Raw genomic sequence first — 113,389 nt, 5'->3', positions numbered from 1 at the left:
TGATCCGCGCACCGCCATCGACCGCGAGCCGGACATATTCGCTCATCAGCTCCGGCGTTCCGGAATAGTGAACCTCCGTGCCGCGAAACTCCGGAATGCCGCAATTGCCCTTCACCACAACCGTGGCATCGGGCCGCGCTTCGGTCATGTCGAGAAGAGCGGCGAGAATATCCGGCGCGCCGACGCCGCAATTGGCGCCAACGGCGACCGGAGACTGGCCGAGATCGTCAACGACGGTGTGAATGTCTTTGGGCGCAAGGCCCATCATGGTGCGGCCGGCCGTATCGAACGAGCCTGTGTAGGTGTAGGGCAGGCCAACGCGGATCGCCGCCTCGGCCGCTGCGCGGATTTCATCCGGTGCGGACATGGTTTCGATCCACGCGACTTCCGCACCGCCTGCCTTCAGCCCCTCCATCTGTTCGGCAAAGGCTTCGACCGCTTCCTCGTAGGTGAGGGCGCCGAGCGGCACCAAAAGCTCGCCGGTGGGGCCGACGGAGCCGGCGACGATGACGCGCCGCCCGGCCTTGCCGGCAACGCGGCAGGCGATCTCCGCCGCCTTCCTGTTGAGCTCGAAGACGCGATCCTGTGCGTTGTGCAGCTTGAGCCTGTGACGCGTGCCGCCAAAGGAATTGGTGAGGATGATGTCGGCGCCGGCATCGACGAACCCCTGATGCAGGGCCTCGATCTTTTCAGGCGCATCCTCGTTCCAGAGTTCGGGCGCTTCACCCGATTCCAGTCCCATGGCAAAGAGATTCGTGCCCGTCGCGCCATCGGCGAGAAGGATGCCCTTTTCTGCAATGAGTGCATCGATTGGATTGTCGGGTGCCGGCTGTTGCATCGGGGAACCTTCCATTGGGTCGAGACTGACGGGCGAGCCTGCGTTCTTTGAGTGAAGATATAAAGAAATCTTTATATCCGTCAATCCAGAGAATTTACCCGAGCCTGAGGCTCCTGACGAATTCGGCTGCCTCATGGGCGTTGACCTCGGCATCGCGGATGAGCCCGTCGAAATGGCGGGTCAGGCGCTGCAGGGAGCCGGTGGAACTGAGCACCAGATACATGCCGCCCATGTAGAGCGCCGCACGATAGGGGCCGAAGATCGTATAGGGGGCGGAATAGCGCCTGCGTCCGTCGAACAGGAAAAGGCGGAAGGTGGGATAGAGATCGTCGAGCAGGCGTGCCATGTGGATGATCTGTTCGGCCCGCACCTGCTCGGACAGGGTGCGCCACATGCCTTCGCCCTTGGCGAAGAGTTCCAGAGTCTGGCGCGGCATGCAGACCTCCATGTCTGTTTCTGGTCTGCGGTTGTAGTCGACGCGGTATCGGGCCTCGCTGATCTGGGTCGCGCGGCGCTGCGGCATGGCTTCCGATTCATAGAGGATGACGGCTTCCGTGCGCAGCAGGTCGGGAATGCCCGAGGGCACATAGCGGATCTTGGTGCCCACGGCTTCGGCGTGCCATCTGGCGAGCATCGTGTCGTCGAACCCGCCCTGTGCTTCGGCGATTTCGAGACTTTCGCGCAGGTCTCCGGTGATGCCCTCGTCCTGGCTGAGGCCGAGCAGCCAGTCGAGCGATACCTTGTGCTCGGCAGCAATGTTGATGAGCGTTTCGGCGCGCGGAAGGCGTGTGGAGGCGCCGGAGAGGAGCTGCGACAGGGCCGAGCGGTCTATGCCGACGGCTGCGGCAAAGGTCGACTGGTTGAGGCCGGAGCGCTGGAGCAGGGTCTTCAGGCGATCGCGAAACGTGCCGGAAAGATCCCGCTTGTCGATGACTGTCTTTTCCATCTCTCATTCAGTACAGATGATGACTTTAGTAAACAAGTGATATGATTGGTGCGCATTGTCAACGAATTGTGCGCTTTCTCGCATTGCGTGTATCGGCTGCTCCTGACAGAATCATGTCAGGATCAAAACGCGCTGCTTTGGCTGCCGATCAGGGCTTGGGTGCAGTGCAGAACCGGAACAATGATGGATATGATGACCAGACGCGGGGGCAGACGTCCTGCGGTGGTGGAATGGCCGACGCTTGCCCTGATCATCCTCTGCTACGGGGGGTGGGCGGTTGCGGGCTTCCTGTTGTGGCCACACTGGCCGCTGGCAGGCCTGCTGCTCCTGTCGCTGATGATCGCGCTGCAGAGCTCGCTGATGCATGAGTGCCTGCACGGGCATCCCACACGCTCATCCGCCCTCAACGAAGCGCTGGTTTTCCTGCCCGTCGGGCTTGTCTATCCTTATCGCCGCTTCAAGGCGCTGCATCTGCGCCATCATGCGGACGAGCGGCTGACGGATCCGTTTGAGGATCCGGAGAGTTACTACAAGGCGCTCTGGCAATATGAGGAACTGCCTGGCTGGGCGCGCCGCGTTCTTGAAGTCAACAACACGATGATCGGACGTTTCCTTCTGGGGCCGCTGATCATGAATATCGGGTTCTTCGCTGCCGAGGCCACGCTGATCAGGCGGAATGCGCGCGGCGTGCGCCGGGCGTGGCTCGTGCACGGGGCGGGGCTGGCGCTCGTTCTGCCGGTCATCGCTTATGGATTCGACATGCCGCTGTGGCTTTACATCCTCGTGCCGGCCTGGCTCGGACAGTCGCTGATCTCGGTGCGCACTTTTGCAGAGCACCAATGGTCCGAGCGGCCGGACGGGCGGACGATCATCGTGGAGCGGTCGCCGCTGGCACTGCTGTTTCTGAACAACAATCTGCACCTGGTTCATCACAAAGTGCCAGCCGCGCCCTGGTATCGCCTGCCGGCACTCTATCGGGAACGGCGGGCGGAGTGGCTCGCCATGAATGATGGCTACAGTTATGGGAGTTACTGGGCGCTTCTGAAGGAATTCGCATTCCGGCCCAAGGAGCCGGTGCCGCACCCGGCCCTGCGGCGCGCGCCTGAAGCGCCCAGCGGCTTTCGCCCGCGCGCTCATGGCCGGACGGTTGGCGGGCGGGGAAGGCCCGTGCCGGCCAGGCCAGCGAAGGAGTAGGGCGCTTGCGTTTGGCACGCCAGGCACCCGATAAGAACGCATGAGCGAATGGATTGCCGCCCTTCCCATGTATGACTGGCCTGAATGCCGGCAGGACACTGACGCCCAGTGGCAGGGGTGGCGCGACGCCCTGCGCAGGCGCGGTGTCGATGCGCCCCAAGCACTGACACGCACCGGCGATCTGCAGGCGCTGTGGCGACACCCGAACCTGCTGCTGGCGCAGACCTGCTGGGGCCCGATGGAAGCGGGGCTCGCCGGGCATGTGCGTGTGGTCGGGCAGCCGGATTATTCGGCCTATGAAGGGGGTGAGGGGGCGTATTATTCGAGCGCCATCCTTATGCGGAAGGACGTGGCCGGGCAAGAAATGGCCGAACCAGACATGGCCGCACCCGAAGACGGGCGGGCGCGTCTTTCGCCCGATCTCATGCGGGGCAAACGCCTTGCCTATAATGAGGCGCTCTCGCGCTCCGGCTTCCTCGCCCTGATTCATGATCTGAAGGAGGTGGGGGAAGCCGCTGATCTGTTTGCAGGAAAACTGGAAACGGGCGGGCATCGCGCTTCGCTTGAAGCTGTGCGGGACGGGCGGGCGGATGTCTGTGCCGTCGATTGCCGGAGCTGGGCAATGGCGCAGCGCCTCGTGCCCGGTGTTGGCAACCTGCGTGTCGTCGGCTGGACGGCGCGACGCCTGGGGCTTCCCTATATTACGAGCCGGTATGCAAAGGATTCTTTGGTTGAGAGAATTAGGGAATCAGTAATTCTAAATGAGTGACTTTCATTTTAATTAAAGTATTCTTTTCTAAGGGTGGTTTGAAATAATAATATTTAGGTGTGTATTTTGTAATTACGATTTCGAAAGGGTTTTGAGATGGGTAATTATGATAAAATCTATAATGAAATAAAAAGTATGATATACAATGAATTCTCAATTTATGTTGACAGCATAAATGCTGATTCTGTGCTCAATGGAGATATTTTTGACGAAAAATTGGATGTTGTTGAGCTTATCCTAAATGTTGAGAACAAGTACCGGATTGGTATCGATGAGAATATTATCACCGATAAGACGACATTTGGCGATCTGGTCAAGATTGTAGAAGCATCACTCTAACTGTTGGCTGGGAGCGAATTTGCGTTCCCATGTGACATCAGTCAGGAAAATCTCGTCAATGCAGGGTGAGAGCTGCCTTTCTCACGCGCGCATTCTTCTGCCCTCGCAATCAAAAGGAGGGGCGGCAGCAATGCGCGCGGGGCGGCGGCGGCCGAGAATCTCGATTTCGAAAAGACCGGCGCTCTCGTCCTGCGAAAGGGCTGCAGGCACATAGCCCTGCGCCATGGATTTCTCGACCGAATGCGCGTAGCCGCCGGACGTCACCCAGCCGACGACGCGCCATTCGCCATCGACAATACCGTCGCCGGCGGTGGCGATTTCGACACCCTCCGCATCGAAGCGGGGCGCACCATAGCCATGGGGCGGCTCGACGGTGCCGAAATCCTGATCGCCGACCTTCGCCCAGATGGGTTCATCGCCCATCACATCGGCGTCTTCAGCCTCGACGATGAAGGAAACACGGCGCAGGCGCGGCCCCTCCCGCTCTTCACGCTTGGCTGCTTCACGGCCGATAAAATCGCCCTTGTCCAGTTTGACGAAACGCTCCATCGCCCCTTCGAACGGACCATAGATCGGGCGCAGCTCCCGGAACCAGGTCGGAAAATTCTTTTCAAGCCGCATCGAGAGCAGGGCGCGCATGCCGAAATCGACAATGCCGAATTCGGCGCCGGCCTCCTTCAGCGCCGCATAGACGAGGCGCTGATAGGCCGGCGGCATCCAGATTTCGTAGCCGAGATCGCCCGTGTAGGTGAGGCGATTGACCATGCAGGGCGCGCCGGCAACGGCCATTTCGCGAAAATCCATGAAGCGAAAGGCATCTTTCGAAATATCGACGTCGACACATTTTTCAAGCACGGCGCGGGATTTCGGGCCGGCGAGCGAAAGGCCGACAAGGGTCTGGTCGAAGCGGTGGAGATGCACCGTGCCGTCGCGCGGCAGGTGCTTTTCGAACCAGCGCATATGGTAGATCTGCGCGGCTGACGAACCCCAGACCATGAAACGGTCGGCGCCGTCCTTCGGACCACGGTTGGCAATGGTGAAATCGCCGATGAGCCTGCCGAACTCATTGAGCATCGGAGTGAGGACGATGCGGCCGGGCTTCGGCAGGCGGTTGGTCATCAGGTGGTCGAGGAAGGCTCGCGCGCCGGTGCCGGAAATCTCATACTTTGCAAAATTGGCGATCTCGGTGATGCCCACGCTCTCACGCACGGCGCGCACCTCTTGCCCGACAGGCGCAAAATCATTGGACCGATGGAAAGAGACGATGTCTTTTGGCTCGGTGCCTTCCGGCGCAAACCAGAGCGGCGTTTCAAGCCCCCAGGAATCACCCATCACCGCATTGTTGTCGCGCAGCATGATGTCGTAGAGCGGCGTTGTCTGCGCCGGGCGGGCGGCGGGCAGCTCCTCGTTCGGGAAGCGGATGGAGAAGCGGCGGGAATAGTTTTCCCGCACCTTGGCGTTTGTGTAGCGCAGGCTTGCCCATTCGCCGAAACGCGCCACATCCATGCCCCACACATCGAAGCCGGGGTCGCCTTCCACCATCCAGTTGGCGAGCGCGAGCCCGACACCGCCGCCCTGGCTGAACCCGGCCATGACCGCGCAGGCGACCCAGTAATTGGTCAGACCCTGAACCGGGCCGACAAGCGGATTGCCGTCGGGCGCGAAGGTGAAGGGACCGTTGATCACCTGCTTGATGCCGGCATTTTCGAGCGCCGGGAAATGGCGAAACCCGACTTCGAGCGAGGGAGCGATGCGATCGATATCCGGCTCCAGAAGCTCGTGGCCGAAATCCCACGGGGTCTCGCGAGGCGACCATGGCTTTGCGGCTTTCTCATAGGTTCCAAGCAGAATGCCGTTGCGCTCCTGGCGTGTATAGATCTCGCCCTTGAAGTCGATGATGCCGATCATCTCGCGGCCGGTCTCGCGGTTGAAGGCCTCCACTTCCGGCATAGGCTCGGTGAGGAGATACATGTGCTCCATGGCCAGAAGCGGGAGTTCCAGGCCCGCCATGCGGCCCACTTCGCGCGCCCAGAGGCCACCGCAATTGACCACGTGCTCGGCTTCGACCGTGCCTTGCTCGGTGACGACTTTCCACGTTCCATCAATGGCTTGCGTGAGTTCTGTGACTCGGTTCCTGAGCACGATCTCCGCCCCCAGTTTGCGCGCGGCCTTGGCATAGGCGTGGGTGGTGCCGGACGGGTCGAGATGGCCCTCGACCGGGTCCCACATGGCGCCGACGAAATGGCGCTCATCCATCAGGGGGAACATGGATTTGGCTTCAGACGGTGTGATGAGCTCTGTCTCCATGCCGAGATAGCGGCCCTTGGCATGGGCAAGGCGGAGGAAATCCATGCGCTCGGGGCTATCGGCCAGCATGACGCCACCTGTCAGATGAAGCCCGCAGGGCTGGCCGGACAGTTCCTCGATCTCCCGGTAGAGCTGGACGGTGTAGGCCTGGAGTTTCGCAACGTTGGGATCGCCATTGAGTGTGTGGAAGCCGCCCGCCGCATGCCAGGAAGACCCGGAGGTGAGCTCGGAGCGTTCAATGAGCATGACGTCGCTCCAGCCGGCGCGGGCAAGGTGATAGAGCACCGAGCACCCGACCACGCCGCCACCGATGACAACTGCTTTTGCATGCGATTTCATGAGGTTGTACCTGCTACTGGAATCGAAACTAGAAATCCGTCGGAGCGCCGCCTTCGCGGATGCGGCGCTCGACAAACGCGTCGAGTTCGTCCCGGATCGCCTCCTCCATGGGGGGCGGCTCGTACATGGCAAGCCGCTCCTTCCAGAGGCGATTGGCATGGTCGATTGCGGTGGGAGAGCCGGCCTGCGCCCAGGTCTCGTAATTGCGCCAGTCGGAAATGATGGGAGAATAAAACGCCGTCTTGTAGCGGGCCTGCGTGTGCGGGGAACCGAAGAAATGCCCGCCGGGGCCAACCTGGCGGATGGCCTCGACCCCGAGCGCATCCTCCGAGAGATCGAGCGGCTGAAGAAACTCGGCCACCATCTGCAGAAGATCGATGTCGAGCATCATCTTTTCGTAAGAGCAGCACAGCCCGCCTTCGAGCCAGCCCGCAGCATGCTTGACCATGTTTGCGCCGCCCTGAACGACACCCCAGAGCGAGAAGGTGCTTTCATAGGCGGCCTGCGCATCGACCGTGTTGGCGGCGCAGACATTGGAGCTGCGATAGGGAATGCCATAGCGCCGGGCAAGCTGCCCGCCCAAAAGCTGCGCCTTCATGTATTCCGGCGTGCCGAAGGCGGGAGCCCCGGAGCGCATGTCGACATTCGACGTGAAACCGCCATAGCCGACGGGCGCGCCTTTCCTGACCATCTGCGCGAAGGCGATTGCGGCCAGCGCCTCGGCATTCTGTTCCACCACCGCGCCGGCGATGGTGACGGGCGCCATGGCGCCGGCCAGCGTGAACGGCGTGACGATGACCGCCTGTCCGTGACGGCTCATATGGATGATGCCTTCCATCATCGGAACGTCGAGTTTCAGAGGGGAGTTCGTGTTGATGATGGTGAAGCAGGAAACTTCGCTGGCAAACTGCTCGGCGCTGACACCGCGTGCGATCCGTGCAATCTCGAGACCGTCGAGATTGCGTTCCCGCCCCAGCGAATAGATGTGGAAGGCCTTGTCGGTGAGCGTGGCGATGTCACGCAGACATTCCAGGTGCCGGATGGACGGATGGATGTCGATCGGCTCGACCGGGTAGCCGCCCTGGCACTGGATGATGTTGTGCATCTGCGACAGCTTGATGAAGTTTCGAAAATCCTCCTGATTGCCCGGTCGGCGGCCGCGGTCGAGGTCGGAGCAGTTCGGCGCCGACGCCATCTGCGCGAGAATAAGGCTGTTCCCGCCCATATGCAGATTGTGCGCCGGATTGCGCGCATGAACCTCGAATTCCGAAGGGCAATGGGCAACGTATTCGAGGATCAGCGCAGGATCGAAATGGACGCGCTGGGTATCGGCCCGCACATCGGCACCATGGGCTTTCATGATGGCGCGCGCTTCATCGTGAAGCACTTCGACGCCGATCTCGCTCAGCACCCGGAGCGATGCCAGATGAATGGCTTCGAGCTCGTCCTCCGAGACAATGCGGGTGGGCGTAAACGGATTGACGAGGCGGCGAAAGGGAGGCTGCTCGAAGCTGCCTGTATTGCCGCGCTTGGCGGCGCGCCCGCCGCGTCGTGAACGGGTTGGGCCGGAATCAGCGGTTGCGAGGTCCTGCGTCATGGGCATCCTTCGTGACTGCTGCGATGGGGGCATATGATGAGGCCAAGCCAGCCGGCGAAAGGTCGGGCTGGCGACCCGTAGAGCGAGAGATGCGACATTTTCGGGAACCGCCCCCTGTCGAACCGGCTTGAACGGCCTGCGGCAGTATGGCTACCGTGCGTCCATCCGGACGCACAAAAAACGATCTAGACTATTGATGGAGCATCGGAATAAACCGAAAACCGGTTTCCACTTTTCGGTCCGATGCTCTAGATTTGGTGCATGAACCCATGTCCCGGTCCACAGGAGAACGATTTGCCCGCGCCCAAACCGTCACCGCGCACACGGCATACGGAACTCCTGCGGCTATGCGCACGCATCGGATATTCGCCTCCCGGCGTCGTTTGAAACGGCCTCCGATCTTATCGGAACAGTTCAAACGAAGAGAGCAAGCCTATGACATACAGGAATTTTTCCCTGAACCAGCTTCAGGAAATGGACGCTGCGCACCATCTGCATCCGTTCACGGACCACGAGGATCTGCGGGCGGCGGGGTCACGCATCATCAGCCGCGCCAACGGGCCTTTCGTCTATGATACGGAGGGCAGGGAGATACTCGACGGGATGGCCGGGCTGTGGTGCGTGAACGTCGGCTATGGCCGCGACGAACTCGCCGATGTGGCCCATGAGCAGATGAAGGAATTGCCCTATTACAATTCCTTCTTTCGTTGCTCCACGCCGACCCCGGTGCTTCTTTCGCAGAGACTGGCGGAGATCGCGCCCGCAAACATCAACCAGGTTTTCTACGGGTCATCCGGATCGGAAGCCAACGACACCGCGCTTCGGCTGGTGCGGCACTACTGGGCGCTCGAAGGAAAGCCGGAAAAGAACCGCATCATCTCGCGCAACTGGGCCTATCACGGCTCGACCGTTGCGGCGACCTCGCTGGGCGGCATGGGGGCGATGCATGGACAGCTCTATGGCGCCGTGCCGAACATTGACCACGTGATGCCGCCCTACGCATTCGAGCTGCGGGAGGCGGGCGAGAGCGACCATGATTTCGGTCTGCGCGCTGCGAAGGCGGTGGAAGACGCCATTCTCGAGGCCGGGCCGGAGAACGTCGCAGCCTTCATCGGCGAGCCGGTGATGGGGGCAGGCGGCGTCAAGATCCCGCCGGAAAGCTATTGGCCGGAGATAGACCGGATCTGCAAAAAATACGATGTGCTCCTGATGCTGGACGAGGTCATTACCGGTTATGGTCGCACCGGCGCGTGGTTTGCCGCCGAGCGGCTTGGACTGCAGCCCGACACGATCACCACGGCCAAGGCGCTGACGTCGGGCTATCAGCCGCTTTCAGCGCTTCTTGTCGGTGATCGTATCGCTGAAACGCTGGTGGGGAAGGGCGGCGAGTTCTTCCACGGCTACACCTACTCAGGGCATCCGGTGGCATGTGCTGTGGCGCTGAAAAACCTGGAGATCATCGAGCGGGAAGGCCTGGTGGAGCGGGTGCGCACAGATACCGGCCCCTATCTGGCCGAGGCGCTTCAGACACGGCTTGGCGGACACGGCATTGTCGGCGAGGTGCGGTCCTTCGGGCTGATGGCAGCAATCGAGATTGTCGCAGACAAGGAAACGCGCAAGCGCTTTCCCGGTCAAGGGGCGGCGGCATCATGCGTGCGCGACCATGCAATCGCCGGCGGCATGATGATGCGGGCCGTGGGTGACACGATGATCCTGTCGCCGCCGCTGATCTGGACCCGCGAGACCATCGACATGGCGTGCGACCGGATCGAGACGGCGCTCAACAGGGCCGAAGCCGAACTGCGTAATGGGTCCTGACACTAGAGCGGTTCACCGTTTCAGGGAAACGCTACTCCGCTCTATCTGTCTGTTTCTCCGCATTTATGCGGACGTCAGGTGATTCCACCTGACTGCAAAATGCTCTAATGCATGTCGCTTTCAAATGAATTCATTTGAAAGACAACGAACATGCATTATTTCAAAGTGTTACAGCGTCCTTTGCGCGTCTTATAAGACGCGCGGCGCTGTAAAGAAAAACCGCGTTTCTTCGGGCGGGAAGAGACGCGGTTTTACATTACTCGAATACTGCTCTTCGCACTGACGCAACGCTGCGAAGAGTTCCCGTACCGGTACGCGAGACCTGATCCGGCGTCGGGGAGGCTTCAAAACCGCCTCGACGTCATTTCTAGCCGCTCATGGTTACCGGGAAGTTAGCGGGACATATAAAATCACGTTTTTTTGCCGGCGTTCTATTTTTTCAGCTTTGCCTGCCGCGGAGAAAGTTGATGATGCCGGAAAAATCGGTGCCTTCGTGGCCCATGGCGTTGAAGAGCGTGTAGAGCTGCGCTGCTTCGGCGCCGAGCGGCGTGGCGGCACCTGCGCTCTGGGCGGCTTCCTGCGCGAGCTTCAGATCCTTGAGCATGAGGCCGGCCGCAAAGCCGGGCTTGTAGTCGCGGTTGGCAGGCGAGGCAGGGACTGGACCGGGCACGGGACAATAGCTTGTCAGCGACCAGCACTGACCCGAGGATGTAGAGGCGACGTCGAACAGCGCCTGATGGGAAAGCCCGAGCTTTTCAGCCAGAACGAAGGCCTCGCCAACGGCGATCATCGAAATGCCGAGGATCATGTTGTTGCAGATTTTCGCCGCCTGACCGGCGCCACCGTCGCCACAATGGACGACGCGCCCCGCCATCGGCTCCAGAATGGGGCTGGCCTTCGCGAAGGCGTCAGAACTTCCACCGGCCATGAAGGTCAGGGTGCCGGCTTCCGCACCGCCCACCCCGCCCGAAACCGGTGCGTCGATGGAGAGAAGCCCGTGTTCTGCAGCGATGTCATGCGCCTTGCGGGCCGACTCCACGTCGATGGTGGAGGAATCGATGAAGAGCGCGCCCTTGTGGGCCTTTGGCGCGATGTCGGCATAGACGGACAGAACATGCTTTCCGGCCGGCAGCATGGTGATCACGACCTCCGCATCCTTCACCGCCGCTGCCGCGCTCGCCATGACCGTGACGCCATTTTTGGTGGCGGTCTCGAGATTTTCCGTAATCAGGTCGAAGCCAAGAACCGTGTGACCGGCCTTGACGAGATTGGCTGCCATGGGATTGCCCATATTGCCGAGACCGATGAATGCAATGCTTGCCATATGTTTCCTCCGGGGGCGTGGCGGGGCGGCTTCGGCGAACCGGTCAGCCGCGGCCGACCAGGTGCCGTGCAATGATGAGCCGCATGATTTCGTTGGTGCCTTCGAGAATCTGGTGAACGCGCAGGTCCCGCACCAGTTTCTCGACGCCGTATTCATGCAGATAGCCATAACCGCCGTGAAGCTGCAGCGCGTCATTGGCGATGTCGAAGCAGGTGTCGGTGACGAAGCGCTTGGCCATGGCCGACCATTTGGAGGCGTCGGGCGTCTTTGCATCCAGCTTGGAGGCAGCCGTGTAGAGCATCATGCGTGACGCCTGCAGGTTCGTCTCCATGTCGGCCAGTTTGAACTGGAGCGCCTGAAAACGGTTGATCGCCTGGCCGAAGGCCTCGCGCTCGGCCGTATAGGCGAGGGCCCTGTCGAGCGCCGATTGCGCGCCACCCAGCGAACAGGCGGCGATGTTGAGCCTTCCGCCGTCGAGGCCGGCCATGGCGATGCCGAAGCCTGCGCCCTCGCTGGAGAGAAGGTTTTCGGCAGGCACTTTGCAATCCTCGAAGATCACCTGCCGCGTCGGCTGCATGTGCCAGCCCATCTTGAATTCGGCGGGGCCGAAGGAGAGGCCGGGCGCATCTTTCGGGACGACGACCGTGGAAACGCCTCTGGGGCCGTCCTCGCCGGTGCGCACCATGGCGACATAGATGTCGTTTTCGCCTGCACCGGAGATGAACTGCTTGGTGCCGTTCAGCACGTAGTCGCCACCGGATTTGACAGCCTTTGTCTTCAGTGCCGCGGCATCGGATCCGGAGCCGGGCTCTGTCAGGCAATAGCTTGCAAGCCACTCCATCGAGGTGAGTTTCGGCAGAAAGCGCTGGCGCTGCTCTTCATTGCCGAATGTGTCGATCATCCAGCCGGCCATGTTGTGGATGGAGATGAATGAGGAGAAGCCGGGGCAGGCGGCGGCAAGGGCTTCGAAGATCAGCACCGCGTCGAGCCGGCCGAGCGCCGAACCGCCGACATCGTCCCGCACATAGATGCCGCCGAAGCCGAGCGGGCCGGTTTCGCGCACCACATCCGCCGGGAAATGCTTGTCGCGGTCCCAGTCGAGCGCGTGCGGCGCGACGCGGTCGGCGGCAAAGCTCTGGGTCATCTCCTGAATGGCGCGCTGGTCTGCATTGAGCTCGAACTGCTCCGCAGCTTGCGAAACGCTGGCGTCCATAACGTCCTCCCGAAATGGAATTCCTTCCCTGATGGATCAGTTTAGTGCATTGAGGGAACCGCGCAATGCGAGGTGTGGCACAGGCGCTGTGCATCAAACGCGGTGAGGACGAAGACGGGGATGACCATGGCGCGCGCCATCATGCTGCAGGGCACGGGCTCGGATGTGGGAAAATCGGTGCTTGTGGCAGGGCTGTGCCGAATGGCGAAGCGGCGGGGGCTCGGCGTTCGCCCGTTCAAGCCGCAAAACATGTCCAACAATGCTGCCATCGCGGCCATACCGGGATCGTCCGAAATGGGGGAGATCGGGCGGGCGCAGTGGCTGCAGGCGCTGGCCTGCGGGGTCGCGCCGACCGTCGACATGAACCCGGTGCTGATCAAGCCGGAGAGCGACATGGGCGCGCAGCTCGTGGTGCAGGGGCGCGCGCGCGGCTCCGCGCGGGCGCGCGACTATCAGCGCAGCAAGGGCGCGCTGATGGCGCCGGTGATGGAATCCTTCGAACGGCTGCGCAAGGAGGCGGACCTGGTGATCGTCGAGGGGGCGGGATCGCCGGCCGAGATCAATCTGCGCGCGCGCGACATTGCCAATATGGGGTTTGCCACCGAAGGCGACGTGCCGGTGGTGCTGGTGGGCGATATCGACCGGGGCGGCGTGATCGCAGCGCTGGCCGGCACGCATCTGATCCTCGAGGAAGCGGACCGGCGCATGATCGTCGGCTATATCGTGAACAAGTTTCGCGGCGACCTCTCGCTGTTCGACGAAGGGATTACCGCCATTCACGGTTTCACCGGCTGGCCCTCTTTCGGTGTGGTGCCGTGGCTTTCCGAAGCGCACCGCCTTCCGCCGGAGGATTCGGTCACGCTGGCGCGCCGCACGAGTGTGCTGCCGGCAAAGCTCAGGGTCGCCGTTCCGATGCTTTCGCGCATCGCCAATTTCGACGATCTCGACCCGCTTTCGGCCGAACCCGAGGTGGAGGTGGTGTTTGTGCCGCCGGGCGAGCGCCTGCCGCGCGATGCGGGGCTGATCGTGCTGCCGGGTTCGAAATCGACCATCGGCGATCTCGCCTTCCTGCGCCGGCAGGGCTGGGACGAAGACCTCAAAGCGCACCGGGAGCGCGGCGGGTATATCGTCGGCCTGTGCGGCGGCTATCAGATGCTGGGCCGCAGTGTGGAGGATCCGGAAGGGTACGAGGGCGCGGCAGGCCGTGTCGAGGGGCTTGGCCTGCTGGATGTCGAGACGGTTATGCAGCAGCAGAAAGCGCTGCGTGAGGTGGAGGCCGTCTCGGCCAAATATCGCGTGCCGGTCACCGGATACGAAATCCACATCGGCCGGACGGAAGGGAAGGACTGCGCCCGGCCCGTTGCCATGATCGGCGACCGGGCAGAGGGCGCGACATCCGGGGACGGCAGGGTGTCGGGCACCTATCTGCACGGTCTGTTCGGTTCCGATGCTTTTCGGGCGCGGTTTCTCAACGAGTTTGGCATCGAGACGGGCGGGGGCAGCTATCGCGCCCAGGTCGAGAGCGCGCTCGACGACATCGCCCTAAAACTCGAACGGCATCTCGACTGCGATGCCCTGCTGGCCGCGGCGCGCTGACCTTATTCGGCGGCAGGGTTTTCATGCGCCTTTGGCCAGTAGGTGCCAAAGCACCAGACATTGCCTTCGGGATCGGCGCAGATGAAATCGCGGCTGCCATAGTCCGTGTCGCTCAGGTTCTGCAGGATTTTCGCGCCGGCGCCCCGCGCCCGGGCGTAAAGGAGATCTGCATCGTCAATCGCCACATAGGTGGATTTGCCTCCGGTTGCGCCCGGTGTGCCCACCAGATTGCCGTAGGCATCGTCGGTCGCTTCGCCGATCATGATCATGGACGATCCAAGGGCAAGCTCGGCATGGACGATGCGGCCGTCCCGCTCGTGGCTGGCGTGGACGCGGAAACCGAACGCCTCGACAAGCCAGTCCGCCATGCGGGCGGCATCGCGGTAGCGAAAGGTGGGATAGATGCGCGGGGCCTCAAGCGAAATGATCTGGTTCATCACTCTCTCCATTGTTCACGCGGCCACATTGTCACCGGCACGCGGGAGCGTCTTGAAGAAATGTTACCTGTGATCAGCTGACGCGGTGTTTCCAGCGGGACGGAGTCTCACCCGAAAACTCCAGAAAATCGCGGCTCATATGTGCCTGATCGGAAAAACCGCATTCAAGCGCAATATCGGCCATGGCCCGCCCGCTGCTGATGACGAGCTGCCGCACGCGGTGAAATCGCACCATGCGCGCATAGGTCTTGGGCGCGATCCCCACGTTTCGATGGAACATTTCGACGAGGTGCTTGCGGCTGCAATCGAGTTCGGCAGCGAGACCGGCCATGGATGCCGATCCGTGAGAGATCGCGATGCGGCGCAGGGCGATGGCGGTTTGCCGATCCGGCGCGGGGCATTCAAGTAGGCGCCGATAGACAATGCCCTCGACGATGGAGAGGCGGCGGTTCCAGTCGGGCTCTTCCCCCAGGCGCTCGCGCAGGCGCCAGGCAAGCGGCCCCAGAATGTCGTCGAGCACGATCATGCGCGCGGCGAGCTCATGCATCGGCACACCGAAGAAGCGGCGCGCGCCGGTCGGCGTGAAATCGACCTGGATACAGGCGCTGGCGCCGAAGGAGTCGATGACCGCCGGCCCGGCATAGAGGCCTGAAGTGAAGCAGGCGTACCGTTCATTCTGCTCCGGTGCGCGACCAAGCGCGATGGTGAAGAAGGACGAAAAACTGATGATGAGCGGCACGGCCAGCGGCGCAGCCTGTATCTGACGAAAGTGACCGCTCGTGCGCTCGGCATAGCCGGTGAAGCCGAGGACCGCATCGCAAAACGCCGGCTGCGGGGCGCGCTTGAGGAGGAAAAAGCAGTCAGGATTCGGCGGAAGAAGGCCTGCCGCCGTTTCCAGCCCTGTAAGTCCTGAAACATCGTACATGCAGGCACGATAGTGCCGCGCGCCGTTTCTGGAAAGGACTTCAGACGCCTTTCAGTATCGTTGCTCCTGCAAGGAGAAGATAGGCCAGTGTCATGATCCAGAAGGAGGGGATCGGCACGAAGGATAGCAGATTCAGAGCTGCTAGAAGCGCGATGACCGCGATGACGAGGCTGAGAAGGAAAACGAGCTTGGAGGGTGCGTTGAGTGTCATGGGTATCCCCGATCAAGTGTTAGCGGGGAAAAGGTAAAGCCAGTTGCAACTTATAGGCCAATATATCTCAGAAGCGGGTTGTCGCCATCCATCAGGAGCCGCACTGCCAGAGCAAGACAGACCAGAACCAGCAGCGGCTTGATGATGCGTGCCCCCTTCTTCATGGCAAAGGCCGCGCCGATGCGTGCCCCGGCGATCTGAGCCAGCCCCATGACCAGCCCCACTTTCCATGCAATCGCACCGACCGCAGCGAAGGCGGCGAAGCCGCCGACATTGGACGCGAAATTGAGGAACTTGGTGTGAGCCGTAGCCTTGAGCATGCCCTGACCGGCGAGGCCGACGAAAGCGAGCATGAAGAACGATCCCGTTCCAGGACCGAACGCGCCGTCATAAAACCCCAGTAGGGGCGCGATGGTCAGGCCAAACAGGAACGGGGTGATGCGCTGTGCGCGGTCAATGTCGTTCAAATTCGGTTTAAACGCGAAATAGAGCGCGACCGCTATCAGCAGGAAAGGGAGCATGCCGCGCAGCAGATCGGCCGGCAGAACCGTGGCCACAAGCGCACCGGCGATGGACGCCAGGAAAGAGAAAACTGCCGGAAAAATCTGGCTCGAAACGCGGACATGCCCGGCTTTTGCATAAGCGTATGCAGCGGCTCCGCTGCCGAACATGCCCTGCAGCTTGTTGGTGCCGAGCGCCAGCACCGGCGGGAAGCCCGCGAGCAACAGTGCCGGGATGGTGACGAGGCCTCCACCGCCGGCAATGGCGTCCATGAAACCGGCAAAGAAAGCGGCCAGCGTCAACAGCAGGAGAATTTCGAGACTTGCTTCAAACATGTTCAGGAGGTAGCCAGCGGTAAGATGGCTTCTTGCAGCACAACCGGATGCACACCGCAAGGTGGATTTACGACTGTACAGGAAGCTTTACGCTGTGGTGCAATGGATAACAGAACTGCCTTGCCGACGCTGCTTGGCGAACCTGTCTGGAAGTGTTGTATTTGATTACTGCCAGGGCGTCAGCGTGACGGACGAAGAAACCGGGAGCAAGCCATGTTTGCATCGCCAGAGTCCGGTTCAGGAGCGGAGGGGCCTTCGATGTCAGCCGCTTTGAATGCCATGGCCGCCGACGTGCTCCTTCTGCTACGTCTGGCATTGACCGATGATGTGCCGGGAAAGCGGGAGAAGGCTGTTCTCGGCCGTTTCGCTTCCGCAATGCTCAAGCTTTCCGAGGACGACACCGCGGATATTGTCGCCGCGCTCGAAGCGCTGGCAACGGAGGCTGAAGTGATGCAGGCGAGAGCGAGCCTGCGTCAGATGAGCCAGGAGCGACGGCTGATCCTCGCAGAAACACTGTTTGAACTCGCGATGCGTGACGCGGAGCTTGCCTCCCGGACCGAGCGGCTGACGGCGCGGGTGTGTGACGTGCTGGGCCTTGGCGCAGACGAAGTTGCGCATCTGTCGGGCTGAGGTGAAGCCTGCGGGCACGAGAAGAGCCAGCCGGCTGCACTGCGGCTGCAATGCGTGAATTCAGCCGTCTGCCCGTGGTTTACACGCTGCGGAGGCTTTTTCTCGCGGCGATCTACATGACAGAGATGCGCTCGCATATGATGTGAAGCAGGAACTCAGACATGTTTCCCGGCCAGCCGCGCACTTACGGCGCGCTCCAGATCGGGGGCGGCATTGACAAGCGCCTGGGCAGCTTCCGATTCCGGGTGTTTCAGAACGGTGGCAGTGGGGCCGTTCTCGACGATGCGCCCTTCATGCATGACCATGACTTCGTCGGTGATCGCGCGGGCAACCGTTAGATCGTGCGTGATGAAGAGATAGGTCAGATCGAGGCGCTGGTTGAGATCGGCGAAGAGGTCGAGAACCTGTGCACGGATCGAGACGTCGAGGGCTGAGACCGGTTCGTCGGCGACGATGAGCTTCGGGCGGGTGATGATGGCACGGGCGATGGAAATGCGCTGACGCTGGCCGCCGGAAAATTCATGCGGGTATTTGTGCATGTCGCCGGCTTTCAGGCCAACGGATTCGAGCGCTTCGGCCACCCGTTGGCGGCGCTCGCTGGCCGAGGGTTTCTGATCAAGCAGATGCAGGGGTTCTGCCACCAGCCGCTCCACCTGATGGCGCGGGTTGAAGGAGCCATAGGGGTCCTGAAACACCACCTGCATGTTGCGGCGGGCGTGGCGCAGCTCATGCTCGCTCTTGCCGCCGAGCGCCTCGCCATCGAGCCGGATTTCGCCCGATGTCGGCGTGTCGAGCGCCAGGATCATGCGGGCCAGCGTGGATTTCCCGCATCCCGACCGCCCGACCAGCGCCACCGCATGACCGGGCATGAGCGAGAAACTGACATTGTCCACGGCGCGGAAGGGGTCTGGGCGGGAAAACAGCCCCCTGCGACGGCCGGGATAATCACGCGTTACGCTGGAAACGGTGAGGAGCGGCGTCTGACGCCTCTCGCCGTCTACTTCCTGCGGCCGGGCTCTCGCCGGCACATGGGTGGAGGCTTCGGCGAGCTGACGCGTATAGGGATGTTTCTGCTGGCTCAGAACGTTCGCGGTAGGGCCACTTTCCATCACCGCGCCATGGCGCATCACGGTCACGCGGTCGGCCATGTCGGCGACGACGGCGAGATCGTGCGAGATGAGCAGAAGCCCCATGCGGTTTTCTTCCACCAGGTCGCGCAAGAGGTCGAGGATTTGCGCCTGAAGCACCACGTCAAGCGCGGTGGTGGGCTCGTCGGCGATCAGCAGCTTGGGTTTCAACGCGCAGGCGATGGCGATGACGACACGCTGGCGCTGGCCGCCGGAGAGCTCGTGGGGATATCGGGAGAGCGGAAATCTGGCCTCGGGCAGGCCGACGCGTTCAAGGATGGCGCGGGCGCGTGCTTCGGCATCCGGCCGGTTGGCGCCGGTGTGCCAGCGAATGCCTTCGGCCACCTGCTCGCCGATGGTCTTGACCGGGTTAAGCGCGGTCATGGGCTCCTGAAAGACCATGCCGAGATCGTCGCCGCGCAGCCGGCACATGGCCTCCTCGGGGGCTGCCAGAATGTCGATTCCGTCGAACACGACGCGGCCCTTTGCCCGTGCAAGCTCAGGCAGGAGTTGCATGACGGTGAGGGCGGTGATCGATTTGCCGGATCCGGATTCGCCGACAAGGCCAAGAACCTCGCCGGGCTGGATTTCGAGGTCGATGTCCTTCAAAACCGGATAGCCGGCGATGGAGAGCGACAGATTTTCGATCTGGAGAAGGCTCATCGTTCGCGCCTTAGCCGTGGGTCGAGAAGGTCGCGCAGGCCGTCGCCCAGAAGGTTGAGCCCCAGCACCGTGATGACGATGGCAAGGCCCGGAAAAATGGCGAGGTGCGGGGCGATCATCATGCGCGTCTGCGCCTCGAACAGCATGCGCCCCCAGGAGGGCATGGGAGGCTGCGCGCCGAGGCCGAGATAGGAGAGGCCGGCTTCGGCCAGAATGCCCAGCGCAAACTGGATCGTGCCCTGCACCAGAAGCAGCGCCACGATGTTGGGCAGGATGTGCTCGATGGTGATGAGCGTCTTGCTCTTGCCGGCGGCACGGGCAGCGAGGATGAACTCGCGCGGCCAGATGGACAGCGCGCCGGCACGCGCCACGCGGGCAAAGACCGGAACGTTGAAAATGCCGATGGCGATGATGGCGTTGATCGCGCCGGGGCCGAAAATGGCGGTGATCATGATGGCGGACAGAAGGGCGGGGAAGGCAAAAACGAGATCGTTGAAGCGCATCAGGATTTCATCGATCAGGCCGCCGCGTGCCGCCGCCCATGTGCCAAGCGGCACGCCGAGCCCCATGCCGATACCGACGGCGACGATGGCAACCGCAATGGAGTTGCGTGCGCCGATCATGATCATGGAAAGAATGTCGCGGCCGAGGTGATCGGTGCCGAGTGGATGGGCAAGCGACAGGCCTTTCATGCGGTCGGCCACGACAAGATGGGTGATGTCGTAGGGTGTCCACACGAAGGAGAGGAGCGCCATGGCGGCGACAATGGCAGTGATGACAAGCCCGATCACGAAGGAGCGGTTGGCGAGCGCCATCTGGAGAAAATGGCGCTCGGCCGGTGCGGCAGGCGGCGGCGCATCCGGGGTCATCGGCGTGTCCTCAGGCGCGGGTCGACGATGGCGTAGCCGATATCGACCAGAATGTTGACGGCGATGACCGTGGCAACCAGCAGCATAACCACGCCTTCCACGACGATGAGATCGCGCTGGGTTATGGCCTGGAAGATCAGGCGCCCGAGACCGGGCAGATAGAACACGTTCTCGATGATGATGGTGCCGGCAAGCAGAAAGGCGAATTGCAGGCCGAGAATGGTGAGCACGGGGATCAGCGCATTGCGCAGCGCATGATGCCACAGGACAATGCGGCGCGGCATGCCTTTGGCGCGCGCGGTGCGGATATAGTCCTCGCCGAGCACTTCGAGCATGGCCGAACGGGTGACGCGGGCGAGGATGGCCGCCTGCGGCAGCGCCAGAGCAATGGCGGGCAGAAGAAGGGCTTTGAAACCGGCCCACAGCCCTGCATCCCAGCCCGGAAAACCGCCGGCGGGCACGAGGCGAAGCCATACCGCGAAAAGATAGATCAGGATGAGCGCGAACCAGAAATTGGGGATGGCGACACCGATCTGGGCCGCGCCCATGCTGATCGTGTCGGCAGGCTTTCCGCGCCTTGAGGCGGCGAAAATCCCGACAGGCAGGGCGATTGCCGTGGACAGGAAGAGCGAGATGAGCGCGAGCGGCAGCGAGACCATGACGCGCTCGCCGATCAATTCGAGCACCGGCGATGAATAGGTATAGGAATTGCCGAAATCGCCGGTCGCCATGCCCGAGACCCAGCCGAGATAGCGCATGAGCACCGGCTGATTGAGGCCCATTTCCTCGCGCAGGGCAGCCAGTGCCTCGGGTTCGGCGTTCATGCCGAGCATCACGAGGGCCGGGTCGCCCGGGACAATCTCAAGAACGAGAAACACGACAGCGGATGCCACGATGAGCGTGACGAGGCCGATGGCGATGCGTTTTAAGAGATAGGCGAGCATGGGCGACCCCGGAACCGGGCCGCGTGCGCGGCCCGGTTCCTTTCAACGTTCAGTCAGTCCACCTGACGTCCGTAAGGTCATTGGCCTGAATGGGCGAGTTTTCCCACATGCCCTCGAGCTTGCCATCCCAGACGCCGATCTTGGGAAGCTGGAACATGAAGCCGTTGACCGCATCCTGGGCGATGATCTTCTGGGCGGTCTGGTAAAGCTCGATGCGCTTTTCCGGGTCAGCGGTCGCCTCAAGCGCGTTCATGACTTCCTTGAAGGCGGGGTTCTTATAGTTGAAGTAATAATCGTCGCGGGCATAGATGTTGATGTCGTTCGGCTCCGTGTGGGAGACGATGGTGAGATCGTAATCCTTGTTCTTGAACACCTGTTCGAGCCATTGCGCCCATTCGACCGGAATGATCTCCAGTTCGATGCCGATCTGGCGCAGCTGCGAGGCGACGACCTGTCCGCCATCGCGTGCATAGGCCGGCGGCGGGAGCTTGAGCGTGGCCTTGAAACCATCGGGATAGCCGGCTTCGGCAAGGAGGGCTTTCGCCTTTGCTGTGTCGTATGGATAGGTGCCGGTCAGATCCACATAGGCCTCGTTGGCAGGCGAGAAATGCGAGCCGATGGGCGTGCCATAGCCCGAACCGTTGCCGGCGATGATCTCCTCGCGGTTCAGCGCATGGGCGATGGCCTGACGCACCTTGATGTTGCTGAAGGGTTCCCTGCCATTGTTGGTGGAGAGGATCGTTTCGCCCTCGGTCGCACCGATGGCGACCACGAAGCGCGGGTCGCTCTCGATCTGGATGAGGGCGTCGCCGGCGGGCATCTGCGGGAAAGCCTGCACATCGCCCGATAAGAGGGCTGGAATTGCGGCAGCCGCATCGGGCACGACGCGGAATTCGGCCTTTTCAAGCGCAACGGGCTCGCCCCAGTAGTCTGGGTTCTTCACCAGCGTGACGGACGACCCCTTGGCCCATTTGTCGAATTTGAAGGGGCCGGTGCCGATGGGATTTTCCTTGTTGGTTTCGGCTGATTCGGGCGCAACGATGACCGCATCGCCCCAGCCGAGATTGTAAAGGAAAGAGCCCTGCGGGGCCGAAAGCGTGATCTTGACCGTGGCCGGGTCGACTGCCTCGACCGTGTCGATGGCAGCGAAAAGCTGCTTCTGCGCATTGGTCGAATCTTCCGCACGGGCGCGGTCGAGCGTGAACTTCACGTCCTCGGCGTCGAACGTGGTGCCGTCGTGGAAGGTGACGCCGGAACGCAGCTTGAATGTGTAAGTCCTGCCGTCGTCGGAGACCTCCCAGCTTTCGGCAAGGGCGGGCAGGACCTCGCCATTGCGGCCGATGCGGGTCAGGCCCTGGAAGAGATTGGCATAGAGGATCTCGTCGATTGCCGCGGCAGCGCTGGCGGTGGGATCGAGATGAGGCGGCTCCAGAACGACGCCGATCACGAGATCGGTGCGGGCCGCCAGGGCCGCCGTTCCTGCAGCCAATAACAGTGTCGCGCCGCCGATAATGGACTTGATCGTCTTCATGTCTCTCTCCCGCAGGGCCGTGTGATTTTTCAGGATTGAAGCGTGATTCAGCGCGGCTGTAAATCACGCATTGAAACGAGGTTTATCGAGGTGGCGCTGCGCCGCGCAACAGAACGTCGAGGCTCATGGCCATGACGGTCGCCGACTGCACCATGTCCTCGATCCCGACCCACTCGTCGGGCTGGTGGGCGAGGTCGAGAATGCCGGGGCCGTAGGCGACGCAGTCGTGCAGGTGCCCGATGCGCGAAATATGCTTCTGGTCATAGGTGCCGGGCGAAATGACATATTCCGGCTCCTTGCCGAATACCTCGCGGATGCCGGCGGCGATGGCGCTCGGCACGGGCGCGTCCTCCTCGGTCATCAGCGGCAGCACTTCCATCAGGTCGCGCATGGAATAGTCGAATTTCGGACGCTCGCGCTTCAGACGTTCAAGGATGGAAACCACTTCGCCCTTCACCTGCGAAATGTCTTCCTCGATCAGAAACCGGCGGTCGATCACCATGCGGCAGGAATCGGCCACATTGGGCGAGGGCAGTCCGGGGAAGAAATCCTCCGTCTGTCCACCGTGCACCGAGTTGATGTTCATGGTGGAGCGGCGCGCGCCTTCGGGCACGACCGGCATGCGGGTTTCCTTGGCGTCGAGTGCCGGAAAGAGCTCCTCCTCGAAGGCGTGGAGGAGGGCGCCCATGTGGCGGATGGCCGAATCGCCGAGAAACGGCATCGCACCATGAGCGATCGCGCCGCGCGTCTCGATCTCTGCCCACCACACACCGCGATGACCGAGGCAGATGCGGTCCTTGTTCAGCGGTTCGGGAATGATGACGTGGTCGACGCGGGGCTTTGAGAAGAAGCCTTTGCCGGCCAGATAGGCAACGCCGCCATAACCGCCCGATTCCTCGTCGGCCGTGCCGGAAATCTCGATGGCGCCGGGAAAGTCCGGATAGATTTCGAGAAACGCTTCGGCGGCGATGATGGAGGCGGCAAGCCCGCCCTTCATGTCGCAGGCTCCGCGCCCGAAAACCTTGCCATCCTTCACGACGGCGGCATAGGGATCGACCGTCCAGCCTTCGCCCGCTTCCACCACGTCGATATGGGAGTTGAAATGCACGGTGGCGCCGGGGCTGCGGCCTTCGCGCCGCGCAATGACATTGGTGCGGGGGTAACGGTCAGAATCGCCCGGTGCGCCCGTCCCGCGGACGAATTGGGTTGCAAACCCTTTCGCCTTCAGTCGGCGCGCGATGTATTCGCAGCAGGGCGTATAGGCGTCGCCCGGCGGGTTCACCGTGGGAAATCGGATCAGATCGGAAGTGAGTGCGACGAGGTCGTCCGTCCGGCGGCGCACTGCCAGGGCAAGCTGTTCGTTCATGTGTGCAATAGAGCGATATGCAGCCTTGTTGGCAAGATCGCGTGCACGCGATTGTGAAGAGTGGAAACTTGCCCGAAAAACAGAGGTATAGTTCTTTTTACCAAGAACGTTTGGGGTTTCGTTATGAATTGCAGCTAAGCATTCCAAGTCTACGTGCAGAAACTTCACACATGCAGCGGGGGGCGCTCATGAAACGAATTTTCTTTGCTGTAGCCATTGCAGGCCTGATTCTTTCCGGCGGCGTGGCTCAAAGTGTAGCCGCGAGCCTCGTGGCTAAAGTCAGTGTTTCCAAGCAGACGATGACGGTGATGCATCGCGGGCGCGTGCTGCACCGCTGGCGTGTTTCAACTGCGCGTCGCGGCTACGTCACACCACGTGGCCAGTGGCGGCCGAAGCGCATGCACAGAATGTGGCATTCACGCAAATACAACATGTCGCCCATGCCGTATTCGATCTTTTACTATGGTGGATATGCCATTCACGGGACCAATGCCGTTTCGAAGCTCGGCCGGCCCGCCTCACATGGCTGCGTGCGCCTGCACACATCCAACGCGAAGCGGCTCTATGCGCTGGTCAAGAAGATCGGCCCCGGCAACACGCGGATCGTCGTTACGGATTGACCGTTCGGGCGCTGGCTACATCTGCCAGCGCTTGTGGAACCACATCCACTGGCCGGGATCCTCGCGCACCCAGCGTTCGACCACATCGTTGAGCAACTGGGCGCTGGCATCGATGTCGATTGTGCCGTCGCTCTGCCGCGGCAGGGTGATCCTGTCTTCGACGATCAGGCGGTAGCGCCCGCCGGGTAGCCGCTTGCAGCGGGCCGGGTAGACATCGCAGTCATACTGCCGCGCGAGCTTGGGAAGCAGCGGATTGGTGCGGCATTCGCGGCCGAAGAAGTGTGTCTTCACGCCCTTGCGAAACTTCTGGTCGACCAGAACGCCGATATTGCCGCCATCGTCGAGAACGCGGGCAAGCTGGAGGGCAGCACCTGCCTGGGAAGGGACGAGCCCGCCCATGGCGCTGCGCCGGGTCTCCAGAATGTAGTCGGCCACATAGGGATTGTTGGGCGGGCGAAAGAGCGACGTGGTGGCGAGATCGAAGCGGGCGGCGGCGATGGGCAGGAACTCGAAATTGCCGAGATGCCCGGTGAAGAAAATGTGCGGGACGCCTTTTTCCTCACGCAGTCGCTTGAATATCTCCACGCCCTCGACCTCGACGCGACCGGGGGTCTCGGCTTCGGGATCGAAATCGAACAGCTTGTCGAGAAACACATACTCGACGGCAAGCCGGGCCATGTTGCCCCACATGTCGAGGGCTATGGTCTCGATCTCAGCTTCGCTCTTTTCGGGATAGGCCTGCCGCAGATTGTCGACGGCGAGGCGATGGCGACCCACTTTCGGGCCGACAGTGCGCGCGACTTTCTCGGCCAGATCAAGCGCTTTTTCCGGTGGCAGGCGGCGCAGGAGCGCCAGAACGCCGATCACCAGCCGCGCGGTGAGCCAGTATTCGAGCGTCTTGAGGCGTTTGCCGAGAAGGAACAGAGAGCGCTTCATGGGCGCGGGTCAGTCAACGCGCAGGATGATCTTGCCGAACACGTCGCGGCCTTCCATGCGGGCAAGCGCCTTGTCGATGTCGGCAAAACCCACCTCGGTATCGATCACCGGGGAAGCCAGCCCGCGCGCCATTTTCTGCATGGCGTCGGCCATGTTTTCCATGCGGCAGCCGAAGGATCCGAAAATCTTGAGCTGCTGCTGGAAGAGCTGCATCAGGTTCATGTTGGTCGAGACACCGGAGGTGGAGCCGCAGGTGACGAGGCGACCGCCGCGCTTCATGGAGAGGAGCGAGCCTGCCCACGTATCGGCACCCACATGCTCGAACACGACATCGACACCGCGCTTCTTCGTGATCTTGCGCACAACGCCCTCGAAACGGTCCTCGCGGTAGTTGATGACATGATCCGCGCCGAGCGCCTTTGCCTTCTCCATCTTGTCTTCTGAGCCCACCGTGGTGATGACGGTGCAGCCCATGCTCTTGGCAAGCTGGATGGCGGCGGTGCCAATGCCGGAGCCGCCGGCCTGAACGAGAATGGTTTCGCCCGGCTCGAGCTTCGCATTGTCGAACAGCATGTGCTCGACGGTGCCGAAGGTGACGGGCGCAACCGCTGCACCGATCTCGTCGACGCCGGGCGGGGCGGGGACGAGGAGGCGGGCCGGCAGGTTGATCTTTTCCTGCGCAAAGCCGTCGAGGTGGAAACCGTGCACGCCGGAGACATGTTCGCACAGATTGTCACGGCCTTCGCGGCAGGGGCGGCACAGGCCGCAGGTGCGCGCGCCATAGATGGAAACGAGCTGGCCGGGGAGCAGATTGCTGACGCCCGGACCGACCGTTTCCACCACGCCGGAGGCTTCGGCGCCGACCACGAGTGGCATTTTGCGCTTGGCAAACGCCATGCCGCGCCAGCCCCACACATCGATGTGGTTGAGGGCGACGGCGCGGATCTTCAACGTCACCTCGCCCTGTCCGGGAGCGGGAGGCGGCGCAAGATCGACGGTTTCAAGCTTGCGGTCGGCGACGAGTTGAAGTGCGCGCATAATGAATTCCGATGGTTTCGGGCAATGGGAACCGGTCGATTAGACCGGTTCGCGGGCCATGACAAGGCAGGTGTTCTGTCCGCCGAAGCCGAAGGAGTTGGACAATACGGTCGAAACCTGCGCCTCACGCTTCACATTCGGCACCACGTCGAGCTCGATTGCCGGGTCCGGCGTATCGTAGTTGATGGTGGGCGGGATGACGCCCTCGCGCATGGTCATCAGCGAGAAAACGGCCTCGATGGCACCGGCTGCCGAAAGCGTGTGGCCGATCATCGACTTGTTGGAGGAGATGGGCGTTGTCTTCATGCGCTCGCCGAAAACGGTCGAGAGCGACAGATGCTCCATCTTGTCGTTTTCCGGTGTCGAGGTGCCGTGCGCGTTGACATATTCGATCTCGTCTTCGGCCATGCCGGCATCCGCAAGGGCCGCGCGCACCGCGCCGATGGCTGGCGAACCGTCGGGCTTGGAACGGGTGCGGTGGAAATCATCGGCCTTTTCGCCGCAGCCGCGCATGATGCCAAGAATTTCGGCACCGCGCGCAAGCGCGCTTTCAAGCGATTCCAGGACGAGCGCACCGGCTCCTTCGGCAAGGACAAAGCCGCTGCGGTCCTTTGAGAAGGGGCGCGAGGCCTTTTCCGGCGCATCGTTCTGGGTGGTCAGCGCAGAAAGAAGCGAAAAGCGGATCAGCGCTTCGGCGGTCGCCGACCCGTCCGCGCCTATGGCAAGCGCACGGTCGCATTCGCCACGACGGATCGCTTCGGTGCCGAGCTGGATCGCGGTTGCGCCCGATGCGCACGCGGTCGACATGGTGATCGGCAGGCCGCTTGTGCCATAGCGCTCGGCGAGACGGTCGGCGATGGTGCCGAACTGGCTTTCCTCGAAGAGCTCCATGGCGCGCGCTTCGCGGGCGGCCTCGATAAGCGAAGGATTGCCGTTGTGACTGCGGGCTTTGGCATAAAGCGCGAGGCGATGATGCCAGTCGAGCTCGACGGGAGGCGCTGCCAGAAAGAGTGGGCCGCCGAAATCGGATGCGGGCAGGCCGGATTGTTCGATGGCTTCCGCCGCCACGAGATCGGCAAGATGATGGGTGTGGACGCTGGCACCCCTGGTGCTCGACGGCAGGAAATCGACCATGCCGGAAATGGTGGTCGCCATGTGGTCCGTTGGGAAGCGCGTGATGGGGTGAATGCCGGAGCGCCCGCTGATCAGCGCGTCCCAGTTTTCCTGTCGGCCCTGGCCGAGAGAGGTGACGACGCCCATTCCGGTGACGGCGATAACGGGTCTTCCAAAGCTGTCGGTCGTTTTCACGGGATCGCTTTCTCTAAAATCCTCCGGGCCGGAAGGATCAGGCCTTTTTGACCAGGCCCATTCCCTCGTAGCAATGATAGCCGATGGCCGTGGCCAGAACGGCATCCAGCTCGCCATTGAAGGCGGGTTCACGGCTCTCGTCGAACGCCGGGTAGGGGCTGCCATGATGCACGGCAAGGGCGGCCAGCGCTACGGCGAAGGGGAACTGAGCCTCTTTCAGATGGCCGGTGAGCGACGAGAAACCGCGCAGGGCGAGGTTGTCGTGGCGGGTGAGCGCTTCCAGTTCGGCTGCCGTCGCCGCATGGGCGCCGGACGCACCGGACAGCGTGAGAAGCGGTGTTTTGGGGAGGGCAAGCCCGTCGAGCATCTGGGCGATGCCGTCTGCCAGCGGCTCGCTCTGACGGCGGCTGCGACGGGAAACAACCGGGCCGATCGATGCATAGGCATCGCGGCCGCGCTTTTCGGCGTGTTCGCGCGATTCCAGAACAAGGAAGGCGCCGCCGGAACCGGTAATCACACCGCCGCCTTCCGCATCGGCACGCTGCCAGACAGGCTTCCAGTCTTCCCGATGCAGGAAGCCGGCAAGCTCATAGGCCAGAAGCATGTCGGAATGCTCGGTCTGGAACGACGCACCGACAAGAACGTGAGACGACTGGCCGGCGCGGATGCGCGCTGCTGCCGTTTCAATGGCCGAAACGCCTGCCCCTTCCTCGCCCATGAAGGTGCGCGACGATCCCGTTACCTTGTGGACGATGGAGATATTGCCGGCGAGCAGGTTTGAAAGCTGCGCCAGGAAAAGTGTGGGGCGCAGCTCGGTCGTCAGCTTCTCGTTGAGCAGGATGTCATGGTCGTCACGCTCGAGCGATGCGGCGAGGATGGCCTCGTCCACAGTCTCGTCACGCTCGCCACCACCGGCGGCCACCACCATGTCCATCGTCGCGCAGAGCGCTTCATCGTCCTTCAAGCCCGCATCGTCGAGCGCCAGGCCTGCGGCATAGGTGCCAAGGCGCTGCCACGTCTCCATCTGGCGCTGGTCCCCGCGGCGGGGGATCTGCTGGCCCCAGTCGATCTCGGGGAGGGGATGGATGCTGTATGGCGCAAACCGCTCCCTGTCGAGGACGGGAGACGGCGTTTTCGCCGTCAGCGCCTGCCAGTGGGCGTCTACACCCTCGCCAAGCGAGGAAACGATCCCCATACCGGTGATAACTACGTCGCGCGGGCTCATGCCGTTCCTTTAACGATGCACTGTCAGGAAAACTCAGCCGGCCTTTGCAGCCACCAGATCGTCGATCTTGGAGCAGAGGTTCTTCATGACGAAATACTCTTCCGTCGAAACCTTGCCGTCATTGACTTCCTGGGTCCACTTTTCCAGCGGAACCTTGATGCCGAATTCCTTATCGATGGCAAAGACAATGTCGAGGAAGTCGAGGCTGTCGATGCCCAGATCGTCGATGGTGTGGCTTTCGGGGGTGATTTTCTCGCGGTCGATCTCGCTGGTTTCAGCGATGATGTCGGCAACCTTGTCGAATGTCGTCACGTGTGGCCCTCGGTCTGGGGAGATTCTCTTACAATAGGATGATCGTGGGGTCTCTAATCGGTTTTTGCCGGCAGGAAAAGGGGCTATAGGCTCCGCTGATGGCACGATCAGTTGAATTTGATGCGCCCGGCGGCGTGCAGATTGTCGCCTCCGCGTGACAAAATGATGGCTTCGCCTTCGCGTGCCGGAGCACCGATCAGGGCCTCTATGATCTCAAGGTGGGTGATCAGAAACAGGTTTCCCGATCCGGTATAGTCGTTGATTCGTTCGAGGATTTCGGCCTTCTGTTGTTCCATCGCGCTTTCGTCTGGCGGGAGGTCGAGCGCGGGAAAGAGCTCGACCATGTCGGAGCCAAAGGCCTGGGTGGCCGTGTCGCGGGTCCGGCAGTAGCGGCTCGCAAGCACCTTTTCGACCGGCGCGGCGCGGGCATCGACGAGGGCGCCGATACGGCGGGCCTGCAGGCGCCCGCGCTCGGAGAGGTTGCGCTGGGTGCCGCAGTTCTCAATATCGAAATTGGCCGGGTCACCGCTTCCCGGAGCAATGGCATGGCGCATCAGCACGACCTGCCCGCCATTGCGCAAAAGCGCCCATCCCGCCTCGGTTGCCTGCGCCGGAAAGACGCTGAAAAGAAGAATGATGGCAACGAGCTGGCGAAACATATGGCAATCCTCAAACTATTCTTCCTAGCATATAGGCACAGGGACAGGACTTGAAAGCCGCCTTGCCGCCCTGAGTGGATTTGTCTGACTGATGGTTTCCCTTGGCAACCATTGCGGCTAAACAGGCTGCATGTCTCCACTTGTTGAAACCGTCTCCTTCGTCTTTGGTCTTGTCGCATTCGGCTATGTCGCCGGATGGAGCGGTCTTTTAAAGCCGCAAACCGGCGATGCGCTGAGCGAATTTGCGGTGACCGTCGCGGTGCCACTCCTGCTTTTCCGCACCATGGCGGGCGCCGCATTCGACGGAAACCTGCCCTGGGCCCTCTGGACAACCTATTTCAGCGCCGTCGCCGTCGCCTGGGTTGCGGGGCACTTTACCATTGTGCATTTTTTCGGGCGCGACGCGCGCGCCGGCGTGGTGGCCGGTCTGTCGACAAGTTTTTCGAATCTCGTCCTGCTGGGAATCCCGTTCATGCTTGGCGTGTTCGGGCAGCAGGGGTTCGAGGTCCTCTCGCTGATCGTTTCGGTTCATCTGCCGATCATGATGGGCATGTCGATTCTGCTTTTCGCGCTCGTCGGTCGCAGGGGCGGCAGTGCGCTTTCAATCATCCGCGAGTTTCTGACAAGGCTTTTCTCCAGTCCGCTGATCATCGGCATCATTGCCGGGTTGCTCTGGCGTTTTTCCGGGCTCGAGATGCCTGCGCTTGGAACCCGCTTTGTGGATGCGCTGGCCAATGTCGCGGGTCCGGTGGCGCTCTTTGCGATGGGGCTCGGACTGCGGCGGTTCGGAATTTCGGGCGATGTGCGTCCCGCAATCGTGATCGCTGCGCTGAAACTTTTCCTGATGCCTGCCGTTGCCCTTGGTGTCGCGCTCCTGATCGGTCTTCCGGTCTTCAGCGCGCAGATCGCCGTCGTTGCGGCGGGGCTGCCCTCCGGAGTCAATCCCTACCTGATCGCTTCACGCTTCGGCACGGGACAGGCACTCGCCTCCAACGCGATGACCATCGCCACGGCGCTCGCCGTGCTTTCGACTGCGTTCTGGCTTTCCGTGCTCCACTGGACCTATCAATAGGGCCAGTCAGCCCCTAGCCGGGGCGCAACGGGACAGTACGGTGCCGCGCAAACAGAGGAGAAGACCCAGATGCTTCAGAAGACCAGTCATTTCATGCGCCAGGCCAATTTCATAGATGGAGCCTGGGTCGAGGCGGATTCGGGGCAGACCATCGATGTCGTCAATCCGGCCAACGGCCAGAAGATCGGCACCGTGCCGCGCTCCGGCACGGCTGAAACCCGCCGCGCGATCGAAGCGGCCGAAACCGCGTTCCACTCCTGGAAGAAGACATCTGCCGACCACCGCGCAAAACTTCTGCGCAGGCTCCACGATGCGATCATGGACAATCAGGATGCGCTCGCCGAGCTGCTGGTGATGGAGCAGGGCAAGTCCTTTGCGGAGGCGAAGGGCGAAGTGGGCATGTCGGCCGCCTACATTCTCTGGTATGCGGAAGAAGGCCGTCGGGTCTATGGCGACGTGGTGCCGTCGCCCTGGGCGGACCGCCGCATTCTGGTGACCAAGGAACCGGTCGGCGTCATCGGCGCGATCACGCCGTGGAATTTTCCCTCCTCAATGCTGGCACGCAAGCTTGGCCCGGCGCTTGCCTCAGGCTGCACCGCGATTGCCAAACCGGCGTCGCAGACGCCCTATTCCGGGCTCGCCTGGGGTGTTCTGTGCGAAGAGGCCGGATTTCCGAAAGGCGTGGTGAACATCCTGACCGGCTCGGCCTCCGAGATCGGCGACGAGCTCTGCGAAAACCCGCTGGTGCGCAAGATCACCTTCACCGGCTCGACCGAAATCGGCAAGCTTCTCATCCAGAAGACCGCGGGCACGGTGAAGAAGGTTTCGATGGAACTGGGCGGCAATGCGCCGTTCATCGTCTTTGACGACGCGGACCTGGACCGGGCGGTCGAGGGTGCCATGGCCGCAAAATACCGCAATTCCGGTCAGACCTGTGTCTGCACCAACCGCTTTTTCGTGCAGGCCGGCATCTATGACAGGTTTGTGGAGAAGCTTTCGGCGGCGGCCGAAAAGCTGAAGGTGGGATCCGGCCTCGAGGACGGGACCCAGCAGGGACCGCTGATCGACGAGAAGGCGGTCGAGAAGGTGGAGGAACTGATCGCCGACGCTACGGAGAAGGGCGGCAGGGTGACAGCTGGCGGCGCGCGCCACGCGCTGGGCGGCTCGTTCTTCCAGCCGACCGTGATCTCCAACGCCACGCCCGACATGCGCTTCATGCAGGAAGAAATTTTCGGCCCCGTGGCGCCGGTGTTCCGCTTCGAGACGGAGGAAGAAGCGGTGAAGCTTGCCAATAACACCGTCTTCGGTCTCGCCTGTTATTTCTACACCGGCGATCTGGGCCGCGCCTTCCGTGTGATGGAAGGGCTGAAATACGGTCTCGTCGGGGTCAATGAAGGGATCATCACCACGGTGGAAGCGCCGTTCGGCGGTCTCAAGGAATCGGGCCTTGGCAAGGAGGGCGGTCACCAGGGCATCGAAGACTATCTCGATACCAAATATGTCTGCATTGGCGGGCTGGGGCTCTAATCGCTCAGACCAGGGTAAATGAGAAAACCGGCGTCGACGCGCCGGTTTTTCTTTACCTCTTCTGTGCTGCGACAGAGTAGCTATGGAACCGGAAGGTGGCAGCGGGTTAAGTAGTGCATCTGCCGAGTCGGAGGGACCACATGCCGCCACAGCGTGTTAACGGAACAAGGCGCTTCATGCTTGCGAGTATGGGCCTGCTCGCGGCGGCCATCGCGATTTATGCGGCTTACCGTCTCTTCACCCCGCCCGCACCCGAGATCGACATCGCCTATAACACGGTGAGCAGGGACGGGCTCTACCAGGTCATGTTCGAGACCGACGCCCAGCCCATACCGGTGAACGAAACCCATGAATGGGTGGTGACGGTCACCACGCCCGATGGCGCGCCGGTGACGGATGCTTCGATAGCCGTCGATGGCGGCATGCGGGACCACGGGCACGGCCTGCCGACCGAGCCGCAGGCAGCTGAAAACCTGGGAGAGGGGCGTTACCGGGTGGAGGGAATGCGCTTCAATATGGGCGGGCACTGGGAAATCCGCATCGGGATATCGGCCGATCCGGGGCTCGATGAGGCGGTCTTCAATCTGGATCTGTGACATGAAGACGGCGCGCCGCCATGCTGCAATCGGCGCGCTGTGCGGTCTTCTTGCGTTGTCCGCCTGTGATTCCGGTGCACTGAGCGAAGACGAGAGGGCGAAGATCGCGTCTCTTTCCATCGATGCGCTGGGGCCTCTCCCGCCTTCACCAGGAAATCGGTATGCGGATGATCCGCGGGCGGCGGATTTCGGCAGACGGCTCTTTTTCGATGAGGGGCTTAGCGGCACCGGAACCGTCTCCTGTGCCACATGCCACAACCCCGACCGGCAGTTTCAGGACGGACTTCCGCGTGGTGTCGGGGTTGCAGAAACAGACCGGCGCACAATGCCGCTTGCAGGTGCCGCGTGGAATATCTGGCAATTCTGGGACGGGCGGCGCGACAGCCTCTGGGCGCAGGCGCTAACACCTCTGGAGGACCAGCGCGAGCATGCCGGCAACCGCACTGCATATGCGCGCTACATCGCCGGGGTCTATGCCGGGACCTATGAGGAGATTTTCGGCTCCCTGCCGGACCTTTCGCAAGCTCCTGAAAGCGCCAGCCCGCTTGGAACAGAGACCGAGCGCGCAGACTGGTCTGCAATGGCGCCGGAGCAACGAGAAGCGGTCAACCGGGTGTTTGCCAATATCGGCAAGGCGATTGCTGCCTTTGAACGCACGCTGGCACCGCCCGAAGCCCGCTTCGACCGATTTGCGCGGGCGATGGCGGCAGGGCAGCAGCCGGCCGGGAATGCAGCCTTTTCCGATCTGGAACTCGAGGGGCTCCGGCTCTTCATCGGAAAGGCCAATTGCCTTGAATGCCATAACGGGCCGCGTTTAACGGACGACCATTTCCACAATACGGGCGTGCCGCCTGCTGAGGGGCTGCCGGAGGATCTGGGGCGTGCCACGGGCATCGCCGCCGTACAGTCCGATCCTTTCAACTGCCTGGGGCGCCATAGCGATGCAACGCCCGAGGCCTGTGAAGCCCTGCGTTTCATGAAGCGCGAGGCGACCGCGATGGAGCGGGCCTACAAGACGCCTTCGCTGCGCGGCGTGGCGGGACGCCCGCCCTACATGCATGTCGGCCAGATTGCTTCGCTCGAAGCGGTGATCGACCATTACAGCAGCGCGCCCGACGCGGTTTCAGGCCAGAGCGAGATCCGTGGCGTGGTGTTCACGGATCGCGGGCGGCAGGCGCTCATTGCGTTCCTCAAAACACTGGACGCGGAGGACGTCAGAGCATCGGACTGAAAAGTGGAAACCGGTTTTCGGGCTATTCCGATGCTCCATCAATCGTTTAGATCGTCCTTTGTGCGTCCTGATGGACGCACGGCGATCTATAGCATCGGACTGAAAAGTGGAATCCGGTTTTCGGGTTATTCCGATGCTCCATCACTAGACTAGATCGTCCTTTGTGAGTCCGGATTGACGCACGGCGATCTAGCGGTCCTTGACTGTTTCCATCGTCACGAATGTCGAGGTGCGGGCAACATGGGGCAGGGCGGAGATGCGTTCGCCGAGCACTTTTCGATAGCTTGAAATGTCGCGGGTCCGCACCTTGAGCAGATAGTCGAAGCCGGCGGCGGTCATGTGACACTGTTCGATCTCGGGCACGGCAAGCACCGCCTTGTTGAAGGCGGCAAGTGCGGATGAACGCGTGTCTTCAAGCTCCACCTGAACGAAGGCGATGTGACCTTCGCCGATGCGCGCGCGATCGATGATGGCGGAATAGCCGCGAATATAGCCTTCCTTCTCCAGACGCCGCAGCCGTGCCTGAACCGGCGTCTTGGAGAGACCCACCCGGCGTGCGAGCTCGGCGATGGAAAGCCGGCCATCCTTGGTCAGGGCGTCCAGGATATTGCGGTCGATGCGGTCCACGCGTTCTGTCGCCATGTGGGATGAACCTTTCTGAGGCTGATTTTTCCCGAGAAGATAGTCCATATGAACTGGAATGTGCAAGCAATCAGCCCGATTGACTGAATTCGCTGTGCTATGATCGGCGCAAATGCGGTGACGGGAGCGCCGCGCAAGCCATTCCATATTTGAGGACGTCATGCAGAAGAATGCGCCGGAAAAACTGCGAGAGGACATCAGGGCTCACTATCTGGCCGATGAGGCGGAGGCGTTGCAGCGGCTGATCGCCCTAGCCGACCTGTCGAGCGAAGACAGAGGCCGGATCTCGGCCAATGCGGCCGATCTGGTGCGGGCGGTGCGCGCCTCGAGCGACATGCACATGATGGAGGCGTTTCTTTCCGAATACGGTCTCTCGACGCAGGAAGGCGTGGCGCTGATGTGTCTGGCCGAGGCGCTGCTGCGCGTGCCGGACGCAGAGACCATGGACGATTTGATCCGCGACAAGATCGCGCCGCATGACTGGTCCGCACATTCGGGCGAATCCGCTTCGATTTTCGTCAACGCATCCACCTGGGCGTTGATGCTCACGGGGCGGGTGCTCGACGATGAGGGCGAGGGTGTGGAAGCGGTCCTGCGCGGCCTCGTGCGGCGCATGGGCGAACCCGTGATCCGGACGGCCGTATCGCGCGCCATGCGCGAAATGGGCGAGCAGTTCGTGCTCGGGCGCACCATTGAGGAAGCGATGAAGCGCGGCCGCTCCATGGTGGAGAAGGGATATACATATTCCTATGACATGCTGGGCGAGGCAGCCCGCACGGAAGTCGATGCGCTGCGCTATCACAAGGCCTATGCGGATGCCATTGCCGCACTGAAGCGGTATTCCAACCGGGACGACATCCGGGAGAATCCGGGCATTTCCGTCAAGCTTTCCGCGCTTCACCCGCGCTATGAGGCGACGCAGAAGGCGCAGATGCTGCCGGTGATGATCGAGCGGCTGAAAAGCCTGGCCCTTGCAGCCCGCGACGCCCGCATGGGGCTCAACATCGACGCAGAGGAGGCGGATCGCCTCGACCTGTCGCTCGACGTGATCGAAGCGGTGCTGGCGGACGAAGAGCTTGCCGGCTGGGACGGGTTCGGCGTCGTGGTGCAGGCTTATGGCCCGCGTGCGCCCTTCGTGCTGGACTGGCTTTATGAGCTTGCAGAGCGGCTCGACCGGCGCATCATGGTGCGCCTTGTGAAAGGCGCTTACTGGGATACGGAAATCAAGCGCGCCCAGGTGATGGGGCTCGACGGCTTTCCGGTCTTTACACGCAAGGTCAATACGGATGTGAGCTATGTTGCCTGCGCCCGCAAACTGCTTGGCATGACGGATCGCATCTATCCGCAATTCGCCACCCATAATGCGCACACGGCTGCGGCGATCCTCGCCATGGCACCGGACAAGACCCGGTTCGAGTTCCAGCGCCTGCACGGCATGGGCGAAGCGCTGCACGAGACCGTGCGCGGGCGTGAAAACACACGCTGCCGCATCTATGCGCCGGTCGGCGCGCATCAGGACCTGCTTGCCTATCTGGTGCGGCGGCTTCTGGAGAACGGCGCGAATTCCTCTTTCGTGCATCAGATCGTCGATGAGGATGTCAGCGCGGAGGAAATCGCTGCCGACCCGTTTGCAGCTATCGAGGCGAACGGCAAGGCCGCCAACCCGGCCATTGAACGCCCCTCGGAGATTTTCGGGCTTTCCAGGAAGAATGCCCGGGGCTGGGACATTACGGATCCCGTGACCATGGCCGAGCTCAATGCGGCCCGCGCGCCCTTTGCCGCGCCGCATGAATGGGAAGCCAGCTCCATCACGTCGGCAAAGGGAGATGGCGAAAGGCGCGAGGTGGTCAATCCGGCGCGGCTGTCGGAGACCGTTGGCAGGGTACGCGATGCCACGCGGGAGCAGGCGGGCGCGGCGGTGGATATTGCGCTCGGGGCACAGCCCGGCTGGGCGAAGACGCCTGTCGGAGAGCGCGCCGACATTTTGCGGCGAATTGCCGATCTCTATGAGGCGCACGCTGCGGAGTTTTTCGCGCTTGCCACGCGCGAGGCCGGGAAGTCGCTTGCAGACGGCATTGCCGAAGTGCGCGAAGCGGTCGACTTCCTGCGCTATTACGCCCGCGAGGCGCAGCATGTGGAGAGGGAAACGCAGGCACGCGGTGTCATCGTGTGCATTTCGCCGTGGAACTTTCCGCTCGCCATTTTTACCGGCCAGATCGCAGCCGCACTCGTGACCGGCAACGCCGTGATTGCCAAGCCGGCCGAGCAGACGTCGCTGATCGCCGCCCGCGCCGTGACGATGATGCATGAGGCGGGCGTGCCGGCCGACGTGCTGCAGCTTCTGATCGGCGATGGCCCGACGGTGGGCGGTCCGCTGACGGCCGACCCCCGGATCGCCGGCGTGTGTTTCACCGGTTCGACCGAAGTGGCACGGCTGATCGAGCGCCAGCTTGCCGACAATGCCGGCCCGGACGCGATGCTGATCGCGGAAACGGGCGGGCTTAACGCGATGATCGTCGATTCCACCGCACTGCCCGAGCAGGCCGTGCGCGACATCGTTGCCTCGGCCTTCCAGAGCGCCGGTCAGCGCTGCTCGGCCCTGCGCATGCTCTATGTGCAGAAAGATGTGGAGCATCGGGTGATCGAGATGCTCAAGGGCGCGATGCAGGCGCTCAGCATCGGCGATCCGTGGGAGGTTTCGACGGATGTCGGCCCGGTGATCGACAGTGAAGCACTCGACACGATCGGCGGCTATGCACAGCAGATGTCCGACAAGGGGCGCCGGATCGCGGCGCTCGATGTGCCCGATGGCGGGCGTTTCGTGGCGCCATCCGCCTTCAAAGTGTCGGGAATCAACGAGCTCGAGCGCGAAATCTTCGGGCCGATCCTGCATGTGGCGACATTCGAGGCGGATGACATAGACAGGGTCATTTCTGATGTAAACGCAAAGGGTTATGGCCTGACCTTCGGGCTTCACACGCGGATCGATGCCCGTGCGCAGCACGTGATCGACCGGGTGCATGCCGGCAATATCTATGTGAACCGAAATCAGATCGGTGCTGTCGTCGGCTCGCAGCCCTTCGGCGGCGAGGGGCTTTCGGGAACGGGTCCCAAGGCCGGTGGCCCGCACTATCTGCGTCGTTTCCGGCGTGGTGCGGAGACTGCTCAGGGCGCGCCGTCAGGTGCCGTGCTTGCCGCCGATGCGGTGAGCCGTCTCCTGCCTGCGATGGACGCAAAGTGGACAGGGCGTGCAGACAGGCTCCCGGTCCTGCGCAAGCTCCTGCGTGGCAGGGCACAGGAAGCGATGGCAGCCTCGGCGGCGCTGGATCAGGGGCCTCTCGATCTGCCGGGGCCGACGGGCGAGGCCAACACGCTGATGCTGACGCCGCGCGGTCGTGCGCTCTGTCTGGGCGCTGAGGAAGAGGTTCTTCTGGCGCAGGTCGTGCAGGCACTGTCGGCCGGAAACGCGGTGCTCGCAGTGCACCCGGAGGCGCGCCGCATTCTCAGGCCGCTGCTCGGGCAGGGGCTTCCGCTGGAGGCAGCCGATGGCACCGTGGCTCCGGAGACACTTGGCGCTCCCGGCATCGATCTGGTGGCCGCCTGTGGCGGGGAAGAATGGCTGCGGGACCTGCGCCGGGCACTTGCCGGGCGCGAGGGGGCGATTGTCCCGCTGATCGTCGAGCCGATCTATCCGGCCGCCTTTGCCCATGAACGCGCCATCTGTGTCGACACGACGGCGGCCGGCGGCAATGCGAGCCTTTTGGCTTCGGTTTAGAGCAATTCCAGGAAAAGTGGCTACCGGTTTTCCGTCCGGAACTGCGCAAAAACGATAAGATGAAGCGCTACAGCTTGACACTCTCCACCGCGCAGCCCGATGGCTGCGCGGACGGTCTGGCGCGATCAGCGGCGGAAGGCCAGCGGAACGGTAAAACCCCAGCTTGAACGTCCGGCTTCATCCGGAATTCGGGGGAAGGGCGCTGCGCGGCGAACCGTCTCGAGGGCAGCCTGGTCGAGGATGCTCGAGCCGGAACTGCGGACAATGCGGATGCCGCTCACGGAACCGTTCCGCGCGACCGTGAAGCGTACGCGGACCTCGCCCTTGAGCCGCTGGCGTTTCGCCGCGCTCGGATAGCGCAGCGAGCGCCGCAGTTTCGAGACGACCTTGCCAGGATAGTTGGAGACGCGCGCATTGCCGCTTTGTGTGGCGCGCGCGACCTGCCGGCCCTTGGAGGCCTGACCGGCATTCTGCTTTCCGGAGGTGGTTCCGCGGCGCGCGTCCTGTGTGTCGCGGCCCTTTGAGCCGGCGTTGCGCTTTTTGGGCGGTGCCTTTTTGGCCCTCTGGACCTGCTTCTTCTCGACCTTTGGCTTGGGCGGCGGTGTGTAGGCGGGGCGGGGCGTTGGAACCGGCGCTTCCGAGAGCGCTGCCACAATCTGCGCGTTCTCAACCGGCTCGACAGCCTCTGCTGTCTCTGCCTGCGTCACCTCGGTAACGGGTTGCTCGGCCTCCACGATCGGGGCAGGGGCTTCGTCAACCATGGTTTCGACCGGTGCCTCGGGCTGCACCTCGCTTGCCGTTTCGGGCTGAACCGGCTCTGTCTCCGGCTGCGATTCCGGCACGACTTCCTCGGTTGCTTCACCGGCGGCGACCATATCGGCAAAGGCGTTGCCGGCGATAGCGATTTCCGTAGAGCCGCCACCGGCGATCTCGACGTCTGTCGGGCGGCTCATCACATAGACTGCCGCCCCCGCGTGAAGGCTTAACGATACGGCCAGCGCTACGGCCCATTTCCATGCCCGCATTTTCATTCTGCCGTACGTTCCGTGATGATGCTGATCCTGCTGGCACCGGCTGCCTTGAGGGCGCCGACGATGTCGACGAGTTTGGCGGCCGGCAGGTCGCGGTCCGCTGCCACCTTGATCTCGAGTTGTCTTGCAGCCTCTTCACCAAGGGTTTGTGCGCGCGCGAGCATGAAACCCTGCGCATCTGTGGCTGAACCGCGCAGGCGCATCTCACCCTCTTCGGTGACGAACAGCGCATTCGGCGGCTCCGACGGATTGGCCTCGACGGTCGAGATCAGGCTGACATCATTGTCGAGCGGCGGAGCCAGCGTGCCGGCAACGAGGAAAAAGATCAGCATCAGGAAGACGATGTTGATCAGTGCGATCGTGCTTTCCCGCTGGCGGGGCTGCTTGGGACGGGCAAGGCGGAGCATGGGGATTACCTCGCGACGGAAAGGTTGAGTTCGGTGTTGCGACGAATGTTCTCCACCGCCTCGACCAGTTCTTGGGATGTAAGCTCGCCGCGCACCAGGAGAACGGCGGTTTCCGCGCCGGCTTCCTTCAGGCGTGCGAGTTCGACGATGGCTGCCTCTTCGGCGAGCATCTGGCCATTGACGCGCCAACCCGCCGGATCATCGACGCGGATCAGCACGTCCGGCGGCTTGCCGCCGGCAGAGGCTGACGCCGGCCCGCCGGAAATCTCGACCCTGGCGAAGCGGGTGAAGGTCGAGGTCAGCATGAAGAAGAGCAGCAGGAGGAAGATCACATCGATCAGCGATGTGAGCGACAGGGGCTTTCTCTTCCTGACCGCAGCCGCGTCAATGCGCATAGCTCTCACCTGTCACCAGCCGCGGCGCGGCGGGATCTGCCGACGTCGCCTGTTCTTCCGCTTTCTCTATCGACGCGTGGGACAGAACGGTTGCGGTCATCGTCTCGATGGCGACCCGCTCGTTTTCGATGCGTGTTTCGAACCATGTGAGAAGGAGCGAAACGGGCATGGCAACGGCAAGGCCGCAGGCCGTGGTCAAAAGCGCCACCCAGATGCCACCGGCGAGCAGTGACGGATCCACCGAATTTCCGGCTTCCTGCAGCTTCTGGAAGGCTTCGATCATACCAAGAACCGTGCCGAACAGACCGAGCAGAGGGGCAACCTGGGCGATGGCGTCGAGCGCGCGAAACCCGCGTTGCAGATCGTGCAGGCGGCCAAGCGCCAGGCGGCTGACCTCGTCTTCCACGGCACCCTTGTCGGCTTTTGCAGCGGCAAGCCGCATGGTGGTTGCGAGCGTTTCCTCCAGCGGTGAACGCGCATTGGCAAGCATCGAGCGTGCTTCGCCCTGATTGTGGTGGAACCAGGCATGGAGCGCGCGGTTGGAACGCCCGTGCCGGCCGACCCGCTCGCGCTGAAACTGCATGAATTTCAGAAGGATGAGCGCCAGAGCGAAGACCGACAGAACAAGCAGGATCGCAACGACGGGGCCGCCGAGCCTGAGAAAGGAGCCTATGGAAGAGATGACGCCGTCGAACATTGGGGCATTCCTGTGGGGTTTGTTTTGCGAACGTTATTTGCCAAAGGTGACCGTGCTGCGGCTGGTTGCCTCCAGCCGGGCAATACAGTCGCCGGGCTCGAGCCCATCGCCTTCGCAGGCCGAAGCGTCGTTGATCAGGACACGCCCGATCGCATCGCAATCGGCATCGGCGAGGTCGAACCGCCGCACCTTGGTCTTCTCGTTGGGCAGTTCCTGGAAGTCGAGGACCAGAAGCCGGTCAACGAGGCCTTCCTTGTTGAACAGGGCAATCTCGTAGGCTGCCCTGGCGATATCCCTGCCCATCGCATTCTCGACCACGAATGCGATGCGGCAGCCCTTTTCGCTTTTCTGCAGAGCGTTGAGCTCCAGCTTGATCGCGCCGGTGGCGGGCTCCTGCGCGGCCCCTGGCAGGGTTGCTGCCAGGGTGCCGGCCACCGCCAGCGCGATACGGCCAGCGGTGGACAGAAGAGAAGACGGAAGTAATCGAGACGGCATTTTATCCTCCAAAACGGACGGTTGCGCCGAGCTTCACGGTCAGGCCGGGTTGTGCATGCATACCATCGGAGACGTCAACGATCGGCAGCACGTAACGCTTATCGAAAAGGTTGTCGACGCGGAAATCAAACCGGAGATTCTCATTGGGCTGATAGTTCGCATAGAGATTCACCAGCGTATAATCCTCGGCGAAGGTCGTGCCGCTGGGGGCCTTGTTGAACTGCACCTCGCCACCGAGTGTCAGGCGGCGTTCGAGAAAACGCATGCCGCCATCGAGCGTGACGCTGGCTGAGGGAATGGTCGTGAGGTCCGAACGCACGCCATCCCTGTCCGTCTGATGACCGTCGATGACGGAGATGCCGAGACCGGCGAAATAGCGCCCGGCATCGTAGCGGCTTTCGAGTTCGAAGCCTTGGATTTCTGCCGCATAGACGTTCTGGTACTGCGCGCACATGGTGTGGCCGAGGCTGGCGCATTCGCTGCCTGGAATTGCCGGGAAAGTGGGGATGGTGATGTAGTCGTCGATGTCGTTGTGGAAATAGGCTGCCTTGAGCCGCAGCGTATCTTCTGCATTGAAGATTCCGTCGGCCTTGTAGTTTATGCCCGCCTCCCACGTCTTGCCGGTCTCCGGCCTGAGGTCGGGATTTGGCAGGAACGCAAAGCTGAAGCCGGGGAAGGAATGGCCGCCGGTGATGTAGGCCTCCGACGTGTTGGGTGCACGGTACCCTTCTGCATAGGAGCCGTAAAACTGCAGACCGGAAAGCACGCCCTCCCTGAAGGGGGAAACGCCAACGCTGAGGCGGGGGGAGAACCGGTCGCCTGAATTCTTGTCGGAGGCCTCCAGCTCGTAGGAATCGTAGCGCAGCCCGGCGACGACTTCGAGCCAGTCATAAGTGAGCTTGTCCTGAACATAGGCGCCCCAGACCCTGCGGGTGCCGGTCGGGTTGTATGTGTCGGAGCCGCCTGACGCCGCATTCGAGGTGAAATCGTCATAGACCCAGTCGCCGCCCACTGTCAGTTCATGGGCGACCATCCCGGTATCGAAATAGGATGTGTTCCAGATATCGAAACTGGTTGTTCTGAGGTCATAGCCCGATGTGCCGGGGCGTCGGCCCGTATCGGTCTGGGTTAGATCGATGCTGTTGACCGCACCCTTGATGTTGAGATTCAGCCACTTCTCCTCGGCGTCGGAGATCTTGAACTCGCCCGTGAACGTGTCGCTGTCGAGCCGGTAGTCCCGGGTTGCCGTCGAAGACCAGTCGTCGCGGGATCCGGTCCAGCCGAGCGTCAGCTCACTGTTCTCGGTCGGTCTGACGGTTCCCTTGACATGGCCGCTCAGCACGTCGAAGCCGGAGTTGTCGACGCGTGAACCATCGCCATCCTTGTAGTCGCCATAGTCGCGCCAGACGATGTTGCCGAGAATGGAGGCAGCTTCGTTGAAGCGATAGGCGCCGATCGCGCTGGTGGTCCAGCCGGAACCGTTCGATTCATAACGCCCCGTGAGCGACAGCGCGTAATTCTCGTCGTCACGCAGGAAATCATCGGGCTTCTTGGTCTCGAAATAGACGACGCCGCCAATCGCGCCTGAGCCAAACGTGTTCGCGCTGGGGCCACGGATGACGTCCACCTGCTGAACGAGCTGCGGGTCGAGCCAGAACATGCGGGACACTTCATGGCCCGCCTTGTGGAAATTCTGGCGGGCGCCGTCCACGATGACGGAAACGCGTCCGGCGTCCTGAAGACCGCGAATGTTGATGTTGCTGACCGCCGGCCGCCCATCCGAGTAGACTTTGATTCCAGGAACGCCGAAAAAGATGTCGTTGGCGTTTGTCGCCATACGGCGTTCAAGCTCCTCGCCGCTGATCTGGCTCACGGACGCCAGTGATTCGAGTGCGCTTTCGTCTGTCCTGCTCACCACCGTTATGCGGTCGAGAAGGGTGACCCTGCCTGACGGCTCCGACAAAAGTACGGGCGCTTCCTGCGCCATGGAATTCATCGACAGGACCAGCGTCGCCATTGATGTTCCGCACAGCAAACCAAGGTTCGTGTGTCGCATGTAACTCGGCATATTCGAGATTCTCCAGCAATCAAACACAGCAATTTGCCGGCTGGCGCTGGCTTGCCGACGATTATCCGGCTAGGAAATTTATCTTGATTATTTCACTCCGGTATTGCGGTGGCTATAAAATATGATAAGAAAAGTCAAGAAAGCGAATGGCAGAAAACATGCTGTCGATGTGAGCCCAAGCCAGTGACCTGAAAATGGAGGTTCTTTCCAATGAAGACCTATTTGTCGATCGACCCGCGCGGACAGGCAGACATACAGCATCTGGCCGTCAGGCAAGGCGGCGTTACGCCTGACCGGACGATTTCCAGCACGGACCTTTTCGGCGGGCGGCGCGAAATCGGAATTGAGCATCACGGTGCTTATTACCGGTTGAAGATTACCCGTCAGGGAAAGCTGATTCTTAACAAGTAGGTTTTGTGGAATGAATGTTCAGACAGTATGCGCGCCCGAGGCGATCAGGCGCGCCCGTGACGAAAATCCCAAGATGCGCGAGCGGGACCTGGCGATGACGCTGGGCATTTCGGAGGCCGAACTGGTGGCCGCGCATGTAGGCCATGGCGTGACCCGTATCGAGCCGCGCATGTCCGATCTTCTCCCGGCCCTCGAAGCTGTAGGGGAGGTGATGGCCCTGACGCGCAACGAAAGCGCCGTCCATGAAAAGGTCGGCGTTTACGAGAAGATCACCGTCGGCGCACAACATGCGCTGGTTCTGGGCAGCAACATCGACCTGCGCATATTTCCCTCCCGCTGGGCCTTCGGCTTTGCGGTGGAAAAGCGCGACGGTGACGATGTGCGGCGCAGCCTGCAGTTCTTCGACCAGGCGGGTGATGCCGTGCACAAGGTGCATCTGAGGCCAAAGTCGAACCTCTACGCCTATCAGAAACTCGTCGAGGATCTGCTTCATCCGGACCAGCAGGCTCCGCTTGAGGTTCAGGCAGAGAAAATCATCGAGGAAATTGTCTCCGACGACCTGCCGGCTGCCGACGTGCTGCGCGAGCGCTGGAGCACGATGACGGATGTGCATCAGCTCTTCAACATCCTGCGCAAGCTGAAACTGACGCGCCATCAGGCCGTCCACCTGATCGGTGAGGACTACGCCTGGCGGCTGGAGGACGAAGCCCTGACACAGATGCTGCATCAGGCGGTGCGCGAGACGGTGCCGATCATGTGTTTCGTCGGCAGCAGCGGATGTATCCAGATCCATACGGGCGCGATCGAAACAGTGAAACCGATGGGACCATGGATCAACATTCTCGATCCCGGTTTCAATCTTCATCTGCGAACAGACCACGTGAAGGAACTCTGGGCCGTTCGCAAACCGACCAGAGATGGCCATGTTACCTCCATGGAGGCTTATGGCGCCGACGGACAGCTGATCGCCCAGTTCTTCGGGGATCGCCTCGAAGGACATGCCGAGCGAAGCGACTGGCGTTCCATGGTCGAAGGCTTGCCACGGCGCGAATGCCGGCAGGTGGCCTGACTGACCTTCCTGGACGGGGAGCCTCGCTCCCTGTCCTCGTCTGGTGAAATCAATTGATTGGACTGTCCCGTGCACTACGGAAATCGGGCCGGGAACCAGGGAGACTGGCGGACCATGCGTGAAGCGTTTTCTTCAGTGACGCGAAGAGGGTCGGGGCGGCTTGTGGTGAGTGCGCTCATAGCTCTCGGTGCAGCATTCACTCCCGCCGTTGCGGACGAGGCCATTCAGCCGTTCTCCGACGCCTCGAAGCTGGTGACGATCGGCGGTGCCATTACCGAGATCGTCTACAGCCTCGGCGAGGAAGAGCGGCTTGTCGCGCGCGACACGACGAGCACTTATCCTCCAGAGGCGGAAGAACTGCCCGATATCGGCTATATGCGCGCGCTTTCCCCTGAAGGCGTGCTCTCCGTCGAGCCGAGCGCCATACTGGCCATGGAAGGAAGCGGGCCGGTGGAAACGATGGACGTGCTTGAGACGTCTGGCGTCCCCCTCGTAAAAGTTCCGGAAGGCTATGACCGCGAGGCAATCCTGCGCAAGATTCGCGTGGTTGGCAGCGCTCTGGGCGTTGAAGATAAAGCCGAGATGCTCGCACGACGTGTAGAGGCTGATCTCGATGCCGCCGAAGCAGAAGCGCAGAAGCAGGCTGACGGGAAGCGCGTGCTTTTCGTGCTCAGCATGCGGGGCGGACGGATCATGGCCGCGGGCAGGAACACGACCGCAGACGGCATCATCCGCATGGCCGGCGGGGTCAACGCCATGGACACGATGTCCGGCTTCAAACAGGTGACCGACGAGGCCGTGATTTCGGCGGCTCCGGAGGTGGTCCTCATGATGGAGCGCGAGGGGCACGGAGGGTGGCCGGATGTTCTGAAACACCCCGCTTTCGCCAGCACTCCGGCCGGAAAGAACGGAACCCTGATACGGATGGACGGTTCCTATCTTCTGGGCTTCGGCCCACGGACCGCAGGCGCGGTGCGCGATCTGGCCAGCGCTCTGAACGGTTCGGAAACGGTGACCGAATAGCATGGCGTTACGTGACAATGCCGCACTGGCGCTGCGATGGCGCTGGCATGTTGATACGGGTGGTGACCGTTCGGCGCGAGCACGGCTGGTCATTCTGGCCCTGATCCTTCTTTACGCGCTTCTTTTTCTGTTCAGTCTTGGCTCGGGTGCATCCGATACGTCATTCTGGGCGGTGCTTTCGGGGTGGCTGGGCGGCGGGGCGGATGCCCTCTCGCTGCGCGACCGTGTGGTCATCGGCGACATCCGCCTGCCGCGCGTCGTGCTTGGAAGCCTGATCGGCGCATCGCTGGCGGTTTCCGGCGCTGTCATGCAGGGGCTGTTTCGCAATCCACTGGCCGATCCGGGCATTGTCGGTGTGGGCTCTGGCGCGGGGCTCGGCGCCATCACGGTGATTGTGCTCGGCAACACGATGCTTGCTCCGGTGATCGGCATGTTCGGCATTTATGCTCTGCCGCTGGCCGCTTTCTGCGGCGGGCTCGTGTCGACCCTGCTCCTCTACCGGGTGGCGACACGGCGCGGGCAGACATCGATCGCCACCATGCTTCTTGCCGGCATAGCGCTTGGCGCGCTGGCAGGCGCATTGTCGGGCATGCTCGTCTACGTCGCGGACGATCAGGAACTGCGGGACCTGACCTTCTGGGGGCTTGGTTCTCTGGCAGGGGCCACCTGGGCGAAAATCTGGGCTGCCGGACCGATCATCCTTGCAGCCCTTGCTGCAGCACCCTTTCTGGCGCGCGGGCTCGACGCGATGGTTTTGGGCGAGGCGACCGCCAACCATCTTGGCGTGCGGGTTCAGCGGGTAAAAAACTCCGCCATTCTGGCCGTCGCGGCGGCGACGGGCGCTTCGGTTGCCGTGGCCGGCGGCATCGGTTTTGTCGGCATCGTTGTGCCGCATCTTCTGCGTCTGACCATCGGCCCCGAACATCGCTACCTGCTGCCGGCTTCGGCGCTTCTGGGGGCGAGCCTGCTTCTGGTGGCCGATGCGATCAGCCGTGTTGTCGTGGCACCAGCGGAACTGCCGATCGGAATCGTCACGGCGACGCTCGGTGCGCCGTTCTTCCTGTGGATATTGCTGCGCCAGAGGGGGATTCTGGATCTGTGATGGCGATCGATGTCGATGATCTTTCGGTGCGGGTCGGGCGCAGGCTCATTCTCCGCAATGTGACGCTGTCTGTGAAGCCGGGCACTGTGACGGCCATTGTCGGGCCCAACGGATCGGGCAAGACCACCTTTCTGAAGGCGGTATCCGGCGACCTGCCATATGATGGCGATGTGCGGATCAATGGCGAAGCGCTCCGGCACATGCAGCCATGGCAGGCTGCCGCGCATCGGGCCGTTCTGCCGCAGGCAAGTTCGCTCTCGTTCCCCTATACGGTGCGCGAGGTGGTCAAGCTGGGGCTTCTGGGCGGGCGGTCGGGCGCGGGCCCGGCCGAGCAGGCGACGCTTCCCGAAATGGCGCTAGAGCGCGTTGATCTCGCAGGATTTGCCGGGCGTTTTTACCAGGAGCTCTCGGGCGGCGAACAGCAGCGCGTCCAGCTCGCCCGTGTGCTCTGCCAGGTCTGGAAACCGGTGCTCGACGGCAGGCCGCGCTATCTTCTTCTCGACGAGCCGGTTTCAAGCCTCGACATCAAGCATCAGCTCATCATCATGGACATTGCCGCCGGGTTTGCTTCTGCCGGCGGCGGTGTGCTGGCGGTTCTGCACGATCTCAACCTCACCGCACGCTTTGCCGATCAGGTGGCCATGATGCATCGCGGGACGGTGGTCGCAGCGGGAACGCCTGCCGATGTGTTCAACGACCGGCTTGTGTCCGACGTGTTCGAGTGCCGGATTCATGTGGGCGTTCCGCCAGGTGGGGATATTCCCTATGTGCTGCCACAGTCAGCGCAGCTTTAGCCAACGGGCATGTCCCCAGGAGGGGACCGTCTGCGTACGGTCCTTCCTGAGCCTAGCGTGCTGCTACACGCTCGGGTAACTCGTCAAGACCGAGCCGTAATCGCATGTCCGGCTTGCCGACGGCGAGATCGCTGATCGTATAGCCGGCCAGCACTTCGAAGAAGGCGTTCAACGCCTTGCGCAGCGCTTCATTGAGGCCGCAGCTTTCGACCAGCGGGCACTCGGCATCGTCATTTTCAAAGCACTCCGCCATGGCGAAATTGTCCTCGGTGACGCGCACGACATCGAACAGGGTGATGTCGCCGGCCGGTTTAGCCAGACGAACACCGCCATGACGTCCACGCACGGTCTCGACAAAGCCGTGCTCGACAAGCGGCTGCAGAATCTTGAACAGGAACAGGTCGGACAGGGAGTATGCCTCAGCGATGTCCGAGATGCGGCTGAGCCGGCCCTCATTGGCGGCGCAATACATCAGAATCCGGATTGCATAATTGGTTTGTCGCGTTAGGCGCATAACAGTCCTTTCACATATCGTTCCCGCAATATGGCTTATTGTTTAGAATAATTCCAGAGTGAGTCGGCTTAAATCTGATAAATCTAATCAACTTTATGCAGGCAATCGCTGAGTTGCGCAATTTCACGCATGCGCGCTTTGCCTTGTTATTCGTGCTGCAATGCACAATATTCGCGCGACAAATGTGGGAACCGGCCAGCGGGGAAAGCGCAGCCATGCTCGCTCTGACGGCTCAGACCGGGTTTTGCAGACGAATTCATTTCAGAAAGGCATAGACGATGAACGCGCATGTTCTGGAAAATGAGATCGGCGGCGGCACGACCGTTTCCGACTGGGTGGTTGTCGACCAGTCGATGATCGACCGTTTCGCCGATTGCACCAATGACCACCAGTGGATCCATGTGGACCGCGAGCGCACGGAGCGCGAAAGCCCGTTCGGCAAGCCGGTGGCGCACGGTTTCCTCACGCTGTCGCTCTTATCGAGCCTGTCTTACGACTGTGGCGCGTGGCCGGTGCATCTGGGCACGATCATCAATTACGGCCTCGACAGGCTGCGCTTTCTGGCGCCGGTGAAGGCCGGCAGCCGCGTGCGCCTGCGCACGACGCTGAAAGGTGTCGAGGAAAAGGCGCCCGGCCGGCTTCTCGTGCGTCATCACGGCGAGGTGGAGATCGAGGGCGAGGACACGCCCGCGCTCGCAGCCGAAACCATCATCATGCTGATTCTGGAGGAAAAGGCCGCCTGAGCGGCCTTCCGGTTGAATTATTCCGCGTCGGGCTGGTTCATCGGCGCGGCCTTCCGGAACGCTTCCTGCTCCATGCAGGCGTCGTTGATGCGCTGGATGACGGGATAGGGCGTCATGTCGACGTCGAAGCGCTTGTTGTTGGTAACCTGACCCACAAGGCAGATATCGGCCATGCCGGGCGTATCGCCGTGGCAGAAAACGCCGGTCTGCGGGCTCTCGGCGAGCATCTTTTCAAGCGGTTCGAACGTGGCGTTCACCCAGTGGCGGAACCATGCGCCGACTTCTGCGTCGTCTGCGCCGTAACGCTCTTTGAGCGCGTTCAGAATGCGCAGATTGTTCACCGGATGGATTTCACAGGCGATCATCTGGGAGAGCATGCGAACCCGCGCCCGGCCGTGCGCATCCGCGGGCAGGAGCGGGGGCTCGGGCACCGTCTCGTCCAGAAACTCCATGATCGCCATGGACTGCGCGATCATCGTGCCGTCGCTCCACACCAGCGCCGGCACGAGGCCCTGCGGATTGACCGACAGATAGGCCTCGCCGCGATGCTCGCCGTGGCGCAGATGGTGGGCGGCATAGCGATAGTCGATGCCCTTCATGGCGAGGGCTATTCGCACCCGGTAGGAGGTGGAGGAGCGGAAGTAGTTGTGCAGAACGACTTCGCCCATATCAGGCCTCGCCAATGGTGATGGCGATCTCGCCGACGCCGTCAACGCCGCCTTCAACGTGGTCGCCCGGCTGGAGCGCGCCGACGCCGGCAGGCGTTCCTGTGTAGATCAGATCGCCGGCCTTCAACTCCATGGCCTGGCTGCACAGGGCGATCACATCGGCCACCGGCCAGATCAGCTCGTCCAGATCGCCTTCCTGGCGGATTTCGCCATTGACGGCGAGCCAGACGCGGCCCTGCGACGGGTGACCGGTCTCGGCAACAGGCACGATAGGGCCGCAGGGCGACGAGCGGTCGAACGCCTTGCCCCAGTCCCAAGGGCGGCCCTTCTTCTTCGCTTCTCCCTGAAGATCGCGCCGCGTGAGGTCGAGCCCGACCGCATAGCCGTAGACATGGTCGAGCGCATCGGCCGGATCGATGTCGCTTCCGCCCTTGCCGATGGCGACGACCATTTCGATCTCGTGGTGCAGGTCTTTGGTCAGGCTGGGATAGGGGATCACCGTGTCGGTATCGACCACGGCGTCAGCGGGTTTGCTGAAGAAGAATGGCGGCTCGCGCTCCGAATCATGGCCCATTTCGCGGGCGTGGGCGGCATAGTTGCGCCCGACGCAGAAGATGCGCCGCACGGGAAAGCGCGCTTCTTCGCCGGCAACGGCAACAGAGGGCTGGCGGGCGGGCGGAAAAACGAAATCGGCCATGAAATTCTCCCAGATAACTGCGGAGAAGAGATGGCCGAATTGACGCTCCGGGGCAAGGCCCCGAAGCGCCGGAGATTGGGTATCAGGCCTTGAAGACGGTCTTCACGGCCTTGGCGGTCGCATCGACGATCTTATCTGCCTCTTCGCGGGTCAGGCAGAGCGGGGGCGCAAAGCCCAGAATGTCGCCCTGCGGCATGGCGCGGCCGATGACGCCCTGTTCGAGAAGGGCTGCGGCCATCTGCGGGCCGATCTTCTCGGAAGCGTCGAAGAACTGGCGGTTCTCACGCTCCTTCACGAACTCGACTGCACACAGCATGCCTTCGCCGCGCACTTCGCCGACATGGGCGTGGTCGCCGATGGCGTCACGCATCGCGTTGACGAAGTAAGCGCCCGTCTCGCCGGCATTCTTGACGAGGCCGAGCTTGTCGACCAGTTCGAGATTGGCGATGCCGGCAGCCGCACCGATCGGGTGGGCCGAATAGGTCCAGCCATGGCCGATGGGGCCGTTTTCGTCCGTGCCGCGCTCAAGCACCTCCCACATCTTCTTGCCGACGATGGAGCCGGAAAGCGGCGCATAGGCGGAGGTGAGGCCCTTGGCGATGGTGATGAGGTCGGGTTCCATGTCGTAATGGATGGAGCCGAACATGGAGCCGAGGCGTCCAAAGCCGGTCACCACCTCGTCGGCGACGAGCAGGATGTCGTGCTTGCGCAGCACTTTCTGGATCGCGGCCCAGTATCCGGCCGGCGGCGGCACGATACCGCCCGTGCCTAGCACAGGCTCGCCGATGAAGGCGGCGATGGTGTCCGCGCCCTCGCGCTCGATCAGCGCTTCGAGCTCGGCCACGCAATGGGCGGTGAACTGCTCCTCGCTCATGGCGAGGTCCGGGCGGCGGTAGTAATAGGGCGCTTCGGTGTGAACCACCTGGGCCAGCGGCAGGTCGAACTTCTTGTGGAACAGCTCAAGGCCGGTCAGCGAGCCGGTCATCAGGCCGGAGCCGTGATAGCCGCGCCAGCGCGAGATGATCTTCTTCTTCTCGGGGCGGCCGAGAATGTTGTTGTAGTACCAGATCAGCTTGACGTTGGTTTCGTTGGCGTCGGAACCGCCGAGGCCGAAATAGACCTTGGACATGTTCTCCGGCGCGCGGTCGACAATCATCTTGGCGAGCGTGATGGAGGCTTCCGTGCCGTGGCCCACATAGGCGTGGTAATAGGCAAGCTCCTTTGCCTGTTCGGCAATGGCGTCGGCGATCTCGGTGCGGCCATAGCCTACATTGACGCAATAGAGGCCGGCAAAGGCATCGAGCAGCTTCTTGCCGTCGCGGTCCTCAATGTAGACACCATTGCCGCCGGTCACGATGCGGTTTGCGCTTTCGCCGCGCGCATGCTGGGCCAGATGGGTCGAGGGGTGGAAGAAGGCCTCGCGGTCCCACTGGTCGAGTTGGTCGTTCTTCAACAGCATGTCACTCTCCTGTTCGTCTCAAACTGTGTCATTCAGCGCTGCTCAACCGACGTTGCGGCAGACATATTTGATGTTGGTGAAGGCTTCCAGCCCATGGCGGGAGCCCTCGCGCTCGAGGCCGGCCTGCTTGACCCCGCCAAAGGGGATGGGCGCGCCGGTGATCTTGGTGCGGTTGACTGCGACCATGCCGAATTCGAGACCGCGCGACAGGCGGGCAATGCGGCTCGGGTCCTGCGAGTGCAGATAGGCGGCGAGGCCCGTCTCGGTGTCGTTTGCCTTTTCCAGCACATCCGCCTCGTCATCGAAAGGGGTGAAGGCGGCAATCGGGCCAAACGTTTCCTCACGGAAGATGAGTGCCGTTTCGGGCACGTCGGCCAGAACCGTAGGTTCGAAGAAGGTGGGGCCGTGCCGCGAGACGTTTCCGCCCGTTACCAGACGTGCGCCTTTTGCGAGCGCATCTTCAACCTGTTCGGTCTGCTTGGCGACCGCACGCTCATGGATGAGTGGGCCGATATCGGGGTCGCTGAGGCCATTGCCGACCGTCAGTTCCTCGACCCTGCGGGCGAATGCGGCGACGAAGGCGTCATAGATGGGGCGCTCGATATAGAAGCGGTTGGCGGCAAGGCAGTCCTGCCCCGAGGTGGCGAACTTTGCCGAAATGGCGCTCTCGACCGCGTGGTCGAGGTCGCAATCGGCAAAGGCGATAAAAGGCGCATGGCCGCCAAGCTCCATCACCAGACGCTTCACGGTCGGTGCGGACTGCGCGTAAAGCAGGCGGCCGATCTCGGTGGAGCCGGTGAAGGAGACGGCGCGCACACGGTTTGAGGCCGTCATCGCGCCCACCACTTCGGCGGCCTTGCCGGTGAGCACGTTGAAGACGCCGGCAGGCACGCCGGCGCGCTCGGCCAGCTCGGCAAGGGCGAGTGCGGAGAACGGCGTCTCGGAAGAGGGGTGTGCGACCACGGTGCAGCCGGCGGCAAGCGCTGCCGCCGCCTTGCGGGTGAGCATTGCAGAGGGGAAGTTCCACGGCGTGACAAGGGCTGCGACACCCACCGGCTCGCGCGAAACCTGCATGTCGGCGCCCGGCAGGTGCGAAGCGACGCTCTCGACCGAAACCCGTTTGGCTTCCTCGGCATAGAAGGAGACGAAGGAGGCGGCGTAATCGATCTCGCCGCGCGCTTCCGAGAGCGGCTTGCCCTGTTCGAGAACCATGAGATGGGCGAGGTCCTCTTTTGCCGCGACGATCAGATCGTGCCAGCGCATGAGGATCTGCGCGCGCTCCTGCGGCAGAAGGGCCGCCCAGCCGGGAAAGGCTGCGTGAGCCGCTTCGATCGTTTCCTCAACCTGCTCTGCGGTGAGTGCCGGAACGCAGCCGAGCCGCGCGCCATCGGCCGGGTTGTAGACATCTACCACCGGGTCGCCGGGAGCGGCGATCCAGTGACCGTTCGCATAGGCGTATTCGCGGAAAAGACGCGGATCGGCGAGATCGGAAAGGGCAGTTTTCTGAAGGGCTGCAATAGCGGACATCGGCTCACTCCCAGGCGGATTTCCAGTGTTTGGATTGACTGGAATTATGCCGTTCGGGCCGCCAAATTTTCCGTCGATCTTGGCAGGGCGCACCGATGTTTCTTCTGAACTTCGCAGCCCGCGCCCGCTATTCCTTCTGCGGATCGGCGTTGACCAGAACCTCAAGCGGGAACGCGCCCGGCTGCTTCACCGGCTTGGTGACGATGTAAGTGAAGTAGCGCGCCAGCCCGACATTCATGTCGAGAAGCCGGTCCACCAGCCGCTGATAGGTGTCGATGTCGCGGGCGATGATCTGCAGGATATAGTCGAAACCGCCGCCGACGGCCCAGCAGCCCGTGATTTCATCGATCTCCTGAACGCTGCGCTCGAATCGCTGGAAATCCTCGGCGCGATGGCCGGCGAGCTCGGCGGCCATGAAAACTGCAATGTGGGGCGTGAGCTTCGCTAGCGCCACTTCAGCGCGGTAGCCGGTGATGATGCCCGCCTTTTCAAGGCGCTTCAGCCGCTCCCAGCAGGGGGCGGGCGTGAGGTTCACGCGTTCGGCCAGCGCCGCCTTGGAGATGCGGCCTTCCCTTTGAAGGATACCGAGAATCTTGAGATCGCGATCGTCGAGCTTGAGCATGGTCAGCTCTGGATCGTCGTCCCGGCCCCCGCTGTCAAGGCCCGGGCGCGCGCAAAACTGGCGATGGCCGTGTCCTGCGCGCCCGTTCCGGTGAGGTCGCAGATGGTGATCTGGTCATCGCTGGTGCGACCGGTTCTGGCTCCGGAAACGATGTCTCCGAGTTCCGCCGGCGTGCCGCCATTCCAAGCGCCGGCGCGAATCGCGGCCGCCAGTTCACCGAGTTTTTCGCACTGGCTCACCCGGTCGGACACATAGAGATCGGCGCGGGCAAGAGCCGTCGGCTCGATCTCGTTCTTGCCTTCCTGGTCGGAGCCCATGGCGGTGATGTGCAGGCCCGGATGCAGCCAGTCGGCCATCAGAACGGGATCGCGCGCGGGCGTGGTGGTGACCACAAGCTGGCTTTCGGCGACGAGGCGGGCCGGGTCCGTCTCGGCATTTGCGTCGATGCCAAGGGTTTTGGCCAGATCGGCGGCGCAGGCTTTTGCCTTTGCCGCATCGCGGCCCCAGACGAGAAGGCGGGAGAAGGGGCGCACCTGATGGGCGGCGATCATTTGCAGACGGGCCTGCACGCCGGTTCCCATGACGCCGGCGGTCTCGACATTCGACGGAGCCAGATGGCGGGCGGCGACGGCTCCGGCGGCGGCGGTGCGCACATCGGTGAGAAAGCCATTGTCGAGCAGAAGCGCTTCCACGAGCCCGGTTTTCGCCGAAAACAGGATCATCAGGCCGTTGAGGCTCGGCAGGCCGATTTTCGGATTGTCGAAGAAACCGGGGCTGACCTTGATGGCGAACCCGTCGAAACCGGGAATATAGGCGGTTTTCACATCCACCTCGCCGTGAACCTGCGGAATGTCCATGGAGAGGATGGGTGGCATGATAACGTCGCCCGAGGCGAGCGCGCGAAACGCGCTTTCCACCACGTCGATGGCTTCGACGTCGAGCCGGACGGCCTTGCGCAGATCGGCTTCGGTCAGGACAAGAATATCATGCGGCATGGGGCGCTCCCTTGATGATTGTGTCGCCGAGCGCGACGTCGCGGCCACAGACAATGTCGGTGAAGACCTGCATGTCGACATTGCGCCCGGTGATGAGTGTGGCGGTGGGGCCGGGCCTGCTGGCGATCTTGCCGGCCATGAGGGCGGCAGCACCGACGGCGCTCGCCCCTTCGCACACCAGACGGTCTTCGAAATAGTGGGCCTGCACGGCGCGATAAATCTCTTCCTCGGTGACAAGCACGACATCGTCGAGATGGTCGCGGCAGAGCGCGAAGGAATGGCGGTTTTCGAGCCCGATCCCGCCGCCGAGCGAATCGGCAAGGCTTGCCACTTCGGTGACGGCGACCGGTTCGCCGGCGGCAAGCGAGGCGTGCATGGCCGCACCCCGCTCCATGGTGATGCCGATGACACGGATCGAAGGCTTTATCGTCTTCAGCGCGAAGGCGATGCCGCCGGCGAGCCCGCCGCCCGAAAGCGGGATAAGCACGGTCTCAAGATCCGGCCTCTGTTCCAGAAGCTCAAGTCCGATCGTGCCCTGACCGGCGATGACCGCGAGGTCATCAAAAGGGGAGATTTCGCAAAAACCTTCTTCATCGGCGAGGCGGCGGCTTTCGACCTGTGCCTCGTCCTGGCTGGCACCGATGATGCGGGCCTCGGCACCAAGCGCCCTGATGCCGGCGATTTTCGCCTCCGGCACCAGCTTCGACATGCAGATTACGGCGCGCAGGCCACGCGCGCGCGCTGCATAGGCGACCGCGCGGCCATGATTGCCGGTCGAGCAGCAGGTGACGCCGGTGGCGTCGTCGGGCAGGCTGAGGACCGCATTGGCGGCACCGCGCAGCTTGAAGGCGCCGCTTGCCTGTCCAATCTCGAGCTTGAGGAGGACGTCATCTCCTGTAAGACGGCTGAGAAAGGGCGACGGCGGGAGAGGCGTGTTGAGCGATGCAATGTCCCTGATCCGCCGGCGGGCAGCCAGAATATCTGCCAGCGCGAGCGTGGCCCTGTGGCTCATGAAACTCTCCCGGATTGTCTGCGAGGCAGCGTGATGATTTTGATTTGTACACAACATCTTTAGCTCGGGAATAGAAGCAGCGACATTCGATGTCGTTTTCCTGCGATTCCAGCTATTCAAAATGTGATGATGGATTAGTTGTACACAAGGTTGCGAATGCCTTTCCGGTGTACGGTTTCGCCGGGTGCAGAGGCGTCCGGCTTACGCTTTTTGGAGGAACCATGCCAGCAGCCGAAATGCCCTTCAGCGCGCAGGAATATGCCGCACGCCTGGAAAAGACCCGCAACGCCATGGAGGCGAAGGGTATCGACGTTCTGTTCGTGGAGGACCCCTCCAACATGGCCTGGCTGACGGGTTATGACGGGTGGTCGTTCTACGTCCATCAGGGCGTGATCGTCTTCAAGGATGCCGACCCGCTCTGGTGGGGGCGCGCCATGGATGGAAATGGCGCCGTGCGCACCGTCTACATGGATGACGACCGGGTGCTGCGCTATCCCGACCATTATGTCCAGGCCAACACGCTGCATCCGATGCAGCATCTGGCCGAAATTTTGCGCGCCCATGGCTTTGGCAACAAGCGGATCGGCGTGGAGCTGGAAAACTACTATTTCTCCGCCAAGGCCTATCTGGTTCTGAAGGAAGAACTGCCCAACGCGACCTTTGTGGATGCGACGGCGCTGGTGAACTGGCAGCGGGCCGTGAAATCCGAAGAGGAGATCGTCTTCATGCGCCGGGCGGCGCGAATCTCCGAAAAGATGATCGACGGTATTGTCGAGCGCATCGAGCCGGGTCTGAAGAAAAACGATCTGGTGGCCGAAATCTATGCGGACGCGATCCGCGGTGTGGATGACGACTGGGGCGAATATCCGGCGATCGTGCCGCTTCTGCCGACCGGCTCTGACGCGGCCGCACCGCACCTGACCTGGGACGGGCGGCGTTTCGAGCAGGGGCATGCGACCTTCTTCGAGATCGCCGGCTGCTATCGCCGCTACCACGCGCCGCTCTGCCGCACCGTGTTTCTCGGTACGCCGCCGCAGCACATGCTGGATGCGGAAAAGGCGCTGGTGGAAGGCATCGAGGCCGGGCTTGAGATTGCACGACCGGGCAACCGCGCAGGCCAGATCGCCGATGCGCTCTATGGCGCGCTGGAGCGGGCCGGCATCACGCGGGACGGGCGCTGCGGTTATCCGATCGGCATTTCCTATCCGCCGGACTGGGGCGAGCGCACGATCTCGCTGCGCCGTGAGGATGAAACGATTCTGGAAGCAGGCATGACCTTCCATTTCATGCCGGGCCTCTGGATGGCCGACTGGGGGCTGGAGATCACCGAGAGCATTCTGATTGCTGAAGACGGGCCAGCCGAGGCGCTCTGCCGACGCCCGCGCGAACTGATCGTGAAGAACTGATCCATGCGGTCTGAAACGCTGGAAAATTCGACACGCATTCTGGCCGATCTGGTGGGGTTTCCCACCATTTCGGCGGACAGCAATCTGGAGATGATCGCCTATGCCAGCGAACTCTTGAGCGCGCTCGGGGCAAGGCTTTCAATGACGCTGGACGAGAGCGGGCACAAGGCAAACCTGTTCGCCACGCTGGGGCCCGAAGGGGATGGCGGCATCGTGCTTTCGGGCCATTCCGACGTGGTGCCGGTGGAGGGGCAGGACTGGGCGAGCGATCCCTTCGCCCTGCGCGAGGCGGATGGAAGGCTTTATGGGCGTGGCACCTGCGACATGAAGGGGTTCATCGCCTGCACGCTTGCCATGGCGCCGCATTTTGCCAAGCTGGATCTGAAACGGCCGCTCCATTTCGCCTTCACCTATGACGAGGAGGTGGGGTGTTTTGGCGCGCGTGCGCTCGTGGAGGAACTGGAGCGGACCGAACTCCGGCCATCGGTCGCCATCATCGGCGAGCCGACCATGATGCGCATCATCGAAGGCCACAAGGGCTGCTTCGAGTACACGACCGAATTTCGCGGCCTTGCCGGCCATGCTTCTTCGCCTGAGCGCGGCGTCAACGCGGTTGAATATGCGGTGCGCTATATCACGCGGCTCATGGCGCTGGCCGAGGAGCTGAAGACGCAGGCGCCGCTCGGCAACCGGTTCGATCCGCCCTGGACGACGCTTCAGGTGGGCACGATCTCGGGCGGTGCGGCGCGCAATGTGATCGCCGACCACTGCGCCGTGGAATGGGAAATGCGCCCGGTGCGCAATGAGGATGCGGATTTTGTGAAAGATCGCATCCGCACTTTTGTCGAAGCCGAGCTGAAACCGGCCATGCAAGCGGTGTTCGAGGGCGCGGACATCGTGACCCATGTGATCGGGGAGGTGGACGGGCTGGAGCCGGTGACCGAATCGGAAGCACGCCAGATCATTTCGGAGCTTACCGGCCTCACCGAGGCGGAAGTGGTGGCGTTTGGTACGGAAGCGGGGCTCTTCCAGAAAGCCGGGATTTCCTCCGTCATCTGCGGGCCGGGTTCCATCGAGCAGGCCCACAAGGCGGATGAATTCGTTTCGCTGGAACAGCTCGACCAATGCCTTGGCATGCTTGAACGGCTGGGCAGGAAGGTGAGCTGACCGCGATGGAGCGAGAGCGATGACAGGCGAGGCGCGCGCGCGGTTCGAGAGGATCTACACGCTTTTGCGCGAACGCATCTGCCTGCTCGACTATCCGCCGGGCATGCGGCTGCGCGAAGAGGACCTCGCCGAGGAATTCGACACCAGCCGAACGCCGATCCGCCGGGTTCTGGCGAGGCTCGAAGACGAGGGCTATCTGCGCTCCGTCCATGGCGTGGGCACCATCGTGACCGACATCGACATTGCCTCGCTCGAACAGGTCTATCGCCTGCGTGTGGAACTCTCCGAGCTGATTGGCAAGCTTTCACCGGCAGAGCCCGATGAAGACGCCAAACGCGCCTTCGCGACCATGAAGACGCGTTGCGAGGAACTGGTCGGAACGCCCAGCCAGCGTGCCTTCGCGCAGCTCAACATGGATTTTTTCCATCTCCTGATGACGCTGACGGAGAATGAGCCTCTGCAGGAGTTTTCCGAACGGCTTTATTACCAGACGACGAGGATCTGGCTGAAGCGCGCCGCCGGCGAGGATGGCACAGAAGAAACGCTTGCAAGCGAGATCGGCTTTTTCCTGCGCGAAGTCTCCGACATTGCCGCTGCCGTGGCCTGCGGGGCGCTCGAAAGCGTCGGGCAGATACGCCGCGCCCATGTCGCCATGAGTTTTGCTCGGTTGAAGGAAAGGGCAGGCGAAGAGGTGGAGGCAGCCTCTTTCTAGGAGGCCGCCTTTACCAGTGCGCTCAGATCGGGCAGGTCGGTTGCGCCGCCAACCCGCATGACGGCTTCGGCCCCGCAGCGATTGCCGGCTGCAAGGCATTGTTCAATCGGTTTTTCGGAAAGCCAGGCATCGATAAAACCGGCATTGAACGCGTCTCCGGCCCCCGTGGAATCGATTACATTGACGGGCTGCGTCGGCATTGAAACCGTGTTTTCGGCGCTGATAGCCATGGACCCTTCCGGCCCGCGCTTGACGATTGTGAGCGGTGCGGGCGGCTTCTTTTCCGGGGAAATGGCAAGCCGCTGCGCCTCGGTTTCGTTGGGCAGGAAAATATCCACGGCTCCGATCAGCGCGGCGAGATCGTCGCGTGCAAGAACCGCATCGTCCCAGGAACAGTCGAGCGAGATGGAAAGCCCGGCGGCACGCGCCTGCTCGATGAGGAAAGGAGCTTCCACCAGCGTGGCGAGCTCGCCGATATGGAGATGGGCAAAGTCGCCGCTGGCGATGGCTTGTGCAAATGTTTCCGGCACGGCGGGCCCGGCGCGGCGCGTCAGGAAGGCGCGTTCGGTGCCCGATGTCATGGCAACGGTGATCTGCGGGTCGAGCGTATCGGGCATGGCTTGCGACGCCGAAAGATCGACGCCGCTGGCTTCCAGCTCCGCCATCAGTGCGGCGGCAAAAGGCCCGGAAGGCAGCGCGGAGGCCAGCGAAACCGGACGCCCGAGGGCCGCGACATAGGCAGCCGTGATGAATGCTCCGCCACCCGGCTTGATGGACAGGCCGCCCGCGAACACTTCTTCACCCAGCGTTGGCATTTTAGGCAATTCGGTGAAGATGAGATCGCAGTAAAGCCGGCCCACGCTCAGGACGCGGCCTGCCCGGTCGGCTTGCTTCACGGCAGCGCCTCCCCGGATTTGGCGTCAAACAGGTGCATTTCGCCGGCATTCGCCGTCAGCTTGACCGTGTCGCCGGCTTTCGGCGGTTCGCGGCCGGAAGCCTTTGCGATCACCTCATGGCCGTTGACGCCGACATAGACGAGCGTGTCCGCACCGAGCGGCTCGACAATGTTGACCGTTCCCGAGAAAAGCCCGTTGCCGCCGGTGACAACGAGATCGTCTGGCCGGATGCCAAGGATCACGTCGGCCCCTTCCGAGGCGCTGCGTTCGGGCAGGTCTATGCCGAGCCCATCACCGAGCTTCACGCCTTTTCCGGCCCAGTTGCCCGGCAGCATGTTCATGGATGGTGCGCCGATGAACTGGGCGACGAAGGTGTTGGCCGGCTTGTGATAGACCTCGAGCGGCGTGCCGACCTGCTGGATATAGCCATCCTTCATGATGACGATCCGGTCGGCCATGGTCATGGCTTCCACCTGGTCGTGCGTCACAAAAATGATTGTGTTTCCAACGCGTTGGTGCAGCTTCTTGATTTCCAGTCGCATCTGGGTGCGTAGTTGCGCATCGAGGTTGGAGAGCGGCTCGTCGAACAGGAAGACCGCTGGATCGCGCACCATGGCGCGGCCGATGGCGACGCGCTGGCGCTGCCCGCCGGAAAGCTGGTTGGGGCGGCGCTCCAGGAGATCGGTCATGCCCAGAATGGCGGCAACCTCGTCGATGCGCTTGTCCTTGGCCTCCTTCGAAAGCTTGGACGTGCGCAGGCCAAAGCCGATATTCTTGCGCACCGACATGTGCGGATAGATGGCGTAGTTCTGGAACACCATGGCGATGTCGCGCTCCTTGGGCTCCAGATTGTTGACGAGGCGCTCGCCGATGTGGATTTCGCCGCCGCTGATCTCCTCAAGACCGGCAATCATGCGCAGAGTGGTGGATTTGCCGCAACCCGATGGGCCGACAAAGACGACGAATTCACCATCGGCCACGTCGAGATTGATGCCGTGAAGCACCTCGACCTTGCCATAGGATTTGACGAGATTGCGAAGGGACAAGGTGGCCAAGGGTCTACTCCTGCAAGAGAGCGCCGAAGGCGGCATCGAGCGCGGCTCCGGCTTTTTCGGCGCGGTCAAGGTCCGCTGCCTGTTGTTCTGAAAGGCGGGTGAGGGTGGCGCGATAGGTTTGAAGCGCCTCGTTCATGGCGTCTGGGCCCGGACCGCCGAAACGCTCGCGCACCGCCACGAAATGGCGCGCGCTGACGGCCTCGCTGTAGGCTGCGGGGTCGAGCGTGCTGTCGCGCCCGACCAGTTCCCTGAACGCGGCTGAGAACGCTTCGAACCCTTCGCCGAGCGGTTTGCCGGCGGCGATCACGGCACGGGCCGTGGCGGCGGCGATCTCATGCGCCTGCCGGAAGGACAGGTTTTCGCGGCGCACCAGCGTGTCGGCCAGTTCGGTGACCGTGATGCAGGCGGCATCGATGTTTTTTGCGACCCGTTCGCCATTGATGGAGACGGCGCTGATCAGGGCTGCCAGAAGGTCGAGCACGCGTGCGCCGCTCTGGAAGGCCGCGTAGCCGGCCACCTGAACCTCGCCCTCGCTGTCATTCATGTCTGTGAAGGGCGTGTTGTGCATCGTGTTGATGACCGCGTCCGCGCGCCCGCAGGTCATGGAGGCGAGATGGCGCAGATGCTCGATGGGCACCGGATTACGCTTTTGCGGCATGATGGACGAAATCTGCACAAGGCTGCCGGGCACATGAAGCTGCCCCACCTCGAAGGCCGACCAGAACTGCATGTCCTGGATGAGGCGCCCGAGATGCAGGAAGCTGAGCTTCATCGCGCTGTAGAGGCCGGTGACATAGTCAACCGAGGCGATGCAGCCATAGGAATTGCGCAGCGGCCCGGAAAAGCCCAGCAGATCGGCCATGCGGGCGCGGTCGATGGGGAAGCCGCTGGTGGTGATGGCGGCAGCACCCATCGGACAATGGTCGATATTGGCGCGGGCCGCCTGAAGGCGCTCGATGTCGCGCAGAAGCACCTCGACGGCGGCCGACAGGTAGTGGCCGAAGGTCGAGGGCTGTGCCGGCTGGCCGTGTGTGTAGGCAACGATCAGCGTGTCGCGCTCGGCCTCGGCCTTGGCGATCAGAGCGGAGGCCAACGCGTGCGCCTTGCCGATCAGCGTGTCGGCATGGTGCTTCAATGTGAGTTTGAAGACCGTGTGGTCCATGTCGTTGCGCGAACGGGCCGTGTGCAGCATGCCGGCAAGATCCGGTCCAAGCCGCTTTTTGAGCTCCGCCTCGACGAGGAAGAAATAATCTTCCACCTCGCCGGTATAGGTGAGGGCATCGATATCGACCGTTTCGTCAATATCGACGAGCGCACCGGCAATGCGGGCAGCATCTTCGTGGGCGAGAATGCCGCTCTCCGTAAGCATCACCAGATGCGCCCGGTTGATGGCGCGGAACGCACCCACATAGTTGGCCTTCACGCCTTCAAAGAGCGGCGCGAGCACCGTATCCTTGTAGACGGGGTGAGGGAATTTCTCGTTGAGGCTCATCGTGCGCTTATCCCTTGAGGCCGGCCATGACAACGCCGCGAATGATGAAGCGCTGGAAGATGAGGAAGACGACCAGCGTCGGCAGCGTGGAGATGGCCGCACCCGTCATGATCAGTTCCCAGGCCACATCCACCTCGTCGCCGAAGCTCGAAAGGCCGACCGGCAGCGTGTACATCTCCACCGAATTGGTGACGATCAACGGCCAGATGAAGGCGGTCCAGTTGCCGAGGAAGACGAAGATCGCAAGGGCAGCGAGCGCCGGGCGCACCAGCGGCATGGCCACCTGCCACCAGATCTGGAACTCGTTCAGCCCGTCGATGCGCGCGGCCTCGAGGAAATCGTCGGGCACGGTCTCGAAAAACTGCTTCATGAGGAAGGTGCCGAAGGCGGTCATGACGCCCGGGAACATGATGCCCCAATAGGTGTCGAGCCAGCCAAAACTCTTGCTCATGAGATACCACGGGATGACCAGCATCTCGGTCGGGATCATCAGCGTTGAGAGAATGGCGATGAAGACCAGATAGCGGCCGGGGAACCTGAACTTGCACAGCGCGTAACCCACCAGCGCGTCGAAGAAGACGGCCGACGCGGTGGTGACGATGGCGATGACCAGCGAGTTGATGAACCAGCCGTAGAAGCGCCCGTCTTCGAGAACATAGGTGTAGTTCTCGAGCGTCGGCTCTTCGGGGATCAGGTTCAGATTGTAGACCTCGAAGGGAAATTTCAGCGAGGTCGAGATCATGAACACGATGGGCATGATCATGAGAATGCCGCCGCCGAACAGAAGCGCCCAGCGGATGAACTGGCCCATATTGCGCCGCGAACTGCGCGAGGAACCGGAGAAAAGCGCGTCCGTGGACGCTTTGACTGCAATGTCCTGACTGGCCATGTCAGCTATCCTTCAAAAGTCGAAGCTGGATCAGGCTGACGACCAGCAGAATGGTGAAGAGCACGACGGTCTGCGCCGCCGCATAGCCCATGTTGAAACCGTTGAAGGCGGTGTCGTAGATCAGGAGCACCAGCGGTTTGGTGGAGTTCAGCGGACCGCCGGGATTGTTGGTGGTCATGTTGAAGACCTGATCGAAGATCCGCAGAAAGCCGATTGAGGAGAAAACGACCAGGAACACGATGGTGGGCTTCAGAAGCGGGATGGTGATCTCGGTGAGAACCGTCCAGGTGGACACGCCATCAATGCGCGCAGCTTCATAATAGCTTTGCGGAATGGCGCGCAGGCCGGCCATGAAGATGATGACCTGAAAGCCGAGACCGGCCCAGACCGCGCAGGCCAGAACAGAGGGCAGGGCGTTGGTCGTCGAGCTCAGAAACTCGATCTGACTGATGCCGAAGCTTGCCAGAAAATTGTTGAACACGCCGATGGGGACCGGCTGGTAGAACCAGCGCCACACCCAGGCCATGGCCACCGCACTTGTCATGAAGGGCAGGAAATAGAGCGCACGGATGGTGCCGTGCATGAAGCGCACCTTGTCGAGGTGATAGGCGATGATGAAGGACAGGACGAGGCTGACCGGCGTACCCAGGATCAGATACATGAAAGTGTTCTTGAACACTTTCCAGAAGACCGGATCGCTGAACAGCTTGGCGTAGTTTTCAAGGCCCACATATTTCCGGTCGCCGAGCAGGTTCCATTCCTGAAAGGAAAGGACGAACGCGTTGGCTGTGGGATAAAAGCGGATGACGACGTAGAAGAGAACCGGCAGCGCAAGGAATATCCAGGCCCAGACGATCTGCTTCTGCGAGATGGTGAGATTGTTGTAAAAGCGCATGGCCCCGTCCCGAATTTCGTTGGGCGCCCGGCGGACCGGACGCCCCAAAGGCCTTATTTCTTGTAGTATTCGTCGAGGATTTTCTGCTCTTCCCCGGCGGCCTGCGCGACGCTCTCTTCAAGCGCCTGACCCTGCAGCTCGATGCGCTGCATCATGTCCACCATAGTCTGGCGCTGGGCGCTCTCATTGGCGAAAACGGTGGTCTTTGCGTATTCCAGACCCTTGATGAAGGGGCCATAGACCGGATGACTGACGTTCTCGTCGGTCATGGCGGCAGACGGCTTTGCGGGCAGTTCGCCGACGGTTTCAAGCCAGATCTGCATGGCCTCGTCGGAGGTGAGGTACTCCATGAACTTGACGGCGGCATCGAACTTCTCGCCTTCCGCCTTGGAGGTGATCGCGTTCACCCAGTAGGAGGAATAGTTCGATTTGGTGCCATCGGGCCCGGCGGGAAGCTCGGCCACACCCCATTTGAGACCGCGCACGCTTTCAAGCGCGCCGATGCGGAAAGAGCCGTCAATGTGCATGCCGGCGCGACCGGCCTTGAAGGCGGCCTGCGGCTCATCCATGAAGGCGGCCTTGGTCACGCCATGCTTGGCCTGCAAATCATTATAGAAACCAAAGGCTTTCAGCCCGGCCTCGTTGTTGTAGTTGACCTTCTTGTAATCATCCAGATAGGGCTCGCCGCCGAACTGGCGGATCAACACTTCGCGGATCCAGTGATGGTCCTGCGCGGTCATGCCGGTGGTGATGCCGACGGCGGTAAGGTTCCCGGCACCGTCCTTCTTGGTTAGTTTTTTCGCGGCTTCAACGAATTCGTCGAGATTGGCCGGTGGGTTCTCGATGCCGGCTTCCTCGAACATGCGCTCATTGTAGAACAGCGCCAGCGAGCGCACGGCAGTCGGCAGCGCCCAGTAGCTGTCGCCCATCCGCATGGCCTTGACCATGGGGAAGAAGTCTTCCTCGATCTTTTCCGGCGGGAAGGTGTCGGCGGGCAGCGGCTGGATCAGCTCGGCTTCTACATAATCGTTCAGCCAGCCATAGAAGAGCTGGACGACGTCGGGGCCCTGACCGGCCGGAATGGCAGCGGCTACCTTGGTGCGATAGCTGTCATAGGGGAAATGCGTCATCTTGACGGTGATGTCGGGATTGGCTGCCTCGAAATTCTCGATCAGCTTGTCCATCGCATCGACGCGCGCTTCGAAGAAATACTGCCAGTACTCGATCTCGACCGCTGATGCGCCACCCGCGCCAGCAGCCATGGTCATGGCTGCCGTAGCGGCACCCAGCATGAAGGTCCGTAGTCTGTTGCGTTTCATTCTGTTTGCTCCCTTTGATCGCCAGCCAAATCCTGTCTGGCAAAGCAGTCACCCTCTGTTCATCCGTCTCGATGAGGCGGCATGTCCATTCGCTGACGATTAACTCAATCAAGTTGAATATTCAAGTAAGTTGAATTAATAAGCGCATATGAAGATCAGTAGCCCCCGTCGCATCGTAGGATCGAATGCTGAACGCACGCGCCTGCACAACCGCCAGGTCGTGCTTGGCCACGTGCGTGAACGGCAGCCCATAGGGCGTGCGGAGATTGCACGCATCTCGGGTCTGTCCATTCAGGCGGTCAGCAACATCATTGCCGAACTGGAGGAAGACAGGCTTCTGATCGAAGCCGGGCGGCAGTCGGAGGGGCGGGGCCTTCCGGTTCTGAAATACCGGCTCAATGCGGACGGCGCGGTGGCGCTCGGCATCGAGGTCAGGCCGGACGCGATGTTCGGCGCACTGGTGAACCTCGAAGGCGAGACGCTGTTCACCACCCGCGAGGCATTGCCGGACAATGCTCCTTCCACGGTTGTTTCCGTTGCCCGGCGTATCCGTGCCAGTGCGCTCGAGGGGCGTTGTGGCAAGACCCAGAAGATTCTGGGCGCTGGCGTGGTGATGCCGGGCCCGTTCGGCAAGGTTGGCATATCGGGTGCCGGGCAGTCGGCGCTTCATGGTTGGGAGGACAGCGATCCCATTGCCGTTTTCCAGGAAGCGCTCGACATGCCCGTGGTTGTGGAAAACGACGCGACGGCTGCTGCCGTGGCCGAGCGCGTGCGCGGCGTCGCAACGGGATTGCGCACTTTCTGCTTCATCTATTTTGGGGCAGGGCTTGGCCTTGGCGTGGTAGCAGATGGCGAGGTTCAGCGCGGGGCGTTCGGCAATGCCGGCGAGATCGGCCATGTCATTGTCCGGCCCGGCGGGCGTCTTTGTGCCTGCGGCAATCATGGCTGCCTCGAAACTTATGCCAGCCGCATCGCTGCGCGCACCAGGCTCGCGGATGCGGGCATCGAGATCGGCAGCGCTTCCGACATCGAAAACCTCTACAATGCGGGCAACGCGCATTTAATGGAGTGGATCGATGAGGCTTCAGGTCCGCTTTCGCAGGCCGTTGGCCTGATCGAAAACCTTTTCGATCCCGAAACCGTCATTCTTGGCGGTGCCATGCCGGATGCGGTTCTCGATCACCTCATTGCGTCGCTCGAACTTCCCGGCGGTTCCGTCGCCGCGCGGGCCGGGCGGGTCACGCCGCGTGTCCAGCGCGGCGCCTGTGGGCGTCTCACAGCCGCGCTCGGCGGGGCAGCACTCGTCATTCACGACACCATCACTCCGCGCATTGCCGCAAAAACTTGATTCTCTGGGAGGTTCACAAATGCCCGTTTCCGATCAGGAGCGTATCGCCGCGCAGGTGCGCAATCCGCGCATCGTCAGGCTCTGGCAGGCCCTTGCACCGCTGAAGTCGTGCGTCTCCTTCATGAACACGGGCGCGCATCCCGACGACGAGACGTCGGAAATGCTTGCGGCTCTGGCCCTGCGCGACGGCATTGCGCTCTCCTTTGCCTGCGCCAATCGCGGCGAGGGCGGGCAGAACGCCATCGGCTCGGAGGTGACACATGATCTGGGCGTGGTGCGCACGGCGGAAATGGAGCGCGCCGCCGATGTGCTGAACCTCAATCTCTACTGGCTATCGGAAACGCCCGACGACACGATCTTCGATTTCGGGTTTTCGAAACGCGGCACCGAGACACTTGAAAAATGGGGTCGCGAACGCACGCTCAAACGCTTTGTCGAGATCATCCGCACGGAGCGACCGGATATCATCTGCCCCACATTCCTGGATGTTCCGGGGCAGCACGGGCATCACCGCGCGATGACCGAGCTTGCCCATGACGTGATGAGCGCTGCCGCCGATCCGGCATTCCCGGGCGTGGACCTGCCTGTCTGGCAGGTGAAGAAGCTTTATCTTCCGGCGTGGTCGGGGGCGGGAGACAATTACGATGACGATCTGCCGCCGCCCAGCGCCACGCTGACGGTTAAGGGCACCGGACAAGACCCGGTAACGGGCTGGAGCTGGGCGCAGATCGGTGAACAGTCGCGCGCTTTCCATCTGACGCAGGGGATGGGTCGCTGGGTGCCGAATGGTAAAGAGCGCGATTGGCCGCTGCATCTGGTGCGTTCCGAGGTGGACGGGCCGGACAAGCAGATCACGGACGGGCTGCCTGCGACGCTTGCCGACCTGGCGTCCTTTGCCGGCGCATCTGAGATTGCCGACCATCTCGAAATGGCGCAGGCGGCCTGCGAGGCCGCATTCGCAGCATTTCCGGATATGAAGGAGGTCGCGCGTCAGGCGGCTTCGGCCCTCAAGGCGGTCCGTAAGGCACGCGATGCCTGCCCTCGCAAAGCACGTGAAGAGGTGCAGCACCGCCTCGCGGCCAAGGAAATCCAGCTGTCTCACGTCATGCGGATTGCCAGTGGCGTGGATGTACGCGCAACGCTCGAACGTGATGTTCTGCGTCCAGGCGACAGTGTCGCGCTGGCAATTGAAAGCTCCGGGCCGGTCGCGGAGGTGGCGCCGGTTCTGCCGAAGGGCTGGCGCTTTACGGATGGGGTTGTCCATGTGCCGGTTGATTCCGAAAGCACGGATTGTTACCCGGCTTTCTACCGCCCCGGTGTGGCGCGCCTTCCGGCCATCCGTGTCGGCGTGACCGTCGATGGGGTTTCTTCAGAAACGCTTCTGCCACTCGAGCGGGCACCGGTCGTGCTTCCTGCGCGGTCAGCGACGCTTGCCCCCGACCGTGCATTGATCAATGCGGCGGCAGCCACCCGCAAGATCGATCTGCGCGTCTCCGAGCTTTTCCCGCATGGGGGAAAGGCATGGCTGGAAACGCCTCCCGAGTGGTCCGCGACGGCCGTTGCAAGCGGCTTCCTTGTGGAGGCACCGAATGACATTGCGACCGGCCTCTACGACCTTTCCCTGCAGATTGACGAAACGCCTGCAGAAACGGTCAAACGCATAGCCTATCCACATATAGGTGAACGCGCACGCGCGTTTCCGGCCCAGTTGTCGGTGCGGGTTCTGGACGTGGATCTCCCGGATGTGCGGGTGGGCTATGTCGGTGGCGGCAACGACCGCGTGGGTCACTGGCTCAGGGCTCTCGGCCTCGATGTGACGGAACTTGCGGACAGCGATCTCACGGAAGAAGGGTTTAAAAACATCGACACGCTGGTGGTGGGCATCTTTGCGATGCGTGCGCGACCGGCGCTGAAAAATGCCATGCCGCTGGTGCATCGCTGGGTGGAGAATGGCGGCAATCTCCTCACGCTTTATCATCGCCCGTGGGACGACTGGGACCCGGAGACGGTGCCGCCACGCCGGCTGGAGATCGGCAAGCCATCGCTGCGCTGGCGCGTGACCGACGAGAATGCGCAGGTAACGCATCTCCTGCCCGAGCATCCGCTGCTCAACACGCCAAACCGCATCACGGATGAGGACTGGAAGGACTGGCACAAGGAGCGGGGTCTCTATTTTGCCAAAAGCTGGGATGAGGCCTATGAACCTCTTCTCTCCATGGCCGATCCCGATGAGGCGGCACATGAGGGCGCGCTTCTCTCGGCCCGCATCGGCCAGGGGCGGCACACGCATGTGGCGCTCATCCTGCACCACCAGATGGAGAAGCTTGTGCCGGGCGCGTTCCGCCTGATGGCAAACCTCGTGGCCAGGCCGTGAGCGCGGCGGTTACGGCAAAGGACAATCTGCGCGCCGGCGCATGGCTTCTGGCGGATATGGGCCTGAACATCTGGGCCATATCGATCGTCAAGGCGATGGGCGCCGGCTATCCGCCGTGGCAACTCGTCTTCCTGCGCGCCCTGGTCGGGTTTGGCCTGATCCTGCCATGGCTTGCGCGCCAGCCCGCCGTGCTGACACGGATCGACCGGGTGCCACTGCATGTGTTCCGTGTCATTCTTTCAGCGGTGGCGCTGACGGGCGGGTTTTACGCGGTCGCGCATCTGCCGCTCGCACTCTACATGACGATGAATTTCACGCGGCCGGTGGTTCTGGTGGCGCTTTCGGCTTTGATCCTGCGCGAAGCTGTTTCCGGTTCGCGCTGGCTGGCGGCAGGGCTGGGCCTCGTGGGCGCGTTCATTGCGACAAGTCCGGGCAATGTTCCGTGGACGCCGGCGCTTCTGGCTGCACTCGCTGCCGTTCTGGCCGGAACCGGCGCCATCATCGTCACACGGCAGCTCAAGGGAACGCCACCGGTCGTCATGATGCTGTTCTATACGGGTGGGCTTTCGCTGATCACCGCGTGGCCGGCGCTCTCGGGCTGGCAGCCGGTCGCCGCGGGGCACTGGCCGTTTCTTCTGGCGGTGGGCGTTTTTTCGCAGGCCGCGCAGTTCTGTTTCCTGCGCGCCCACTGGCTGGGCGATGCCGGCTTTCTCGGGCCGCTCGGCTATTCGAGCCTCATTCTTTCCGGGCTTGTCGGCTACGTCTTTTTCGGTGAAATACCCAGCCTCAACACGGTGATCGGCGCGGCCATCATCGTTCTTGCAACGGGTTTCCTGACGTTGAGAACGGCGCGGCTCAGGAGCCACGCCGCCTCGGGCAGTTGATCTGAAAGCGCCGGTCAGTCGGGATCGGCGCCTTCCGCGATGGGTTCATCGGCGATTTTCGGCCGGAAATAGCGGCCGACGATGAGCGGCAGGACAAAGCCCACAATGGCAAAGGTCCAGAGGCCGATGGCCAGCCACGAGTTGAACAGCATGGTCCAGTCGCCATCATGAATGGTCATGGCGCGGCGCAGATTCTTCTCCATCTGGTCGCCGAGCAACACGCCGAGAATGATCGGCACCAGCGGCACGTCGAGCTTGCGCAGGACCCAGCCCATCACACCGAAGATGACCATCACCACCAGATCGAAGGTGGAGCCGGAAATGCCGTAGATGCCGACGAAGGAAATCATCGCCACGGCGGGCATCAGATAGCGTGTCGGGATCAGAAGAACCCGCACGAACAGCGAGACCAGCGGCAGGTTCATGGCCAGAAGCATGATGTTGCCGATGAAGAGCGCGGCGATCAGGCCCCAGACCACATCCGGGTTTTGCTGGAAGAGCAGGGGGCCGGGCGTGATGTTGAGCGCAAGCAGCATGGCGAGCAGGACGGCCGTTGTGCCGGAGCCGGGAACGCCAAGCGCCAGCATCGGCACCAGAGCACCGCCAGCCGCCGAATTATTGCCGGCTTCAGGTGCTGCCACGCCGCGCGGGTCGCCCTTTCCGAACGTGCCGTTGCGGTCGGAGATGCGCTTTTCGAACGTGTAGGAGATAAAGGAGCCGAGCGAGGCACCGGCTCCCGGCAGCACGCCTGCAATGAAGCCTAAGATCGTCGAGCGGCCCATGGCGGGAATCGTCTCGCGCACCATCTTCCATGGCGGCACGATGCGGCCCACTTTCACGGCCTTGTCGTCGGCACCGCCGCCGGCCCGGTGTTCCAGAAAGATGAAAACCTCCGAGAGTGCGAACAGGCCAACGATGGCGACCAGAAAGTCGATACCGTCATAAAGATGCACTTCACCGAACGAGAAGCGCGGAACGCCCGTCTGGCCATCGACGCCGATGGTGGCGATGCCCAGTCCGAGAACGGCGGCGAGCGCCGCTTTTGCCTGGTTTCGGCTTGCAATGCCGCCAAGCGTGGCAAAGGCCAGCACGAACAGCGCGAAATACTCGGCCGGTCCGAACAGCAGCGCGACCTTGACGAGCTGCGGTGCCAGGAAGACCAGCCCCCATGTGGCGAAGAAGGCGCCGACAAAGGAGGCGAGACCGGAAATGGCAAGCGCTTCGCCGGCCTTGCCCGCCTTCGCCATCGGGTGCCCGTCGAGCGTTGTCATGAGGGCCGGTTCGTCGCCTGGTATGTTGAGCAGGATTGACGAGATACGGCCACCATACATGGCGCCATAATAGACGCTGGTCAGAAGGATGAGCGCTGGCGTGGCCGGCAGGCCAAGCGTGAAGGCGAGCGGTATGAGGATCGCAACGCCGTTTGAAGGGCCGAGCCCCGGCAGCGCACCGATAATGGTGCCGAGAAAGCACCCGATCAGAGCCAGAAACAGGTTCTGCCAGGTGAGCGCGACGGCAAATCCGTCTGCGAGTGAAGCGAGTGTGTCCATGGAGGGCCTCCCGTCTCAGAAGCCCCAGGGGCCGCGTGCCAGCGACAGCCCCAGGACGAGATGGAAAATGACATAGATGCCGACGGCAATCATCACGCCGGCGGTGAAGGCAGCTACCGGATGGGAGCCCAGGCGCCAGGAGAGATAGCTCGCCGCAACAGCGGTGCAGGCGACGAAGCCGTATTCCTTGAGAAACAGCGCATAGGCGACCATCACCGCGGTGGCCATGCCGATCTCGAAAAGGCGTGAGAAAGTGGGCCATTCGGGCTCGGTGTCCGGTTTTAGGACGATGATCGCGCTGGAAATCGCCAGCACGGTGCCGATCATGAATGGAAAGGCCTTTGGTCCGAACGGATCGGAAATGAAGCTCAGCTCGATCTGCGTTGCCTGCCAGATATAGAAGGCGGCGAGAAGGAAGCCGAAGACCCCGAAGATACGGTCGCTCATGACGGACGCGCTCCCCTGATTGTTCTTGATACAATTCGGGCCTGCGGGATGTCCCGGCAGGCCCGAGTGAGTTCCGTCGCGTGTTACTTCACGATGCCGATCTGCTTCGACAGATCGGTGATGGAAGCGATGGATTCCTTCACGAAGGCCTGAAACTCCTCACCCTGCAGGTTGAGCGGGGCGAGGCCGTTCTGCGCCATGACTTCCTTCCATTCGTCGGATGCATAGACCTTGCTGACGGCATCGACCCAGAAGGCGTAGGCGTCATCCGACATGTCGCCGGGCGCATAGAAGCCGCGCCAGTTGGCGCCGATCACGTCGATACCCTGCTCCTTTGCCGTCGGGAAGGACGAGAAATCGCCTTCGAGGCGTTCCGGGGCGAGAACGGCAATCACCTTGATGTCGCCGGAATCGACGAAGCCCTTGGCCTCCGAGGCATCACCCGTGAACGCCTGGACGGAACCGGCCAGAAGCTGCGTCACAGCCTCGCCGCCGCCGTCGAAGGCAACGTATTTCACCTGACGAACATCCTCGACGCCGGCCTTGGACGCAGCGATAAGAACCTTGAGGTGGTCCCAGCCACCAACGGCGGAGCCGCCCGCGACCGATACCGAGGAGGGATCTGTCTTGATCTTGTCCATCAGTTCGGGGAGCGTGTTGATCGGCGAATCCTTGGCAACCGCGATCACGCCGTAATCCGCACCGACCGAACCTACCCAGCGCACCTGGTCCATGGTGTTGCCGGGGAAGGCGCCCTGCGCGAGGCGGGTGGCGGTGGCCGAAGAGGCGGCGACGATCAGGTTGTTCTCGGCATTGCGCTTGCCGACCACTTCAGCAAAGGCAACGCCGCCGCCACCGCCGGCAACATTGGAAACCTGCATCGTGCCGGGCACAAGCTTCAGATCCTGAAGTGTCTTGCCGACCTGGCGGCAGGTGAAATCCCAGCCGCCGCCCGGGTTGGCGGGGGCGATGCATTCGGTGTTGTTCGGTTCGAACGCGAACGCCGACAGGCTGGATGCGAGCGTGAAGACGGCCGCGAGGCCGAGCAGCTTTTTCATCGATTTTCTCCTCCTTGAGTGATTCCACCGAGACATGGCGAAATCTTCCTCAAACTTTTAATACCGCCGCCCTCCCATTGGCCGGAACGGTATGACACGAGATTGTTCTCATGACGAATGAGAGCCTATAGGGTAAGCCTGTCAACAAGCTGTCATTGTCTGGAAAAATGCATTTCTTGATTGTTGAAGACACGCGCGATGTCGCCGAAGCCATAGAGCGGCGGCTTGAGAAAGCCGGCCATGTGAGCGATCGCGCTGAAACGCTGGAGGATGCGGAACATTTCGTTGCCATGGCACGCTACGATCTGATCGTGCTCGACATCAACCTTCCGGACGGCTCGGGGATTGCGTTCCTCAAAAAGCTACGGGCAGCGGGAAACCGCGTGCCGGTGCTTGTGCTGACGGCCAGGCTTGCCGTGAACGACAAGATCGATGCGCTTGATCTGGGTGCCGACGACTACATGATCAAACCGTTCGATCTGGGCGAACTCGAAGCGCGCATTCGCGCGATCATCCGCCGGCGCAGCGGCGATGCCGACCGCACACTGACCGTGGGAAAGCTCACCTTCGACATGGCCGCCCGCCGGGTCCTGATCGATGGAGAACCCTGCGAACTGACGCGGAGGGAGCAGACACTTCTGGAGATCTTTCTCACCAACCGCGATCGGGTGCTTGAGAAGGAAGACCTGCTGACGCGGCTGTTCGGCCATGACGAAGAACGCAATCCAAACGCGGTCGAACTCTATGTCGGGCGCCTGCGGCGCAAGATCGAGGGATCGGGCCTTGAAATCCGGACATTGCGCGGCCTCGGCTATCAGGCGGTTACGATGGAGCCGGGGACCTGATGGCGCATCCCGTGCGTCAGGCCGTGCCCGGTCGCAGCCTGTCGATCGCCTATCGCCTGACGATCTCGCTCACCCTGGTGCTCACGCTGGCTGTCGGCGCCACCATCTATGCGGCCTATGGCTATGGACGGCAGGCGGCCAACGAGGCGTTCGACCGGCTGCTTCAGGGGGCCGCGCTGCAGATTGCGGAGCGCATCTTCGTTATCGAGGGCGAGGTGCGCGTCGACATACCTGTTTCGGCGTTTGAACTCCTGTCGCTCGCCAAGGACGAACGTGTGTTCTATCGCGTCGCGCAACCTGACGGGACGACCCTTACGGGTTACGAGGACTTTCCGATGCCCGAGGCGGATACGATCCCCGAAGGCGGTTTTGCCTATGAGGTGGATTTCGGCGGCGAGCGGGTGCGCGCGCTTGCCATGTTGCGCAGGCTTGCCGAACGCGCGGTGAGCGGCGACATATACATCGTTGTCGCGCACACGACCGGAAGCCGCGAGCAACTTGCCCGCAGCATGGCCACACAGGCGGTTGCGGTCATTGCCGGTGCCGGTTTTGCCATCCTTATCCTGGCGCTGCTTGCCATGCGCTATGCCATGCGGCCGCTGGAACGCATTCAGAAGGCGATTCTCGAGCGGGATCCTCTCGATCTCTCGCCCTTTTCCATGCATGCGCCCGACGAGGTGTCGGCGCTGGTGGCCTCCATCAACCGGTTCATGGGCCGTCTCGACCGGCGTGTGCGTGCCATGCAGGATTATGTTGCCGATTCCGCCCATCAGATACGCACCTCCATCACCGCCCTGAGGGCGCATAGCGAACTCGCGCTGGATGAAGACGACCCGCAGCGGCTGAAAGCGCTGCACCGCCGCATTCGCAGCCGCGCCATCGGTCTGAACCGCCTGACGGACCAGCTCCTGAGCCATGCGCTCGTGACGCATCGCGCCGACACCGCCCGCCTCGAACCACTCGATCTCCGGCGTATCGCTGTCGGCGCGGAACGCGATTTCGTTCAGATTGTGGGTGGTCGAAAGCCGCGCATACGGCTCGATCTGCCGGAAGAGCCCGTCATGGTGCATGGAGATGCGTTCAGCCTGCGCGAAGCGGTCAAGAACCTGTTGAACAACGCTCATGCGCATGGCAAGCCGCCCATCGATCTCGTGGTCGCATTGAGCGACGACCGCGCACGCATCGCCGTTTCAGATCGGGGCGAGGGGCTGCCCGCCAGCGATCCCGCGGATATCGGCCACCGTTTCGCAATCAATCCCAACAAGCCGGAAAGCGCCGGGCTGGGGCTCGCAATCGTGCGGGAGGTGGCGGAGTTCCACCATGGGCGCATCATGCTGGATCGCGGCGCCGGAGGCTTTTCCATCAGCCTCGATCTGCCGCTCGCACGGGAAGGAGCGGAAGCGCCATGAGACGCCTGATTGCCGGCCTTGTTCTGCTCCTCATGTCGTTCGCGCCGACGGCGGGCATGGCTGAAGACACGCTGTTTGAAGCGACCGGCGAGGGGAGCGAGGCCCTGGTTATCGGCAGCGTGACGGATCTCGTCTTCATCGAGCCGCTTATCCGCGAATTTCAGCGCGCCAATCCCTCGACGGCGGTTGTCTATCGTCAGATGACCAGCCTCGATCTCTATGCGGCTGTTGCGGAGGCCTGCGAAGCCGGGACATTCTTCGCCGATACGGTGATTTCGTCGGCCATTCCCGAACAGGTGCGCCTCGTCAACGATGGCTGTTCGGAGCCGTTCCGCTTCAGCCTGCCGACGGATCTGCCCGACTGGGCTTCCTGGCGCAACGAGCTTGTCGGCTTGACCTTCGAGCCCGCCGTCATCGTCTATGACAGGCAGGGACTGAGACCCGGGGAAGTGCCCCGCAATCGTTTTGAACTGGTCGACCTTCTGCGCCAGACAGAGCGCTTTCGCGGCCGCATCGGCACCTACGATATCGAGAGCTCGGGCGTCGGATACATCTTCGCATTCGAGGATGCCGCGCAGGCTTCCACATGGGGGCGGTTGCTGGAAAGCCTTGGGCAGAATCAGGCAAAACTTTTCTGCTGCAGTTCCGAGGTGATCGACGGTGTGCGCACCGGGCGTCTGGTGCTCGGCTACAACGTTCTGGGCTCCTATGCCCTTGCCCGCCAGGAAGAAGACCCGCGGATAGGCATCATCTTTCCGTCCGACTATACGCTTGCCCTGTCGCGCGCTGCATTCGTCTCGCGTCACGCGCGCAACAAGCGTGCTGCCAACGCCCTGATCGCACTTGCGCTGACTGATACCGGACAACGGCTTCTCTCCGGACCGTCACGCCTGTTTTCATCGCTCAACGGTCCCGAAATGCTCAATCTCATCGACACCGGGTCCGGACCGACAGCGGGAGAGGCCGCATTCCGGCCCATAGCGCTTTCTCCAGCACTTCTGGTTGGCCTCGATCAGGCCAAGCGCAGGGCGTTTCTGGACCAGTGGCGCAAATCCTTTCAGGCCGGCGGTGGAGAGTAGGCGGAACCCTATTTGCTTTCCAGGGGAGCTTGGCTAATCATGCGGCTCAACACCGGAGGGGGATCGGGAGGATATGGCAAGCGGACAGGCTGCAAGAGCGCCACGCAACATGGCTGCGGACCCGGAATTCGGCCCATGGCTGGCACAGGCCTCAATCCTCGTGATCGATGACGAGCCGGGCATGCGGAATTTTCTCATGCGTACGCTCGGTCCCCGCTGCAAGCGTCTCGACGAGGCCGCCGACACCGAAGAGGCATCGCGCAAGCTCGACACCAACCATTATGACGTGGTGATCCTCGACAACATCATGCCGGGCAAGAATGGTGTCGACTGGCTCGCCGAGCAGCGCGCCATCGGTTTTTTCTCCAATGCCATTCTCATGACGGCCTATGCGGATCTGGAGACCGCCATCCAGGCATTGCGTGCCGGCGCCGTGGATTTCATTCTGAAGCCATTCCGCTCCAACCAGCTTTTGAACGCCGTGGCGCGCTGTCTCGACCAGATGCGCCTCCAGCGCGAAAACTACGTCCTGCGCTACGAACTGAAATCCACTTCCGATCACGTTCTGCTGCGCGACAAGCTGATCGGCGGCTCCAAAGCGATCAGCGATGTGCGGGAGACGATTGCACGCGTTGCACCGCTGCCGACGTCGGTGCTTCTGACCGGTCAGTCGGGCACGGGCAAGGAAGTCGCCGCGCGCTCGCTTCATTCGCTGTCGGACCGGGCGGACAAACCCTTCGTCCCCGTCAACTGCGCCGCCATTCCGCCGGACATGATCGAAACCGAGCTGTTCGGTCATCTGAAGGGTGCGTTCACCGGGGCGGACACGGCCCGCGAAGGTCTTTTCATGCACGCTCAGGGCGGAACGCTGTTTCTTGACGAAATCGGCGAGTTGCCGCCTGCCACGCAGAGCAAGCTTTTGCGCGTGCTCGAGGATCGCCGGATCAGGCCGGTGGGCTCGGAGCGCGAAATCCCTGTCGATCTGCGCTTCGTCTTCGCGACCAATGCCGAACTCGAAAAACTGGTCGAAGCCGGCCAGTTTCGCGCCGATCTGTTCTTTCGCATCAACGTCATGCGGATCCACCTGCCGCCGCTCAAGGATCGTGGCCAGGACGTGCAGGAACTCGCCGATCTGTTCATGACCAAGCTGTCGCAGCAATTGGGAACGCCGAAAGTCTCCATCGGGGCAGATGCACGATCGGCCCTTGCGGCCTATCCCTGGCCCGGAAATGTGCGCGAACTGCGCAATCTTGTCGAACGCACGCTTATCCTGGGTCGTTTCCCTGACGATTTCGGCGGCGGGATTCGTACAATGCAGCAAAGCGGTACCAGTGGCGAGAGCCTTGCCGATATCGAACGCCGGCACATACTGGCCGTGCTCGACCGGCTGGGCGGCGACCGTGAGGCTGCCGCGCGCCAGCTTGGTGTTTCCCGCAAGACAATCGACCGCAAATGCGCGGCCTGGAATGTCTGACCGATTAGAGCCGGACCGGCGCAGGGGGCAGGGACGTTCGGTCCGTTTTCGCCTGCTTGTGATTGCGCTTTTGCCGACGCTCGTGATCCTGCCCCTGCTTCTTGGCATGGCGGTCTATCGGTGGAACGCAAAGTTCGACGCAGCCCTGATCTCCAAGGTCAATGGCGATCTGACCATCGCGCACCAGTATTTCGCGCGGCTTCTTGAAAACACCGGTGAACGCATCGCGGCCCTTGGCGGCTCGGCAAGGTTCCGCGATATCGTGGAGGCCGGAGGCGGCGGTCTGGAAGCGCTCCTGGAAGAACATCGCCGCGCGCTCGATCTCGATTTTCTTTATCTGATCCCCACGAATGGCAGGGTCGTAACATCCGCTCCGAAGCTTGCCGGCGCTCCACGGTCTGACTGGCCGATCATCGAAAGGGCGCTTTCAGGAGAGGCGTCTACCGGGATCGATATCTTTTCGGGCGAGGAACTGACCGCAATCGCGCCCGCACTCGCCGCGCGTGCCCGGCTGGAACTGGTGCCAACGCCCAATGCCGTGCCGACCGACCGGGCGGCTGAAACGCGCGGCATGGTCGTTCATTCGGCAACGCCGGTGCGTCTTGCCGATGGCAGCCCGGCCGCCCTTGTCGGCGGCAATCTCCTGAACCGCAATCTCGTTTTCATCGACACGATCAATGATCTCGTCTACCGCGAAGCGAGCCTGCCGGAGGGAAGCCAGGGAACGGCAACACTGTTCCTCGACGATGTGCGCATCAGCACCAATGTACGGCTCTTTGAGGGGCGCAGGGCCCTCGGCACACGCGTTTCGAGCATCGTCCGCTCGGCAGTGCTCGGTCAGGGGCGCGTCTGGCTCGACAGCGCTTTTGTCGTCAATGACTGGTACATCTCCGCCTATGAGCCGATCACCGACAGCTACGGCAGGCGCGTCGGCATGCTCTATGTCGGCTTTCTGGAAGCGCCCTTCACGGAAGCGAAGTATACGACGCTGCTGACGATCGCCATCGCCTTTCTGGCGATCACCGCATTGAGTGTTCCGCTGTTCCTGCGCTGGGCCCGCTCGATCTTCAAGCCGCTTGAGCGCATGGCCGGCACGATTTCGGAGGTTGAAGGCGGGGACCTGGGCGCACGCACGGGCATTCGTGGCGTCGACGACGAAATCGGCCGGGTGGCGCAGCATCTCGACCTGCTTCTTGAGCAGCTGCAGGAACGCGACAGGCAATTGCGCGCCTGGAACGAGGAGTTGAACGCCCGGGTGGAAGAGCGCACGCGCGAGCTGCGGCTCGCCAACCGGCAGCTTGAGGCCACGACCCGGCAGCTCATCATGTCCGAAAAACTCGCTGCGATTGGCGAGATTACGGCCGGCGTTGCCCATGAAATCAACAATCCAATCGCCGTCATACAGGGCAATCTTGAAGTGGTGCGTCAGGTGATGGGGGATCGCGCGGATGAGGCGCGGACGGAATTTCGCCTGCTCGATGAACAGATCCACCGGATCAGCCAGATCGTCACCAAGCTGCTTCAGTTTGCCAAGCCGGAGGAATATGCGGGCTTTCTGGAGCGTCACGCCCCGACGGATGTGATTTCCGACACGTTGCCACTGGTGCAGCACCTTCTCAACAAGGCAGAAATCGTGGTCATGCGTGAAGATCGCGCGACCCGCCTTGTGTTGATGAACCGCACGGAACTCCAGCAGGTTCTCGTCAACCTGATCGTCAATGCCGTCCATGCGATGCCTGACGGAGGCTCTCTCTCGCTCGCCACGCGCGATGAAGAGCAGGACGGAGACAAGGGGCTCGTTATCGCGGTTTCGGATACGGGCGTCGGCATGACGCCCGAAATGCTCGACAGGGCGTTCGATCCGTTTTTCACCACAAAGCGGCAGGAGGGGACCGGGCTCGGTCTTTCAATCAGCCAGACGCTGATCAGTCGTCAGGGCGGGAAGATCTCGGTCGAGAGCAGGCCGGGCGAGGGCACTTGTTTTACGATCTGGTTGCCGGAGGCGCGCTAGATCGCCGTGCGTCCATCCGGACGCACAAAGGACGATCTAGACTAATAGTGGAGCATCGGAATAACCCGAAAACCGGATTCCACTTTTCGGTCCGATGCTCCAAGCGCCTCGGACAAAATGTCCGACGGCCTTGGACAAACTGTCCATTGATCTGATCTGTCAGCCGATAAATATCTGAAATCGTTCACATCAGTCATCTGGCACGACCATTGCTTACCTCCAGGCGAGGTAAGAGGAGGACGCTATCGATGACCGGGGCCTGACCCGGAAGCCACTGTCGCGGAGGGCGGCGTGTCGGCATCAATCGGGAATTTTCGAACGAATAACCAGCAGGACGGCTGCCGGGAAACCCGGCAGGAGGAGGAGACTTATGTCCGCAGCAAGTGACACATTATCCGGCGCCCCCGCCGGCGGTATTATGGACAGGGAGAGGATCATTGCCCAGCCGGGCTTCAACCGCTGGCTTGTTCCGCCGGCGGCCCTGGCGATTCATCTTTGCATCGGCATGGCCTATGGCTTCAGCGTGTTCTGGCTGCCGCTGACCCAGGCCATCGGCATTTCCGAGCGTGTGGTCTGCGAGGACATGACGCTCATCAGCGCGCTTTTCACCACAAGCTGCGACTGGCGCGTTTCTGATCTGGGCTGGATCTACACGCTGTTTTTCGTGCTGCTCGGCTCGGCGGCGGCGATCTGGGGCGGCTGGCTCGAACGCGCCGGCCCGCGCAAGGCGGGCGTGGTCGCGGCCTTCTGCTGGTGCGGCGGCATCGCCGTTGCGGCCATTGGCGTGATGCTTCACCAGCTCTGGCTTATGTGGCTCGGCGCCGGCGTGATCGGCGGCATCGGCCTGGGGCTCGGCTATATTTCGCCGGTTTCGACGCTGATCAAATGGTTTCCGGATCGCAGGGGCATGGCAACGGGCATGGCCATTATGGGCTTTGGCGGCGGTGCGATGATCGGCGCCCCGCTGGCCGACATGCTCATGAACACGTTCAAGACCGCGGGCTCCGTTGGCGTCTGGCAGACCTTTCTGGTCATGGCCGCCATCTATTTCGTCTTCATGATGGGCGGTGCCTTCGGCTATCGCATTCCGCCATCCGGCTGGCGACCGGAAGGCTGGACACCGCCGGCAAAGAGCGCGAAATCCATGATCACGTCGCGCCATGTCCATTTGCGCGACGCTCACAAGACGAAGCAGTTCTGGCTGATCTGGGCGGTTCTCACCCTCAACGTGTCGGCTGGTATCGGTGTGATCGGCATGGCCTCACCCATGCTTCAGGAAATTTTTGGCGGACGCCTGCTCGGCATGCCGGAACTGACATTCAACGAACTCGACGCATCCCAGAAGAGCGCCATTGCCGCGATTGCCGCGGGCTTTGCCGGTCTGCTCTCGCTGTTCAACATCGGCGGCCGCTTCTTCTGGGCGTCGCTCTCCGACAGGATCGGCAGAAAGAACACCTATTACGCGTTCTTCCTGATCGGCATCGTGCTCTATGCGCTCGCCCCTTCGGCCGCGCATATGGGCAGCCAGGTGCTCTTCGTCCTGATGTTCGGCATCATCCTGTCCATGTATGGCGGCGGCTTCGCCACGGTGCCGGCCTATCTGGCCGATATTTTCGGCACCCAGTTCGTTGGCGCCATTCACGGCCGTCTTCTGACGGCCTGGGCGACTGCCGGCATCATCGGTCCCGTCGTGGTGAACTACATTCGTGAAGCGCAGCTCAATGCGGGCATTCCGCGCGAGCAGGTCTACGACTTCACCATGTATATCCTGGCCGGCATGCTCCTCCTCGGTCTGATCTGCAACATGCTGGTCAAGCCGCTTTCGGACAAGTGGTACATGTCGGATGAGGAGGTCGCCAGGCTTCAGGCGAAATCGGCGGCTGCCGATGCAGGCCCGACCGGCTCGTTCGGTATCGGCAGGGGTGGTTTCGATGGCAAGGCGCTTGCCGCCTGGGCCATCGTCGGCATCCCCATTCTGTGGGGTGTCTGGATAACGCTGCAGAAGACCGCAGCCCTGTTCTAGAGCATCGGACCGAAAAGTGGAATCCGGTTTTCGGGCTATTCCGATGCTTCATCTATGATCCAGACAGGGTTGTTGCAGCGCTGCCCTCCGGCATGAGCCCCGCCGGAGGGCAGTTTCGTTTGTGCCAACCGGGGGAAACTGCAGGAGCAGTCCTGTCTGCGGCGCAATCGCGGGCTTGCCCATGTGCCCCGCGCTCTCTATGTCGGGCCCGTTGTCATCGGGATTTCAAAGAGCCGGAGGCGGGACCCTGGACGAGCACATCATTATCATCGGTGCAGGCCATGGCGGCGTACAGGCTGCCGCGAGTTTGCGCGAGGAGGGGTATGAAGGCCGGCTGACGCTTGTTTCGGGCGATCCGGAACTCCCCTATCACAAACCGCCGCTTTCCAAGGTTTTCCTGAAATCACTGGATGCCGAACCACAGATTCTGCGCGCCCGGCTGTTTTACGACACACAGAATATCGAGCTTGAGACGGGTGTCTGCGTTACCGGCATCGCGCCGGAAACCCGCACGCTGATACTGGATGATGGCAGGCAACTTGGCTGGAGCAGACTTCTGCTCGCCACCGGTGCTGAACCCCGCCGATTGACGGTGCCCGGTTCTGAAGGCGCCGGCGTTCATTATCTGCGCGACTGTGCCGATGCCCGCGTCCTGCGCGATGCCCTGGTCGGGGCGCAGAACATCGTCGTGATCGGTGGCGGCTTCATTGGGCTTGAGGTGGCGGCGACGGCCGCCATGGCCGGAAAGAGCGTGACGGTGGTGGAGGCGGCCGGACGCATCCTCGGCCGGGCCGTGAGTGCGCGCGTCGCAGAACACATACACGCCTATCATGAGAGCCTCGGTGTCAGGATATTGACGAACGCGGGTGTTGCGCGGTTCGTGGGCGAGAAGGGAACCCTTCGCAGTGTCATCGCATCGGATGGGCGGGAGCTTCCCGCCGATATGGTGCTGGTGGGCATTGGCGCGCTGCCGAACACCGCCCTGGCCGAAGCCGCGGGCCTTGCCTGCGACAACGGAATTCGCGTGGATGCCAGCTGCCGCACCAGCGCTGCCGACGTTTACGCGATCGGGGATTGTGTTTCCTTCCCGCACGCCGCGTCAGGACGCACACTGCGTCTTGAATCGGTCCAGAACGCCACCGATCAGGCGCGCATTGCGACAAAGGCAATGCTCGGCAAAGACGCAGCCTACGACGCCGTCCCATGGTTCTGGTCCGATCAGGGCGAGCGCAAGCTGCAGATGGCAGGTCTCCCTTTCGATGTGGATCGGGAGATCGTGACGGGAGATCCCGAGAGCGGCGCCTTCGGCGTCTACCTCTTCGCAGGCGACCGTCTGGTCGCCGTGGAAACCGTCAATCGGCCCGGCGAACACATGATGGCGCGGCGGATGCTGGCGGCAGGCTTTTCACCGTCTGTCGAAGAGGTGCTCGAGGGTCCGGCAGCGCTGAAGGCGGCGATGATGGCTGCGGAACGGTGAGCGCTCACCGGCGCCAGGCGTCCTGACTGCATGAGCTGTGGCTTGTTTAGAATAAAAAAGGGCTTCTTTCAAAAACCGTGAACCATTGATTAGCTCCAGCCGGACTGCCGGCCGCTAGCGGCAGCTCTCCATGAGGTTACGGCCGTGCCGCCGCCATGCCACTACTCTGCGGCGATAGCGCTGAGCCTGACCAGCGCTGCAAGCATCAGCTGAGCGCCCTTTTTGATGGCTCCCCAGTCGGTCCATTCCTCCGGCGCATGGCTGATGCCATCGTGGCTTGGTACGAAGATCAGGCCCGAGGGGCACAGGGCCTGCATTGTCTGGGCGTCGTGGCCGGCGCCGGATGGCATGGTGAGGGTTTTAAGCCCGAGCTGGTCCGCTTCCTCGTTCAACAGTGAGACGAGTGCGCCGTCGAGACGAACCGGTTCCATCCGGCTCTGCTCCTCGATGGAAAAGCCGAGCCCGTTTTCCTGCGCGGCATCGCGCACGGCCTGTTCCATGGCCTGGGCCAGGGACGCCATCGTGCCGGGATCGGTGTCGCGGATGTTGATGATAAAATCGGCGCGGCCCGGCACGGTGTGGATGAAATTGGGCTGAAGCGTCACTTTGCCGATCGTGATGCGACTGCGCTCGCCGCCATGCTCGGCGATCACGCCACGCACCGCCTGACCGACCGCCGAGAGGCCGGTGAAGGCATCGACACGCAGGTTCATCGGCGTGGTGCCGGAATGGTTGGCGCGGCCGATCAGCGACACGGCGAGATTGATGACGCCAGCGACACTGTCGGCGATCCCGACGGGGGTGCCGGCCTGCTCCAGTACCGGACCCTGTTCGATGTGCAGTTCGAGAAAGGCTTTGACGGCGCCGGGCGGGCGGGCGGCATCGAGCGCATCACGGGCGTTCAGACCCTGATCGCGCATTGCGTCGGCAAGCCGGATACCGTCGGCGTCGCGGGCTTCATCCAGCCATTGGGCGGTCACGAGGCCGGCAATGGTCTGCGAGCCCAGCATGCCGCCGAACCGTCCTTCCTCCTCGGCGGTGGCGACCACTTCGATGGCGGTCGTCGGCGTGAAAGCGGCGTCCTTCATGGCGCGCACGCATTCGAGCGCCACACAGACGCCGAGTGCTCCGTCGAAGGCGCCGCCCTCGGGCACGGTGTCGAGATGCGAGCCGGCCATGATAGATGGACCGTCCACCGGACCGTATCTTCCGAACAGGTTGGCGACCGGGTCGCGATGCACGGTCAGGCCATCAGCGCGCATCTGCTCCAGAAACCAGCTTCGCACGGCCATGTCCGCATCGCTGTAACCGACGCGGTTATAGCCGCCGGTCTGCGAATTGCGACCGAAAGCGTTGACCCCATCGAGCAGGGCGCGCAGGCGCTGTGAGTTGATGACGGGTGTGTGGACCATGAGATCTGCCTGTTTTTCAAACATTTATTCCGCGTCGTGAGTGCGGAACAGCGATGCGTTTTTGATTTATTATAATAAATGCTTGCCAATGGATAGATTGTTAGGATTAATTGTGCGCAACAGAGGGAGGAGCCCCCATGAGGAAACTGATTGCAGCCGCCATGACCGCCGGTTCGATGCTCTTTGCGTCGCCGGTCTTTGCGCAGACACCGCCCAACGTTCTGGTCGTCGGGCAGATCGCGGAGCCGAAATCGCTCGATCCCCACGCGGTGACGGCAGTCAACGACTTCCGCATCCTGATGAACGTCTATGACGGCCTGACCCGTTACAAGGACGGCACGCTGGAACCGGAACCGGCGCTGGCGGAGAGCTGGGAGATTTCCGATGACGGGATCACCTACACCTTCAAGCTGCGCGAGGGGGTGACGTTTCATGACGGCACGCCGCTCAACGCGGAGGCGGTGAAGTTCAACTTCGACCGCATGCTGAAAGAAGATCACCCCTATCACGATACGGGACCGTTCCCGCTCGCCTTCTACTTCTCGTCGGTGGACGAGGTGAAGGCGGTGGACGACCTGACCGTCGAGTTCACGCTGAAAGAGCCTTTTGCGCCCTTCCTGTCGAACCTGTCCTATCCGACAGGCCTGATCGTTTCGCCCGAGGCGGTCAAGGAACACGGCAAGGATTACGGCCGCAATCCGGTCGGAACGGGGGCCTTCAGGTTCGAGGAATGGCAGGCCAATTCGCGTGTCGTCATTACCCGCAACGAAGATTACTGGGATGGTGCGCCGCCGCTCGAGGCCGTGATCTACCGTCCGATCACCGACACCAACACCCGCATTGCCGAAATGCTCTCCGGTGGTCTGGACGTGATGGTGGAGGTGCCGCCGGACAGCCTGCAGCAGTTCCGCGATGGCGCGAATTTCAGCGTTTACGAGCAGGCGGGCCCGCATGTCTGGTTCCTGATCCTCAACATGAAGGAGGGGCCGTTCACCGAAAAGGCGGTGCGCCAGGCTGCCAATTACGCCATCAACAAGAAGGCGCTGGTCGAGAACATTCTGCAGGGCACGGCGGACGTGGCCGCGGGACCGACACCGCCGGCCTTCGCATGGGCCTACAATGAAGAACTGCAGCCCTATCCCTATGATCCGGACAAGGCCAGGCAGCTTCTGGAAGAAGCCGGTTATGATGGTGAAGAACTGACCTTCTACGTCACCGAGGGCGGATCGGGCATGCTCGATCCCATCGCCATGGGCACGGCCATTCAGGCCGATCTGCAGGCCGTCGGCATGAAGGTCAACATCGAGACCTATGAGTGGAACACGTTTCTCGGCAAGGTGAACCCTGGCCTGGAAGGCAAGGCGGACATGGCCGAAATGGCATGGATGACCAACTCGCCGGACACGCTGCCCTTCCTGGCGCTGCGCTCGGAAGCCTGGCCCGACAAGGGCGGGTTCAACTCCGGCTACTACGCCAATGAGAGGGTGGATGAACTCCTGAACAAGGCGCGCACCTCGACCGATCAGGCCGAGCGCGCCGCACTGTACAAGGAGATGCAGCAGATCGTTCAGGAGGATGCGCCCTGGGTCTTCGTCGCCAACTGGAAGCAGAATGCGGTGACCGGCGCGAATGTCGAGAACTTCAAGCTCCAGCCTTCCTTCTTCCTGATGTTGCAGGACGTGGCCAAGCCCTAAGGGCGAGGGCGGCATGTAGGGCACCGCATCAAAAGCGAACCGCGCCCATAACCGAACCTGAAACGAGGCCCCAGCCATGGCAGCCTACATAGCCAAGCGCCTCCTTGCCGCCATCCCGGTCCTTTTCGGGCTCTCGATCATCGTCTTTCTGATCATGGCGATGATCCCCGGCGACCCGGCAACGGCCATTCTCGGCTCCTATGCGACGCCTGAGAACGTGGCCAGGATCAACGCCGATCTCGGCCTCGACAAGCCTCTGCCCCAGCAATACCTGATCTGGCTCGGGAACCTCCTTCAGGGCGATCTCGGGCGTTCCTATGCGCTCAACCGACCCGTGCTGGACGAGGTGCTTGAGCGTTTCTCGGCCACGCTGATCCTGGCCGGAACGGCGCTCATGCTGTGCTCGATCCTCGGACTTCTGGCGGGCGTCGTCTCGGCCGTGCGCCAGTATGGTCTGGCCGACAAGGTGATCACTGTTCTGGTGCTGATCGGCATTTCGATACCGTCCTTCTGGCTCGGCCTGCTTCTCATCCTGGCTTTCGCCGTCAAGATCCGGTTGTTCCCGGCCAGTGGCATGTACGCCATCTATGGCGGCGGCGATCTGCCGGACCTGCTTCACCATCTGTTTCTGCCGGCGCTGACGCTGGCGGTTGTCGCCACCGGCGTCATCGCGCGGCTGACCCGCACGGCCATGCTGGAAGTGCTGCGGCAGGATTACATTCGCACCGCGCGCGCCAAGGGGCTGACCGAAAGACGCGTGATCTACCGTCATGCCTTCAAGGCCGCACTCGTCAGCGTCATTCCGGTGATCGGCATTCAGGCCGGGTTCGTGCTCGGCGGCGCGGTCTACATCGAAACCGTGTTCCAGTGGCCGGGCATCGGTTCAATGCTGGTCAACGCCATTTCCACCCGCGATCTGCTTCTGGTGCAGGGCGGGGTTCTGGTGGTGGCCGCCGCCTATGTTCTTTTCAATCTGGCCGCCGATGTGGTGCAGACGCTTCTTGATCCGAGGTTGCGCTGATGAGTGAAGCCGTTTCCACCGCCGCGAAGGGCAGGGCGCGGGGGGCAGGCCGCCCCGGTCCGGTCCGCCTGCTTCTCAACAACACGCTTGCGGCTTCCGGGCTGGCACTGCTGGTGCTGATCATCGCGGCCGCGCTTCTGGCGCCGCTCCTGCCACTGCCCGACCCGGATGCGACGGCACCGGCCAACAGGCTGTTGCGCCCGCTCACAGAAGGGCACCTGCTTGGCACGGATGCGCTCGGGCGCGATATCCTCTCGCGGCTTGTCTGGGGCACGCGCGTCAGCCTTGCCGTGGGCATCTCGGCCACGCTGATCGCCGCCTTCTTCGGTTCGCTCATCGGGCTTGTTGCAGGCTATGCGGGCGGGCGCGTGGACGCCTTCCTGATGCGCGGCATCGACATGGTGATGGCGTTTCCCTACATCCTGCTGGCACTTGCCATCGTGGCAGCGCTCGGGCCGGGTCTGCTCAATGCGCTCTACGCCATCGCTGTGGTGAACATCCCTTTCTTCGCGCGCAACATTCGCGGCATCACCATCGGCCTGTCGCGGCGCGAGTTCGTCGATGCGGCGCGTCTTTCGGGCAAGTCGAACGCGGGCATTCTGTTTGGCGAGATTCTGCCCAACGTTCTGCCGGTCATCATCATCACCATGTCGACGACCATCGGCTGGATGATCCTTGAAACGGCCGGCCTGTCCTTCCTCGGGCTCGGCGCACAGCCGCCGCAGGCCGATCTCGGCTCGATGCTGGGCGAGGGTCGCAAGATACTCTTCACCGCGCCGCATGTTTCGATCATTCCCGGCCTGATGATCTTTGCGCTGGTCATGAGCATCAATCTGCTGGGCGATGGCGTGCGTGACGTGCTCGACCCGCGGCTGAAGTCGGGTGCGCTGACGCGGCCCGTGGCCCGCACCGCCGTTGAGCGTCGCACGGTGCCCAAGACCCGCACCCATGGCGACAGCGTTCTGGAAGTGGCGGGTCTGAACACGGAGTTTCACATCGGCGATGACGTCTATCGTGCGGTGGGCGGCATCGACCTGCACCTCAAGCAGGGCGAATGCCTTGGCATCGTCGGTGAATCCGGTTCGGGAAAATCGGTGACGGCCATGTCGCTCATGGGGCTGGTGCCGACACCGCCCGGCCGCATCACGGGCGGAGCCGCATGGCTCGGCGACGAAGACCTTTTCGCCGTCAGCGATGAGCGCATCCGCGCGTTGCGCGGCGCGGATGTCAGCCATGTGTTTCAGGACCCGCTCTCTACCCTGCATCCGCTGTTCACCATCGGCGACCAGCTTACGGAAGCGATCATGGCGCACCGGCCGATCCGGCGGTCGGAGGCGGATGCACGCGCCGAGGAGCTGCTGCGTCTGGTGCGCATTACCAATCCGGCGGAGCGGCTGAAGGTCTATCCGCACGAACTGTCCGGCGGCATGCGCCAGCGCGTGTGCATCGCCATGGCGCTTGCCAATGACGCCAGGATCATCATCGCCGACGAACCGACAACGGCGCTGGACGTGACCGTGCAGGCGCAGATCCTGTCGCTGATGGACACGTTGAGGCGGGAAAGCAATGCGGCGATCCTGTTCATCACCCATGATTTCGGGGTCGTGTCGGCCGTGTGCGACCGGGTTGCCGTCATGTATGCGGGGCGCATCGTCGAGACGGGCACGACGCAGGAGGTGCTCAATGCGCCGGCGCATCCCTACACCCGCAAGCTGATCGACTGCGTGCCGGTTCTGGGTGAGCCCGGCCGCAGGCTCGACGCCATCGAGGGGCGTCCGCCGGTGGTCAACGATCTGCCGCCGGGCTGTGCCTTCGCGGCACGCTGCCCGCGGGTGAAGCCCGATTGCCGCAGGGGGCAGATCGCACTTTCCAGCATTGGCGATACGCAGGCCGTGCGCTGCCTCTATCCAATGACCGGGGAGACCGCCGATGACTGACACCCCCCTTCTGGAAATCGACGCTGCGGAGCGGATCTTCGGCGGTGGCCGCACGCTGTTCGGAAAAACCCTGCCGGCGGTGCATGCGGTGCAGGGCATATCGTTTAATGTGCGCAGGGGCGAGACGCTCGGCGTGGTCGGGGAATCGGGCTGCGGCAAGTCGACGCTTGCGCGGCTGATCGCCGGTCTCGATAGGCCCACCAGCGGCGCGATCACCTTCGACGGGGTGGATCTGGTTGCCGAAGCCAGACGCGATCCGCAGAAGCTTGCGCAGCGCGTGCAGTATGTCTTTCAGGATCCCGTCGCATCGCTCAATCCGCGCAAGACGATCCGCACCATTCTGGAAGCGCCGCTCAAACACCTGCTCGGACTGGACCGCGAGGCGCGCGAAAAGCGCCTGCGTGAGCTGATGGAGGCGGTCAATCTCGCGCCGGAGTTTCTGGAGCGCTACCCGCACGAGTTTTCAGGCGGGCAGGCGCAGCGCATTGGCATTGCCCGCGCGCTGGCCGCCGACCCCGAACTGATCGTGCTTGATGAGCCGGTTTCCGCGCTCGATGTGTCGGTGCAGGCGCAAGTTCTGAACATTCTCGACGATCTCAAGAAGACGTTCGGCCTCACCTATGTCTTCATCAGTCACGATCTTTCGGTGATCGAAAGCGTCAGCGACCGGGTGGCGGTGCTCTATTTCGGCCGGCTTGCCGAACTCGGCGCATCGGAGCGCATCTTCGCAGCGCCGCGCCATCCCTACACACATCTTCTGTTGAAATCGGCGCCGGTTCCGGGAAAACGGTCGCTCATCCCGGAAGATGCAAATACAGAACTGCCGGATCCGTATGATCCACCGCCAGGCTGTGCATTCTTCGCCCGCTGCCCGCGCGGTACCGACCGATGCAAGTCGGTGCAGCCACCACTCGAGGCCGCACCCGGCCACCCGGGGCACATGGCCGCGTGCCATCACCCCGTCAAAGAGAACGAGGATGCCTGACCGCAGCAGTCCGCCACCGGCTCCAGAGGCGTCGCAGCTTTCCACGGTGCTCAAACGCCGCAAGCGGCCGGACATCATCGCCGACCGCATACGCGAGATGATCGTCGCACACGGGCTCAGGCCTGGCGATCGCATCCCGCATGAGTGGCTGTTACCGGAAACGCAGGAAGCGTCGCGCGGAACGCTGCGGGAAGCCCAGAAAATACTCGAGTTCCAGGGGCTCATCGCCAGCAAGACGGGACCAGGCGGCGGCGTGTTTGTCTCCACCGTCGGGGCTGACCAGGCAATTCGGTTGCTCGACAACCTCTTCCTGTTCCAGCCACCGTCCATCGCGGAGATCTATGCGATCCGCAAGGTTCTCGAGCCGCAGCTTGCGGCGAGCGTTGCCGGCCGGCTTTCGCCTGAGGCGTTCACGGAGCTGCAGGCCAAGATACGGCTCTACGAGGCGGAACCACAGACGGCGGAAGAGGAATACCGGCAGCGTCTCGCCGAGCTCGACTTTCACGTCGAGCTGGCGCGCCACGCAGAAAACACGCTGCTCGGCTTCAACTGCATTTTCCTCGTCAGCCTGCTGCGTGACATGACCGTGTGTCGGGCGATCTACAAGGAGCCGAACCCGACGCTCCGCGAGACGGGCCTGCATTACCAGATCAGCCTGATGCGGGCGATCAAGGCTGGCGATGGCGAGCGGGCTGCAAGGGTCATGCGCGACCACATGGAAGCGGCGGAGCGTTACATGCTGGAACGGGCCGAAATTCGCCGGTAGGGGCATTGCGATATGGGCGAAGCCAAGCCTGCAAAGCATCTTATACACTGCGGGATACGGGAAGAAACCGCGGCTGACGGTTTCGTGTGGGATGATGGCCTCCCATTGTGCCGGGCATGAGCAGAAAAGCCGTGCTGAGGCACCTGGTACATACACTTTGAAAAAACCCGCGAAATGAGTCACATATCCGAGGAGCGGGGAGTGTCAGTGCGCCCAATCACGATGAAATTTATAAAACGCATGTAAATGACTGAAAATTATTCTAAATTCGCCGTTGCGCCGATGATCGACTGGACGGACCGGCACTGCCGGTTCTTTCACCGGCAGTTGACGGGCAGGGCGCTGCTTTACACCGAGATGATCGTCGCCGATGCCGTTATTCATGGCGATCGCGAACGCCTGCTCGGTTTTGACCGGAGCGAACACCCCGTCGCGCTTCAGCTCGGCGGTTCCGATCCCGAAAAACTTGCAGAAGCAGCGGAGATCGGTGCCGGGTTCGGCTACGACGAGATCAACCTCAATGTTGGTTGCCCGTCAGACCGGGTCCAGTCGGGAACATTCGGTGCCTGCCTCATGAAGACGCCGGGCGTCGTGGCGGCCGGTGTTTCGGCCATGAAGGCACGTGTATCTCTGCCCGTAACGGTGAAATGCCGGATCGGGGTGGATGATCAGGACACCGAGATCGCGCTCGATGCGCTTGCCGATGCGGCCTGGTCGGCTGGAGCGGATGCGCTTTGGGTGCATGCGCGCAAGGCGTGGCTGCAGGGGCTGAGCCCCAGGGAAAATCGGGAAATCCCGCCGCTCGACTATGACCGCGTCTATCGTCTGAAACAGGCCAACCCCGACCGGTTCATCGGCATCAATGGCGGCATTGTCAGCCTGGACGAGGCGGCCGCGCATCTTGCGCATGTGGACGGCGTGATGCTGGGGCGCGCGGCCTATCAGAACCCGGCCATTCTGGCGGACGTTGATGCTCTTCTTGAGGGTGGCGAACGGGTGCCGGTCGATTACGCCCTGCTGATCGAGGCAATGGCGGCCTATGCCGAACGGCACATCGCCAGTGGTGGACGGCTGTCGCATGTGACACGGCACATGATTGGTCTTTTTCATGGTTTCGACGGCGCACGCCGCTATCGACAGATCCTCTCAAGCAGGGCGACGAAGCCGGGTGCCGGCGCGGAAGTCCTGCGCGAGGCTTTTTCGGCTGTCGATCTTGGCACCCGACGCGACGCGGCCTGATCTCGATCTCACCACAGGAAATTGCATTTGTGCCGCATCGGCGCTAGCTAGGGCAATTCCAGGAAAAGCGGGTACCGGTTTTCCGTCCGGAATTGCGTAAAAGCAACAAGATAGAGCGCTCTTGCGATCCAATGAAAAATGGAAGCAATCCAGCCTCGCTGGCCCGGGGTTGAGAGGGGGACATCATGAACCTGCCTATGGGCGAAATCGCCATGTTCGCGGCTGCGCTGGCGGCGGCGGGTGTCGTGGCCGGCATTCTTGCCGGCCTGTTCGGCATCGGTGGCGGCGCGATCCTTGTCCCGGTGTTCTATCAGGTGTTCGGGCTCGTCGGCGTGGACGAGGCGGTGCGCATGCACCTGTCCGTCGGCACGTCGCTTGCCATCATCGTTCCGACCTCGTTGCGCTCCTTCCGTTCGCATTATCTGCGTGGCGCTGTGGATATGGATCTGTTGCGGAGTTTCGTTATCGCCGTGCCGGTCGGTGTGGTGCTGGCAACGCTTGTCGCTGCCCATGTGTCCAGCGGCGGCCTGCGGGCGATTTTTGCGGTGATTGCCCTTCTGGTCGGTGTCCGGCTTCTCTTGAACCGTGAGACCTGGCGGCTGGGAGCCGACATTCCAGGAAATCCGGCGCGCTCGCTTGTCGGCACATTGATCGGATTTCTGTCGACCCTGATGGGCATTGGCGGCGGTGTCATGAACAACACCTTCATGACGCTGTTCAACCGGCCCATGCACCAGGCTGTGGCGACCTCGTCAGGCGTCGGCGTTCTGATTTCGATCCCGGGCCTGTTCGGCTATGTGTGGGCAGGATGGGGCGAACCGCTTCTGCCGATTGCGTCCACCGGCTATGTGAACTGGATCGCCGTCCTGCTCATCATCCCGATCACGCTGCTCGTCGCTCCGCTTGGCGTGCGGATCGCCCATGCACTCGACAAGAGAAAGCTCGAAACGGCGTTCGGCCTCTTCATGATCATTGTCGCCGCCCGCTTTGGCTGGAGCCTGCTCTAGGCTGGGCCGCCACTCCTCTATCTCAATGTTTCGCTTGATCGGTGGCTGCAATGCCTGTGCGTGGTTCGACAAGCTCACCATGAGGGAGGGTTTCACCGGGCTTCATCTGGAGCAGCGGCAGAGAGGCATTGTTCGCTAGCGCCACCGTCCCTCATGGTGAGCTTGTCGAACCACGCACCAGTCCTGACCCTAGATCAGCGCCCGCTCAAAGCGGTTGTAGCGCATGGAATAGAAGGGCACGGGCGCTCCCGGCTTGAGCTCCGGATCAACCTTGAGCCGCTGCTCCAGATCATCGAGGATCGTGCAGGTGATGAGCGGAACCTCGGTTTCCTTGGCTTCGGGAATGGGAAGCCAGACCAGCTCTTCCAGCTCGTGGGTCGGGCCACCATCGGGCAGTTCCACGGCCACGTCATCGCGCCAGGCGGCCAGAAAGCGGGTGTCGAAGCGGCGCACACGACCGGGCGGCGTGATCGCACGGGCGATGTAACGCAGGCCGGAAAGCGAGGGGCAAACGCCGTTTTCGGCAAAGCCCTGCCAGTCCTTCGCTGTCGTGCTGAATGTGCCTTTTTCGCCGATCAGAAGACCGGCTTCCTCATAAGTCTCGCGGATTGCCGACATGGCGACGGCGCGCGCACGCGCTGCCGTAGCGCGCGAACCGGTGCCGATCAGCCGGCGCTCTTCGTCAGGGTGCAGACCCGCGGCAACGGGAATGCGGCCATCGGCGGGATCGGTGCGTCCGCCGGGAAACACGAAACGGCCGGGCATGAACGCGTGTTTGCGATGGCGACGCCCCATCAGCACCCGCACTTCGTCACCGCTGCGATCAAGCAGGATGAGGGTTGCCGCATCGCGCGGCCGCATGGGCTTGCCGCCGAGCGAAAAATCCTTGGCTTCCGCGCGGTCGACGGCGGCCTTGTCGAGGCCGTCCATGCGGTTCGGACGCCCGCTCATGAGCGCCTCCCGGAGTGTTCGGGAAGTTCCGGGTGGGTTTCCGCCAGCTCGTCCTCATCGCCGAAGCCGTGCATGTAATAGGCCCATTGCAGGCCGACGATCGCACCCTTGATCGGTCCAATCAGAATGAGCGACATGATCAGCGTGATCGGCACCCAGATCGACAGATGCACCCAGCCGGGCCAGTCGGTGAACGCCTCCATTCCCATAAAGGCACCGACGACGATGTGACCGACGATGAAAATCACCAGATAGGCCGGAAGATCGTCGGCGCGGTGATGGTGGAGCTCCTCTCCGCATTCAGGACATTGATCGGCGGTTTTCAGATAGGCGCGAAAGAGTTTTCCCTCGCCGCAACTGGGGCAGCGCCCCATAAAGCCGCGTTTCATGGCTTCCATCAGGGGACGTTCGGGCTTCTTTGACGCTGCTGCGCCGCCGTAGATTTTCTCTTCCATCATCGTCTCCTGCCCTGCGAAGCGCGGCGGCTATTGCCGGCAGCGCGTCCGGAGCGACCCTTTGCCTTGTGGAACGACTTCATCGATCCCGGCAACTTGTCGGGCTTGCTCAGCATCTCGAAGCGCATGGCACCGGCCAGCGGCGCGATCTCGACCAGCCGGACGGACACGCTGTCACCGAGCTGGAAGCCGCGCCCGCTGCGCTCGCCCACCATGGCATGCCGGGCTTCGTCATAGATATAGTATTCGTCTCCAAGCGTAGAGACAGGCACGAAGCCATCTGCGCCATAATCCGGCAACTGGACAAAAAGTCCCGCCTTGGCCACGCCGGAGATGCGGGCATCGAATTCTTCGCCGACGCGGCCCGACAGATGCTCGGCAACAAGCCGGTCCACCGTATCGCGCTCCGCCGCCATGGCGCGCCGCTCGGTGGCCGAAATCAGCGCTGCGATTTCTTCAAGCCGGGATTCCTCTTCCTGGGTCAGGCCATCCTTGCCGAGCCCGAGGGCCGCAATGAGTGCGCGATGGACGATCAGATCCGCATAGCGGCGAATCGGCGAGGTGAAATGGGCGTAGCGCCGCAGGTTGAGGCCGAAATGCCCGAGATTTTCCGGCGCGTAGACGGCCTGGCTCTGCGAGCGCAAGACCACCTCATTGACGAGCTGTTCGTGCTCGGTGTCGCGCACGCGGGCGAGGATGGCGTTGAACTGGGCGGGCTTGAGCTGCGCGCCACGCGCCAGCGAAATCTCGAAAGTGCGCAGAAACTCCCGTAACGCTTCCTGCTTGGCAAGCGACGGGGCATCGTGGACGCGGTAGACGAGCGCCTGGCGTTTGGCCTCAAGCGTTTCGGCCGCAGCCACATTGGCCTGGACCATGAATTCTTCAATCAATTTGTGCGCATCGAGACGCGGGGGCACGACGACGCGATCGACGGTTCCGTCCTCCTTCAGGAGAATTTTGCGCTCCGGCAGGTCTAGTTCAAGCGGCTGGCGGTTGTCGCGCCCGCGTTTCAGAACCGCGTAGGCATCCCAGAGCGGCTTGAGGATGGGCTCGAGAAGCGGGCCCGTCTTGTCGTCCGGTTCGCCGTCAATGGCCTTTTGTGCCTGCTGGTAGGAGAGTTTTGCCGCCGAGCGCATGATGACGCGATGAAAGCTGTGACCGACCTTCTGGCCGGACGCCGAAAAACGCATGCGCACGGCAAGGGCTGGACGCGGCTCGCCTTCGCGCAGCGAGCACAGATCGTTGGAAATGCGCTCGGGCAGCATCGGAACGACACGGTCCGGAAAATAGACGGAATTGCCGCGTTTCAGGGCCTCCCGGTCGAGTGCGGAACCCTGCCGCACATAATGTGCGACATCGGCAATGGCGACGGTGGCGATGAAGCCGCCGGGGTTCTTTTCGTCCGGGTCGGGCTCGGCCATGACAGCATCGTCATGATCCTTGGCGTCGGCCGGGTCGATGGTGATGAGCGGCATGTTGCGCCAGTCTTCGCGGCCTGAAAGCGTGACGGGCTCTGCGGCTTCTGCCTCGGCGATCACCCCGTCGGGGAAGATGTGCGGAATCTCATGCGCGTGAATGGCGATCATGGAGACCGCCTTTTCGCTGGAAAGAGAACCGATGACCGACGTCACCCTGCCGCGCGCCGGGCCATAGCGCCCGCCGGACATGGGCTCGATCTCGACCAGATCGCCATCCTGCGCGTCGTTCAGATCGTTCCCCTCAACCACGAGTTCGCGCTGCGTGCGCTCCACGGGCTCGATGCGAAAGGCGCCATCCTTCGATTTGCGGATGACACCGAGAATGCTCTGCCGGCGTTTTTCGAACACCTTCATCACGCGGCCCGTATAGGCGGGGCCTTCGCTGCTTTCGGTCGGGAAGACACGGGCCAGAACGCGGTCGCCGATGCCGGCAGCCTTGCCGCCTTTCTGGGTGCGGATTTCCACGAGGGGCAGGGGACCTGCGCCTTCGTCCTGCTCCTCCCGTTCGGCAGGCCGTGCCAGCAGGGCACCGGAGGCATCGCGTGAGAAGACATCGAGCACGACCACATGCGGCAGTGCGCCGGGGCGCAGAAGGCGCTTGCGCGTCTTCTTCAGAAGCCCCTCGTCCTGAAGATCGCGCAGAATGTCCTTCAGCCAGATGCGGTCGCCGCCCTTGAGGCCGAAGGCCTTGGCGATGTCGCGCTTCGACGTGCGGTCGGGATTGTCTTTGATGAAGCGCAGCACCGCGTCGCGGTCGGGGAGGCCGTCTCCGGAAGACGCCTTGGCGGAATTCTCCTTCCGTCCGGCTTTGCCGAGGGAACGGGTCTTTGCTTTCGACTTGCCGGAGATGCTGCGCGCCAAGGCGTTATTCCTCTTTCTTGGCTGCGGTTTTCTTCTTCGCCGCGGTCGTCTTCTTTGCCGTTGTCGCCTTCTTCGCGGGAGCCTTCTTTTTCGCTGCCGGCTTCTTCTTGCCGCCCTTGGCAGCCTTGGCCGCGATCAGTTCCACTGCTTCCTCAAGCGTCACATCCATCGGCTCCTTGCCCTTGGGAAGTGTCGCATTGACCTTGCCGTGATTGACATAGGGTCCATAGCGCCCGTCGCGGACGGTGATCTTGCCGCCCCCGTCCGGATGGTCGCCAAGCTCCTTGAGGGCCGTCGGCGTCGAGCGTCCGCGCCCGCCCTTGGCCTGTTTTTCCGCAATCACGGTGACGGCGCGGTTGAGACCGATGGAAAACACGTCCTCGACACTCTCGAGATTGGCATAGGCGCCGTCATGCAGCAGGAAGGGACCATAGCGCCCGATACCGGCCGAAATCATCTTTCCGGATTCGGGATGCTGGCCCACATCGCGCGGCAGGGCGAGCAGCGCCAATGCCTTCTCGATATCGATGGAATCAGGCGCCCAGCTCTTCGGCAGGCCGGCGCGCTTGGCTTCCTTGCCTTCACCGCGCTGCACATAGGGGCCGAACCGGCCGGAGCGCAGCGTGATCTCTTCTTCGGTGTGCGGGTCCTTGCCGAGCACCTTGTCGCCGTCGAGGCCGTTTTCGCCATTCTCGCCATTGCCGGCCTCGCCGAACTGGCGGGTGAAGCCGCATTCGGGATAGTTGGAGCAACCGACAAACGCGCCGTGGCGACCGAGTTTCAGGGAAAGCTGGCCGGTTCCGCAGCGCGGACAGGCGCGCGGATCGGTGCCGTCTTCCTTGGTCGGAAAGGCGAGCGGGGCAAGTTCCTCGTTCAGCGCATCGAGAACATTGGTGACACGCAGTTCCTTGATCTCATCCACATGGCCGGAGAAATCCTGCCAGAAGTCACGCAGAACCTCCTTCCAGGAAAGCTGGCCGTCGGAAATCTTGTCGAGCTTTTCCTCAAGGTCAGCCGTGAAATCGTATTCCACATAGCGCTCGAAGAAGTTTTCGAGGAATGCGGTCACGAGCCGGCCCTTGGCCTGCGGCATGAGCCTGCGCTTCTCGATCGTCACATAGTCACGATCCTCAAGCGTCTTGAGCGTCGCCGCATAGGTGGAGGGGCGGCCGATGCCCAGCTCTTCCATCTTCTTGATGAGAGAGGCTTCCGAGTAGCGCGGCGGCGGCTCGGTCGTGTGTTTGGTGGCGTCGATCTTTTCGCGCGTCTGCGTCTCGCCCTCGTGGATTTCCGGCAGGCGGCGGCTTTCCTCGTCCTCGGCGTTTTCGTCCTTGTCGATCGCGTAGGCGGCAAGGAAACCCTCGAACCGGATCACCGACCCGACCGCACGCAGGCCGGCATTGCGGGCGCCATTCTCGGCCACGATCTCGACCGTGGTTCGCTCGATCTCCGCCGGCTGCATCTGGCTTGCGATGGCCCGCTTCCAGATTATTTCGTAGAGACGAGCCTGATCCGCATCGAGATAACGGCGCACCTGATCGGGCGTGCGGGAGAAATCCGTCGGACGGATCGCCTCATGCGCTTCCTGCGCATTCTTGGCCTTTACCGAATAAAAGCGCGGCTTCTCGGGCAAATAGCGCTCGCCGAATTCCGCGCCGATCGCCTTGCGGGCCTGATCGAGCGCCTCGGGCGCCATCTGAACGCCGTCGGTACGCATATAGGTGATGAGACCGGTCGTCTCGCCGCCAATGTCGATGCCCTCATAAAGGCGCTGCGCCACCTGCATGGTGCGCGAGGCGCCGAAACCAAGGCGCGAGGACGCGGCCTGCTGGAGGGTCGATGTGGTGAAGGGCGGGGCTGGATTGCGCCGCGTCGGCTTCGCCTCGACGGAGACCGCCCTGAACGAGGCGCCCTCAAGCATCGCCTTTATATCGTCGGCCTGCTCCTGGCTCTTGATGTCGAGCTTCTGGAGTTTTTTGCCGTCGACCGTCGTCAGTCGCGCCTCAAAACTCTCCTGGCGCGGCGTGGCGAGCGTGGCGGCAATCTGCCAGTAATCCTCGCGGATAAACCGTTCGATCTCCGCCTCGCGGTCGCAGACAAGCCGCAGCGCGACCGACTGCACGCGGCCCGCCGAACGCGCTCCCGGCAGCTTGCGCCACAGGACGGGCGAGAGCGTGAAGCCGACCAGATAGTCGAGTGCGCGGCGTGCAAGATAGGCATCCACCAGCGGCGCATCGACCTCGCGGGGATGGGCGAGCGCGTCGAGCACGGCCTTCTTGGTGATGGCGTTGAAGACAACGCGCTGGACCGGCTTGTCCTTCAGCACCTTTTTCTGCTTCAGCACTTCCAGCACATGCCAGGAAATCGCCTCACCCTCGCGGTCGGGGTCGGTGGCAAGGATCAGCGTGTCGGCGTCTTTCACAGCCTTGGCGATGTCGCTCAGCCGCTTGGAGGAAGGGCTGTCCACGCTCCACGACATGGCGAAATCCTCGTCGGGACGCACGGAGCCATCCTTGGGCGGAAGGTCGCGCACGTGTCCGAACGAAGCCAGAACCTTGTAGTTCGAGCCCAGATATTTGTTGATGGTTTTCGCCTTGGCCGGCGACTCGACGATAACGAGATCCATAAGCTTTCAGATTTCCCCGCAGGCATCCGACGTGTCGCGGCGCCTCGCTATTTGAACGAATCCAGCCTCGTCAAATGGCCGTGCTTTCTCGTGCGGTCAAGGGCCAATGGGAATTTCGTCCGCTGTAAAGCGCCTGTGGACAGGGTTTGTTTATCGTAAATTTTCCGTTTATTTGTTTATAATGGTGTGTATACTTCATCTGGGTCCTTAATGGAGAATGATCGGGGACGGCAGGTAGCGGGCAACACGAAAGCACACGAAAGCAGCACGAAAAAGCATCGGACAACATGAAGGGGTGCCTGGCGCTAGATCGCTGTGCGTCCATCCGGACGCACAAAGGACGATCTAAACTATGGATGGAGCATCGGCATAATCCGAAAACCGGATTCCACTTTTCGGTACGATGCTCTGGAAGGGAGTGTCGGCGAATGAGCGAACATTGCGGTGGGGGCCGAACAGATGCACTCGACTACATGCAGGCGATGCTCGGGCAGTTGCGGACGATGGCGCTCGCAGAACGCTGCGAGATGCTCGCTTACATGATCGAGATGGCATATCTGGAGGCGGGTGACATCATCCGCGGCGCCCAGCCATATCGTTTCGAAGGGAATGGGCTCGACCTAGATGTCCGGGGGAAGAAGCGAAACCGCGCTTCCTGAATGCCGCTCCAGCCGGCCAGCCAGATCGAGCTCAAGCAAGACAGTCAACACCTGTGATGGATGCAGTCCTGTATGACGGATAATGTCGTCTATCAGCACGGGAGACGGTCCCATCACCTGAGTGATGCGATCGCGGTCGCTGTCACTGGGTGGCGGAGCAGCCGAAAATGACGGCGGTTCCTCCAGACTTTCCGGTCTCGAAATCGGCCTGTCCAGCAGCGGTGCGATGTGGGAAATCACGTCGTCGGCTTCGGTGACGAGGATCGCTCCGTCCTTGAGCAGTGCGTTCGTCCCGCCCGTGCGGGGGTCGAACGGCGATCCAGGCACTGCAAAGACAAGCCGCCCCATCTCTCCCGCCAGCCGCGCACTGATCAGGGAGCCGGAACGCCTGGCGGCTTCCACCACAACGAGGCCAAAGGCAATCCCCGCGACGAGACGGTTGCGGCGCGGAAAATCACGCGCCCGGGGCGACCATCCGAATGGCATTTCACTGAGAACGGTCCCGCGTTCTGCGATTTTCTCGAAAAGAGCGTGGTTTTCGGGCGGATAGGGCTTGTCCAGCCCGCCGGCAAGAGCGGCGATGGTGCCGGTATCGAGGCTGCCCTGATGAGCGGCGGCATCGATGCCCCGTGCCAGCCCGGAAGCAACGGAAAAACCGGCGCTTCCAAGTGCGGCCGCCAGTTGCCGGGCCATCTTCATGCCGGTGAGGGAGGCGTTTCGCGCGCCGACCAGTGCAACTGTCGGTCTGTGCACAATGGAGAGATCACCCTTCATTGCCAGAAGGGGCGGGGGCTGGTCCATGCGCCGCATCAGCGGCGGATAGTCAGCTTCCCCCACGGCAACGAAGGCGGCGCCCAGGCGCCGGGCTTCCTCCATTTCGCGCTCTGCATCCGCCCGTGAGGCGATGACGATCTGTCTTTTTGCCCCGCCACGCTGCGCGAGCTCGGGCAGCATCTCCAGAGCCGTTTCGGCAGAGCCATAATGATTGACGAGCTGGCGGAATGTCACCGGGCCGACATTCTCGCTGCGCAGCAGCTGAAGCCAGGCGAGGCGCTGTCGGTCGCTAAGCCGCGCGCCTTCGCCGGGCGCGTTCACCCCTTGCCCCCGATACGGGTTTCGGTGCCAGCCATGAGCCGGGAGATGTTGGTGCGGTGTTTGATAAACACGATCACGCTCATCAGAATGAAAAGTTCCGCGGCCTGAACATAGTCCAGAAGATAGAGGCCGACCGGAACGGCGATGGCGGCCACGAGGGCGGAAAGCGAGGAATACCGGGTGATGAAGGCCACCGCGAGCCAGACTGCGGCAAAGATGAGAGCCCCCGGCCAGGCGATGGCGATCAGGACGCCGAGATAGGTGGCGACGCCCTTGCCACCGCGAAATCCGAGCCAGACCGGAAAGAGATGGCCGAGAAACGCGCCAAGCCCCGCCGCGACAGCCTGATCGGGCCCGTAAAGGCCGGCCAGCAGAACGGCGACCGTGCCCTTCAGCGCATCGCCAAGGAGCGTGAGGGCCGCTAGCTTCTTGTTGCCTGTGCGCAGCACGTTGGTTGCGCCGATATTGCCCGAGCCGATCTTGCGGACATCGCCAAGGCCGGCAAGCCGCGTCACGATAAGGCCAAACGGAATGGAACCGAGCAGATAGCCGAAAAGGAGCGCGGCCACGAGATACGGCAATGCTAGCTGCCAACTGATGGGATCCGGCATCGGGCTCTCTCCCCTGAAACTGCGTTCACTCAGGCCGTGAACACTGTGCGGCCTGCAACCATTGTTTGCAAGACCCGGCCCTGCATTCGCGCACCTTCGAAACACGTGTTCTTTGAAAGTGAGCGAATATCCGTCTCGCGGACGATCCACGGCGCGTCGAGGTCCACCAAAACCAGATCGGCGTCTGCACCGGGTTTCAGCGTTCCGCCGGGCAGGCCGAACAGACGCGCCGGCGCGGTGGACAGGCACTCGACAAGACGCATGAGCGGCAGGTCGCCATTGTGATAAAGGCGCAGGGCCGCCGCCAGAAGCGTCTCAAGCCCGATGGCACCGGCCTCGGCTTCGGCAAAGGGAAGGCGCTTCGTGTCCACGTCCTGCGGATCGTGCGAGGAGACGATGATGTCGACCGCCCCGGTTTTGAGCGCTTCCACCATGGCGAGCCGGTCATCCTCGGTGCGCAAGGGCGGCGAAAGCCGGAAGAAGGTGCGGTAATCGCCGATATCGTTCTCGTTCAAGGTCAGGTGGTTGATCGAGACGCCGGCACTGACATCCGCGCCATCATTCTTGGCGCGGGCAATGGCGGCCGCCGACATGGCGGTGGAAATCTTGGCCGCGTGATAGCGTCCGCCGGTCAGTCCGGCGAGCATGAGATCGCGGCTGAGCGGTATGGTCTCGGCCTCTCGTGGAATGCCGGGAAGCCCGAGCCAGCTTGCGAAAAGCCCTTCATTCATCACGCCGGAGGACGCCAGATGCGGGTCCTGCGTCTCGTGAGCAATGGTGATGCCGAGATCGCGGGCATAGGTGAGGGCGCGCCGCATCACCAGCGCGTTGGCGATGGTCGAACGCCCCTCGGTCAGCATGACTGCGCCCGCCTCGTGCAGCAGGCCGAATTCGGAGAGCTCCTTGCCGGCAAAACCCCTGGTCACGGAGGCGGCGGGAAAAACATTGACTGTCGCCGTCTCACGCGCGGTGCGTTTAACGAACTCAACCAGCGCAACATCGTCGATCACGGGCGTCGTATCGGGCATCATGATGACCGAGGTCACGCCGCCTGCGGCAGCGGCCCGGCTCGCCGAGGCGATGGTTTCGCGATGTTCCGCACCGGGTTCACCGATGAACACACGCGAATCCACCAGGCCGGGAAGGATGGCATGCCCCCGGCAGTCGACGGTCCGGGCGTTCTCGGGCGCGCCCTGATTGTGCGCGTCAGCACCGGCGGCAACGATCTTGCCGTCGGCGACGATAACCGAACCGTTTTCGTCCATGCCGCGCGAAGGATCGACGATACGGGCGTTCTGAAAGACGGTCGCGCTCATGCTGCGCCTCCCTCGGCGTTGCGTCGCGGATCGAGCAGCGCTTCCATCACGGCCATGCGCACGGCCACGCCCATCTCCACCTGCTCCTGAATGAGGCTTTGCGGCCCGTCGGCGATCTCGGAGGCGATTTCCACGCCGCGGTTCATGGGGCCGGGATGCATGACCAGAACGTCGTCCTTGGCCGCCTTCAGTTTCTCTGCGTCGAGGCCGAAATGGCGGAAATACTCTCGCACCGAGGGAATGAGCGATCCCGCCATCCGCTCACGCTGGAGCCGCAGCATCATCACGATGTCCGCCCCTTTCAGGCCTTCATCCATGCGCGTAAACGGTTCCACGCCCATCTGTTCGATGCCGGCGGGAAGAAGCGTCGAGGGCGCAACGACCCGCACCCGAGCGCCCATTGCATTCAGCAGAACGATGTTCGAGCGCGCCACGCGCGAATGCAGCACATCGCCACAAATCGCCACGGTGAGCCCGCCGATGCGGCCTTTTGCGCGGCGGATGGTGAGTGCATCGAGCAGGGCCTGCGTCGGGTGCTCATGGGCACCATCGCCGGCATTGACGACCGAGCAGGAAACCTTTTGCGCGAGCAGGGCCGCAGCACCGGCCGCCGCGTGCCGGATCACCAGAATATCGGGCCGCATGGCGTTCAGCGTGATCGCGGTGTCGAGCAGCGTCTCGCCCTTCTTGGTCGAGGAACTTGCGACGGACATGTTCATGACATCCGCACCCAGCCGCTTGCCGGCCAGTTCAAACGAAGACTGGGTGCGTGTCGAGGCTTCGTAGAAAAGGTTGATATGCGTACGGCCGCGCAGCGCGGCCGTTTTCTTCTCCTGCTGCCGTGAAATGGCAACGGCGGCGTCGGCCCGGTCGAGAAGGGTTTCGATGTCGAGGGGCGATAGCCCCTTGATGCCAAGCAGATGGCGGTGCGGGTAAAGTGGGAAAGAGGCGTTTGTCATCTCAAGAGCCTGCTATAGGCCGCAGTCTGGTGGGCTGCAAGCGCGCATCGCGTGCGAAGCACATCAACGGGGCACAAATAACAGGTTTTGTGTTTTTGTGGTTCATTGCGCTTTCATCGATTGGCAAGGTGTGCTTGCCACTATGAAGCGTCGAGCGCGCCTTGATTCCCGACGCGCCGCATTTTTGTTGTGATAGAGTGAAGCCGTGACGCACGAAGTAACCAACCAGTCGCCTCCGATCGCCGGGACCAATGCCTGGCGCAGCGATCCTTTGCTGATGCAGGCGGCGGAGCGGTTTTCCGAGCCCGTGCGCAAAGAGCTCGATACGCTCGGGCGTTTCGTGCGCAATCAGGAGGCGCTCGACCTGGCCCGGCTGGCCAATGCCGAGACGCCCCAGCTCAGAACCCATGACCGGTACGGCAACCGGCTCGATCTGGTCGAGTATCACCCGGCCTATCACGCACTGATGCGCCGTTCGGCCGCCAATGGGCTTCATTCCTCCATTTGGGAGAAGACGGAAGCGGAGGCGGGCCATCGCCACCAGATACGCGCCGCGCGCTTTTATCTGACTGCGCAACTTGAATGCGGGCATCTGTGCCCGCTGACCATGACGAATGCCTCGCTGGCGGCGCTGATGGCGGACAACACGCTGTTTCGCCGCTGGGCGCCGCGTGTGGCCGTCCGCAAATACGATCATTCGAACAAGCCCGTCGTGCAGAAAAGCGGCATCACCATCGGCATGGGGATGACCGAGAAACAGGGCGGAACCGATGTGCGCGCAAACACGACCCGCGCCGAACGCCTTGAAGGCAAGATTTACCGCCTGACCGGGCACAAATGGTTCCTGTCAGCGCCGATGTCGGACGCCTTTCTCGTTCTGGCGCAGGCCGACAAGGGGTTGTCCTGTTTCCTCGTTCCGCGCGTGCTTGAAGATGGCACCGGAAACGGCCTCAATCTCCAGCGCCTGAAAGACAAGCTCGGCAATCGCTCGAACGCGTCCTCGGAAGTGGAGTTCCACGGAACGATGGGCGAACTGGTTGGCGAGCCGGGTGGTGGCATCCGCACCATCATGGATATGGTGACGCTGACGCGGCTCGACTGTGCACTGGGCTCGGCGGGCATGATGCGTGCGGCACTGGCGGAAGCCGTGCATCACACGCGCCACCGCCAGGTGTTCGGCGCGCGGCTCATCGAGCAGCCGCTGATGATGCGGGTGCTTGCCGATATGGCCCTCGACGTCGCCGCCGCAACGGCGCTTTCGATGCGGCTCGCGCGCTCCTTCGACGAGGCCGCCGACAGCCGCGGCGATGCGGCTTTCGCCCGCGTCATGACCCCGGTCGTCAAATACTGGGTCTGCAAGCTGGCGCCCGCCGTTACCTATGAGGCGATGGAGTGCCTCGGCGGCAATGGTTATGTGGAGGAAGCGCCGCTTGCGCGCCATTACCGCGAAGCCCCGGTCAACGCAATCTGGGAAGGCTCCGGCAATGTGATGGGGCTCGACGTTCTGCGGGTCCTCGAACGCAATGCCGGGCTTTTCGACGATGTGCTGGGCATGATCGGCAATGATCTCGGCGAAAAGGGCGGTGCGACGCTCGAGGTTCTGGCCGCCGCAGCCCGCGTCTGTCAGACGGACGAGGGCTCGGCGCGCATCCTGACCGAACAGCTTGCGCTCGCCGCCGCAGCTGCCGAGCTGAAGCGCATGGGCGCCGGCCGTGTTGCCGATGCCTTCATCGAGACGCGTCTGGCCGGCCAGTGGCGCAGCACCTATGGCATGCTGGATGCGCGCCATGACGCGGCTTCCATCCTCGATGTGCTTTATCCCGAGGCGAGCTGAGCCACGACGGTCAGAACCAGTGGTATCGTGAAGAAGGCGAGTGCCGTCTGCAGCGTGGTGATGCTCGCATAGAGCGGTGCATCGCCGCCAAGCTGGCGGGCGAGAAGATACCCGTTCATGGCGGTCGGGACTGCAGCGCAAAGAGCCAGATAATCGAGCGCCGGGCCGTAAACGCCAAAGGCAAGCGCGATCGAGATCATCAACACCGGAAAGAAAACCAGCTTTAGAAAAGCGGATGTCCACAGTGCCGCCCGTGCGGCGAGGAAATCGCCCGGGCGCAGGCTCGCACCGATGGTCAAAAGCCCCATGCCGAGCGCGGCTCGTCCGACCAGGTCCAGCGTCTGGTTCAGCGGCGGATAGAGACCGAACGGCATGAAGCGCAGAAGGACTGCCGCCGCCGCCGCCAGCACCATCGGATTGCGCGCAACGTCCAGAAGCACTTTCGACCAGGACGCGCTGCTGTCGGCAAAGCGCGTCACCACGAACACAGAAGCGATGTTGATGGGGATGATGATCGTCGCCATCACCAGCGCGACCACGGCGGCGCCCTCCGGCGGAAAGAGTTTCTGCGCCACAGCCAGCGCCATAAACCCGTTCCAGCGCACGGCTGTCTGGAACAGTGAGGAATACTGACTGTGCCGGATCAATCGGCTCGCCCTGAGCAGGGGCCACAGCGCCAGAACCAGAAAGATCATCGCAAAGACCGAGACCGAAAGCGCGCCGAGCAGGGCATCGAGCCGGAGTTTTGAGAAATCGGCGTTGGCAATGGTGATGAAAAGCAGTGCCGGGTAGAGGAACCAGTAGCAAAGCTGCTCAAGCCCCGGCCACGTCTCATCCCGGATGAGGGGAGTCCGCCGCAGCACATTGCCCGCAATGATGAGCAGGAAGATCGGAAGGATGCTTTCGAAAATCGCGAACATGGGGAATCCGGCGGCAGGAGGGTTCTTCTTGCTAATGGTCGATACGGAAACTGTAAAGCGCGGGACGGGTGCGCGCCGCCTGTGAAAGTTAACCTTAACGATTGGTAAGCGTTGCAGGTCGATTTGCGTCGGTTCAGTGTGCTTCTCATCCAAGGGCGAGACTCATGAACCGTACATTCGCAATCCTTCTGTCGGTCTACTGGACTGTTAATTTCGGCTTTGCCGCCTGGTCGGCCGCGTTGGCCGAAGGCATCGTCGTGCCCGCTGGCGCCCTGGGTACTGAAAGCGCCTGGCAGGCGTCGCAGTTTTTCGGTCATCTGGGCATGGTGCTCGGCAACGCGCTCGTCGCCGCGCTCTTTGCATGGACGCTGCTCGTGTCGCTGCTCGAAGCAGGGGACAGGCGCGAGACCGCAAACGTCGCCGGGCTTGCATGCGCCGCTGCGCTCGTCATGCTTCTGATGGATGTTATTTACGCGGGGCTCGCTGCGAAGGCGGCAACATTCGCTCCCTCGGCCGCGATAACGATGAAATTCCTGGCGGTGCTGGCGACACATCTGGTTTTGCGCCGTGAGGAGGTCGAAGCGGAGAGCGAAGAAGCGGTGCAGGCCGCGCGGCCCGCATCCCGTGTCTCGACGCTGCGCATCATCGATGCCGCACACGACACCATGGCTGGTCGAGTTGCCAGAAGGCAAGGTCTGCGCTTCTCACCACCCGCCAACGACCACGGGAGCCCGTGATGCGCTACCTGTTAGTCTTCTGGGCGCTCCCGCTCGGCCTGTTCTGGGGCTGGTACGGCCTGTCCTATCATGACATCAATTTCGGCCTCGGCTTTTTCAGCCGGGAGATGAACGATCTCCTGTTCCGGATCTATGGCGACATTCTGGGCATCGATCCCGCGATCATTCCCGGCATGGTGGCGCGCGCCTGCGTGCTCGACAGCTTTATCCTTCTGGGCATCGTCGCCTTCCGGCGCCGGCGAGCTCTCTGGAGCTGGTTCCGGGAGAAACGCGTCGCCTATCGGTCCCGCGACGCAGCGCCGGAAGCGCGCAACCTGTCCAGCGCGCCCTGAAGGATGAAGGCGGCGGCGGCCGAATCGATCCGCTCCGCCCGTTTCCTGCGCGATACATCCATTTCCAGCAGCGCCCGTTCTGCGGCAACCGTCGACATGCGTTCGTCCCAGAAGGCGACCGGCAGCTCTGTAAGCCGCTCAAGATTGCGGACAAAGGCGCGCGTCGACTGCGCGCGCGGACCTTCGCTGCCGTCCATGTTGACCGGCAGGCCGATAACGATGCCGCCGACATTGTCGCGCTTGAAGGCGGCAAGCAGCGCTTCGGCGTCCTGCGTGAACTTCTTGCGCATGATCACCTGACGGGGGGTTGCCAGGGACAGTCCGCGGTCAGAGACCGAAAGCCCTATGGTCCTGGTGCCGAGATCGAGCCCGGCCAGCGTCTGGCCTGCATCGAGAAAAGCGGGGAGTTCCTGCAGGTCGACCACTGACAAAACTGTGTTCTCCGATTACGACTGTGGGATCGTTCTAGGGTCAGGACCTATTAATATGATCACAATGGCGTTCGATAGACCAAGAGATGCAAGGAGAAGCCCGCAGAGCGGGGTCTTCCCCCCGGTCAAGGGGTTTGACGCGGCAGGTCGCCGGTCTATCGAACGTCCTTCGGATCGGCCTGATTTGCACGGCCTACTTTGTCGCAAGACCTTGAAAGACGTGAAGTCTTCCCGCGGTCCTGCTTCGCGTATCCGCACAAATCAGGCCGACCATTGCGACCATATTAATAGGTCCTGACCCTAGCGCTGCGGCGGTTACACGAAAAGCCGCCATTGCGCGATAGCCGCCACTGACAGCGCGGCGCGACAACCGACAAGGAGGACAATTCCATGGACCTGACCTGGTACGGGCATTCCGCATTTCGCGTGGATGCGGGCGATGCGCATATCCTGATCGATCCCTTTCTGAGCGGAAACCCCTCCTGGAACAATGGGTGGGAGGAGCCGGCTGAAGGCGTGACACATGTGTTGCTCACCCACGGCCATGACGATCACATCGGCGATGCGGTCGATATTCTGAAGAACACCGGCGCCATGCTGGTCGCCAATTTCGAAATCTGCATGTTCCTTGTCGGCAAGGGCGTGGACCAGAACCGCATCAACCCCGGCAATCACGGCGGCACCGTCGATTGCGGCGGCTTCACCACCACCTTCGTCAACGCGCTGCATTCCTCGTCGTCTGCGGGCGAGGGCGGTGCGAACACCTATCTGGGCAATCCCGCCGGTCTTGTCCTGCATTTCCCCGGTGACAAGACGCTCTATCACATGGGCGACACCGACATTTTCGGCGACATGGCGCTGATTCAGGAATTGCATCAGCCCCATATCGGCCTCGTGCCGGTTGGCGACCGCTTCACCATGGGCGGCGCGGTGGCGGCCCTTGCCTGCCGGCGCTATTTCAAGTTCGAGACGGTGCTGCCTTGCCATTTCGGCACGTTCCCGATCATCGATCAGACCGCGCAGAAATTCATCGAGGGGATGGAAGGTTCGGGCGTGAACGTGCCGGCGCTGAAGGTCGGCGACACGATTTCGCTATAGCAATTCCGGTGCGCCGGAGCGCGTTGGCGGTTGCACGCCGCCCGCGCGCCGATTATAGCCGTGGCGCAGCCAATAAGCGCCTGGAGAAAACCATGTCCGTGGACATCGATACCGTGAAGCGCGTTGCGCGCCTTTCCCGCATTGCCGTTGATGAGGCCGATGCAGAGCGCATGACCGGCGAACTGAACGCCATTCTCGGTTTCGTCGAGCAACTGAACGAAGTGAATGTCGAGGGTGTCGAGCCGATGACCTCCGTCATCCCGATGGCGATGAAGAAGCGCCAGGACGGCGTGACCGACGGCAGCAAGGCTGACGATATCGTCGCCAATGCGCCTGCTTCGGAAGACAATTTCTTCGTCGTTCCCAAAGTGGTCGAATAAGAGCGCCCCGCTTCCAAACCCATTTGCCCTGAAGGGCCTCCGGATTTTCACGGATCTTCCATGACAGAGCTCACCAAACTCACAATCGCCGAAGCGCGCGAAAAGCTCGCCGCCAAAGCTTTCACCGCCACCGAACTGACCGAGGCCTATCTTTCGGCCATCGACACGGCCAACGAAAAGCTGAACGCCTATGTCGCCGTCACGCACGACAAGGCGCGGGCGATGGCAAAGGCGAGTGACGAAAAGATCGCCAGGGGCGAGGCGGGCGCGCTGGAAGGCATTCCGCTCGGCATCAAGGATCTTTTTGCCACGCAAGACGTCCACACCCAGGCGGCCAGCCACATTCTCGATGGTTTCAGGCCGAAATACGAAGCCACCGTCACGGCCAATCTGTGGGCCGACGGCGCGGTGATGCTCGGCAAGCTCAACATGGACGAATTCGCCATGGGGTCGTCCAACGAGACGTCATACTATGGTCCGGTCATCAACCCATGGCGCGCCGAAGGCTCCAATGCCGATCTCGTTCCCGGCGGCTCTTCGGGCGGTTCGGCCGCAGCCGTTGCGGCATTCCTGTGCGCGGGGGCGACCGCAACGGACACGGGCGGCTCGATCCGCCAGCCCGCCGCCTTCACCGGCACGGTCGGCATCAAGCCGACCTATGGCCGCTGTTCGCGCTGGGGCACGGTGGCCTTCGCCTCCTCGCTCGATCAGGCAGGGCCGATTGCGCGCGACGTGCGTGACGCGGCAATCCTTCTGAAGTCCATGGCGTCCGTCGACGACAGGGACACGACCTCCGTCGATCTTCCGGTACCTGATTACGAGGCTGCGATCGGTCAGTCGATCAAGGGCATGAAGATCGGCATTCCGCGCGAATACCGTCTCGACGGCATGCCGGAGGAAATCGAGGCGCTGTGGCAACAGGGCATCGACTGGATGCGCGATGCGGGCGCGGAGATCGTCGACATCTCGTTGCCGCACACCAAGTACGCGCTGCCTGCCTATTACATCGTCGCGCCTGCCGAGGCGTCTTCCAACCTCGCGCGCTATGACGGCGTGCGTTATGGGCTGCGCGTGCCCGGCAAGGACATTGCCGACATGTATGAGCAAACCCGTGCCGCCGGTTTTGGCCGTGAGGTCAAGCGTCGCATCATGATCGGCACCTATGTGCTGTCGGCCGGCTACTACGACGCCTACTACCTGAAAGCGCAGAAGGTACGCACACTCATCAAGCGCGACTTCGAACAGGTTTTCGATCAGGGCGTGGATGCGATCCTGACGCCGGCCACGCCGTCGGCTGCCTTCGGCGTTGCTGATCAGGAGATGGCGTCCGATCCGGTGAAGATGTATCTGAACGACATTTTCACCGTGACGGTGAACATGGCGGGCCTTCCGGGCATCGCGGTGCCGGCCGGACTTGACGCAAAGGGGCTGCCACTCGGCCTGCAGCTCATCGGCAAGCCGTTTGAAGAAGAAACGCTGTTCCGCACAGCACACGTGATCGAACAGGCCGCAGGCCGTTTCGCACCGAACAGGTGGTGGTAATGCCCATGGCGCGGCTCGCTTCCTGATAGAAAGGCCGCGTCATGTTCCATTTCATCTCCGCGATTGGCTGGCTGTTCCTGCAGCCACTCGGCCTTGCCGCAATCCTGATTGCGGTGTCGTTGGTCACCGCTTTTTTCGGCTGGCGCCGCCTGTCCATGATGGCAGGCGGTCTCTCTTTTCTGGTTCTCTTTCTGTCCGCCTGGACGACGCTTGGCGCGCTTCTTCTCGGACCGCTCGAAGACCGTTTTCAGAAGCCCGACCCCGTCCCGGAGAGGGTTCACGGCATCGTTGTTCTGGGCGGCGGGCTGGAAGGCTCCATCAACAGCGCGCGCGGCGGCCACGAGCTGAACGCCAGCGGTGACCGTTTCGTGGAGGCCGCCATCCTTGCGCGCCGCTTCCCGCAGGCAAAAATTCTCATTTCCGGCGGGCAGGGCGCTGTATTCCTGAACGGTGAGGGCGATGCGGACACCGCACCGCGCCTTTTGACCGCACTGGGCGTCGACCCAGACCGCCTCATCCTCGAAAATCGCTCGCGCGATACCTATGAGAACGCTGCCTTTTCCAGAGAGATGGTGCAACCGGCGGCGGGTGAGACCTGGCTGCTCGTCACCTCCGCCTTCCATATGCCGCGCGCCGTCGGGGTGTTCCGCAAGGCCGGTTTCCCTGTAACGCCATGGCCGGTCGATTATAAGACGGCCGGCAATGAGAAGCCGGGCTTCGCGGAAGACAACGCGCTCGATTCGC

The 113,389-nt window shown here is 62.3% G+C and carries 102 protein-coding genes (2 of these 102 only partly in view); 46 read left to right on the top strand and 56 right to left on the bottom strand.

Annotated features, from left to right (window positions below; genetic code table 11):
- Together bmt and AC07E3_RS09000 are read right to left on the bottom strand one after the other, a co-directional pair.
- Nucleotides 1–838, bottom strand: the 5' portion of a protein-coding gene (gene bmt / locus AC07E3_RS09005) for a betaine--homocysteine S-methyltransferase (RefSeq protein WP_336065127.1). 191 nt of this gene lie to the left of the window's left edge; the window shows 838 of its 1,029 coding nt (coding positions 1–838); it begins with the start codon at nt 836–838; its stop codon lies off the left edge, out of view.
- Nucleotides 839–932: 94 nt separating this feature from the next.
- On the bottom strand, nt 933–1,784 hold the full coding sequence (locus AC07E3_RS09000) for a helix-turn-helix domain-containing protein (protein WP_336065125.1): 852 nt from the start codon (nt 1,782–1,784) through the stop codon (nt 933–935).
- A gap of 192 nt (nt 1,785–1,976) precedes the next feature.
- On the opposite strand from AC07E3_RS09000, the gene AC07E3_RS08995 reads away from it, so the two are divergent.
- From AC07E3_RS08995 to AC07E3_RS08985, 3 genes are all read left to right on the top strand, one after another.
- Complete coding sequence (locus AC07E3_RS08995; protein WP_478361334.1) at nt 1,977–2,978, top strand: fatty acid desaturase; 1,002 nt, start codon at nt 1,977–1,979, stop codon at nt 2,976–2,978.
- A 40-nt stretch (nt 2,979–3,018) separates the two neighbouring features.
- The gene (locus AC07E3_RS08990; protein WP_336065120.1) at nt 3,019–3,747 is read left to right on the top strand and encodes a phosphate/phosphite/phosphonate ABC transporter substrate-binding protein; all 729 of its coding nucleotides are present in this window, start codon (nt 3,019–3,021) and stop codon (nt 3,745–3,747) included.
- Nucleotides 3,748–3,843: 96 nt separating this feature from the next.
- Nucleotides 3,844–4,086 carry an acyl carrier protein gene (locus tag AC07E3_RS08985; protein WP_336065118.1) on the top strand — a complete coding sequence of 81 codons (243 nt, stop codon included), beginning with the start codon at nt 3,844–3,846 and terminating at the stop codon, nt 4,084–4,086.
- Between the two features lie 81 nt (nt 4,087–4,167).
- Here the strand turns inward: AC07E3_RS08985 and AC07E3_RS08980 are convergent, their stop codons facing one another.
- Nucleotides 4,168–6,732 carry a GcvT family protein gene (locus AC07E3_RS08980; RefSeq protein ID WP_478361303.1) on the bottom strand — a complete coding sequence of 855 codons (2,565 nt, stop codon included), beginning with the start codon at nt 6,730–6,732 and terminating at the stop codon, nt 4,168–4,170.
- A 28-nt stretch (nt 6,733–6,760) separates the two neighbouring features.
- Nucleotides 6,761–8,329, bottom strand: coding sequence for a trimethylamine methyltransferase family protein (locus AC07E3_RS08975; RefSeq protein WP_478361301.1), 1,569 nt, complete (start codon nt 8,327–8,329; stop codon nt 6,761–6,763).
- A 435-nt stretch (nt 8,330–8,764) separates the two neighbouring features.
- On the opposite strand from AC07E3_RS08975, the gene AC07E3_RS08970 reads away from it, so the two are divergent.
- Entirely contained in the window at nt 8,765–10,147 is a 1,383-nt protein-coding gene (locus tag AC07E3_RS08970; protein WP_478361299.1) for an aspartate aminotransferase family protein, read from the top strand.
- Between the two features lie 439 nt (nt 10,148–10,586).
- Here AC07E3_RS08970 and mmsB read toward each other — a convergent pair whose 3' ends face one another.
- Together mmsB and AC07E3_RS08960 are read right to left on the bottom strand one after the other, a co-directional pair.
- On the bottom strand, nt 10,587–11,471 hold the full coding sequence (gene mmsB, locus AC07E3_RS08965) for a 3-hydroxyisobutyrate dehydrogenase (RefSeq protein WP_336065111.1): 885 nt from the start codon (nt 11,469–11,471) through the stop codon (nt 10,587–10,589).
- Nucleotides 11,472–11,514: 43 nt separating this feature from the next.
- Entirely contained in the window at nt 11,515–12,684 is a 1,170-nt protein-coding gene (locus AC07E3_RS08960) for an isobutyryl-CoA dehydrogenase (RefSeq protein ID WP_065817592.1), read from the bottom strand.
- A gap of 126 nt (nt 12,685–12,810) precedes the next feature.
- Between AC07E3_RS08960 and AC07E3_RS08955 the strand changes: the two genes are divergently transcribed.
- Nucleotides 12,811–14,280: a cobyric acid synthase gene (locus tag AC07E3_RS08955; RefSeq protein WP_478361296.1), complete on the top strand. Its 1,470-nt coding sequence runs from the start codon at nt 12,811–12,813 to the stop codon at nt 14,278–14,280.
- A gap of 2 nt (nt 14,281–14,282) precedes the next feature.
- Here the strand turns inward: AC07E3_RS08955 and AC07E3_RS08950 are convergent, their stop codons facing one another.
- The 4 genes from AC07E3_RS08950 to AC07E3_RS08935 form a co-directional block, all read right to left on the bottom strand.
- Nucleotides 14,283–14,717 (bottom strand): VOC family protein, encoded by a 435-nt coding sequence (locus AC07E3_RS08950; RefSeq protein ID WP_478361294.1) that lies wholly within the window; start codon nt 14,715–14,717, stop codon nt 14,283–14,285.
- A gap of 73 nt (nt 14,718–14,790) precedes the next feature.
- Nucleotides 14,791–15,642, bottom strand: a complete 852-nt coding sequence (locus AC07E3_RS08945) for an AraC family transcriptional regulator (protein ID WP_478361292.1) — start codon at nt 15,640–15,642, stop codon at nt 14,791–14,793.
- 40 nt (nt 15,643–15,682) lie between these two features.
- Nucleotides 15,683–15,853, bottom strand: a complete 171-nt coding sequence (locus AC07E3_RS08940) for a hypothetical protein (RefSeq protein WP_336065103.1) — start codon at nt 15,851–15,853, stop codon at nt 15,683–15,685.
- A 50-nt stretch (nt 15,854–15,903) separates the two neighbouring features.
- On the bottom strand, nt 15,904–16,689 hold the full coding sequence (locus AC07E3_RS08935) for a TSUP family transporter (protein WP_065817590.1): 786 nt from the start codon (nt 16,687–16,689) through the stop codon (nt 15,904–15,906).
- 258 nt (nt 16,690–16,947) lie between these two features.
- Here AC07E3_RS08935 and AC07E3_RS08930 point away from each other — a divergent pair, with 258 nt between their 5' ends.
- Nucleotides 16,948–17,319, top strand: a complete 372-nt coding sequence (locus AC07E3_RS08930; RefSeq protein WP_336065100.1) for a TerB family tellurite resistance protein — start codon at nt 16,948–16,950, stop codon at nt 17,317–17,319.
- 155 nt (nt 17,320–17,474) lie between these two features.
- Here AC07E3_RS08930 and AC07E3_RS08925 read toward each other — a convergent pair whose 3' ends face one another.
- From AC07E3_RS08925 to AC07E3_RS08905, 5 genes are all read right to left on the bottom strand, one after another.
- A complete protein-coding gene (locus AC07E3_RS08925) occupies nt 17,475–19,109 on the bottom strand; it encodes an ABC transporter ATP-binding protein (protein ID WP_478361289.1) in 1,635 nt (544 codons plus the stop codon).
- Nucleotides 19,106–19,978 (bottom strand): ABC transporter permease, encoded by an 873-nt coding sequence (locus AC07E3_RS08920; RefSeq protein ID WP_478361287.1) that lies wholly within the window; start codon nt 19,976–19,978, stop codon nt 19,106–19,108. The genes AC07E3_RS08925 and AC07E3_RS08920 overlap by 4 nt, the downstream gene beginning before the upstream one ends.
- Complete coding sequence (locus tag AC07E3_RS08915) at nt 19,975–20,922, bottom strand: ABC transporter permease (RefSeq protein ID WP_223004184.1); 948 nt, start codon at nt 20,920–20,922, stop codon at nt 19,975–19,977. The genes AC07E3_RS08920 and AC07E3_RS08915 overlap by 4 nt, the downstream gene beginning before the upstream one ends.
- 49 nt (nt 20,923–20,971) lie before the next feature.
- Nucleotides 20,972–22,453 (bottom strand): ABC transporter substrate-binding protein, encoded by a 1,482-nt coding sequence (locus AC07E3_RS08910; RefSeq protein ID WP_478361285.1) that lies wholly within the window; start codon nt 22,451–22,453, stop codon nt 20,972–20,974.
- An 82-nt stretch (nt 22,454–22,535) separates the two neighbouring features.
- Nucleotides 22,536–23,819, bottom strand: coding sequence for an acetylornithine deacetylase/succinyl-diaminopimelate desuccinylase family protein (locus AC07E3_RS08905; protein ID WP_090326038.1), 1,284 nt, complete (start codon nt 23,817–23,819; stop codon nt 22,536–22,538).
- A gap of 188 nt (nt 23,820–24,007) precedes the next feature.
- Between AC07E3_RS08905 and AC07E3_RS08900 the strand changes: the two genes are divergently transcribed.
- Nucleotides 24,008–24,439: a L,D-transpeptidase gene (locus AC07E3_RS08900; protein ID WP_065817761.1), complete on the top strand. Its 432-nt coding sequence runs from the start codon at nt 24,008–24,010 to the stop codon at nt 24,437–24,439.
- Nucleotides 24,440–24,454: 15 nt separating this feature from the next.
- Here the strand turns inward: AC07E3_RS08900 and AC07E3_RS08895 are convergent, their stop codons facing one another.
- From AC07E3_RS08895 to AC07E3_RS08870, 6 genes are all read right to left on the bottom strand, one after another.
- Nucleotides 24,455–25,375: a lipid A biosynthesis lauroyl acyltransferase gene (locus tag AC07E3_RS08895; protein ID WP_478361282.1), complete on the bottom strand. Its 921-nt coding sequence runs from the start codon at nt 25,373–25,375 to the stop codon at nt 24,455–24,457.
- A gap of 9 nt (nt 25,376–25,384) precedes the next feature.
- Nucleotides 25,385–26,413 (bottom strand): zinc-binding dehydrogenase, encoded by a 1,029-nt coding sequence (locus AC07E3_RS08890; protein ID WP_478361280.1) that lies wholly within the window; start codon nt 26,411–26,413, stop codon nt 25,385–25,387.
- A gap of 39 nt (nt 26,414–26,452) precedes the next feature.
- Nucleotides 26,453–27,673, bottom strand: coding sequence for a beta-ketoacyl-ACP synthase (locus tag AC07E3_RS08885; protein ID WP_478361332.1), 1,221 nt, complete (start codon nt 27,671–27,673; stop codon nt 26,453–26,455).
- Between the two features lie 85 nt (nt 27,674–27,758).
- Nucleotides 27,759–28,946, bottom strand: coding sequence for a beta-ketoacyl-ACP synthase (locus tag AC07E3_RS08880; RefSeq protein WP_478361278.1), 1,188 nt, complete (start codon nt 28,944–28,946; stop codon nt 27,759–27,761).
- Between the two features lie 33 nt (nt 28,947–28,979).
- Nucleotides 28,980–29,258 (bottom strand): acyl carrier protein, encoded by a 279-nt coding sequence (locus AC07E3_RS08875; RefSeq protein ID WP_336065084.1) that lies wholly within the window; start codon nt 29,256–29,258, stop codon nt 28,980–28,982.
- A gap of 107 nt (nt 29,259–29,365) precedes the next feature.
- A complete protein-coding gene (locus AC07E3_RS08870) occupies nt 29,366–29,917 on the bottom strand; it encodes a histidine phosphatase family protein (protein WP_065817580.1) in 552 nt (183 codons plus the stop codon).
- A 130-nt stretch (nt 29,918–30,047) separates the two neighbouring features.
- Between AC07E3_RS08870 and AC07E3_RS08865 the strand changes: the two genes are divergently transcribed.
- From AC07E3_RS08865 to AC07E3_RS08850, 4 genes are all read left to right on the top strand, one after another.
- Nucleotides 30,048–30,989, top strand: coding sequence for an AEC family transporter (locus tag AC07E3_RS08865; protein WP_478361275.1), 942 nt, complete (start codon nt 30,048–30,050; stop codon nt 30,987–30,989).
- Between the two features lie 69 nt (nt 30,990–31,058).
- Nucleotides 31,059–32,516 carry an NAD-dependent succinate-semialdehyde dehydrogenase gene (locus AC07E3_RS08860; protein WP_478361273.1) on the top strand — a complete coding sequence of 486 codons (1,458 nt, stop codon included), beginning with the start codon at nt 31,059–31,061 and terminating at the stop codon, nt 32,514–32,516.
- A gap of 176 nt (nt 32,517–32,692) precedes the next feature.
- Nucleotides 32,693–33,112 carry a FixH family protein gene (locus AC07E3_RS08855; protein ID WP_478361271.1) on the top strand — a complete coding sequence of 140 codons (420 nt, stop codon included), beginning with the start codon at nt 32,693–32,695 and terminating at the stop codon, nt 33,110–33,112.
- Nucleotide 33,113: 1 nt separating this feature from the next.
- Entirely contained in the window at nt 33,114–34,343 is a 1,230-nt protein-coding gene (locus AC07E3_RS08850) for a cytochrome-c peroxidase (protein WP_478361269.1), read from the top strand.
- A 189-nt stretch (nt 34,344–34,532) separates the two neighbouring features.
- On the opposite strand, the gene AC07E3_RS08845 is transcribed toward AC07E3_RS08850, so the two are convergent.
- Nucleotides 34,533–34,985, bottom strand: coding sequence for an Lrp/AsnC family transcriptional regulator (locus tag AC07E3_RS08845; protein ID WP_223004174.1), 453 nt, complete (start codon nt 34,983–34,985; stop codon nt 34,533–34,535).
- 160 nt (nt 34,986–35,145) lie between these two features.
- On the opposite strand from AC07E3_RS08845, the gene putA reads away from it, so the two are divergent.
- A complete protein-coding gene (putA, locus tag AC07E3_RS08840) occupies nt 35,146–38,760 on the top strand; it encodes a bifunctional proline dehydrogenase/L-glutamate gamma-semialdehyde dehydrogenase PutA (protein WP_478361266.1) in 3,615 nt (1,204 codons plus the stop codon).
- A 125-nt stretch (nt 38,761–38,885) separates the two neighbouring features.
- On the opposite strand, the gene AC07E3_RS08835 is transcribed toward putA, so the two are convergent.
- From AC07E3_RS08835 to AC07E3_RS08810, 6 genes are read right to left on the bottom strand one after another with little or no spacing between them, the layout of a single operon-like run.
- Complete coding sequence (locus AC07E3_RS08835) at nt 38,886–39,785, bottom strand: energy transducer TonB (protein ID WP_478361264.1); 900 nt, start codon at nt 39,783–39,785, stop codon at nt 38,886–38,888.
- A gap of 2 nt (nt 39,786–39,787) precedes the next feature.
- Nucleotides 39,788–40,198 carry an ExbD/TolR family protein gene (locus AC07E3_RS08830; protein ID WP_478361262.1) on the bottom strand — a complete coding sequence of 137 codons (411 nt, stop codon included), beginning with the start codon at nt 40,196–40,198 and terminating at the stop codon, nt 39,788–39,790.
- A 5-nt stretch (nt 40,199–40,203) separates the two neighbouring features.
- Nucleotides 40,204–40,593: a biopolymer transporter ExbD gene (locus tag AC07E3_RS08825; RefSeq protein WP_478361260.1), complete on the bottom strand. Its 390-nt coding sequence runs from the start codon at nt 40,591–40,593 to the stop codon at nt 40,204–40,206.
- A complete protein-coding gene (locus AC07E3_RS08820) occupies nt 40,583–41,290 on the bottom strand; it encodes a MotA/TolQ/ExbB proton channel family protein (RefSeq protein WP_336065065.1) in 708 nt (235 codons plus the stop codon). Before AC07E3_RS08820 ends, AC07E3_RS08825 begins: the two co-directional genes overlap by 11 nt.
- 33 nt (nt 41,291–41,323) lie before the next feature.
- Nucleotides 41,324–41,785, bottom strand: a complete 462-nt coding sequence (locus AC07E3_RS08815; RefSeq protein WP_065817572.1) for a hypothetical protein — start codon at nt 41,783–41,785, stop codon at nt 41,324–41,326.
- A 1-nt stretch (nt 41,786) separates the two neighbouring features.
- The gene (locus tag AC07E3_RS08810) at nt 41,787–43,802 is read right to left on the bottom strand and encodes a TonB-dependent receptor domain-containing protein (RefSeq protein WP_478361258.1); all 2,016 of its coding nucleotides are present in this window, start codon (nt 43,800–43,802) and stop codon (nt 41,787–41,789) included.
- Nucleotides 43,803–44,063: 261 nt separating this feature from the next.
- Here AC07E3_RS08810 and hemP point away from each other — a divergent pair, with 261 nt between their 5' ends.
- From hemP to AC07E3_RS08785, 5 genes are all read left to right on the top strand, one after another.
- Complete coding sequence (gene hemP / locus AC07E3_RS08805; protein ID WP_007006809.1) at nt 44,064–44,264, top strand: hemin uptake protein HemP; 201 nt, start codon at nt 44,064–44,066, stop codon at nt 44,262–44,264.
- 10 nt (nt 44,265–44,274) lie between these two features.
- A complete protein-coding gene (locus AC07E3_RS08800) occupies nt 44,275–45,333 on the top strand; it encodes a hemin-degrading factor (RefSeq protein ID WP_478361255.1) in 1,059 nt (352 codons plus the stop codon).
- A gap of 114 nt (nt 45,334–45,447) precedes the next feature.
- Nucleotides 45,448–46,356, top strand: coding sequence for a heme/hemin ABC transporter substrate-binding protein (locus AC07E3_RS08795; protein ID WP_478361253.1), 909 nt, complete (start codon nt 45,448–45,450; stop codon nt 46,354–46,356).
- A 1-nt stretch (nt 46,357) separates the two neighbouring features.
- Entirely contained in the window at nt 46,358–47,458 is a 1,101-nt protein-coding gene (locus AC07E3_RS08790; RefSeq protein ID WP_478361251.1) for a FecCD family ABC transporter permease, read from the top strand.
- Entirely contained in the window at nt 47,458–48,252 is a 795-nt protein-coding gene (locus AC07E3_RS08785; RefSeq protein WP_336065049.1) for a heme ABC transporter ATP-binding protein, read from the top strand. Before AC07E3_RS08790 ends, AC07E3_RS08785 begins: the two co-directional genes overlap by 1 nt.
- 52 nt (nt 48,253–48,304) lie before the next feature.
- Here AC07E3_RS08785 and rirA read toward each other — a convergent pair whose 3' ends face one another.
- Complete coding sequence (gene rirA / locus AC07E3_RS08780) at nt 48,305–48,766, bottom strand: iron-responsive transcriptional regulator RirA (protein ID WP_007006804.1); 462 nt, start codon at nt 48,764–48,766, stop codon at nt 48,305–48,307.
- 278 nt (nt 48,767–49,044) lie between these two features.
- Between rirA and AC07E3_RS08775 the strand changes: the two genes are divergently transcribed.
- On the top strand, nt 49,045–49,509 hold the full coding sequence (locus tag AC07E3_RS08775; RefSeq protein ID WP_336065047.1) for a MaoC family dehydratase: 465 nt from the start codon (nt 49,045–49,047) through the stop codon (nt 49,507–49,509).
- Nucleotides 49,510–49,526: 17 nt separating this feature from the next.
- Here AC07E3_RS08775 and maiA read toward each other — a convergent pair whose 3' ends face one another.
- The 7 genes from maiA to eutB all read right to left on the bottom strand — a co-directional run bounded on the left by maiA (nt 49,527) and on the right by eutB (nt 56,489).
- Nucleotides 49,527–50,177 carry a maleylacetoacetate isomerase gene (gene maiA / locus AC07E3_RS08770; protein WP_478361248.1) on the bottom strand — a complete coding sequence of 217 codons (651 nt, stop codon included), beginning with the start codon at nt 50,175–50,177 and terminating at the stop codon, nt 49,527–49,529.
- Nucleotide 50,178: 1 nt separating this feature from the next.
- Entirely contained in the window at nt 50,179–50,874 is a 696-nt protein-coding gene (locus AC07E3_RS08765) for a fumarylacetoacetate hydrolase family protein (RefSeq protein WP_478361246.1), read from the bottom strand.
- Nucleotides 50,875–50,956: 82 nt separating this feature from the next.
- A complete protein-coding gene (locus tag AC07E3_RS08760) occupies nt 50,957–52,330 on the bottom strand; it encodes an aminotransferase (RefSeq protein ID WP_478361330.1) in 1,374 nt (457 codons plus the stop codon).
- A 45-nt stretch (nt 52,331–52,375) separates the two neighbouring features.
- Nucleotides 52,376–53,860, bottom strand: coding sequence for an NAD-dependent succinate-semialdehyde dehydrogenase (locus AC07E3_RS08755; protein ID WP_478361244.1), 1,485 nt, complete (start codon nt 53,858–53,860; stop codon nt 52,376–52,378).
- Nucleotides 53,861–53,987: 127 nt separating this feature from the next.
- On the bottom strand, nt 53,988–54,482 hold the full coding sequence (locus AC07E3_RS08750; RefSeq protein ID WP_336065038.1) for an Lrp/AsnC family transcriptional regulator: 495 nt from the start codon (nt 54,480–54,482) through the stop codon (nt 53,988–53,990).
- Between the two features lie 2 nt (nt 54,483–54,484).
- Nucleotides 54,485–55,477 carry a cyclodeaminase gene (locus AC07E3_RS08745; RefSeq protein ID WP_478361241.1) on the bottom strand — a complete coding sequence of 331 codons (993 nt, stop codon included), beginning with the start codon at nt 55,475–55,477 and terminating at the stop codon, nt 54,485–54,487.
- Complete coding sequence (gene eutB / locus AC07E3_RS08740) at nt 55,467–56,489, bottom strand: hydroxyectoine utilization dehydratase EutB (protein WP_478361239.1); 1,023 nt, start codon at nt 56,487–56,489, stop codon at nt 55,467–55,469. Before eutB ends, AC07E3_RS08745 begins: the two co-directional genes overlap by 11 nt.
- A gap of 221 nt (nt 56,490–56,710) precedes the next feature.
- Here eutB and doeA point away from each other — a divergent pair, with 221 nt between their 5' ends.
- From doeA to AC07E3_RS08725, 3 genes are read left to right on the top strand one after another with little or no spacing between them, the layout of a single operon-like run.
- Nucleotides 56,711–57,895: an ectoine hydrolase DoeA gene (doeA, locus tag AC07E3_RS08735; RefSeq protein WP_478361236.1), complete on the top strand. Its 1,185-nt coding sequence runs from the start codon at nt 56,711–56,713 to the stop codon at nt 57,893–57,895.
- 3 nt (nt 57,896–57,898) lie between these two features.
- Complete coding sequence (gene argE / locus AC07E3_RS08730) at nt 57,899–59,062, top strand: acetylornithine deacetylase (RefSeq protein WP_478361233.1); 1,164 nt, start codon at nt 57,899–57,901, stop codon at nt 59,060–59,062.
- 19 nt (nt 59,063–59,081) lie between these two features.
- The gene (locus AC07E3_RS08725) at nt 59,082–59,774 is read left to right on the top strand and encodes a GntR family transcriptional regulator (protein WP_478361231.1); all 693 of its coding nucleotides are present in this window, start codon (nt 59,082–59,084) and stop codon (nt 59,772–59,774) included.
- Here AC07E3_RS08725 and AC07E3_RS08720 read toward each other — a convergent pair.
- From AC07E3_RS08720 to AC07E3_RS08695, 6 genes are read right to left on the bottom strand one after another with little or no spacing between them, the layout of a single operon-like run.
- Entirely contained in the window at nt 59,771–60,670 is a 900-nt protein-coding gene (locus tag AC07E3_RS08720; RefSeq protein WP_478361229.1) for a carbohydrate kinase family protein, read from the bottom strand. The genes AC07E3_RS08725 and AC07E3_RS08720 overlap by 4 nt on opposite strands.
- On the bottom strand, nt 60,667–61,725 hold the full coding sequence (locus AC07E3_RS08715) for an ABC transporter ATP-binding protein (protein WP_478361227.1): 1,059 nt from the start codon (nt 61,723–61,725) through the stop codon (nt 60,667–60,669). The genes AC07E3_RS08720 and AC07E3_RS08715 overlap by 4 nt, the downstream gene beginning before the upstream one ends.
- Before the next feature lie 4 nt (nt 61,726–61,729).
- Nucleotides 61,730–63,217, bottom strand: a complete 1,488-nt coding sequence (argH, locus tag AC07E3_RS08710; RefSeq protein ID WP_478361225.1) for an argininosuccinate lyase — start codon at nt 63,215–63,217, stop codon at nt 61,730–61,732.
- Nucleotides 63,218–63,224: 7 nt separating this feature from the next.
- Nucleotides 63,225–64,106 (bottom strand): carbohydrate ABC transporter permease, encoded by an 882-nt coding sequence (locus AC07E3_RS08705; protein ID WP_478361223.1) that lies wholly within the window; start codon nt 64,104–64,106, stop codon nt 63,225–63,227.
- A gap of 1 nt (nt 64,107) precedes the next feature.
- Nucleotides 64,108–65,001, bottom strand: coding sequence for a carbohydrate ABC transporter permease (locus tag AC07E3_RS08700; protein WP_090326116.1), 894 nt, complete (start codon nt 64,999–65,001; stop codon nt 64,108–64,110).
- 53 nt (nt 65,002–65,054) lie between these two features.
- Nucleotides 65,055–66,320, bottom strand: a complete 1,266-nt coding sequence (locus AC07E3_RS08695; protein ID WP_336065006.1) for an extracellular solute-binding protein — start codon at nt 66,318–66,320, stop codon at nt 65,055–65,057.
- A gap of 148 nt (nt 66,321–66,468) precedes the next feature.
- On the opposite strand from AC07E3_RS08695, the gene AC07E3_RS08690 reads away from it, so the two are divergent.
- Genes AC07E3_RS08690 through AC07E3_RS08680 form a run of 3 tightly spaced genes read left to right on the top strand, consistent with a single transcriptional unit; the run spans nt 66,469 to nt 70,926 of the window.
- Complete coding sequence (locus AC07E3_RS08690; protein ID WP_336065003.1) at nt 66,469–67,668, top strand: ROK family transcriptional regulator; 1,200 nt, start codon at nt 66,469–66,471, stop codon at nt 67,666–67,668.
- A 19-nt stretch (nt 67,669–67,687) separates the two neighbouring features.
- The gene (locus tag AC07E3_RS08685) at nt 67,688–70,042 is read left to right on the top strand and encodes a PIG-L family deacetylase (RefSeq protein ID WP_478361218.1); all 2,355 of its coding nucleotides are present in this window, start codon (nt 67,688–67,690) and stop codon (nt 70,040–70,042) included.
- Complete coding sequence (locus tag AC07E3_RS08680) at nt 70,039–70,926, top strand: DMT family transporter (protein WP_478361216.1); 888 nt, start codon at nt 70,039–70,041, stop codon at nt 70,924–70,926. The genes AC07E3_RS08685 and AC07E3_RS08680 overlap by 4 nt, the downstream gene beginning before the upstream one ends.
- Nucleotides 70,927–70,940: 14 nt before the next feature.
- Here the strand turns inward: AC07E3_RS08680 and AC07E3_RS08675 are convergent, their stop codons facing one another.
- The 3 genes from AC07E3_RS08675 to AC07E3_RS08665 form a co-directional block, all read right to left on the bottom strand.
- Entirely contained in the window at nt 70,941–72,476 is a 1,536-nt protein-coding gene (locus AC07E3_RS08675) for a tripartite tricarboxylate transporter permease (protein WP_336064993.1), read from the bottom strand.
- Nucleotides 72,477–72,491: 15 nt separating this feature from the next.
- A complete protein-coding gene (locus AC07E3_RS08670; RefSeq protein WP_336064990.1) occupies nt 72,492–72,923 on the bottom strand; it encodes a tripartite tricarboxylate transporter TctB family protein in 432 nt (143 codons plus the stop codon).
- 83 nt (nt 72,924–73,006) lie between these two features.
- Nucleotides 73,007–73,981 (bottom strand): Bug family tripartite tricarboxylate transporter substrate binding protein, encoded by a 975-nt coding sequence (locus AC07E3_RS08665; RefSeq protein ID WP_336064986.1) that lies wholly within the window; start codon nt 73,979–73,981, stop codon nt 73,007–73,009.
- A 167-nt stretch (nt 73,982–74,148) separates the two neighbouring features.
- Between AC07E3_RS08665 and AC07E3_RS08660 the strand changes: the two genes are divergently transcribed.
- From AC07E3_RS08660 to AC07E3_RS08630, 7 genes are all read left to right on the top strand, one after another.
- The gene (locus AC07E3_RS08660) at nt 74,149–74,826 is read left to right on the top strand and encodes a response regulator transcription factor (RefSeq protein WP_336064985.1); all 678 of its coding nucleotides are present in this window, start codon (nt 74,149–74,151) and stop codon (nt 74,824–74,826) included.
- On the top strand, nt 74,826–76,235 hold the full coding sequence (locus AC07E3_RS08655; protein ID WP_336064983.1) for a sensor histidine kinase: 1,410 nt from the start codon (nt 74,826–74,828) through the stop codon (nt 76,233–76,235). The genes AC07E3_RS08660 and AC07E3_RS08655 overlap by 1 nt, the downstream gene beginning before the upstream one ends.
- Complete coding sequence (locus AC07E3_RS08650) at nt 76,232–77,314, top strand: ABC transporter substrate-binding protein (RefSeq protein WP_478361213.1); 1,083 nt, start codon at nt 76,232–76,234, stop codon at nt 77,312–77,314. The genes AC07E3_RS08655 and AC07E3_RS08650 overlap by 4 nt, the downstream gene beginning before the upstream one ends.
- A gap of 73 nt (nt 77,315–77,387) precedes the next feature.
- Nucleotides 77,388–78,788: a sigma-54-dependent transcriptional regulator gene (locus tag AC07E3_RS08645; protein ID WP_478361211.1), complete on the top strand. Its 1,401-nt coding sequence runs from the start codon at nt 77,388–77,390 to the stop codon at nt 78,786–78,788.
- A complete protein-coding gene (locus tag AC07E3_RS08640) occupies nt 78,781–80,799 on the top strand; it encodes a sensor histidine kinase (protein WP_478361209.1) in 2,019 nt (672 codons plus the stop codon). The genes AC07E3_RS08645 and AC07E3_RS08640 overlap by 8 nt, the downstream gene beginning before the upstream one ends.
- Before the next feature lie 370 nt (nt 80,800–81,169).
- Nucleotides 81,170–82,822 carry an OFA family MFS transporter gene (locus AC07E3_RS08635; protein ID WP_336064975.1) on the top strand — a complete coding sequence of 551 codons (1,653 nt, stop codon included), beginning with the start codon at nt 81,170–81,172 and terminating at the stop codon, nt 82,820–82,822.
- A gap of 199 nt (nt 82,823–83,021) precedes the next feature.
- The gene (locus tag AC07E3_RS08630) at nt 83,022–84,299 is read left to right on the top strand and encodes an NAD(P)/FAD-dependent oxidoreductase (protein ID WP_478361207.1); all 1,278 of its coding nucleotides are present in this window, start codon (nt 83,022–83,024) and stop codon (nt 84,297–84,299) included.
- A 161-nt stretch (nt 84,300–84,460) separates the two neighbouring features.
- Here the strand turns inward: AC07E3_RS08630 and AC07E3_RS08625 are convergent, their stop codons facing one another.
- Nucleotides 84,461–85,711, bottom strand: coding sequence for an allantoate amidohydrolase (locus AC07E3_RS08625; RefSeq protein ID WP_478361205.1), 1,251 nt, complete (start codon nt 85,709–85,711; stop codon nt 84,461–84,463).
- A gap of 137 nt (nt 85,712–85,848) precedes the next feature.
- Here AC07E3_RS08625 and AC07E3_RS08620 point away from each other — a divergent pair, with 137 nt between their 5' ends.
- The 7 genes from AC07E3_RS08620 to AC07E3_RS08590 all read left to right on the top strand — a co-directional run bounded on the left by AC07E3_RS08620 (nt 85,849) and on the right by AC07E3_RS08590 (nt 94,360).
- Complete coding sequence (locus AC07E3_RS08620; protein ID WP_336064972.1) at nt 85,849–87,405, top strand: ABC transporter substrate-binding protein; 1,557 nt, start codon at nt 85,849–85,851, stop codon at nt 87,403–87,405.
- A gap of 76 nt (nt 87,406–87,481) precedes the next feature.
- Entirely contained in the window at nt 87,482–88,426 is a 945-nt protein-coding gene (locus tag AC07E3_RS08615) for an ABC transporter permease (RefSeq protein ID WP_478361203.1), read from the top strand.
- On the top strand, nt 88,426–90,363 hold the full coding sequence (locus tag AC07E3_RS08610; RefSeq protein ID WP_336064971.1) for a dipeptide/oligopeptide/nickel ABC transporter permease/ATP-binding protein: 1,938 nt from the start codon (nt 88,426–88,428) through the stop codon (nt 90,361–90,363). The genes AC07E3_RS08615 and AC07E3_RS08610 overlap by 1 nt, the downstream gene beginning before the upstream one ends.
- The gene (locus AC07E3_RS08605) at nt 90,356–91,348 is read left to right on the top strand and encodes an ABC transporter ATP-binding protein (protein WP_478361201.1); all 993 of its coding nucleotides are present in this window, start codon (nt 90,356–90,358) and stop codon (nt 91,346–91,348) included. The genes AC07E3_RS08610 and AC07E3_RS08605 overlap by 8 nt, the downstream gene beginning before the upstream one ends.
- Nucleotides 91,341–92,114: a FadR/GntR family transcriptional regulator gene (locus tag AC07E3_RS08600; protein ID WP_478361199.1), complete on the top strand. Its 774-nt coding sequence runs from the start codon at nt 91,341–91,343 to the stop codon at nt 92,112–92,114. Before AC07E3_RS08605 ends, AC07E3_RS08600 begins: the two co-directional genes overlap by 8 nt.
- 246 nt (nt 92,115–92,360) lie before the next feature.
- Nucleotides 92,361–93,353, top strand: coding sequence for a tRNA dihydrouridine(20/20a) synthase DusA (dusA, locus tag AC07E3_RS08595; protein ID WP_478361197.1), 993 nt, complete (start codon nt 92,361–92,363; stop codon nt 93,351–93,353).
- A 185-nt stretch (nt 93,354–93,538) separates the two neighbouring features.
- Complete coding sequence (locus AC07E3_RS08590; RefSeq protein WP_223004133.1) at nt 93,539–94,360, top strand: sulfite exporter TauE/SafE family protein; 822 nt, start codon at nt 93,539–93,541, stop codon at nt 94,358–94,360.
- A gap of 189 nt (nt 94,361–94,549) precedes the next feature.
- Here AC07E3_RS08590 and AC07E3_RS08585 read toward each other — a convergent pair whose 3' ends face one another.
- The 4 genes from AC07E3_RS08585 to topA are packed head-to-tail and all read right to left on the bottom strand — an operon-like array spanning nt 94,550 to nt 100,731.
- Entirely contained in the window at nt 94,550–95,290 is a 741-nt protein-coding gene (locus AC07E3_RS08585; protein WP_223004492.1) for an NUDIX hydrolase, read from the bottom strand.
- Between the two features lie 17 nt (nt 95,291–95,307).
- Complete coding sequence (locus AC07E3_RS08580) at nt 95,308–95,766, bottom strand: DUF983 domain-containing protein (protein ID WP_336064956.1); 459 nt, start codon at nt 95,764–95,766, stop codon at nt 95,308–95,310.
- A complete protein-coding gene (gene rnr, locus AC07E3_RS08575; RefSeq protein WP_478361195.1) occupies nt 95,766–98,105 on the bottom strand; it encodes a ribonuclease R in 2,340 nt (779 codons plus the stop codon). The genes AC07E3_RS08580 and rnr overlap by 1 nt, the downstream gene beginning before the upstream one ends.
- Before the next feature lie 4 nt (nt 98,106–98,109).
- Nucleotides 98,110–100,731, bottom strand: a complete 2,622-nt coding sequence (gene topA, locus AC07E3_RS08570) for a type I DNA topoisomerase (protein ID WP_478361193.1) — start codon at nt 100,729–100,731, stop codon at nt 98,110–98,112.
- Between the two features lie 428 nt (nt 100,732–101,159).
- Between topA and AC07E3_RS08565 the strand changes: the two genes are divergently transcribed.
- Nucleotides 101,160–101,390, top strand: coding sequence for a hypothetical protein (locus AC07E3_RS08565; RefSeq protein ID WP_478361191.1), 231 nt, complete (start codon nt 101,160–101,162; stop codon nt 101,388–101,390).
- Here AC07E3_RS08565 and dprA read toward each other — a convergent pair.
- The 4 genes from dprA to AC07E3_RS08545 are packed head-to-tail and all read right to left on the bottom strand — an operon-like array spanning nt 101,352 to nt 105,371.
- Entirely contained in the window at nt 101,352–102,485 is a 1,134-nt protein-coding gene (gene dprA / locus AC07E3_RS08560; protein ID WP_478361189.1) for a DNA-processing protein DprA, read from the bottom strand. The two genes, AC07E3_RS08565 and dprA, sit on opposite strands and share 39 nt — an antisense overlap.
- Nucleotides 102,482–103,096, bottom strand: a complete 615-nt coding sequence (gene plsY, locus AC07E3_RS08555) for a glycerol-3-phosphate 1-O-acyltransferase PlsY (protein ID WP_336064946.1) — start codon at nt 103,094–103,096, stop codon at nt 102,482–102,484. Before plsY ends, dprA begins: the two co-directional genes overlap by 4 nt.
- A gap of 29 nt (nt 103,097–103,125) precedes the next feature.
- Nucleotides 103,126–104,412, bottom strand: coding sequence for a dihydroorotase (locus AC07E3_RS08550; protein ID WP_478361187.1), 1,287 nt, complete (start codon nt 104,410–104,412; stop codon nt 103,126–103,128).
- Nucleotides 104,409–105,371 carry an aspartate carbamoyltransferase catalytic subunit gene (locus AC07E3_RS08545; protein ID WP_464580342.1) on the bottom strand — a complete coding sequence of 321 codons (963 nt, stop codon included), beginning with the start codon at nt 105,369–105,371 and terminating at the stop codon, nt 104,409–104,411. The genes AC07E3_RS08550 and AC07E3_RS08545 overlap by 4 nt, the downstream gene beginning before the upstream one ends.
- A 205-nt stretch (nt 105,372–105,576) precedes the next feature.
- Between AC07E3_RS08545 and AC07E3_RS08540 the strand changes: the two genes are divergently transcribed.
- The gene (locus AC07E3_RS08540; RefSeq protein ID WP_336064939.1) at nt 105,577–107,205 is read left to right on the top strand and encodes an acyl-CoA dehydrogenase family protein; all 1,629 of its coding nucleotides are present in this window, start codon (nt 105,577–105,579) and stop codon (nt 107,203–107,205) included.
- On the opposite strand, the gene AC07E3_RS08535 is transcribed toward AC07E3_RS08540, so the two are convergent.
- Nucleotides 107,187–108,125 (bottom strand): AEC family transporter, encoded by a 939-nt coding sequence (locus AC07E3_RS08535; RefSeq protein ID WP_478361185.1) that lies wholly within the window; start codon nt 108,123–108,125, stop codon nt 107,187–107,189. The genes AC07E3_RS08540 and AC07E3_RS08535 overlap by 19 nt on opposite strands.
- 164 nt (nt 108,126–108,289) lie before the next feature.
- Here AC07E3_RS08535 and AC07E3_RS08530 point away from each other — a divergent pair, with 164 nt between their 5' ends.
- Nucleotides 108,290–108,862 carry a hypothetical protein gene (locus AC07E3_RS08530; RefSeq protein WP_478361183.1) on the top strand — a complete coding sequence of 191 codons (573 nt, stop codon included), beginning with the start codon at nt 108,290–108,292 and terminating at the stop codon, nt 108,860–108,862.
- The gene (locus AC07E3_RS08525) at nt 108,862–109,194 is read left to right on the top strand and encodes a DUF6105 family protein (protein WP_478361181.1); all 333 of its coding nucleotides are present in this window, start codon (nt 108,862–108,864) and stop codon (nt 109,192–109,194) included. The genes AC07E3_RS08530 and AC07E3_RS08525 overlap by 1 nt, the downstream gene beginning before the upstream one ends.
- Here the strand turns inward: AC07E3_RS08525 and ruvX are convergent.
- Nucleotides 109,140–109,625, bottom strand: a complete 486-nt coding sequence (ruvX, locus tag AC07E3_RS08520) for a Holliday junction resolvase RuvX (protein ID WP_336064932.1) — start codon at nt 109,623–109,625, stop codon at nt 109,140–109,142. The genes AC07E3_RS08525 and ruvX overlap by 55 nt on opposite strands.
- Before the next feature lie 390 nt (nt 109,626–110,015).
- Here ruvX and AC07E3_RS08515 point away from each other — a divergent pair, with 390 nt between their 5' ends.
- From AC07E3_RS08515 to AC07E3_RS08500, 4 genes are all read left to right on the top strand, one after another.
- Nucleotides 110,016–110,723, top strand: a complete 708-nt coding sequence (locus AC07E3_RS08515) for a metal-dependent hydrolase (RefSeq protein ID WP_478361179.1) — start codon at nt 110,016–110,018, stop codon at nt 110,721–110,723.
- A 92-nt stretch (nt 110,724–110,815) separates the two neighbouring features.
- A complete protein-coding gene (gatC, locus tag AC07E3_RS08510) occupies nt 110,816–111,103 on the top strand; it encodes an Asp-tRNA(Asn)/Glu-tRNA(Gln) amidotransferase subunit GatC (RefSeq protein ID WP_007006738.1) in 288 nt (95 codons plus the stop codon).
- Between the two features lie 60 nt (nt 111,104–111,163).
- Entirely contained in the window at nt 111,164–112,645 is a 1,482-nt protein-coding gene (gatA, locus tag AC07E3_RS08505; RefSeq protein WP_478361177.1) for an Asp-tRNA(Asn)/Glu-tRNA(Gln) amidotransferase subunit GatA, read from the top strand.
- Nucleotides 112,646–112,686: 41 nt separating this feature from the next.
- Nucleotides 112,687–113,389: the 5' portion of a YdcF family protein gene (locus AC07E3_RS08500; RefSeq protein ID WP_459439990.1), read on the top strand. It continues 107 nt past the right edge of the window; the window shows 703 of its 810 coding nt (coding positions 1–703); the start codon lies at nt 112,687–112,689; the stop codon falls past the right edge of the window.

The sequence above is a fragment of the Nitratireductor lacus genome (assembly GCF_056431025.1).
Note: the sequence above shows the minus strand (reverse complement) of the source record. Positions and strands in the feature narration are given on the sequence as shown.

Bases quoted from the DNA above. Each gene is read 5' to 3' on its own strand.
- AC07E3_RS08590 (WP_223004133.1), top strand. From the start codon at position 93,539: ATGAACCTGCCTATGGGCGAAATCGCCATGTTCGCGGCTGCGCTGGCG.
- AC07E3_RS08625 (WP_478361205.1), bottom strand. From the start codon at position 85,711: ATGGTCCACACACCCGTCATCAACTCACAGCGCCTGCGCGCCCTGCTC.
- AC07E3_RS08670 (WP_336064990.1), bottom strand. From the start codon at position 72,923: ATGAGCGACCGTATCTTCGGGGTCTTCGGCTTCCTTCTCGCCGCCTTC.
- AC07E3_RS08605 (WP_478361201.1), top strand. From the start codon at position 90,356: ATGACTGACACCCCCCTTCTGGAAATCGACGCTGCGGAGCGGATCTTC.
- AC07E3_RS08745 (WP_478361241.1), bottom strand. From the start codon at position 55,477: ATGCCGCATGATATTCTTGTCCTGACCGAAGCCGATCTGCGCAAGGCC.
- AC07E3_RS08890 (WP_478361280.1), bottom strand. From the start codon at position 26,413: ATGCGCGCACTTCAACTCGTCGCCGACCGCAAGCTTGAAACCGTCGAT.
- dusA (WP_478361197.1), top strand. From the start codon at position 92,361: ATGACTGAAAATTATTCTAAATTCGCCGTTGCGCCGATGATCGACTGG.
- AC07E3_RS08615 (WP_478361203.1), top strand. From the start codon at position 87,482: ATGGCAGCCTACATAGCCAAGCGCCTCCTTGCCGCCATCCCGGTCCTT.
- gatA (WP_478361177.1), top strand. From the start codon at position 111,164: ATGACAGAGCTCACCAAACTCACAATCGCCGAAGCGCGCGAAAAGCTC.
- AC07E3_RS08860 (WP_478361273.1), top strand. From the start codon at position 31,059: ATGCTTCAGAAGACCAGTCATTTCATGCGCCAGGCCAATTTCATAGAT.
- AC07E3_RS08545 (WP_464580342.1), bottom strand. From the start codon at position 105,371: ATGACAAACGCCTCTTTCCCACTTTACCCGCACCGCCATCTGCTTGGC.
- AC07E3_RS08865 (WP_478361275.1), top strand. From the start codon at position 30,048: ATGTCTCCACTTGTTGAAACCGTCTCCTTCGTCTTTGGTCTTGTCGCA.
- AC07E3_RS08925 (WP_478361289.1), bottom strand. From the start codon at position 19,109: ATGAGCCTTCTCCAGATCGAAAATCTGTCGCTCTCCATCGCCGGCTAT.
- AC07E3_RS08610 (WP_336064971.1), top strand. From the start codon at position 88,426: ATGAGTGAAGCCGTTTCCACCGCCGCGAAGGGCAGGGCGCGGGGGGCA.
- AC07E3_RS08515 (WP_478361179.1), top strand. From the start codon at position 110,016: ATGGACCTGACCTGGTACGGGCATTCCGCATTTCGCGTGGATGCGGGC.
- AC07E3_RS08830 (WP_478361262.1), bottom strand. From the start codon at position 40,198: ATGCTCCGCCTTGCCCGTCCCAAGCAGCCCCGCCAGCGGGAAAGCACG.
- AC07E3_RS08835 (WP_478361264.1), bottom strand. From the start codon at position 39,785: ATGCGGGCATGGAAATGGGCCGTAGCGCTGGCCGTATCGTTAAGCCTT.
- hemP (WP_007006809.1), top strand. From the start codon at position 44,064: ATGAAGACCTATTTGTCGATCGACCCGCGCGGACAGGCAGACATACAG.
- AC07E3_RS08820 (WP_336065065.1), bottom strand. From the start codon at position 41,290: ATGTTCGACGGCGTCATCTCTTCCATAGGCTCCTTTCTCAGGCTCGGC.
- AC07E3_RS08825 (WP_478361260.1), bottom strand. From the start codon at position 40,593: ATGCGCATTGACGCGGCTGCGGTCAGGAAGAGAAAGCCCCTGTCGCTC.
- AC07E3_RS08635 (WP_336064975.1), top strand. From the start codon at position 81,170: ATGTCCGCAGCAAGTGACACATTATCCGGCGCCCCCGCCGGCGGTATT.
- AC07E3_RS08755 (WP_478361244.1), bottom strand. From the start codon at position 53,860: ATGTCCGCTATTGCAGCCCTTCAGAAAACTGCCCTTTCCGATCTCGCC.
- AC07E3_RS08940 (WP_336065103.1), bottom strand. From the start codon at position 15,853: ATGACACTCAACGCACCCTCCAAGCTCGTTTTCCTTCTCAGCCTCGTC.
- AC07E3_RS08695 (WP_336065006.1), bottom strand. From the start codon at position 66,320: ATGAAACGCAACAGACTACGGACCTTCATGCTGGGTGCCGCTACGGCA.
- AC07E3_RS08975 (WP_478361301.1), bottom strand. From the start codon at position 8,329: ATGACGCAGGACCTCGCAACCGCTGATTCCGGCCCAACCCGTTCACGA.
- AC07E3_RS08700 (WP_090326116.1), bottom strand. From the start codon at position 65,001: ATGCGCTTTTACAACAATCTCACCATCTCGCAGAAGCAGATCGTCTGG.
- rirA (WP_007006804.1), bottom strand. From the start codon at position 48,766: ATGCGCCTAACGCGACAAACCAATTATGCAATCCGGATTCTGATGTAT.
- AC07E3_RS08705 (WP_478361223.1), bottom strand. From the start codon at position 64,106: ATGGCCAGTCAGGACATTGCAGTCAAAGCGTCCACGGACGCGCTTTTC.
- AC07E3_RS08675 (WP_336064993.1), bottom strand. From the start codon at position 72,476: ATGGACACACTCGCTTCACTCGCAGACGGATTTGCCGTCGCGCTCACC.
- AC07E3_RS08910 (WP_478361285.1), bottom strand. From the start codon at position 22,453: ATGAAGACGATCAAGTCCATTATCGGCGGCGCGACACTGTTATTGGCT.
- AC07E3_RS08525 (WP_478361181.1), top strand. From the start codon at position 108,862: ATGCGCTACCTGTTAGTCTTCTGGGCGCTCCCGCTCGGCCTGTTCTGG.
- topA (WP_478361193.1), bottom strand. From the start codon at position 100,731: ATGGATCTCGTTATCGTCGAGTCGCCGGCCAAGGCGAAAACCATCAAC.
- AC07E3_RS08895 (WP_478361282.1), bottom strand. From the start codon at position 25,375: ATGAAGCGCTCTCTGTTCCTTCTCGGCAAACGCCTCAAGACGCTCGAA.
- AC07E3_RS08775 (WP_336065047.1), top strand. From the start codon at position 49,045: ATGAACGCGCATGTTCTGGAAAATGAGATCGGCGGCGGCACGACCGTT.
- AC07E3_RS08810 (WP_478361258.1), bottom strand. From the start codon at position 43,802: ATGGCGACGCTGGTCCTGTCGATGAATTCCATGGCGCAGGAAGCGCCC.
- AC07E3_RS08990 (WP_336065120.1), top strand. From the start codon at position 3,019: ATGAGCGAATGGATTGCCGCCCTTCCCATGTATGACTGGCCTGAATGC.
- AC07E3_RS08905 (WP_090326038.1), bottom strand. From the start codon at position 23,819: ATGAACGAACAGCTTGCCCTGGCAGTGCGCCGCCGGACGGACGACCTC.
- AC07E3_RS08795 (WP_478361253.1), top strand. From the start codon at position 45,448: ATGCGTGAAGCGTTTTCTTCAGTGACGCGAAGAGGGTCGGGGCGGCTT.
- doeA (WP_478361236.1), top strand. From the start codon at position 56,711: ATGCCAGCAGCCGAAATGCCCTTCAGCGCGCAGGAATATGCCGCACGC.
- AC07E3_RS08980 (WP_478361303.1), bottom strand. From the start codon at position 6,732: ATGAAATCGCATGCAAAAGCAGTTGTCATCGGTGGCGGCGTGGTCGGG.
- AC07E3_RS08920 (WP_478361287.1), bottom strand. From the start codon at position 19,978: ATGACCCCGGATGCGCCGCCGCCTGCCGCACCGGCCGAGCGCCATTTT.
- putA (WP_478361266.1), top strand. From the start codon at position 35,146: ATGCAGAAGAATGCGCCGGAAAAACTGCGAGAGGACATCAGGGCTCAC.
- argH (WP_478361225.1), bottom strand. From the start codon at position 63,217: ATGAGCCTCAACGAGAAATTCCCTCACCCCGTCTACAAGGATACGGTG.
- AC07E3_RS08800 (WP_478361255.1), top strand. From the start codon at position 44,275: ATGAATGTTCAGACAGTATGCGCGCCCGAGGCGATCAGGCGCGCCCGT.
- AC07E3_RS08870 (WP_065817580.1), bottom strand. From the start codon at position 29,917: ATGTTTCGCCAGCTCGTTGCCATCATTCTTCTTTTCAGCGTCTTTCCG.
- AC07E3_RS08995 (WP_478361334.1), top strand. From the start codon at position 1,977: ATGACCAGACGCGGGGGCAGACGTCCTGCGGTGGTGGAATGGCCGACG.
- AC07E3_RS08660 (WP_336064985.1), top strand. From the start codon at position 74,149: ATGCATTTCTTGATTGTTGAAGACACGCGCGATGTCGCCGAAGCCATA.
- AC07E3_RS08945 (WP_478361292.1), bottom strand. From the start codon at position 15,642: ATGTACGATGTTTCAGGACTTACAGGGCTGGAAACGGCGGCAGGCCTT.
- AC07E3_RS08665 (WP_336064986.1), bottom strand. From the start codon at position 73,981: ATGAAAAAGCTGCTCGGCCTCGCGGCCGTCTTCACGCTCGCATCCAGC.
- AC07E3_RS08790 (WP_478361251.1), top strand. From the start codon at position 46,358: ATGGCGTTACGTGACAATGCCGCACTGGCGCTGCGATGGCGCTGGCAT.
- AC07E3_RS08690 (WP_336065003.1), top strand. From the start codon at position 66,469: ATGAAGATCAGTAGCCCCCGTCGCATCGTAGGATCGAATGCTGAACGC.
- AC07E3_RS08850 (WP_478361269.1), top strand. From the start codon at position 33,114: ATGAAGACGGCGCGCCGCCATGCTGCAATCGGCGCGCTGTGCGGTCTT.
- mmsB (WP_336065111.1), bottom strand. From the start codon at position 11,471: ATGGCAAGCATTGCATTCATCGGTCTCGGCAATATGGGCAATCCCATG.
- AC07E3_RS08845 (WP_223004174.1), bottom strand. From the start codon at position 34,985: ATGGCGACAGAACGCGTGGACCGCATCGACCGCAATATCCTGGACGCC.
- AC07E3_RS08550 (WP_478361187.1), bottom strand. From the start codon at position 104,412: ATGAGCGCGACCGTCTTTCAGAACGCCCGTATCGTCGATCCTTCGCGC.
- eutB (WP_478361239.1), bottom strand. From the start codon at position 56,489: ATGAGCCACAGGGCCACGCTCGCGCTGGCAGATATTCTGGCTGCCCGC.
- AC07E3_RS08645 (WP_478361211.1), top strand. From the start codon at position 77,388: ATGGCAAGCGGACAGGCTGCAAGAGCGCCACGCAACATGGCTGCGGAC.
- AC07E3_RS08765 (WP_478361246.1), bottom strand. From the start codon at position 50,874: ATGGCCGATTTCGTTTTTCCGCCCGCCCGCCAGCCCTCTGTTGCCGTT.
- AC07E3_RS08725 (WP_478361231.1), top strand. From the start codon at position 59,082: ATGACAGGCGAGGCGCGCGCGCGGTTCGAGAGGATCTACACGCTTTTG.
- AC07E3_RS08530 (WP_478361183.1), top strand. From the start codon at position 108,290: ATGAACCGTACATTCGCAATCCTTCTGTCGGTCTACTGGACTGTTAAT.
- AC07E3_RS08885 (WP_478361332.1), bottom strand. From the start codon at position 27,673: ATGGGCGTCGTCACCTCTCTCGGCCAGGGCCGACAGGAAAACTGGGAC.
- argE (WP_478361233.1), top strand. From the start codon at position 57,899: ATGCGGTCTGAAACGCTGGAAAATTCGACACGCATTCTGGCCGATCTG.
- AC07E3_RS08985 (WP_336065118.1), top strand. From the start codon at position 3,844: ATGGGTAATTATGATAAAATCTATAATGAAATAAAAAGTATGATATAC.
- AC07E3_RS08585 (WP_223004492.1), bottom strand. From the start codon at position 95,290: ATGGACGGCCTCGACAAGGCCGCCGTCGACCGCGCGGAAGCCAAGGAT.
- AC07E3_RS08620 (WP_336064972.1), top strand. From the start codon at position 85,849: ATGAGGAAACTGATTGCAGCCGCCATGACCGCCGGTTCGATGCTCTTT.
- AC07E3_RS08685 (WP_478361218.1), top strand. From the start codon at position 67,688: ATGCCCGTTTCCGATCAGGAGCGTATCGCCGCGCAGGTGCGCAATCCG.
- AC07E3_RS08970 (WP_478361299.1), top strand. From the start codon at position 8,765: ATGACATACAGGAATTTTTCCCTGAACCAGCTTCAGGAAATGGACGCT.
- AC07E3_RS08960 (WP_065817592.1), bottom strand. From the start codon at position 12,684: ATGGACGCCAGCGTTTCGCAAGCTGCGGAGCAGTTCGAGCTCAATGCA.
- AC07E3_RS08855 (WP_478361271.1), top strand. From the start codon at position 32,693: ATGCTTGCGAGTATGGGCCTGCTCGCGGCGGCCATCGCGATTTATGCG.
- gatC (WP_007006738.1), top strand. From the start codon at position 110,816: ATGTCCGTGGACATCGATACCGTGAAGCGCGTTGCGCGCCTTTCCCGC.
- AC07E3_RS08580 (WP_336064956.1), bottom strand. From the start codon at position 95,766: ATGGAAGAGAAAATCTACGGCGGCGCAGCAGCGTCAAAGAAGCCCGAA.
- plsY (WP_336064946.1), bottom strand. From the start codon at position 103,096: ATGCCGGATCCCATCAGTTGGCAGCTAGCATTGCCGTATCTCGTGGCC.
- AC07E3_RS08930 (WP_336065100.1), top strand. From the start codon at position 16,948: ATGTCAGCCGCTTTGAATGCCATGGCCGCCGACGTGCTCCTTCTGCTA.
- AC07E3_RS08655 (WP_336064983.1), top strand. From the start codon at position 74,826: ATGGCGCATCCCGTGCGTCAGGCCGTGCCCGGTCGCAGCCTGTCGATC.
- AC07E3_RS08880 (WP_478361278.1), bottom strand. From the start codon at position 28,946: ATGAGCCCGCGCGACGTAGTTATCACCGGTATGGGGATCGTTTCCTCG.
- AC07E3_RS08815 (WP_065817572.1), bottom strand. From the start codon at position 41,785: ATGCCGTCTCGATTACTTCCGTCTTCTCTTCTGTCCACCGCTGGCCGT.
- maiA (WP_478361248.1), bottom strand. From the start codon at position 50,177: ATGGGCGAAGTCGTTCTGCACAACTACTTCCGCTCCTCCACCTCCTAC.
- AC07E3_RS08900 (WP_065817761.1), top strand. From the start codon at position 24,008: ATGAAACGAATTTTCTTTGCTGTAGCCATTGCAGGCCTGATTCTTTCC.
- AC07E3_RS09000 (WP_336065125.1), bottom strand. From the start codon at position 1,784: ATGGAAAAGACAGTCATCGACAAGCGGGATCTTTCCGGCACGTTTCGC.
- AC07E3_RS08785 (WP_336065049.1), top strand. From the start codon at position 47,458: ATGGCGATCGATGTCGATGATCTTTCGGTGCGGGTCGGGCGCAGGCTC.
- AC07E3_RS08650 (WP_478361213.1), top strand. From the start codon at position 76,232: ATGAGACGCCTGATTGCCGGCCTTGTTCTGCTCCTCATGTCGTTCGCG.
- AC07E3_RS08535 (WP_478361185.1), bottom strand. From the start codon at position 108,125: ATGTTCGCGATTTTCGAAAGCATCCTTCCGATCTTCCTGCTCATCATT.
- AC07E3_RS08640 (WP_478361209.1), top strand. From the start codon at position 78,781: ATGTCTGACCGATTAGAGCCGGACCGGCGCAGGGGGCAGGGACGTTCG.
- AC07E3_RS08955 (WP_478361296.1), top strand. From the start codon at position 12,811: ATGGCGCGCGCCATCATGCTGCAGGGCACGGGCTCGGATGTGGGAAAA.
- AC07E3_RS08935 (WP_065817590.1), bottom strand. From the start codon at position 16,689: ATGTTTGAAGCAAGTCTCGAAATTCTCCTGCTGTTGACGCTGGCCGCT.
- AC07E3_RS08565 (WP_478361191.1), top strand. From the start codon at position 101,160: ATGAGCGAACATTGCGGTGGGGGCCGAACAGATGCACTCGACTACATG.
- AC07E3_RS08750 (WP_336065038.1), bottom strand. From the start codon at position 54,482: ATGCTCAAGCTCGACGATCGCGATCTCAAGATTCTCGGTATCCTTCAA.
- AC07E3_RS08600 (WP_478361199.1), top strand. From the start codon at position 91,341: ATGCCTGACCGCAGCAGTCCGCCACCGGCTCCAGAGGCGTCGCAGCTT.
- AC07E3_RS08915 (WP_223004184.1), bottom strand. From the start codon at position 20,922: ATGCTCGCCTATCTCTTAAAACGCATCGCCATCGGCCTCGTCACGCTC.
- AC07E3_RS08950 (WP_478361294.1), bottom strand. From the start codon at position 14,717: ATGAACCAGATCATTTCGCTTGAGGCCCCGCGCATCTATCCCACCTTT.
- AC07E3_RS08630 (WP_478361207.1), top strand. From the start codon at position 83,022: ATGTCGGGCCCGTTGTCATCGGGATTTCAAAGAGCCGGAGGCGGGACC.